The organism is Agromyces allii (assembly GCF_009749385.1).
In the GTDB taxonomy this organism is placed as follows: domain Bacteria; phylum Actinomycetota; class Actinomycetes; order Actinomycetales; family Microbacteriaceae; genus Agromyces; species Agromyces allii.
This window is the reverse complement of sequence record NZ_WBIN01000010.1, coordinates 55,451-170,561: the sequence shown is the minus strand read 5'-3', so window position 1 is coordinate 170,561 and position 115,111 is coordinate 55,451. Positions and strand designations below refer to the sequence as shown.

Here is a 115,111-nt window from a genome sequence, read left to right as displayed (position 1 = left end):
CCTCGCGATCGGCAGTGGTCGGCACCTTGCGGCTGAACGTCTTGGTGAGGAACGGCGCGTACCGCACCTTGAGCGTCAGGCGCATCACGGGTCGCCCCTCGGCGGCGACGTCGTCGAGCACCGCCTCGGCGAGCACGCGCAGCGCGGCCTCGACCTCGGCGGCCTCGACGAGATCATGCTGGTACGTGGTCTCCCTGCTGTGTCCGCGGGCGACCCGCTCGGAGTCGTCGACCACGCTGCCGCCCTCGCCGCGGCCGAGTTCGCGGTACCAGGCGCCCATCCGCGGACCGAACTCGGCGATCAGCGGCTCGAGCTCGGCAGCGGCCAGCTCGGCCACCGTCGCGATGCCGAGGGTGCCGAGCCGCTTCGAGACCTTCGATCCGACGCCCCACAGCTCGATCGTGGGCCGGTGGCCCATCACCTCGAGCCAGTTCTCGGCGGTGAGGCGGAACACCCCCTGCGGCTTGCCGAACCCGGTCGCGATCTTCGCGCGCACGAGCGTGTCGCCGATGCCCACGCTGCAGTGCAGCCGCGTGCGATCGAGCACGGCGCGCTGCATCGCTCTCGCAGACGCCTCGGGGTCGTCGACATCGACGCCCACGAACGCCTCGTCCCATCCGAGCACCTGCACGGTCGCGCCCGGCTGCGCGCGCAACGTCGACATGACGGCGACGGATGCCTCGGTGTAGGCGTCGTGGTCGACCGGGAGGATCACCGCGTCGGGTGCCTTGCGCGCGGCGATACGCAGCGGCATCCCGGAACCGACGCCGAACGCGCGGGCCTCGTACGACGCCGTCGACACGACCGCGCGTTCCGTCGGGTCGCCGCGACCGCCGACGATGACCGGGAGTCCCTCGAGTTCGGGGCGCCGCAGCACCTCGACCGCAGCGATGAACTGGTCGAGGTCGACGTGCAGCACCCAGGAGGCCACGGGACCAGTCTGGCGCGCTGCGGCTCGGACGCGCCGGTTCAGCCGAGAACGGCGTCGACGAGCTGCGCGGCCGTCTCGGGTTCGGCCGGTTCGCCGGCCAGCGCGAGGAGCACGATCGCGCCGACGAGCGCCCGGCTGAACGGCTGCGTCGGTCGCGTCGGCGAGAACTGCCCGACGTCCACTGCGGACTCGAGGCGGGCGTTCAGCAGGTGGTTGATGCCGAGCGCCTCGCCGAGGCGTTCGCCGATGCTCGGCCGGTCGATGGCCGCCGCGACGAGGGAGCGCACGAGAGAGGCCCCGCCGCCGTCGAGGAAGTTCAGGATGCCGCCGATCCAGACCGTGAGGTCGGCACGCAGGTCGCCCGTGTCGGGCGGCGACATGTACTCGCGGAGCAGCAGGCCCTCGACCATGCAGTCGGCGACGACCGCGCTCTTGGAGGGCCACCAGCGGTAGATGGTCTGCTTGCCGACGTGCGCCTCGGCAGCGATGCCCTCCATGGTGAGCTGGTCGTAGCCGCGAGTCTCGAACAGGCGGGCGGTGGCCTCGAGAATGGCGACCCGCGCGGCTTCGCTGCGGACCGGACCACGTCGATGCTCGGACACCTGCACATGGTACTCACAGAAAGACGAGACGGTCCGTCTCGTATGATGTCGAGGTCGATCGTGCCGGCGATCGCGATGAGAGGACACGACGTGGCTGAGCTGTTGTACCGACTGGGCAAGTTCTCGGCGAGGCGGGCCTGGGTCGTCATCGGCGCCTGGCTCGTGGTGCTCGCCATCGCCGTCGGTGGGTTCCTCATCGGCTTCAAGGGCCTCGCGACGAGCTTCGACGTGCCCGGCACCGCTTCGGGCGACGTGATCGCCGAACTCGAGCAGGAGCTGGCCGAGTTCAGCGGGGCATCCGGAACCGTCGTTTTCACGACCGACGACGGCTCGGCGCTCACGGCCGACCAGCAGGCGCAGATCAGCGCGCTCGTCGCCGACCAGAACGACCTGATCGACGTCGCCGACGTCATCGACCCGTTCGAAGCGCAGCAGCAGCTCGAAGACCAGCAGCAGCAGCTCGCCGACGGACAGGCGAAGATCGACGACGCGACCGCCCAGCTCGATGCGGGCCAGCAGCAGCTCGACGCGGGCACGGCGCAGGCGGAGGCCGGCCAGGCCCAGCTCGACGCCGCGCAGGCGCAGCTCGACGCCGGGCGCCAGCAGGCCGAGGCCGCCGGCGCCCCGACCGACGAGCTCGACGCGCAGCAGGCGCAGCTCGACGCCCAGCAGGCCCAGCTCGACGCCGGCACGGCGCAGCTCGCAGACCAGCAGCAGCAGCTCGACGACGGGCGCACCGAGCTCGAGACGCAGGCCGAACAGCTCGAGCTCGGCACCGAGCTCGCCGGCTACGCCGACGGCATCCGCCTCGTCTCCGAAGACGGCTCGACCGCCCTCGTGAGCGTGTCATTCACCGAGCCGCGCCTCGACCTCTCGGAGGAGTCGAAGCAGTCGGTGATCGACCACTTCGAGTCCGAGCCCATCGAGGGCGTCTCGGTCTCGTTCTCGACCGACATCTCGCAGGGCATCCCCGAGATCTTCGGCGTCGGCGAGGCGATCGGCCTCATCATCGCCGCCATCGTGCTGCTCGTGATGCTCGGTTCGGTCATCGCCGCATCGCTGCCGCTCGTCACCGCGATCTTCGGCGTCGCCGTCGGCATCCTCGGATCGCTCGCCTTCTCGGGCGTCGTCGACATGGCCTCGGTCACGCCGATGCTCGCCGTCATGCTGGGCCTCGCGGTCGGCATCGACTACTCGCTCTTCGTCGTGAACCGGCACCGCAAGCAGCTCCTCCAGGGCGCCGAGGTCGTCGAGTCGATCGGGCTCGCGAACGGCACCTCGGGCAACGCGGTCGTCTTCGCCGGCACCACGGTGATCGTGGCCCTGCTCGCCCTGAACATCACGGGCGTGCCGTTCCTCGGGCTCATGGGCACGGTCGGCGCGGTCGCCGTGTTCGTCGCCGTGATCATCTCGACGACCCTCACCCCCGCCCTGCTCGGGCTGCTCGGCATGCGGATCCTCCGCCGGAAGGTGCGCGCCCACCTGGGCGAGGGCAACCGGCACGAGCCACCCGTCGTGAAGCCCATGTCGACGCTGCGTGCCGTGCTGACCGGCCTCGTCGCGATCGTCGCGCTGCTCGTCGTCGCGATCCCCGCCCTCTCGATGCGCGTCGGCCTGCCCGACGGCTCGACCGAACCGCACGACTCGTCCTCCTACGAGGCGTTCACAGTCGCCGAGCAGCAGTTCGGCGCCGGTGCGAACAGCCCGCTGCTCGTCACGGCGCAGCTGCCAGAGGGCACGACCGACGACGAGGTGCTCGCGCTGCAGGTCGACGTGGCCTCGACGCTCGCCGCACAGGACAGCGTGGTCGCCGTCGCGCCCATCGCGGTCTCCGACGACAACACCCTCGCGGCGTTCCAGGTGGTGCCGGCCGAGGGCCCCAGCGCCGAGTCGACCGAGCAGCTCGTGCGGGACCTGCGCGATCTGCCGCCCGTGAACGGCGACATCCCGCTCGGCGTCGCAGGCCAGACCGCGATCAACATCGACATCTCCGAGGGGCTGTCCGACGTGCTGCCGCTCTACCTCACGGTGGTCGTCGGGCTCTCGCTCCTCATCATGATCCTGGTGTTCCGCTCGCTGCTCGTGCCGCTCATCGCCACCGGCGGGTTCATCCTGTCGCTGTTCGCGACGTACGGCGCGATCGTCGCGGTGTTCCAGTGGGGCTGGTTCGCCGACCCGCTCGGCATCAGCACGGGCCCGATCCTGAGCTTCCTGCCGGTGATCCTCGTCGGCATCCTGTTCGGGCTCGCGATGGACTACCAGCTGTTCCTCGCGACCGGCATGCGCGAGGCGTACGTGCACGGGTCGTCGGCCAAGCTCGCGGTGGCGCAGGGCTTCCGCGCCGGCCGCTCGGTCGTGACGGCCGCGGCGCTCATCATGGTCTCGGTCTTCGGCGGGTTCGTGTTCTCGGACTCGACCATGATCCGCTCGGTCGGCTTCGGCCTCGCCTTCGGCGTGCTCGTCGACGCGTTCGTCGTGCGCATGCTCCTCATGCCCGCGATCATGCACCTGCTCGGCCGCTCGGCCTGGTGGATCCCGAAGTGGCTCGACCGCATCATGCCCGACGTCGACGTCGAGGGGGCCGCGCTCGAGCGTCGCCACCACCTCGTCACGGTCGAGGACGGGGCGGATGCCGCGGGCGAGCCCGCTGCAGAAGCGGAACCGGCTCTCGACCAGGCGTGAGCCGGGCCCTAGGCTCGCCCCATGCGGAGCCCGGCGGCCTATGTGCGTGGAGTGCGTCACCCTGAGGCGTTCCACGGCGACGGGGTGACGAAGGGCTACTTCGAGGGCTGGTACAACAAGGTGGTCACGGCCGACCGCGCACAGCGGTGGGCCGTGATCCCCGGGGTGTTCCGGGGCATCGGCGCCGATTCGACGACCGGGGCGAGCACCGACGAGGCGTTCGTGCAGGTGCTCGACGGACTCACCGGGCGCAGTTGGTACCACCGGTTCGAGGTCGGCGAGTTCGCGGCATCCGACCGGGAGTTCGACGTGCGCGTCGGACCGAACCGCTTCTCGCCCAGCGGCATGACCCTCGACCTGCCGCAGCTGCGCGGCGAGATCGCCTACGCCACCCCGCTCGAGCCGTGGCCGGTCACCGCGCGCGAGCCCGGCATCATGGGCTGGTACGGCCTCGTGCCCGCCATGGAGTGCTTCCACGGCATCGTCTCGTTCGGGCACGGCCTCGCCGGCGAGATCGAGATCGAGGGCCGGCCCGCGAGCTTCGACGGCGGCCGCGGCTACCTCGAGAAGGACTGGGGCAAGGCGTTCCCGGCCGGGTACGTGTGGATGGCCAGCAACCACCTCGACACCGAGATCGGCGACGGAACGGATGCCTCGCTCATCGCCTCGATCGCGATCATCCCGTGGCTCGGGCGGGCGTTCCGCGGCTCGATCGTGGGGCTGCGCCACAGCGGCCGCCTCCACCGGTGGACCACGTACAACCGCTCGAAGGAGACGCGCCTCTCGATCGACGACACCCACGTGCGCTGGAGCGTCACCGGGCCGGACGGCGTGCTCGAGCTCGACGCCGAGCGCGTGCGCGGCGGACTGCTGCACGCGCCGCTCCGCACGGCGATGCACCAGCGGGTCGAAGAGACGCTCGACGCGAGCATCGCGTTCCGCCACCTCGACCACGACGGGCGGGTGCTGCTCGCCGGCACCGCGGCGTGCGCGGGGCTCGAGGTGTTCGGCGACACCGAGCGGCTGCTCGCGCTGTAGCCGCCGATACATCCGCTCGCCCTCGGATCAGGAAAACGAACGCGAGTCAGGCCGATTCGGCGCGCAACATCCTGAGCAGCGCGTGTTCGCCTGAAGCGCGGATGTCGCGGCATCCACTCGCCCTCACCAGCGGTTGCGCACGTCCTCGGCCCAGCCGACCAGCCCGTCGACCTCGAGCCGCTCGCCGTCGACCTCGACCCAGCCCGACCAGGAGCCGAAGCACTGGTGCCCGTGCGAGCCGAAGACGACGAGCTCGGTCGCGCTCACGCGATCCCAGAACGGTTCGAATCGCAGGTCGGCCGTCGCGCCGTGGACGCGCCACGGCGCGAGCCAGTCGGCCTCGTCGTAGACCCAGTCGAGCTCCTCGCCGATCTTGTGCAGGCGCCCGTCGACGACGACGGCGTTCTCGGTCGAACCGGTGTCGTCGGTCCACTTGGCGCCGAGCTGCAGCCCGACCGTGCGGCCGTCGACCGTGCCGGAGCCGGCGCCCCAGTTCCAGACCATGCGGTACGGCCAGCGCCCGCGGCCGTGGTCGAGCACGGCCCAGCTCTCGCCGGCCACGACCTCGGTGCGCTCGACCCCGGCCGCTGAGTCGACCTCGACCCAGCCGGTCGCCGGGCGCGCGACATCCTTCACGGTGTACTGGAAGCGCGTGCTCGACCAGGGCACGACCACGCCGAGGGCCTCGTGCCCCGCCGGTCGCTCGGCGAACACCTCGAACCGCACGCCCTCGGCGCCCGAGACCGTCGCCCTGAGCAGCGTGCCGTCGACGCCGTCGCGCTGCGCGTCGGCGATGTCGATCGCGAGCCCGCGGGCGCGGGCCGCCGCCGGGCCGTCGCCGAGCGACGCGGGCAGGGTCGCCCCGCGACCGAACGGCGCGATCGCGGTGCGGTCGATCACCCGCCCATCGCGACGGTCGTACACGAGCACGGCGTGCACCGCCGCGTAGTCGATCGACGAGACGGTGACGGCGAGCACGTGCGTCGGCGTCATCACGCCCCAGTACTCCCAGCGCTTGTTGCGGCCCCACACCCGGCGTCCGTCGATGCCCGAGGTGTCGTGCAGCGGGGTGCGGGTCCAGCCGACGGCCGCGGGGTCGAGGCGCCCATCGGGACCGCACAGGGCGACCGTCGAGGTGAGCTCGCGCTCGGCGACGAAGCGGCCGGCGCGGACGCCGACGGTCGGGGCGGCGGCGGGGTCGTCGGGGCGGCTCATGGGTCCTCGTTCTCGGGCGCGTTTCAACGGTGAAATCCGCGCCACGGTACCACCGACCGAGCCGCCCAGGGCGCACCCTGCCGCCTCACAGGCGACAGGACTAGGCTGAAATGTGACTTCCGGCGAAAACCCCGTCGTGGCCGAGGCTCCTGAAGAGCCCGCCGCGATCAGCTTCGCCGACCTCGGACTCGACGGCGCCGTACTCAAGGCCCTCTCCGACGTCGGCTATGAAACTCCCTCGGCCATCCAGGCCGCTACCATTCCGACCCTCCTCGCAGGGCGCGACGTCGTGGGCCTGGCCCAGACCGGCACCGGCAAGACGGCCGCCTTCGCGCTGCCGATCCTCGCCCGACTCGACGAGTCCCAGAAGACCCCGCAGGCGCTCGTGCTCGCTCCGACGCGCGAGCTCGCCCTGCAGGTCTGCGAGGCGTTCGAGAAGTACGCGTCGCGCATGCGCGGCGTGCACATCCTGCCCGTCTACGGCGGACAGGGCTACGGCGTGCAGCTCTCGGCCCTGCGCCGCGGCGTGCACATCGTCGTCGGCACGCCCGGTCGCATCATGGACCACCTCGACAAGGGCACGCTCGACCTCTCGGAGCTCAAGTACCTCGTGCTCGACGAGGCCGACGAGATGCTCAAGATGGGCTTCGCCGAAGACGTCGAGACGATCCTCGCCGACACCCCCGACGACAAGCAGGTCGCCCTGTTCTCGGCGACCATGCCGTCGGCCATCCGGCGCATCTCGAAGCAGTACCTGAACAACCCCGAAGAGATCACGGTCAAGACCAAGACCACGACCTCCTCGACCATCACGCAGCGCTACCTCGTCGTCGCGCACCAGCAGAAGATCGACGCCCTCACGCGCATCCTCGAGGTCGAGAACTTCGAGGGCATGATCATCTTCGTACGCACCAAGAGCGTCACCGAAGAACTCGCCGAGAAGCTCCGCGCACGCGGGTACTCCGCCGCGGCCATCAACGGCGACATCGCCCAGGCCCAGCGCGAGCGCACCGTCAACCAGCTGAAGTCGGGCAAGCTCGACATCCTCGTGGCGACGGATGTCGCGGCTCGCGGCCTCGACGTCGAGCGCATCTCGCACGTGGTCAACTACGACATCCCGACCGACACCGAGTCGTACGTGCACCGCATCGGCCGCACCGGCCGCGCCGGCCGCACCGGCGACGCGATCAGCTTCGCGACCCCCCGCGAGCGCCGTCTCATTTCGGCGATCGAGAAGGCCACCCGCCAGGAGCTCACGCAGATGCAGCTCCCGAGCGTCGAAGACGTCAACGTCACGCGCCTCTCGCGCTTCGACGACCGCATCACCGCGGCGCTCGAGCAGTCCGAGCGCATCGAGGGCTTCCGCGACATCATCGGCCACTACATGAAGCACCACGACGTGCCCGAGGTCGACGTGGCCGCGGCGCTCGCCGTGGTCGCGCAGGGCGAGTCCCCGCTGCTGCTCGAGCCCGAGCCCGTGCGCCCCGCGCGCGAGTGGAAGGAGCGCGACGACCGCGGCAGCCGCGATCGCGACGACCGTGGCGGGCGCGATGGCGGCTCGCGCGGCGGACGCTACGACGACGACCGCGGCGGCGACCGTCGCTCGCGCGGCGGCCCCCAGCTCGCGACCTACCGCATCGCCGTCGGGCGACGCCACAAGGTCGAGCCGCGCCAGATCGTCGGCGCGCTCGCCAACGAGGGCGGCCTGCGCCGCGAAGACTTCGGTGCGATCCAGATCCGCCCCGACTTCTCGCTCGTCGAGCTGCCGGCCGACCTGCCCCGCGAGACGCTCGAGCGCCTCGACGGCACGCGCATCAGCGGACGCCTCATCGAACTGCGCCCCGACCGCGGCGCCCCTCAGCGTCGTGACGGCGGACGCGACGGCGGCCCGCGCCGCTCGTACGGCGACCGCGACGACCGGCCTCGCCGCTCGTTCGACCGCGACGACAAGCCGCGCCGTTCGTACGACGACAAGCCGGCCCGCTCCTACGACGACAAGCCCGCGCGCTCGAACGACGACGCCCCGGCCGGCGACGACGGCGCCTCCCGCAAGCCGCGCCACAAGGGCACGCGCGACGAGTAGTCGCCCGTGCGGCTGATCCTCGCCGCGACCGCTGCGGTCGTGCTGCTCGCGGGCCTCGCCCTGCAGTTGCTCGACCGCACGGTCGCGATCGACCTCGCCGGGAGCGCGCTCTACGCGTGCCTCGTCGGGCTCCTCGTCGCGATCGCGTGGCCGCGCCTGCCCGGCTGGGCCATCGCCTCGGCCGGCTTCGGCATCTCGGCCGCGGTCGAGCTGCTGCAGCTCACCGGCATCCCGTCGCGCCTCGTCGACGTCGTGCCGCCCCTGCGGCTCGTGTTCGGCAGCTCGTTCGACCCGCTCGACCTCGTCGGGTATGCGCTCGGCGCCCTGCTGCTGCTCGCGCTCGTGCCCCTCGCGCGTGCCGCCGCAGTGCGGGGCGGAGCTTCAGCGCGGGCGAACGGGCGGGCCACCACGAGGGCCACCGATCCTCGGGCAGCACGCGACGACGGCTGACGCGGCATCCGGAGCCCGCGAGGTTTCGACTCGGTCACACTCCGCCTTCATGTCTCGTTCAGATTGGCGTGGTCGGCTAGGTTGAGCGCGACGCCCGACGTCGTGCGTCACAGCCGATCGATGGGACTCCCCGTGAACACCCGGATCGCCGAATACCCTCGGCCGCTCCATTTCCTGCTGCACATCAGCGACACGCACCTGCTCGCCGGCGGCGGCAGCCTCTACGATCGCGTGGCCAGCGAGCAGCACCTGCGCACGCTCTTCGACGAGTTCGAGGCCTCGGGCGGGCGCCCCGAGGCGATCGTCTTCACGGGCGACCTGGCCGACAAGGGCGAGCCCGACGCGTACGACCGCATCCGCCGGATCGTCGACCCCGTGGCCGAGCGCCTCGGGTCGCAGGTGATCTGGGTCATGGGCAACCACGACGACCGGGCGGCCTTCCGCAAGGGCCTGCTCGACGACGAGGTCGGCGGATACCGGTCGGTCGACCGCGTCGACGACGTCAACGGCCTGCGGGTCATCACGCTCGACTCGACCGTGCCCGGGCACCACCACGGCGAGGTCTCGGCCGACCAGCTCGACTGGCTCGCCGAGGAGCTCTCGATCCCGGCGCCGCACGGCACGATCCTCGCCATGCACCACCCGCCCGTGCCGAGCGTGCTCGACCTCGCGGTGTCGGTCGAGCTGCGCGAGCAGTCCGGTCTCGCCGAGGTCGTCGAGGGCAGCGACATCCGCTCGATCATCGCCGGGCACCTGCACTACTCGTCGACGGCGATGTTCGCGGGCGTGCCCGTGTCGGTCGCGTCGGCCAGCTGCTACACGCAAGACCTCAACGTGCCCGTCGGCGGCACCCGCGGCCGCGACGGCGCGCGCGCCTTCAACCTCATTCACGTGTACCCGTCGACCGTGCTGCACTCGGTCGTGCCGCTGGGCGCGACGCCCGCCCTCGACTGGATCGACGCCGCCGAGAGCGCCCGCCGACTCGCGGCCGACGGCATCTCGATCGCGGATGTCGCGGCGCCACCGGTGCCGAAGGACCCGCCGTTCACCATGCCGATCCCGGTGCTCTCCCGCTGACCCCTGCCGCTTAGGTCCCGCGGTTCGCCGCGCGCCCGTTCATCGGCGCAACTCCGGATGTCGACGCGGACGCGCCGTCACCCGGCGCGGATCCGCGGCGTGCCGGAGCCGGCATCCGGAGTTCCGCAGGTGCGGCGCGGCGCGGAGCGCCGCACACGGGCGCGGGCGTGCGGGCGCCTCAGGCGGTGAGGTCGGGCACCGAGGGCGCGGCGGGCGGCGAGCCGGCCGGCGTCGAGGCCGAGAGCAGTGGCGCGCCAGAGGCATCCGTCGCCTTCTCCCATGGGGCGGGGAACGGGAAGTAGTGCTCGAGGAACTCGGTGACCGCCGCAGTGCGCTCCTCGACCGAGATCTCGGGCTTGCTGCCGTCGTTGAGGCAGAACATGTCCTGGTCGCGGCGCTTCAGCAGCCGGCGCATCGCAGGCAGGGCGCGCTTCAGCGTGGTCTCGATGTACTTCACGCGCGCGTCGGTCTGCACGACCGCGCGCCCGGTGAGCAGCGCGTAGTAGTGGTAGAGCGAGTTCGTGACCGAGATGTCGGTCGCCGAGCGGAAGCGGCTCGCGGCCGTGCGTCGGAACTCCTCGGGGAACGCGGCCTCGAGGTCGGCCATGCCCGACTTGCGCAGGGGCGCCGCGCAGTGCTCGAGGTGGCGCGTCGTGACCTTGCCGAAGCGGTCGCGCAGCAGGGCGCGGTTGACGCGTGCGGCGTTCTCGAAGCCCGAGCGGCCGGGGTGGGTGTCGCCGAGTCCGATGCGGGTCGCCGCCTCGACGAACTTCGTGATGCCGCCGGGCGAGAAGAACAGGTCGGGTGAGACCGGGCGCCCGAAGAACATGTCGTCGTTCGAGTAGAGGAAGTGCTCGGCGAGGCCCTCGATGTTGTGCAGCTGGCTCTCGACGGCGTGCGAGTTGTGCGTGGGCAGCACCGAGGTGTCGGCGAACATCTCCTCGCTGCGCACGATGGTGACCTTCGGATGCCGCGCCAGCCACTCGGGCGCCGGCGAATCGGTCGCGATGAAGATGCGCCTGATCCACGGGGCGAACAGGTGCACCGACCGCAGGGCGTACTTGAGTTCGTCGATCTGCCGGTAGCGGGCCTCGGAGTCGTCGCCGTCGCCGACGACGTAGCTGGCCATGCGCTTCGCGCGCTCGCGCACGAACTCGTCGCTCGAGCCGTCGACCCACGAGAAGACGAGGTCGATGTCGAAGTCGACGTCGCTCGCGAGCGGCGTGAACATGTGCTCGAGCGTGGGCCAGTCGCGGCCGTGCAGGTGCACGACGTCGTCGATCGCCTCGGAGCGGGGGAGCGTGCGGCGCATGAGCGCGTTCTCGTGCGGCGCCTCGATGGTGTCGTCGCCGAACCGCCAGAACTCCAGCTGCACGCCGGTCTCGGCACCGTAGCGCAGACGGCCGACCGGCTCGACGCGGGGGCGGTGGATGCGCACGACCGACGCCTTGCGGTGGCCCGACAGCCGCCCGTCGGCGAGCAGCACCGGGTAGGCGCCGCCGTTGCGGGCCGGCTCGACGGTCTCGGCGTAGAACGGTTCGGTCGCGAACGCCTCGGCGAGGGCGCGCGTCACGGCCTTGCGGTCGGCGCGGTCGACGGCGATCACCAGGCGCTCGTCGTTGCCGCGCACGAGCAGGAAGCCGATGCCGGCCTCGTCGAGGGCGGCTCCGAGCGCGCACAGGTCCTCGATCATCGACTCGCGCGGGGTGAGGTGTCCGTTGCGCAGTGCGTACTGCCCCTTGCGCATGACGATGTCGTCGCGGTCGAAGCGAGGGTCGCGCGGCGGCGAGGTCACGAGCACGAGCTCTGCGGCATCCGAGATGCGCAGGGGCGGCTGGCTCGAGGGATCGGTGCGCGCGAAGGAGGCGGCGCGATCGGCGAGGCGGTCATGGCCGCGATCGCGGTTGCGCTCGTCGTCGCTCCCGCGCTTGCGGTCGGACTGGGGTTCGAGGTCGTTCGTCGTCACGTAGCTGGACTCCTGAATGTCTGGGAGCCGCACGAAGCTCATCGGAACCTCGATTCTACGGCCGCCGCCTGAACGACCGATATCGTCACGTGCATTGCGCCGGATGACGCGGCCGAACGCACGCGAACGCCGCGAAACGGCCTCGAAACGCCCTGAAACGCCCGAGCGTGACGGTCGGTGACGTCATCGGACACCGCGTGTCCACCGCGATTGCGGGCGGGCCGACCGCCTTCGTACCTTCGTGCTCACCCCGGGGACACCGCCCGGCCGACACGCGAAGGAGGCACCGATGAGCGACACGATCGTGCGGTTCATCGCCGCGGACGACCCGCTGGCCAGACCGCTGCTCGATGACCTCGAGCGCGAATACGACGCACGCTACGGCGACCTCTTCGGTGAGGTCGCGAGCGTGGAGATCAACCGCTACCCGGTGCAGGAGTTCGCACTGCCGTCCGGTGCCTTCCTCGTGCTCGTCGAGTTCGTCGACGGCGTCGAGACGCCGATCGCCGGCGGCGCGTTCCGCCGCTACGACGAGCGCACGGCCGAGCTCAAGCGCATCTGGACCCGCGCCGACCGTCGCGGCCAGGGCCTCGCCGGCCGGGTCGTCGCCGCCCTCGAGGCCGAGGCGCGTCGACTGGGCTACACCGACATCTACCTGACCACCGGCCCGCGTCAGCCCGAGGCCGTCTCGCTCTACCTGCGCGAGGGGTACGAGCCGCAGTTCGACACGACGCTGCCGCCGGCCGAGGTCGGCATCCACGGGTTCCGCAAGCACGTCGGCGGGGTTCCGGTCGACACCGGCTCGGTCCCCGCGAGCGCGGCAGCAAGCACGCACGCAACCACCCCCGCCGCGGCATCCGTCGCCCGTGAAGGAGCCCTCGCATGAGCGCGACATCCGCCCAGCTCAAGCAGCAGAACGCGACCAGCCCGGGCACGACCGGCCCCGGCGCGACCGGCCCCGACCGCTACCGCGGCGAGATCGAGCACGGCCTGAAGGTCGTGCCGGTCAAGCACTGGGGCCGTTGGGTGCTCTCGGCAGTCGTCGCATTCGTCATCCTCCAGTTCCTGTGGTCGCTCGCGAGCAACGAGAAGTGGCAGTGGGACGTCTTCGCCGAGTACTTCTTCGCCCCCTCGGTGCTGAACTCGCTCGTGCTCACGCTGCAGCTCACCGTCATCTCGGGCGTCATCGGCTTCGCGCTCGGCGCCGTGCTCGCGGTGTTCCGCCTGTCGAAGTCGCCGCTGCTGAACGCCGCAGCGTGGTGGTACATCTGGTTCTTCCGGTCGGTGCCGCTCGTCGTGCAGATCCTCGTCTGGTACAACCTCGGCTACCTGTATCCGACGCTCGGGCTCGGCACCCCGTTCACGACGGACTTCTGGCTCGCCGAGTTCCCGACCACGACCCTGATCAGCGCGTTCGCTGCCGCGACCATCGGACTCTCGCTGCACCAGGCGGCGTACTCGGCCGAGATCATCCGCGCCGGCATCCTGTCGGTCGACCAGGGTCAGGTCGAGGCCGCCGCCTCGCTCGGCCTGCCGCGTCGCATCCGCTTCTTCCGCATCACGCTGCCGCAGGCGGCCCGGGCGATCGTGCCGAACGCGTTCAACGAGATCATCGGACTCGTGAAGGGCACCTCGGTGGTCTTCATCGTCGCGCTGCCCGAGCTCTTCTACACGGTGCAGGTCATCTACAACCGCAACCAGCGGGTCATCCCGCTGCTGCTCGTGGCCGTCGTCTGGTACGCGATCATCACGACCGTGCTCTCGGTCGCGCAGTACTACGTCGAGCGCCGATACGCCCGAGGCGCGGTGCGCGAATTGCCGCCGACGCCCATCCAGCGCGCACGCCAGTGGGTCTCCGAGCAGTGGTCGCGCCTCGGCGACAACCCGAGCCAGGGCGGTGGGGCGGATGCCGCGGCGCACGCCACGACTCCAAGCACGCCGGCCGGGGCGGGCGACCGAGCCCCCGGCGAGGGCGAGCCCGCGCACGAACGCGCAACGTCGGCCGCGCCGGGCGTGACCGTGGCCAAACGTGCCGCCGCGGCATCCGTCGCCGATGCAGCCGGAGCCTGTGACGCGGCCGACGCCGCCGGCCCGACCGCCGCACTGACCACGACCGCCCAGCGCCGCAACGGAGGCACCCGATGAGCCAGACCGCCCTCGCCCCGTCGTTCGACGGCAACATCCCCATTGCCCCTCGCCCGACGGCGACTGTCGGCCGCGTCGAGATCAGCGACGTCACGAAGTCGTACGGCACGAACACCGTGCTGCGCGACGTGTCGCTGACCATCGCGCCCGGCGAGGTCGTTGCGCTCATCGGCCCCTCGGGATCGGGCAAGTCGACGCTGCTGCGAACGATCAATCACCTCGAGACCGTCGACCGCGGATCGATCACGCTCGACGGCCAGTACATCGGCTACGAGGAGCGTGGCGGCAAGCTGCACGAGCTGCGCGAGGCCGAGATCCTGCGGCGGCGCACCCAGTTCGGGCTCGTGTTCCAGAACTTCAACCTGTTCCCGCACCTCACCGCGATCGAGAACGTCGTCGAGGCGCCGGTCGCCCTCAAGCGGCTCACGAAGCCCGAGGCCCGCGAGCTCGCCAAGGCGCTGCTCGCACGGGTCGGCCTCGCCGACAAGGTCGACCACTACCCGCGCCAGCTCTCGGGCGGGCAGCAGCAGCGCGTCGCGATCGCACGCGCCCTCGCGCTCTCGCCGAAGGTGCTGCTCTTCGACGAACCGACCAGCGCGCTCGACCCCGAACTCGTCGGCGAGGTGCTCGACGTGATCCGCGGACTCGCGCGCGACGGCACCACGCTCATCGTGGTCACGCACGAGATCGGGTTCGCCAGGGAGGTCGCCGACCGCGTCGTCTTCCTCGACGGCGGCGAGATCGTCGAGCAGGGCACGCCCATTCAAGTGCTGCGCTCGCCGAAGCAGCAGCGCACCAGGGACTTCCTTGCGAAGGTGCTCTAGCACCGGGCACCGAGTCCGACCTCGCGTCGGGCACGCATCGCGAGCAAGACAAGCCCCGGTGCGGCATGGCAGTGCCGCACCGGGCGATCCGAGAAACCGTCCGGCCATCGGAACAGTTCGACACTAGGAGCATCCATCATGGCGATCAACAAGAAGCAGGCGGGGGTGATCGTCGCGGGCGTCGCGGCGGTGGCCCTCATCGGCGGCGGCATCACGTGGGCCGTCCTGGCCGGCGCCAACAACTCGGCCGAGGCGGCCGACGGCGGCAGCAAGACCACCGAGGAGCAGGTCGAGGCCTCGACGCAGTTCGACCTCACGTCGCAGAACGCGGCCGACCGCCCGAGCATCGAGCCGGTCGAGGCGGCCGTCGCAGCGCTCAAGGAGAGCGGCTTCGAGCCCATCGAGGCCGGCAAGCTCACCGTCGCGATCTCGCCGTTCGCGGCCCCGCTCGGCGTGCTCGCGTCCGACGACGACACCACCATCATCGGCAGCGAGGCGGACTTCGGCGCGCTCATCGCCGACGGCCTCGACCTCGAGTACAACCCGGTCGCCGTGAACTGGGCCGACTGGCCCCTCGGCATCCAGTCGGGCAAGTACGACCTCATCGCGTCGAACGTGACCGTGACCGAAGAGCGCAAGGAGCTCTACGACTTCGCGAGCTACCGTCAGGACCTGCTCGGCTTCTACGTGAAGGCCGACAACGAGATCGACTCGATCTCCGAGGCCGCCGACATCTCCGGCCTGTCGATCGTCGTCGGCTCGGGCACCAACCAGGAGAAGATCCTGCTCGCCTGGAACGAGGAGCTCGAGGCCGACGGCGAAGAGCCCGCAGAACTCGTCTACTACGACGACCAGGCCGCGGCGACCCTCGCGCTCACCTCCGGACGTGTCGACGCGACCTTCGGCCCGAACGCCACCTCCGCCTACCAGGCGGCCACGACCGGTGAGACGAAGCTCGTCGGCACCATCAACGGCGGATGGCCCGAGACCGCGCCGATCGCCGCAGGCACCGCCAAGGGCAACGGCCTCATCGAGCCCGTGCAGCTCGTGCTCCAGTCGATCATCGACGACGGCACCTACGCCGAGGTGCTCGACCGTTGGGCGCTGACCAGCGAGTCGGTCGATGCCTCCGAGATCAACCCTCCCGGGTTGCCGAAGTCCGAGTGAGGCAGAAGCTCGGATGACGGCGGATGCCGCGCAGCGGGTGGCTGCGCGGCATCCGGTTTCTCCGGGCCGGTGCACTTCTGTCGGGCTCCTGAACCAGTGCTCGTGACGGAGAGGTGGAGCCGATGAACTCCTTCGATCGGTTCATGCTCGTGCTCGGCTCGTGCGGATACGGCGCCCTCTTCATGGTGCCGGCCGTCGGGCTCGTGCTGCACAGCGAGGCGCTCGACGCTGCTCCGGGCGACATCGAGCCGGCGCCGGCGTCGGGGACTCGCGGATCACGCGCCTGCCAGGACACCTCAGGGCGCTGCGATGCCGGATGTCACCGGCTGAACGATCGTCGCGTCACCCGGGCGTTCGCCCGCATCACCGCCGGCCTCGAGCCCGGCTGAACCACCTGTACCGACCCCATCGCGGTGTACCCAAGCGGCCCAAGGGAGCGGACTCATATCCCGCTATTCGCAGGTTCAAATCCTGCCATCGCGTCGAAGTCCTTTGCTGAGCACGAGAGTGCTCCCGGCTCAGACGGCGCCGATCCGGTGACCCTTCGATTTTCAGTGAGCCATGGCCGGTTTCGCTCAATTCTTGTGGTGACAATACCCCTATGATCAGGGATGCTTCGAAATGGTCTCTTGGTTCGGGCCGGCTTCACGGTCAGCGACGCCGCTCGATTCTCCAAATCGATCGCCGCCGCGATTGAAAGCACGTTTCCCGACCCCGCTCGATCACCCAGTGAGTACTGAGGCCGGGTCGGTGGCGCGTCGAGGGGCAGTACCATGCGCTCTGAGGATGTGCCCGATTTCCGATTTCCGATCGGTCGCGATGGCGCGGCGTGGCAGCCGCAAACCCCCAAGACGGCCTCCGCTAGCCCGGATTGGGCGTCTGCGGGTGCCCCAGAGGATATGACGTGCCTAGGCCATCTTCTTGTTTGCGTAGTCCGCAAGCGTGCGGGCGCGCGCCTCGATGAAGGTGTGGAAGTCGTCATCGAACAGCGAGTGCGGACATAGAGCGGCTTCCAGGATGGCGTCCACCGATCCGACATCCATCTTCTTCTTGTAAACACTCGGCGCCACGCCACCGAGCCGCTTGTTGTCCTGCGCTGAGATGATCGCGAAGTTCGCCAAACTGTTGATATCCGAGGTAGAAATCCCCTTCTTCTTGAGGAAGCTACGGGGCATGAGGTGATGGAATTCTTCGCGGTTATACGCCTGTAGGACCGGCCCAAGATCGACGCCCGCCCCAGATACGAACGACTTCGGATCTTTGTTTGCGAGCAGAAGGATAAGTGTCTTGGTGTGCACCGTGCCGATGGTGAACGACTGATCCGCAAAGTACTCCGCGTCGGTGGACGCGGCGATCTTGTCCAAAGCCGAGGCGCCGTTCTTGCGAAGCGAGATCATCTCGTCGATGTCGCGCTTCAGATTTCGGAGCACGCCCGCGCTGAACCGACGCGAGAAGCATGCCTTCCAGAACCAGCGCTCCAGAGACTCCCGCTGAGCGGTCGACACATCTACGCCCTTGGAGCCGGGAGTAGCGAAGAAGACGGCTAGGGGGACGAGTAGGGCCGAGTACGGGAGGTTGATCAGACGGTGGACGCGGAGATTCTTGCGGAGAAAATCGATCGCTCCCTTGACGCCGTTCTCGATCTCATCGAATCTGGCTCGAACGTCCGCGCCCTTGAGGCCCATGAGAGCGGCCGGCGAGGCGTCCTCCGCGACAACTGCTGCGCAACAGCGGAGGATCAGGTTTGTGTCTTGAGAGATGTCTCCAAACCCGTGGGGCGCAACGTCTTCCGCAAGGCCGCGAATGCGCTCCTGTAAGTCGAAGTCCTCGCTCCAGGTCCAGGCCGACAGCAACTGAAACGTATCCAGTTCAACGCCGAGTCTGTTGACTCGTTCAAAGACGATGGCGACTCGGGCACGATCCTCTGTTGCGACCTCCTGGGTAGGAATGGTCGCCTCTTTGAATACGGACTGCACCTTGTCGATTAGTTCCGCACGGTCTGCCGGAAGGTCCGCTGTGGCCTTTCGGTAGGCGGTTACGTCGAAGAAAGTCCCAATCGGGAAGTGACGCGCAAGGTCGATATCCTCGCTCGAAGGGCAGATGAACTGGCTTTCCTGTAGGTCCGCCTCGGCCGACATATCAAAGTAGATGCCGGTCCAGGGGGCATCCTCTACAGCCGTCAGCTCGGTTTGAAAGACACCAAAGATCGATGTAAGCCGCTGCTGCCCATCGAGCACGTAGTCGATCGGGTAATCCGGTTCAACCTCCGGCAGTTGGAACGGCCCGAGTTGGCGCTCGTGCACCAGCTTTTCCTTGGTCCGCCAAAGGATAAGGGCGCCGAATGGGTAACCCTTGTAGATCGAGTCCATCAGATACGCAACGCGCTCGGCGTCCCACACGAACCCGCGCTGGAACGCAGGAATTCGGATGGTACCGCTCTGCACGTTCTCAAGGATCTTTCTGATGGTCAGTGCCATATTCTCCCCAGTCGACGTGCTGACGCTACCCGGCGTTGCCGTGTGGCACTCTGCGGCGCGCTGACGGCCAGCGCTCATCCTCAGTTTTGGTGAGTCGGCGAGCCCCGTACTTGCCTCCTATCTCGAAAGCTCGGCGCGCGTTCGCTGAGACAGCGCTTCCGCACTAGCGCGTGCATCCCGTCATCGGCGCAAGCCTTCGTCCCGTTTCGAGTTCGCGGAGCCACGGCTGAAGTTGGTCTCGTAAATGGCGTGCATGCTGGGACGGAGATTCTTCTCGCTGGCGTGGAGTCCCTGCACGGATTTGCGTACAGCCGCAGCAGCTCGTGCGAGCCCATGATCGGCGGATCCCGGTCCATCGCAGCGACCTAGTCGGCGCGGGAGCGATCGGACTCGAGTACCGGCGCGCGTCGGCCCCGGAACCCGGTACAGGATCACTCCACCACGGGGAGTGACTATTCGTGCGATTGGTCGCGTTCGTGCTTGCTGGACATCATGCTGCCGTGCATTCTCGGTTGCGGAAGGGTGAGCCCGGGGCGCGTCTCTACGCTTGCCGTGGGGCCCTGCGATAGCCTGCGCTCACCTCAATCGTCTATGTCCAAAGGAGTCGCGATGAGCACTTCAATGTCATTGTTCACGTTGCTCGCCGTCGATGGCGCACGCCCGGATCCTGATCCGCGCCCTCGGCCCGAGCCTTCGACGCTGACTGCGACTATTGAGACGTCAGACCATGGGTTTGGGTACGCTGCGGCGATCATTCCTGGCGTGGCATGCTGATGCCGATCGGGTCTACCGGCCCGTCGTTGTTCTCCGAGTTGGCTCGCCCCTCCCCGGTTGATGTTGGGACGCGCGGCACCGCAACGATCACCGAGTCAATCGAGACTTCCGATTCTGACGAGACTGTCGCCCCTCTTGTATTGACGCTGCGTTGACGCCGTCGGGTAGAGAGGCACCAATCATTGTGGGGCACCGAGAGGATCCGCATGTTGCAGTTGTTGTAGATGCGCTCGCGGGGCGGGGGCAGGATGCCTTGGTGCTCGATCTTGACCTGATCATTGATAATGGCGGCGCTTCGGGACTTTCAATTGACGACAGCGGCTGCTCCGTGAAGTTGGACGGAGAGTGGATAGACCTCGGCCGGCGCCGTCAGGGCTGGCTGCGTAGGTTCCACCGTGCAGAGTGGGGACTCGGGGTTGAAACTGGCTCGGTGAAGGCGCTGGAACTGGGCACGTGGTACTCGGCGTACTCATCGTTGATCGATGCCGCCAATGCTGGGTGGGTCACAAAACCCCAGGCTCTAAGGCGCGCTGAATCGAAGGTCTCACAATGGCAGTCAGCGAGGTCGCTTGGTGTGCCGTATCCGCGAACGGTGGTGACTACAAGCCGGGACGCCGTCACGGCTACCTTCACCGATGAGATTGTGGTCAAACCTCTAGGCACAGGCCAATTCATCTCTGAAGGAGAAGTCCGAACGGTGTTCGTAGAGCCAATGATGCCAGACGATGCTCGCTTGCAGGCTCTGAGTTCAGCGCCCTTCATGATTCAGGAACGTCTGCACGCGTCGCAACATCTTCGCGTCGTAACGGTTGGGAATCGCCTCTGGGCGGCCGCTCTAGATGTGCAGGTGGGCGCACCGGCCGATTGGCGACAGTGCTCGGCCAATCACTCCGGCTTTCAAGAACTCGAAGAAGTGCCACAGCTCGTTAGAGACAGGGCATTGCTGGTCGCACAGGATCTCGAGTTGGGATACTCAAGCCAAGATTGGATACGGACTGAAGCGGGCGAATCGATCCTTGTCGATGTGAATCCAGGCGGGCAGTGGCTCTTTCTGCCGAGAAAGATCGGCATCGCAGTCGCCGACGCAATCGCAGACCTACTTCTGGAGCGTCCATGAGCTTGGCTGAACTCCGTGACGAAGCTCGGATGCTGGGGACAACCATCGCGGGTCTTTTCTTCGGCAGAACGGTGTGGCTGCCGAAAGCCGCGCCTCCTAGCACGGAGTGGATTGACGGGGCGCATAGGCGGAATATCAGCGCATTTCGTGACGTTTATAGTGAGCGTCTGAAGTCCGAAACAGTAGGTGTCGAGGCTGTGCGTCGACGCGCGGAATTCGCCCTTACTGCGGTGATAGCAGCGGCAGGACTCAGCGCAGGCGCCTTCGAGCGGCTCTGGATAGTCGTGCCCACCAATTCCTGGCCGCTCATTATTTGGCTGGTTGGAATTCTCGAGCTTGCCCTCTCCGTACTTGTTTTCGGTGGCGTGGCGGTATCGAAGAAGGTACTTGGCGTCGTCGACGTGCAGTCATTCGCTCACCTCAAGAACCCACAGCGCGAGGAGCTGCGTCAGTATGCTTGGGCGGTTCACGTGACCTCAAGAACGCGCCGCGCTATGGTCACCGTGTTCCGTGATGGGTTCTTGATCGCGTTGTTGGGATTGACGATGCTCGCTGTAGCCCACGCCATTTCCTGGGCTCTCCCCGTCGACGCAACAACAACACCCGCACCACTAGTCGTAGTAGTCAGCCCGAGCCCCTCACCGGCGCCGTAGTGAGACTCAAGTGTCAGAGCACTGCTTGACACACAACGGCCGAGGTGCTCCTGGCGTCCCCGTACTTGGTGTTCGGCTGTTGCTTCAGGTGTCGTGGCCGAGAAGTTCGTCGATCTGCGAGTTCGCTCGCCACTTCGTTCACCGGGAAACGGTGATTCATGATCTTGCCAAGAGCATGTACTGAGGCCGACGTGCAGCCGTGCCAGTCGTGGCGACTTTCGCTCTACCTTGCGAGTGCAACTGCTCATTGTCGGGGGCGGGTACTAGAAATGAGTTGGGTAAACGCTGGATGCCAACTGGGAGTCAAATGAGCTATCGCAACAAGACGTACGTCGCCTTTGCGAGCGAGAACATCCACCTCTATCGGATGATGGAAGCTTGGCGCGACAACGACAAGATCGACTTCGATTTCTATGACGCGCACAACCTGTTTATCTCGCGAGACACAAGCAAGCCAGAGACGATCAAGGACAACCTCCGGCAGCGAATGAAGAATGCGAAGCAGGTCGTGCTCATTGGCACCCCCGAGGCGAAGGCGAAGGGGGCTGACGGAGACTCGTTCCTGGCGCACGAGATCAAGGTCTTGATGGAGTTCAATCTCCCCGTCGTGGTGGCCAATCACGACAGCGACCGAACCGTCGACACGCGTTTCATTCCTAGTCCGCTCTTGACCGCGGACTACTACACGATGTCGGTTTCATTTCAGCCTGCCATCATCATGTACGCACTTGACAACTACGCCACGAGCTTTGCGTCAAGTTCGAATAAGGGGCCGTACCACTACAAGCCTGAAGTCTACGAGCGGCTTGGGATCTGACGACAGCTGTGAACCACCTAAAGCGATGGCGCTTTTGGCGCCGATTTTTCGTTAGCTTGTTCGCCGCGCTCGGCGTGTTTTCAGCGGTCGCCGGACTGGTATCGCTGTTCGTCGGGACCCTGGAAGCGGAGCAGGCGTGGGTCGTGTGGCCATGTCTGATCATCGCGATCGGGTTTGGGCTGTGGAGGGCCTGGCCGCGGCCAGTCGAGGCGGCGTTCAGCGCGCCGAATACGACGATCAAAGTCGTTCGAGGTGACCTTTTTGAGCAGGACACCCATCTTGTTGTCGGGACCTGCGACACATTCGATATGCGTTCCCCGCAGATATCGCCAAGAAGCGTGCAAGGAATTTACCTTTCACGGAAGTGGCGCGGTGACGCAGATGGACTTGACGCAGCGATCGACGTTCACCTCGCCAAGCTGGTGTCAATCGGTACCGTGGCAAAGACTGGGAGAACTGCGCGTTTCGAGCTCGGTACTGTTGTCCCTCTCGAGTCTCACGGAACGCGTGATTTCTTCGTCGCGTACACGTCTATGGACGTTCACAACAAGGCCCACGGAACTGCGGATGGTCTCTGGCTCAGCCTGGGAAATCTGTGGGCGTCGGTTCGCCGCCACAGCAACGGTGAGGCGCTCTCAATTCCCGTGCTCGGCGGTGGTCAGTCCGGGCTCTCCCCGGTGCTACCCGCCGAAGACGCCATCCGCTTCATCGCCCTGTCATACATCATCGCTGCCCGGCAAAGCCCTGTATGCCATGAATTGCGGATTGTTGCGCTTCCCGAACTGTACGACCGGCTAAACCACTTGGAACTTCAGGCCTTCCTGTCGGGATTGGCGCGCGCATGAGCGACGGGATCGCGATGCCCGAGGCCGACCGCTGTGCCTTCTGTGACTACCTTTCAGGCGCTCGACCCTATGTCTTCGTCGATCGGAATTCCGTCGTCGCGGTCGCCGTCACACTGGAGCAGCGAGGCCGTGCACATCTGCTCGTCCTGCCGGTCGGGCATTTCGCAACCCTAATGGACATTCCGAACGGGGTTACGGGTCCATTGATGCGGGCGCTGCGGGGCGCGGCCATAGCGATTGCCAGCGCAGAGAAACCCGAAGGGATCGCGGTGTGGCAGAACAATGGGCTCGCCGCGGCGCAGCAGATACCACACCTGCATTTTCATGTGGCCGGCACTCTTCCTGGTGGTGGGACTGACTTCGGGCCCGTCCCAGAGATCTCACTTGATCAGGCGCGCGAGATCGCGCAGCGTCTCGCGCCCTTCTTGGATCTGACTGCCTCGGAGGGCACTGCCCAGTCCTAATGCGAGCGAAGACCATGCTTTGTTGGGGCGTAGCCGGGCCGAAAGGACGGGCTGGTGCATCCGGTGCTCCAATTCGCCCAGCGTCGCAGTTGGTCTGGAGAAAATCGACGACTCGGCCATCTGATCGCTACCACAGGCTCATCCTGCAGCTGACGGCGGCATCACCTGCACGGCCGCGACTGGGCGGCAGCAGGCCGCGCTCGCGCGCCTTCGTGATCTAGCCTTGAGCGGTGGAGAGGGCCACGCCGTTGATCTCCGCCATCGTCGCGCTCAGGGTTTCTGTCGCCGGGTGAGCTGGCCGTGCTGCAGGGCGACCAACTCGTGGAAGTCGGGCGTCTTATTCGGCTCACCGAGGGGATTGAGTAGGTCGCGCCAGCTGATTCTGCAGCCTGAGGGCAGCACGATCTTGTCGCCCATGATCGTCGCAGTTCACTTCATCGCGAGGAGGCGCTGGTTGATCGCGGCCTCGATGCGAGCGGTCGGCAGGTCGCGGAGGAGCTGGCTCGTGATCGCGTCACCCGGGCGCCAGGGGAGATAGATCACGCCAGTGATGCGTATCTCTTCGGGCACGGCGAACATCTGGCGCAGCAGGCGGATCATCACGCGGATGTGCGTGGCCGTGTGTTCCTCTGCCAGACTCTGCGCGAGGAGGCGACCATGGGCCTGCTGGAGAACGAAGTTCCGCCTGCGTCGTGGACGATGTCCAGGCGGTCGATGCTGCGGAGATCCGCTGATCTGGCTGCCATCGTGGCGGCCGGCACGGCGCTGGCGGGATGCACCGCCGAAGACGTGGGGGCTTCGAGCCCCACCGGGAGCGCCGGCCCGACGGTCGCCTCGTCGCCCAGCGCGTCCGACGCCCTCTTCGCCGAGCTCGACGCCAAGATCCAGTCGTTGATGGAGGAGTACGCGGTGCCCGGCGTCGCGGTGGCGGTGCTGCACGACGGGAACGAGCACGTGCGCGGCTTCGGGATCACCAGCGTCGACGCTCCGGTGCCGGTGGACGAGCGCTCGTTGTTCCGCATCGGATCGACGACCAAGACGTTCACCGGCACCGCGATGATGCGCCTGGTCGATGCGGGCAAGGTGGACCTCGACCAGACCGTGCGCTCCTATGTGCCGGAGTTCACCGTCGCCGACGAGGACGTGGCGGCCAACGTGACCGTGCGGCACCTGCTGAACCACACCGCCGGCTGGTTCGGTGACGACCTGGAGGACTTCGGGCGGGGCGACGATGCGATCGAGCGCTACGTGGCGAGCATGGCGGGCCTGCCCCAGCTGACACCGCTCGGGTCCACGTTCTTCTACAACAACGCCGCCGTCGTGCTCGCGGGCCGCGTGGTGGAGAAGGTGCACGGAACGACCTTCGAGCAGGCCATGCAGGAGCTCGTGCTCGATCCGCTGGGCCTCGACCAGACCCGGTTCTTCACCGACGACCTCGTCGGACACACCTTCACCGGCGCCCACAACGTGGTCGATGGCAAGGCGGTGCTGGATCCGTCCTTCTGGTACGTCCCGAGGTCGCTCAACCCGACCGGCGCCCTCATCTCGAGCGCTCGCGATCAACTGCACTACCTGCGCTTCCACCTGGGCGACGGCACCGGACTCGACGGCCGTCGCATCCTCAGTCCTGCGTCGCTCGAGGCGATGCACTCGAATCCGGGCCCGGGCGGAACGATCTTCATCGAGATCGACGGGTACGCAGTCAGCCTCCGGCTGCGACCGACCGCCGAAGGGGTCGACGTCGTGCAGCACGGCGGCGATTGGCCCGGACAGCACAGCGGGTTCCTCTTCGTTCCCGAACGGGACTTCGGCATCGCCATGCTCACGAACTCCGAGGATGGCCCGAAGCTCCTGAGCAGCTTCTTCCAGGACGACTGGGCGTTGTCGCGGTTCGCCGGCGTGCACAACCTGCCGGCCGATCCCCGAACCAGCACCGCTGTGCAGCTGGCCCCCTACGAAGGTCGGTACGACCTCGCCGAGATCGGACCCGACGGCACCACGGCGAGGGTGACGCTCGAGTTCGCCGGTGAGAACGGTCGGCTGCGCATCCGCCCACTGAATCCGGATGGCACGGTGTCCGACGCAGCGCCGCCCGAGTACGTGGACTTCTACGGCGACGACCACGTGGTCGGCGCGAGCCCGCTCTCGCCCCGCTCCGACTTCGTGCGAGGCCCGAGCGGGGAGGTCGCCTGGTACCGCACGAGCGGCCGTCTGCTCCCCAAGGTCGGGTAGCTCAGGCGAAGCGCGCGAGGCGGAACGGCTCGGGGGAGGGGCGGCCCTCGGCGAGGTCGGCGAGCACGCGGCCGATCGCGGGGGTGAACTTGAAGCCGTGGCCGGAGAAGCCGGCGGCCACGACGAGGGGGCCGACGGCGTCGAGCACGAAGACCGAGTCGGGGCTCGTCGTGTAGGTGCAGCTGATGGCGCGGGCGGCGTCGGCATCGGCTCCGGGGATCCACTCGCGCACGTAGCGGCGCAGTGCCTCGAACTGCACGGGCTCGGCCGTGAAGTCGCGGTGGTCGGGGTCGACGACGGGTCCGGTGCCGTGCCAGCCGGCCTTGACGCCCTCGCCGGGCGTGAGCATGCCGTAGACGCCCGAGTACCACCACTCGTCGCCGGGGCCGGGGCGGTGGTTGAAGCCGGGCCATTCGAACGAGGTATCGATCGCGGCGAAGTGTCCGGGCTGCTCCTGGGTGACGACGAGCTCGGGCAGCGGCAGCAGGCCGCCGACGAGCTTCGAGGTCCAGGCGCCGGCGGCGACAATCACACGGCGCGCGGTGAGGGCGGTGCCGTCGCCATCGTCGAGCGTCACCTCGACGAGGTCGTCGTCGAGCACGCGGATGCCGCGTACGGGCGCCTCGTGGCGCACCTCGGCGCCTCGGGCGGCGGCCGCCTGCTGCAGGGCGTCCACCGAAGCGTCGGCGTTGAGGCGCCCGGCCGTCGGCGTGTGCAGCACGCGGGTCTCGAAGCGCAGGCCGGGCCAGCGTGCACCGGCCTCCGACGCGGGCAGGAACTCGCTCGGGATACCGACGGCGCCGAGCGCCTCGTGCACGGCGTCGAGGTCGGGGTGGTCGCCGTGGTTCACGATGCCGACCTGGGCGAGCAGGCTCGCGCCGGTCTCCGCCTCGAGCTCGCGCCACTGCCGGCCGGCTTCGACGAGCAGGGCGACGTGCGCGGCATCCGCATAGGAGACGTTGAAGTTGCGGCTGGCACCGTGCGAGGCGCCGTTGGCGTGCCCGGCGGCGAAGCGCTCGAGCAGCAGCACGTCGCGCCCGCGCGAGGCGAGCTGCCAGGCGGCGGCCGAGCCCATGGCGCCGCCGCCGACGATGATGACGTCGTGATCGGTCATGCGGCGATGCTCCGCGTCGCGCGGGGCACGTCGATCGTGAAGGCGAGCAGCAGGAACCGCCGGTCGCCGTCGACGATCTCGCGCTCGCGGTCGTGCAGGCGGTCGAAGCCGAGCTTCGCGTAGAGGCGGTGGGCGCCGGTCATCTGCGGTCCGCTGTTCATGACGACGCGGTCGAGGCCGCGCAGGCGGGCGAGCTCGATGGCGAGGCGCGTGAGCTCTTCGCCGACGCCGCGTCCGCGGGCGGGCGGGTCGACGGCGAGCAGGCGGAAGTCGAGCTCGCCCGGCTGGGCCAGCGGCGAGATCGTGCTGCCGCGTCGGGGCGTCGCGACGCTGCCGAGGAGCTCGCCGGTGGTCGCGTCCGCAGCTACCCAGACCTGGTGCTCGACGGCGCGGGGCGCGACGTCGGCGATCGAGGCGCGGTACTCGTCGGAGAGCTCGTACGCGTACTCGTACGCCCGCACCGAGAGCGCCGCGACGGCGTCGATCTCGTCGTCGCGCACGAGTCTGACGACCAGGTCTTCGCGGTCACGCAGCGGCAGGCGGTAGTCGATGTGGTCGATCCGGTCTTCGGATGCCGCGGCATCCGTCGTCGGCACAGGCGCGGCCGACGTGAACCGCTCGTAGCCGAGTCGTTCGTAAAGTCGCTGCGAGGTGTGGTTCAGGGTGCCGGTGTCGAGGACGACGGCGGGCGAGCCCCAGGTGAGCGCCTCCTCCTGCGCGGCGAGGGCGAGCGCCTCGCCGAGGCCGCGTCCGCGCGCCTCGGGGGCGACGGCCAGCAGGCGCAGCTCCGCCTCGTCGCCGACGGCGAGCCGGGACTGCGGGGAGGCTGCGCGCACCACGCTGACGGTTCCGAGGAGGCGGCTGCCCGCGGCATCCGCTCGCTCGGATTCGCTTTCGGAAGCCGTCTCGACGGCGACGAGCACCGCGCCGTCGGCGGCGCGTTCGGCGACCGCGTTCACGAGCGCGCGCCGCTCGGCCGAGACGGGCAGGTGCCCGTACGGTCCGGCCGCGAAGGCGCGGTCGGTCAGCGCGGCGACGGCCGGGTACTCCTCGGGTCGCGCGGCGCGGATCGTGAACGCGGTCGCCCCGGCCATCAGGCGGCCACCGGCTCGCGAACGGTGCGGGACGCCTCGACGGCCGCCGCGGCATCCGCCTCGGAACCGCCGGCGAAGGCCGGGCGCGCCTCGTACGGGTCGCCCTCGCCCCACAGCGTCGTCGGCAGCTCGCGCCGCAGCACCGGGAACACCTCTGACGCGAGGCGGTCGAGCTGCTCGTGCTGCTGCTCGACGGGCAGCGTCGTGGGCAGGCTCACCGACTGCAGGTCGTGGCCGAGGCTCTCGTGGAACCGGCCGATCTTGTCGATGACCTGCTGCGGGCTGCCGACGAGGGCCGGGCCCTCGGCGATCGCGTGATCGATGTCGCGGAAGGGGGTGTTGTTGCCCGGAACGTTGGTGGCTGCCACCAAAGCATCGTAGACGGGGCCGTAGAGCTCCTTGGCCTGCTGGGTCGTATCGGCGATGAAGAGCGAGCCCGATCCGGCGCCCACGTAGGCGAAGCGCGGGTCGTGCCCGTGCCTCGCGTACTCGTCGCGGTAGTGCCGCACGAGCACCGCGTAGTTCTGGAGCGGCTGGATCGCGTTCGCGCTGAACAGCGGGTCGCCCCACTTGGCCGCGAGGGCCGCGCTCGCCAGGGTCGTGGCCGACCCGTGCCAGACGCGCGGGGCGCCGGCGAACGGGCGGGGGAGCGTCGTCGTCGCGTGCTGGTCTCTCGTGTAGGCGGTTGCCTGCCAGTCGACGTCGGTCTCGCGCCAGAGGCGACGCAGCAGCGCGTACTTGTCGGCGAGGAGCTCCCACTGGTCGTCGATCTCGAGCCCGAACAGCGGGAACTGGGCGACCTCGTTGCCCTTGCCGATCGTGATCTCGAGGCGGCCGCGCGAGAGCTGGTCGATCGTCGCGTAGTCCTCGGCGACGCGCACCGGGTCGAGCACCGAGAGCACCGTGACGCCCGAGTGCAGGCGGATGCGCGAGGTCGTCGCGGCGATCGCACCGAGCAGCACCGTCGGCGACGACGACAGGAAGTGCCCCGCGTGACGCTCGCCGACCGAGAACGCGTCGAACCCGAGGCGCTCGGCACGGCGCGCGGACTCGACGGTCTGGTCGAGGCGCTCGGCCGCGCTCACGAGACGCCCGGTGACCGGGTTCTCGACGTGGGGAACGATGTCGAGCAGCTGGAACCGCATGGGTCAGGCCTCCGTGCTCGTGGCCTCGACCCGCGCGAGCGGGGTCTTCTCGCCGGCCTCGATGCCGACGGGCAGCTGGTTGCCGGCGGGCGGCAGCGGGCACGTCGCGTAGTCGGTGTAGGCGCACGGCAGGTTCACGGCGCGGTTGAAGTCGACGACCACGGTGCCGTCTTCGGCGGGCGCGTCGATCGCGAGGCTGCGGTTGGCGGCGTACGTGGTGAGTCCGCTCGTGGCATCGGTGAACAGCACGAAGAGGCTGCCCGGCGCGTGGCCGTTGAACGCGATGAGGCGGAACGTCTCGCCGCGCAGCACGAACTCGACCTCGCCCGGCGCCTCGTAGACGTGCTGCAGTCCTTCGACCGCGGCGTCGACCGTGACCTCGCGCGGCTCGTCGAACGGAACGAAACGGCCCAGTGCGAGCCAGCGCGGGTTCGGCAGGTACGTGGGCGTGCCCGAGTAGGCCGCCAGGAACGGGAACGCCGGGTCGCGCGGACGCACGATGTCGTTGCCGCCTCGGCGCGCGAGCTCGATGGCGAGGTCTCCCGAGCGGAGCGTGACGCCCCCGCGCTCGGGGATCGGACCGAACTCGTGGCGACCCTCGAGCGCGACGCCGTCGAGCTCGAGCACCTCGCCATCGGCGAGTTCGACGACGGGGCCGGCGTCGCTCGTCGACCACAGGCCGGGCGTGCCGGCGAGGCGCTGCGGCTCGGCGCCGAGCCAGTGCAGACCGGTCACGGCGAGGAAGCCGTGGCCGCTCGCGCGGGACGCCTCGTGGCCGCGGTGCCACTCCTCCCACTCGCGGGCGAAGGCGGCGCGGTCGAGGGGTGCGGCGGGTGCTGCGGGCGCGTCGACGGATGTCGCGGCGGCGGTGTTCGTGGAGGTCAGCGTGTCGGTCATGTGGAGATGCTAGGCAGGTCGCAAGGGGGTTTCGGAGGTCGTGACGGCAGGTTTCGGGCGGTCGTCACGGGGCGTAACCGGGCGGGCCCCAGACCTCAGGCGACGCGCACGGCCGAGCGGTCGAACGCCGAGATCGCGACCGCCGCGGCCGAGAGTGCGGCGAACACGCCCGCCGCCGTCGCGAACCCGGCCGTCGGGGTGGCGCCCGCGAGGAAGAGGCCGATGCCGACCGCGAGGCACACGGCTCCGGCGAGGCGTTGGGCGAGGGCGAGCACGCCGGCTCCGACGCCGGCAGCCTCGGCAGGGGCGTGCTCGAGCGTGAGCGTCTGGTTCGAGGGGATCGTGAGTCCGGAGAGCACGCCGTGCACCGTTCCGACGCCCACGAGCGCGATGAGCACGAGCACTTCCTGGCCGGTCGCCACGAGCGCGGCCTCGACGGCGACCGCGACGGCACCGGCCGCGAGCACGAACGTGATGCCGCGGCGACCGAACCGTGTCGCCACACGCCAGGACTGCATGCTGCCGACGGCCATGCCGAGCGCGCGCGGCGCGAGCAGGAGCGCGGCGGCGAGCGCCGACATCCCGAGCCCGTCGATGAGGTAGAGCGTGGTGACCATGCCGAGCCCGATGCCGGCGCCGAAGATGAGGGTGGCGACGCCGGTGCCGAGCATGAAGCCGCGCGAGCGCATGAGCGCGGGGTCGAGCACGGGCGATCCGCCTCGGCGGGCGACGCGGCGCTCCCATCCGGTGAACGAGAGTCCCGCCAGTCCGGCGACGATGAGCCACAACGGACCGCCCGGCACCCCGGCGGTGACCGGCAGCATCAGCGCGAGGATCGCCGCCATGAGCAGCGAGAGCCCGATGACGTCGAGACCGCCGGCGCGGCGGCGGAGCTCCTCGGGCGTCCGGGGCGTCGACGGCAGCACCGCGAGTCCGACGACGAACAGCGCGAGCGCGACGGGCACCGAGAGCAGCACCACGAACCGCCAGCCGAGGCCGGGGCTCGCGGCGGCGAGGATCCAGCCGGCGACGGGCGGGGAGATGAGCCCCGCGACCGACGCCGAGACCGTGTAGGCGCCGAGCGCCTTGGCGCGCGCCGGACCGGTGAACAGGTCCTGGAAGTAGCCGAGCACCTGCGGATTCACCAGCCCGGCGCCGAGGCCCTGCACGAGCCGCGCGACGATCGCGACGTTCGCGTCGGCCGCGCTCGCGGCGAACAGCCCGCCGAGCGCGAACAGCAGCAGACCCACGAGGTACGGCGCCCGCCGGCCGAACACGTCGCCGAGGCGTCCGGCGGGCAGCAGGGCCGCCCCGAACGCGAGCGAGTACCCCGCGACGAGCCACTGCACCTGCGCGGCGTCGGCGCCGAGGTCGTCGCGCAGCCCCGGCACGGCGAACGCGAACGCCGACTGGTCGATGATCGTCACGAACCCCGTCGAGACGCCGAGCGCGAGCACGCGCCCCGAGGTGCGATCCCGTGGGGTCGCGGATGTCGCGGGCCTCACGCGAACGTGCGCTCGACGTCGACCGGTCCGCCCGCCGCCGCGAAGTCGTCGCGCACGGCGGCCAGCAGGTCGGCGTCGAGCAGGGCATCGGCGACGGTCGCCGCGAGGCCGTACGCGGCATCCGTCACCGACTCGATCGACGTGGGGGAGCCCGCGTACTCGGCGAACTCGCGCGTGTGCAGGGCGATCTCGGGCGGCGCGATCGCGATGACCGGATGGATGCCGGGCACGCGCTGGCTGATGTTGCCGAAGTCGGTCGATGCGGCCTGCGCGCCCGGCGCGTCGGCGGCGCGCAGCACGCGGCGGCCGCGCTCGGCCTGCGCGAGCGCCCAGCGCTCGGCGAGCGGGCCGTTGTGGCGGATCGGGAGGCTGAACGGTTGCGGATCCCACGTGACCTCGACGCCCGTGCCGGTCGCGAGCGCGATGCCGTTGGCGATGTCGTCGACGCGCGCCGAGAGCTCCCGCAGGGTCGAGATCTCGTGCGAGCGCACGTAGTACTCGAGCTCGGCGCGCTCGGGCACCACGTTGGGGCGTGCGCCGCCGTCGACGAAGACGCCGTGGATGCGGTCGCCCGGCGGCAGGTGCTGCCGCAGCAGGCCGACCGCCTGGTAGTTGAGGGCCGCCGCGTCGAGCGCGTTGCGACCCTGGAAGGGCGCGGCCGCGGCATGCGCGGCGACCCCGTGGTACACGATGCGCACGATGCGTCGGCCGATGAAGACGGGGTCGGCGAGGTCGGCGCCGAACGGGTGCGCCATGACCGCGATGTCGACGTCGTCGAACGCGCCGGCACGGGCGAGCAGCTCCTTGCCGTTGCCGCCCTCCTCGGCGGGCGTGCCGATGAGGAGCACGCGGCCGGGCACGCTCGCGGGGTTCTGGCGCCTCGCCTCGGCGAGGGCGAGGAAGGCGCCGACGGATGCCGCGGCGATGAGGTTGTGGCCGCAGGCGTGGCCGACCCCGGGCAGGGCGTCGTACTCGGCGAGGAGCGCGATGGTGGGGCCGGACGCGTCGGACGCGTCGGGGGCGCCGGACGCGGCGGGTGCCGCGGGCAGCTCGGCGACGAACGCGGTCGGCAGGCCGTAGACGTCGAGCTCCGAACGGAGGCCGCGGGCCTCGAGCGTCTCGACGATGGCTGCCGCGCTCTTCACCTCGGCGAACCCGGGCTCGGCGAGCGCGAACAGGTGCGCCGACAGGCCGCCGAGGGCGGACGCCAGGTCGTCGACGGCCGCGGCGAGGGCGGCGCGCAGCTCGGGCGGTGCGCCGACGTGCGGCGACGAGATGGGCGGAGCCGCGCCCGCGAGGCGTTCGGCCTCGCGGGCGACGGCGTCCAGGTGCAGGGTGCTCGGCGTCGTGGGCCGGGCACCGATCCGCAGGCCGTGCGTGGCGGACGTCACGCCCCGACCGCGGCGACTGCGAGCTCGGGGCGGTCGCCCGCGGCATCCGCTCGCTCGTCGCTTTCAACGGCGTCGACGTCGGCGTCGGCGTCGGCTGCGTCGACGGATGTCGCGGCCGCCGACGACTCGACGCCCCACGCCTCGGCGAGTAGGCGGTACGACGCAACGCGCGCCTCGTGGTCGTGCGTGATCGTCGTCACGAGCAGCTCGTCGGCGCCCGTGGCGCGCTGCAGCGTCTCGAGCTGCGCGACGACGCTCGCGGCCGAGCCGACGAAGCGGGTGTCGAGGCGGTCCTGCACGGCGTCGAGCTCGATGCTCGACAGCTCGGCGTCGGGGGTCGCGTTCTCGGGGCGCGGGTAGGGCACGGCGCCCTGGCCCTCGCGGATCGAGAGCACCCACTCCGCGTAGCCGCGAGCGAGGCGCTGCGCCTCGGCATCCGTCTCGGCCACGACCACGTCGACCGACACGATCGTGTGCGGAGCGGCGAGCTCGGGCGAGGGGACGAAGTGCGCCCGGTACTCGGCGACGGCCGCGAGCACGCCGCTCGGGGCGACGTGGTAGTTCGCGCCGAAGCGCAGGCCGAGGCGTCCGGCGAGGCGCGCGCTCTCGCCCGCGCTCGATCCGTGCACCCAGAGCTCGACGGGGGTGCCCGTCGCCGGCTGCGCCTGCACGGTCACGCCGTCTGGGCGGCTGTCGTCGGCGTAGCGCACGGGCCCGGCGAAGAAGGCGCGCAGGGCGTCGACGTCGTCGGAGAAACGGTCGGCGTCGCCCACCGTGCGCCCGAGGAGCCGAGCCTGCAGCGCGAACCGCGCCCGGTCGAACGTGAACGGCCGCTGCGGCGGGATCACGAGTCCGTCGATCACCTCGTTGGGTGCGGGCGGAGCGGGCTCGGCGGGAGCCTCGGCTGCGACCGGCACCGCGGGCAGCGGCGGGGCCGCGGGCACGGCATCGGGCTGCCCCGGTGCGCCGTCGGTGCTCGGCGCGTGCGCCTTGGCGGGGGGAAGCCCGCTGCGGCCGAGGCCCAGGTCGACGCGGTCGGGCCAGAGCGCCGCGACCGTGCCGAACGCCTCGGCGACCTGGATCGGCTCGTAGTTGCCGAGGATCGTCGCCGCGGTGCCAACGCGGATGCGCTCGGTCGACGCGGCGAGGATGCCGAGGAACGTGTGCGGCGCGGCACCCGCGACGCCCGGGTTGAGGTGGTGCTCGGCGAGCCAGTAGCGCGCGTAGCCCGCGGACTCCGCCCGACGGGCGAGGTCGATCGAGCGGTGCAGCGCCTCGCCGGCGTTCGAGCCCTCGGCGATCGGCACGAGGTCGAGCACGGCGAGGGGGACGCGGCGAGCCGGGGTGGCGCTGGCGGCGGCGGTGGTCTCGAGACGCTGCGCTCCTCGACCGGCGTCACGCTGCTCAGCCGACACGACGCACCTCCTCTTCCGCGTCGCGCACGGCCGCCACGCGGGCGCCGGGCTCGGGCAGCTCGAGGTTCTGCCGCAGCGTCGCGCCGGGCTCGTACTCGGTGCGGTAGACGCCGCGGTCCTGCAGCTCGGGCACGACGCGGTCGACGAACTCGTCGAGGCCGTGCGGCGAGGTCGTGCCGACGACGACGAACCCGTCCGTCGCGCGCTCCTGCACGTAGCGGTCGAGCTCGGAGGCGATGTGCGACGGCGTGCCGATGAACGACTGGCGCCCGGCGACCTTGATCACGAGCTCGCGGATCGAGAGCCCTTCGGCCTCGGACTGCGCGCGCCACGTCTGCGCGATCTGCACCGCGTTCGGGAAGCGGGGCGCCCAGCCCTTCGTGATCGTGCCCGAGACCGTGTCGGCCGGGCCCTCGCCCGGGTCGAACGCGGGCAGCGGGCCGTCGGCGTCGTACGACGTGAGGTCGGTGCCCCAGAGCTGCTCGAGCACCGTGATCGCGTTGCGCGGCGTCACCTGGGCGAGCGAGATCTCGCGGGCGACCTCTTCGGCCTCGGCCTGCGTGTCGCCGATCGCGAACGTGACGGCCGGCAGGATCTTCAGCGAGTCCTCGGTGCGGCCCCAGCCGGCGAGGCGGCCCTTGACGTCGGAGTAGAACGCGCGCGCCTCGTCGAAGGCGCTGTGCCGGGAGAAGATCACCTCGGCGTGCTCGGACGCGAAGTCGCGGCCGTCGGCCGAGTCGCCGGCCTGCACGATCACGGGGTACCGCTGCGGGCTCGCGGGCGTCGCGAAGCGGCCGCGCACGTCGAACTGCGCGCCGCGGTGCGCGAACGCCCCTGCATCGGCCGCGTCTTCGGCGAGGAACTGCCCGGTGGCGCGGTCGGCGACGATCGCGTCGGCGGTCCAGCTGTCCCAGAGTTCCTTCGCCAGGCTCACGAACTCGTTGGCGCGGTGGTAGCGGTCGCCGTGGTCGAGGAACCCGCCGCGGCGGAAGTTCGCCCCGTGGAAGGCGTCGGAGCTCGTCACCACGTTCCAGCCCGCGCGGCCGCCCGAGAGGTGATCGAGCGTCGAGAGCTGCCGGGCGAGCTCGTAGGGCTCGTTGAACGTGGAGTTCAGCGTGCCGACGAGTCCGATGTGCTCGGTGACCGCGGCCAGCGCGGTGAGCACGGCGAGCGTGTTCGGGCGGCCCACGACGTCGAGCTCGTGCAGCTGCCCCTTGTGCTCGCGCAGGCGCAGGCCCTCGGCGAGGAACACGTAGTCGAAGCGGCCGCGTTCGGCGGTACGGCCGAAGTGCTCGAACGCCGAGAAGTCGATCTGGCTGCGGTGCAGCGGGTCGGCCCAGAGCGTCGTGTTGTTCACGCCCGGGAAGTGGGCGGCCAGGTGCACCTGGCGCTTGGCATCGGCCATCAGGCGGCCTCCCCGTTCTGTCGTGCGGCCGACGTGCGGGCCGCGGTGTATCGGTTCTCGGGCAGTTCGAAGCCGAGCCGTTCGCGCAGGGTCGTGCCCGCGGCATCCGATCGTCCGAGTGCGGGCAGCACCCAGTCGGCCAGCTGTTCGAGGTCGCGCGGCAGGCGGGCGGGGCGGATGCGCACGCCGTCGTAGCCGAGCGCGGTCCAGGCGTCGATGCGCTCGAGCAGCTGCTCGGGCGTTCCGGCGAAGATCAGGGCGTCGGATGTCAGGGGCGAGCCGTTCTGCTCGTCGAGCCGTTCGAGCGCGGCACGTGCGGCGGCCGGCGTCGACTCGAGCACGACGATCACGTCGGCGAGCACCGAGAGCGGACGACCGGTGCGGCCCGTGCGGGCCTCGGCGTCGCGGACCTCGCCGAGGATCGACACCGACTGCGCGTCGTCGAGCGGCGTGATGAACACGAGGTCGGCGCTCGTCGCGGCGAGCTCGTAGGGGATCGTCTGGTGCCCGAGCACGGCGACGAGGGGCTGCCCCTGCGGCGAGCGCGGCACGATCGACGCGCCCGTGACCGAGAAGTGCTCGCCCTCGTACTCGGCGCCGTGGATGCGGTCGCGGTCGATGAAGCGGCCGGTCGAGGCGTCGCGGATGATCGCGTCGGCCTCCCAGCTGTCCCAGAGGCGGCGCACGACCTCGACGACCTCGCGGGCCTCGTCGAAGCCCGGGCGGATCTGCTCGGAGTCGCCCCGGTGCAGCGCCTCGAGGTCGATCGTCGGAACCGTGCGACGCCCGAAGTGCGCGGCCTCGAGCGGCGAGCCGGAGATCTGCGCGCGCCAGCCGGCGCGGCCGCGGCTCGCGACGTCGAGGGTCTGCACGCCGGTCGCGACGTGGAAGGGCTCGGTATGCGTCGTCGTCACGGTCGGCACGAGGCCGATGCGCTCGGTCACGGGGGCGACGAACGAGGCGATGAGCAGCGCGTCGAGGCGGCCGCGCACCTGGTCGGTGCGCTCGTCGGTCGACCACAGCGTCGAGGACTGGAGGCCGAGCGCGTCTTCGAAGGTGACGAGGTCGACGTCGGCGCGCTCGGCGAACTGCGTGAGGTCGCGCCAGTACCGGGCGGTGAAGAGTTCGGCCGGTCGGGCCGACGGGTCGCGCCAGGCGGCGGGGTGCCAGCCGGCCCCGTCGAGGGCGACGGCGATGGTGGGTCGTCGAGTCATGCGATTCACCTTCCGCGCGACCCGGCATGGCCCGCAAGGCGGCCCGTCACGAGGTGAAGTCGAGCGTCATACGGCTTCATCGGATGCCGCGGGGCGAGGTCATACGCGGTCACACCCCTCGGCCGCCGACCGTCACGATCCGTCGCGCGGCGACACCCGACGCCACCTTCGGTCACGGTTCGCGACACGGCTTGGCGGAGCCCGGCGAGCAGGCGACAGTGGCGGCATGACCACCCTTTCGACCATCGCGTTCCTGACCCCCGGCAACTACGACGACGCCCGCCCCGAGCAGGGCCTCGAGGACACCCTCGCCCTGTTCGAGCACGGCGAGCGCCTGGGCTACGACGGAGCATGGGTGCGTCAGCGGCACCTCGAGCACGGGGTGTCGTCGGCGCCCGTGTTCCTCGCCGCGGCCTCGCAGCGCACGAGTCGCATCCGGCTCGGCATCGGCGTGATCCCGATCGGCTTCGAGAGCCCGTTCCGCCTCGCCGAAGACCTCTCGACGGCCGACGTGCTCTCGGGCGGACGCCTCGAGGTCGGCGTGAGCGCGGGCCGCCCGCCGCACGTCGAGCTCATCGGCGAGCGCGTGTTCGACGGCGACTGGAGCGGGCAGGACTTCTCGCACGCCAGGGTCGACCGGCTGCTCGAGAACCTCTCGGGCGAGTTCATCGGCGACGCCGACACGGTCATCCACTCGCCGGGCAACGTGCAGCGGCCGCGACTGCAGCCGCACGCGGCTGGCCTGCGCGACCGCGTCTGGATCGGCGCGGGTTCGGCGCGGTCGGCCGAATGGGCCGCCGAGCGCGGGCTGGGCCTGCTGACCGGCAACATCGTCTCTGGCGGCCCGGTCGTCGAGGGCGGCCCGTCCGCGTTCGCCGCGACGCAGGCCGACGTGCTCGCCCGCTACCGCGACGCGTACCGGGGCGCGGGCTCGCCGCGGGTCGCCCTCGGCCGGGTCATCGTGCCGACCGACGGCGCCGACCGGGCCACCCGCGCGAAGTACGCCGAGTACCGCGCGAGCCGCGAGGAGCGCACGCGCATCGCCCACGGCGAGCGCCTCACCCAGTTCGCACCCGACCTCATCGGCACGGCCGAGGAGATCCTCGAGCAGCTCGCCGCCGATCCCGTGGTCTCCGCCGCGACCGACCTGCGGCTCGAGCTGCCCTACGAGTTCTCGGTCGAGGACTACCGCCAGATCCTCGACGACGTCGCCTCGCTCATCGCGCCCGAGCTCGGCTGGGCGGGCGGCGGTTCGCGCGCAGGTTCGGCGACGGATGCCGCAGCGCGTGCCGCGGCATCCGGAACCGGTGCTGTCGGCACCGCATCGGCCACGGAGGCCGCCTGATGGTCAGGTACGTGCTGCTGCGGCTGCTGCAGGCCGTCGGCGTGCTCTGGGCCGCGTACACGGTGTCGTTCCTGGTGCTCTACGCGCTGCCCGGCGACCCCGTGACCCTGCTGGCCGGCGCGGATGCGACCGACATCACGCCCGCGCAGCTCGACGCCCTGCGCGCGGAGCTCGGCCTCGACCGCCCGCTCATCGTGCAGTACCTCGACCAGCTCGCCGCCGTGCTTCGCGGCGACCTCGGCACCTCGATCGTCACTGGCCGGCCGGTGACCGAGATCATCGGCGAGGCGCTGCCGCCGACCATCGCGATCGCGGCGTTCGCGCTCGTGATCGCCGTCGTCGCAGGGGCCGGCATCGCGATCGCCGCGAACTACACACGGCACCGCTGGCTGGCCGACGTGCTGCTCGGCCTGCCGCCGCTCGGCGTCGCCGTGCCCGCGTTCTGGTTCGGGCTCATGCTCATCCAGTGGTTCTCGTTCACGGTGCCGATCTTCCCGGCCGTGGGCGACCGCGGCTTCATCTCGCTCGTGCTGCCGGCGATCACGCTCGCCCTGCCGACGGGCGCGACGATCGCGCAGCTGCTCTCGAAGAGCCTCTCGAACACGCTCCGCGAGCCGTACGTCGACACCGCCTGGGCGAAGGGCGCCAGCCGCGCCCGCGTGCACCTCGGCCACGCGCTGAAGAACGCGGCGCTGCCCGCCCTCACCGTCACGGGCCTCATCGTCGGACAGCTGCTCTCGGGCACGGTCGTGACCGAGACCGTGTTCTCCCGACCCGGCATCGGACGCGTCACCGCGGGCGCCGTGCAGCAGCAGGACGTGCCGGTCGTGCAGGGCGTCGTGCTCGTCGCCGCGATCGCGTTCGTGCTCGCCAACCTCGCCGTCGACCTCGTGGCTCCGCTGCTCGATCCGCGCATCGTGACGACGGGCGCGCGATCTCCGCGCCGCGGTGCCGCGGCCGCCGCAGCCCGCCCGGCGGCCCGACCCGCCTCGGCCCGGCCCGCCGCCTCGGCGTCCGGCGCACGGCCCGCGCCCGTGGCATCCGCCACCGCCGTCTCGGCCGCCGCAACGACCCAGGGGGAGCCCGCATGAGCGACACGACCGCCCTCGTGCCCGAACGGCACGAGCAGTCGCAGGACGTCTTCGCGGCGACCGCCGACGCGCGCTTCGCCGACGCGGTGCGCAGCCGCTCGGCCGATGCTGCCCTCCGGGCCGGCCGCGGCATCGGACGCGTGCTGGCCCGGCCCACGCTGCTCATCGCGATCGTGTGGCTCGCGCTCGTCGTGATCGCCGCGATCGCGCCGAACCTGCTCGCGCCCGGCGACCCGCTCGACGGCGTGCCCGCCGACCGTCTGCAGGGCCCGTCCGCCGCGCACTGGTTCGGCACCGACCAGCTCGGCCGCGACCTCTACACGCGCGTCGTGCACGGCACGGCCCTCACGCTCTCGGCCGCGGGCATCGCGGTCGCCGTCGGCCTCGTCGTGGGCACGCTGCTCGGCCTCCTCGCGGGCTTCGTCGGCCGGTTCGTCGACGAGGCCGTCATGCGCCTGGCCGACGTGCTGCTCGCGATCCCCGCGCTGCTGCTCTCGCTCGCGATCATCACCGCACTCGGCTTCGGCACGATCAACGTGGCCGTCGCGGTCGGCTTCGCGAGCATCGCGACCGTCTCGCGCATCTCGCGCTCCGAGGTGCTGCGCGTGCGCAGCTCGGTCTACATCGACGCGGCCAGGGCTTCGGGCGACCGCTGGGGTCGCGTGCTGTTCCGTCACGTGCTGCCGAACTCGGCGGGCCCGGTGCTCGTGCTCGCCGTGCTCGAGTTCGCCGGGGCGATCCTCGCCGTCTCCGCACTGAGCTTCCTCGGCTACGGCGCCCCGCCGCCCGCGCCCGAGTGGGGATCGCTCGTCTCGGGCGGCCGCGACTTCCTGCGGAACGCCTGGTGGCTCACGACGTTCCCGGGTCTCGTGATCGCGGCCACCGTGCTCGCCGCCAACCGGCTCTCGCGAGCCCTCGACACCGAAGGGAGGCGCACGCGATGAGCGCCGAGAACGACCGGACGCCCGACGACCGCACGCCCCTCCTCGAGATCACGAACCTCGCGGTCAGCTACCGCACGGCCGGCGGCACGATCGCCGCGGTCCGCGACGCGAGCCTCACGGTGCACGCCGGCGAGACCGTCGCGATCGTGGGCGAGTCGGGGTCGGGCAAGTCCACGACCGCGCACGCGGTCGTGCAACTGCTGCCGTCGACCGCGTCGATCGCGGGCGGCACCGTGCGGTTCGAAGGGCGCGACGTCACGAAGATCTCGCGCGTCGAGCTCCGCGGCCTTCGCGGGCGCGCCATCGGCTTCGTACCGCAGGACCCCACCGTGAGCCTCAATCCCGTGCAGCGCATCGGGCGTCAGGTCGCCGAGGTGCTCGAAATCCACGGGCTCGCCGACCGGCGCACCGCCGCGGCCCGGGCGATCGACGCGCTCGCCGAGGCCGGCCTGCCCGACCCCGCGCGGCAGGCGCAGCAGTACCCGCACGAGCTCTCGGGCGGCATGCGCCAGCGCGTGCTCATCGCGATCGCGCTCATCGCGCGGCCGGCGCTCGTGATCGCCGACGAGCCCACGAGCGCCCTCGACGTCACCGTGCAGCGCCAGATCCTCGACCGCATCGACCAGCTCAAGCAGGAGCTCGGCACGGCCGTGCTGCTCATCACGCACGATCTGGGCGTCGCGGCCGATCGCGCCGACCGCATCGTCGTCATGTCGCAGGGCGAGGTCGTCGAGCAGGGCACGCCCGCCGAGGTGCTCGGCTCGCCCTCGCACCCCTACACGCGGGCACTCATCGCGGCGGCGCCGAGCCTCGACCTCGACGCCCCGTTCGCCGAGCCGGTTCGGGTGACGGATGCCACGGGGTCGGCGGATGCCTCGGGCGAGACGGATGCCGCAGGGCAGGCGCTCGCCGCGGCATTCGGCCCGCTCGTGGTCGCCCACGACCTCGTGAAGGAGTTCCCGGTGCCGAGAGCGGCGGGCGGCGGCGTGCACCGCGCCGTCGACGGCGTGAGCTTCGCGATCCCGCGCGGACGCACGCTCGCCCTCGTCGGCGAGTCGGGGTCGGGCAAGTCGACGACCGCCCGCCTCGTGCTGCGGCTCGCCGAGCCGACGTCGGGCAGCGTCGAGTTCGACGGCGTCGACCTCACGTCGCTCGGCTCGGGCGCGGTGCGGCGGTTCCGCCGCCGTGCGCAGCTCGTGCACCAGAACCCGTACGCGTCGCTCAACCCGCGGCTGCCGATCGGCCGCATCGTCTCCGACCCGCTCGAGGCGTTCGGCGTCGGCACGCGGGCCGAACGGCGGCGCCGCGTCGAGGAACTGCTCGACGTCGTCGCACTGCCCGCCGGCACGATCGACCGCAAGCCGGCCGAGCTCTCTGGCGGGCAGCGCCAGCGCGTCGCGATCGCGAGGGCCCTCGCCCTCGCGCCCGACCTCGTCGTGCTCGACGAGCCCGTCTCGGCGCTCGACGTGTCGATCCAGGACCAGATCCTGACGCTCCTCACCGAGATCCAGGGCGAGTTCGGGGTGAGCTACCTGTTCATCTCGCACGACCTCGCCGTGGTGCGCCGCATCGCGCACGACGTGATCGTGCTGCGCGACGGCCACGTCGTCGAGGCGGGGGAGACCTCGCGGCTCTTCCGCGATCCACGCGAGGCGTACACGCAGGAGCTCCTCGACGCGATCCCGGGGCGCGCCGCCCGCGCCTGACGGCCGCCCGCGGCATCCGGAACCCGAACCACGAACCCGGCGCCGCGGCATCCGGAACCCGCACGACCGGGACCACAGACCACCCGAACCACACGACCAGCACACCGAACACACCAGGAGAAGCACATGCGCACCACCACACGCTTCGCCGTCGCGGCCATCGCGACGACGACCGTCTTCGCCCTCGCGGGCTGCGCCGACGCCCAGTCGGCCGGCTCGGGCGAATCCACCGCGACCGTCGTCGACGGCGGACAGCTCGCCTTCGCGATCGCGAACGACCCCATCTCGCTGAACCCCTCGGGCACGGGCTCGGGCAACGACACCCTCTACGTGACGCGCCAGCTCGTCGACTCGCTGCTGTACCAGAACCCCGAGAGCGGCCGCCTCGAGCCGTGGCTCGCGAGCGACTGGTCGTCGAACGACGACGCGACCGTCTTCACGTTCACGCTGCGCGACGACGTGACCTTCTCCGACGGCACGCCGCTGACCGCGGCCGACGTCAAGGGCACCTTCGACGACATCATCGCGGCCGGCGCCGCGAGCCAGGCCTCCGCGCTGCTCATCGGCTACGACGAGACCGTCGCCGTCGACGACCACACGGTCGAGGTGCACTTCAGCGTCCCGAACGCCGCGTTCCCGAACTCCACCGCGACCGTCGCCCTCGGCATCGTCGGCGCCGCGACGCTGGAGACCCCCTACGACCAGCGCGCAGACGGCAAGGCCGTCGTCGGCACCGGCGCCTTCACGCTCGGCGAGTACACCAAGGACGTCGAGACCGTGCTCGAGGCCCGCGACGACTACGCCTGGGCCCCCGAGGCCCTCGGCAACGACGGCGCCGCGCACCTCGACGAGGTCGTGTTCCAGGTCGTGCCCGAGGCGAGCGTGCGCACCGGCAGCCTGACCTCCGAGCAGGTCGACGTCATCGGCGGCGTGCAGCCGAACGACGTGCAGACCATCGACGACGCCGGCTTCCCGCTCGTGTACCGCGGCAACCCCGGCGCGACCTTCGGTATCTACTTCAACGAGTCGCGCCCGGCCGTCTCCGACCTCGCCGTGCGCCAGGCCATCGCCGCCGCCATCGACCCCGAGGTCGTGCGCGACACCGCCCTGAACGACCTCTTCGCCGTTGCCACGAGTTCGCTCGCGAAGACCACCCCGGGCTTCGCCGACGAGGGCGACGCGTTCGAGTACGACCCCGAGGCTGCAGCCGACCTGCTCGACGAGGCCGGCTGGACCGAGGGCGCCGACGGCACCCGCTCGAAGGACGGCCAGCCGCTCAGCCTGAAGCTCGCGTGGATCACGAACTTCGGCCCGAACCAGACCTCGCTCGAACTCATCCAGCAGCAGCTGAAGGAGGTCGGCATCACGGTCGAGCTCGTCGGCGGCAGCGTGCCCGAGTTCCTGAAGATCCAGGAGACCGGCGACTTCGACCTGTCGTGGCAGAACCTCTCCCGCGCCGACGGCGACGTGCTGCGCACCACCTACTCGACGGCGGCGAGCAACCGCCTGCACCTCGACGACCCCGAGCTCGAGGCGCTGCTCCAGGAGCAGGCCACCCTCGCCGACGTCGACGCCCGCGACGAGGTGCTCGCCGAGGCCCAGGCGCGCATCGCCGAGCAGGTGCACCAGGTTCCCGTGCACGAGCTCACCTCGATCCTCGGCACGCTGCCGACCGTTCACGGCGTGAGCCTCGGCGCGGACTCGCGCCTCGACTCGCTCGTCGGCGCATGGGAAGAAGCCGAGTGAGCGGCTACTACGAGCCCACGGACCGCAGCTACACCAAGGTCTACAAGGAGCACACGCCCGACATCCTCAAGGCGTTCGCCGACTTCGACGCGACGGTGTTCGCCGCCGAGGGGCGCGAGATCCCGCTGAAGTTCCGCGAGCTCATCGCGCTCGCGGTGTCGATCACCACGCAGTGCTCCTATTGCATCGACGCGCACTCGAAGAACGCGGTCAAGGCCGGCGCCACCGAGGCCGAGCTCGCCGAGTCGGCGTGGGTTGCGACCGCGATCCGCGCGGGCGGCGGGTACGCGCACGGGCGACTCGCGTTCAAGCTCTCCGGATTGCACGAGCACTGATGGGCGAGACGCTGTTGACTGAGACGGTGAGCGAGACTTCCAGCGACGGCAGCGAGGCGGGCGAGACGCTGCTCGAGCGCGAGGCGTTGCACAACATCCGCGAGCTGATCCGCATCGACAGCGTCAACACGGGCGACCTGCGCACCATCGGCGACGGTGAGGCGCGGGCCGCCCGGCTCGTGCAGGCGGCGCTCGCCGAGGTCGGCCTCGAGAGCGAGTTCATCGAGTCCACGCCGGGCCGCGGCAACGTCGTGGCCCGGCTGCGGGGCGCGGGCCCCGACGGCGGCGCGCCAGAGCGGGGTGCACTCGTCGTGCACGCCCACCTCGACGTGGTACCCGTCGACGGGCAGGACTGGCGGCACCCGCCGTTCGGCGCCGAGATCCACGACGGCCTGCTCTACGGGCGCGGCGCGGTCGACATGAAGAACTTCGCGGGCGTGCTCGTCGCGGTCGCACGTTCCTTCGCGCGCGAGGGCTTCGTGCCGCCGCGCGACCTCGTCTTCGCGTTCTTCGCCGACGAGGAGGCGGGCGGCGTCTGGGGAGCCAAGTGGCTTGTCGAGCACCGGCCCGACCTCTTCGAGGGGGCCACCGAGGCGCTCAGCGAGGTCGGCGGGTTCTCGGTGCCGATCCCTGCTGCGGCTGCGGCTTCAGAGCGTTCGGAGGCTCCGGATGCCGGGGCCGCGACAGTTCGGCACCGTCGCGCGTACCTCGTGGCCACCGCCGAGAAGGGCGTCGCCTGGGCGCGGGTCACGGCACGCGGCCGCCCCGGGCACGGCTCGCGTCCGACGACGGACAATCCCGTGGTGCGCATCGGACGCGCGGTCGCCGCGATCGGCGACCACAGGTTCCCGTTCACGCGCACGCCGGCGCTCGAGACGTTCCTCGAACGCTTCGGCGAGGCGCGCGGTCTCGCGTTCCCGGATGCCGCGGCCGACGTCGAGGCCGAGCTCGCCGAGCTCGGCTTCACGGGGTCGCTCCTCGGGGCCGGCGCGCGCGACACGGCGTCGCCGACCGTGCTCGACGCCGGATCCAAGACCAACGTGATCCCGGGCGTCGCCACAGCGAGCCTCGACCTGCGCGTGCTGCCCGGCCACGAGGAGACCTTCGTCGACGAACTGCGCGCCGTCATCGGCCCCGACGTCGAGCTCGAGGTGAGCACGTGGATCGCCCCGATCGCGTCGCCCGTCGACGCACCCATCGTCTCGGCCATGCAGCAGGCGATCGAGGCCGACGACCCCGAAGGGCTCGTCGTGCCGTACCTGCTGCCCGCGAGCACCGACAACAAGCACCTGTCGCGGCTCGGCATCGCCGGCTACGGCTTCGTGCCCCTGCGCGTGCCCGACGGCTTCGACGTGTTCGGCCAGTTCCACACGGCCGACGAGCACATCCCGGTCGACGCGCTCGCATTCTCGGCCCGCGTCACGGAGCGGCTGCTGCGGCTCGCCTGAGCCGCCCGCGCCGAGGCGCGTGCGCCCGCCCGCGCGCCGACGTGCGCGCGGGGTCGGGACCCGGAGGTCAGGCCTCGAGGTCGGCCGTCAGGAACTCGGCGAGGCGGCGCCGCAGCCGGGCGCCGATGTCGATGCCGGTCGGGTCGATGAGCCACTGGATCTGGAGCCCGTCGATGAGGGCGATGAGGTCTCGTGCGACCCCGTCGAGGTCGCGGCCCGGCCGCAGCAGTCCGCGGGAGGCCGCTTCACCCAGGGCGTGGTCGATGTCGGCCTCGAGCCAGCGGTACCGGTCGACGAAGTAGCCGTGGGCCGGATGCCCGGGGTCGGCCGCCTCGGTGGAGAGCGTGGCGAACAGCTGGACGAGCTCGCGTTGCCCGGCGTTCGCGTCGACGAGACGGAGGAGATGCCGGAAGTAGTCGATCCCGTCGCGCTGCGGGTCCGCTCCCTCGAAGTACCGCACGCCGTTGACCCGGTCGCGTTCCTCGAGCACCGCGGCGAGGAGCGACTCCTTGGTGGGGAAGTGGTGGAGGAGGCCGGCTCGCGAGATGCCGACGGCCGCGGCGATCTGCACCATGCTTGCGCCTCGGTAGGAGTCGGAGGCGAACACCGAGAACGCCGTCTCGATGATCTCGGCGCGACGCCGCTCGCCCTTCGGGTACGAGTTCGCGACGCGTTCGGCGGCGGTCGGATCTGCGCGGGCGTCGTTCATGGTCGGTTCGAATGTAGCGGGGCGGGGGCGAGCCTGCGAGACGCATGGAAGATCGCCCAGGCGGCGGCCGCGGCGAGCACCTCGCCGACGGGGAGTGCGACCCAGACAGCCTGCGGCCAGAGCAGACCGAACGTCAGCACCAGCGGGATCTTCAGGCCGATCAGGGTTCCGACCGAGATCGCGTACGACGGCGCCGGTCGACCGAGCGCCTGGAAGTAGGCCGAGAGCAGGGGTGCGACGCCCGTGAAGACGAAGCCGATCGAGATGACGCGGAGCGCGGTCGTGGCCGTCGAGACGGCGGCCGGATCGGTCAGGAACGCTGAGACGAGCGGTTCGGCGCCGGTCATCACGACGAGGGTGGCGATCGCGCCCGCGGCGAGGGTCGCGCGCGTCGCGAGCGTGCGCGTGCGCTCGACGCGCTCCTCGAGGCCTCGGCCGGCGTTGAAGCCGACGATCGGCTGCATGCCCTGGGTGATGCCCGTCTGCGGCATCGAGACGAAGGTCTGCACCCTGGCGCAGACCGCGTACGCGGCCAGCGCCGCAACGCCCACCGTCGCCAGCGTCGCGTTGACGAGGATCGCGAGGACCGTCGCGCCGAGTCCGAGCAGGAACGACGGCGCGCCGATCGAGGCGAGCGCGCCGATCGTGGCCGGGTTCGGACGCAGGTGCCGCAGTCGGATCCGGTAGGGCCGACGCCGCTGGAGGAAGAAGAACCAGATCGCCATCGCGGCCGACACCGCCTGCCCTCCGACGGTTCCCACTGCGGCCCCGATCACGCCGAGGTGGAACCCGAAGATGAGGATCGGGTCGAGGACGATCTGCACGAGCACCGGCACGGCCCACAGCAGCGTGGAGAACAGCATCCGGCCCTCGGCGCGCACGATCGCCGAGAAGCCGGTCGCGACGATCGCGCCGCCGATGAGCACGGCGCCGTAGGTGCGGGCGTCGGGCAGCGTCTCGGCGGTCGCGCCCAGCATCCGCAGGATCGGGTCGAGGAAGAGGAGCCCGAACACGGAGACGACGACGGCGGTCGCCCAGTAGACGACGAACGCGTTGCCGGCCGCGCGGGCCGCGCCATCGGGGTCGCGAGCGCCGAGGCGTCGCGACACGAGGGATGCGCCGCCGACGCCGACCGTGGTCGCGACCGCGCCGAACAGCAGCAGCACCGGGGCGACGAGGTTGACGGCGGCCAGCGCGGTCTCGCCGACCCCGCGCGCGACGAACCAGGCGTTGGTCAGCGCGTAGACCCCGTAGACCCCCACCGACAGGGTCGTCTGCGAGCACGCCCACCACAGCAACCGCCCGAGGGGCCTCGTGGCGAGGTCCTCGGCACGGTCGCGTGTGGCGGCGTCCGTCACGGAGCGACCCTGGCCCGACCGAGTGCGGCCATCACGGTGTCGAGCGACCTGCGGCCGAAGTCGTAGTCTCCGGCGTCGGTGTGGCCGCGGTACTTCGTCTCGACGACCATGATGACCGCGAGGTAGAGCGAGTAGAGGCGGCGACGCACGCGTTCGGTCTCGGTCAGCGCCGCGATGCCGAATCCGGCCATGAAGTCGGTCGGGTCGTCGAACTCGGGCAGGTCCAGTCCGGTCAGGCCCGCCTCCATGAGCGGGTCGCCGAAGACCGCGCGCTCGTGGTCGAGGATCGCGACGATGCGTCCGTCGCGGATCATCGAGTTCTTCGTCCAGAGATCCAGCTCGACCAGCCGGGGCTCGGTCACCTCGTCGAGCGACGCCGCGTGCTCCGCGAGGACGGCTCGGATCTCGTCCGGTTCCCAGCCGAGGTCGATGCCGACACGCTCGCCGTCGGCGAGCGTGTCCTCGATCATGGTCGTGAACGCCGCCCGCCAGGTCGTCTCGCCGCCGCCCAGCAGCGGGCCGAACCACGGCCCGACGATCGAGTTGATCTCGCGATTGAGGGCGCCGAGCTCGCGGTTGCCGGCGGCGACGACCTCGGGCGAGAACCGTCCGGCCGCCGTCGCGAATCCGAAGTTCTCGGCATCCACGTACTCCATGAAGAACAGGTCGGCGTCGACGACCTCGTGCGTGAGGTCCACGTGGTCGACCCGCGGCACGGGCACCGAGGTGTGCGTCGCGACGAGGCGGAGCGCCTCGAGCTCGGCGCGCATCATGTCCTGCTCGCGGGTGAGCACCGCGATGTCGGCGGGCGGCGCGATCTTCAGCACGACCTGTCGACCGTCGCGGAGCCGGATGCGGTAGGCGACGTTGAACCAGCCCTCCGTCATCTCGTGCGCGAACCCGGCACCCTGCGGCACCTGGTCGGAGCCGTACGCGCGTTCGATCAGCCGCCGCAGGACGTCGGGTGTCTGCCGGTTCTTCGTGATGCTCTCCATCGAGTCCTCTCGGGTGTCGGCGCCGCCTGCGGCGCAGCGATGAGAGCGAGGATAGCAAGAAACCAACAGGTATGTCTGTTTTCTCGTCCCGCCCGGGAGCATGCTGCCGGACACGACCGCCCGAGCCCGATGAGACCTCTCATGACGCCCGACATGTCGCCGTGCGGCGGAATGAGACGGCCTGTTGCGCCCCCTTACCGAGCGCGTCGGGCGACGCTCGCGACATCCGCCCCCTCCACCTAGCGTCGAGCCATGCCGAACACGACACCGCCACGAGGGGGACGACGATGACCAGACTCATCATCGGCGCGATGGTGCGCGCGATCGGCGCCTACCCGTCGGGCTGGCGCTACCCGGGTGCGCACCGCGACCCGCGCCACGACGCCGGCGTGCTGCGCCTGACCGCGCGCCTGGCCGAGGAGGCCCGGCTCGACTACCTGTTCTTCGGCGACTGGCTCGCGACGGGTCACGACCTCGAGCACCGCGACCCGTACCTCGTCGCGCGCATCGACCCGCTGTCGACGATCTCGCACCTCGCCGCCGTGACCGACCGCATCGGCCTCATCGCGACGGTCGACTCGACCTACGCAGACCCGTACACGGTCGCGCGGGCGACCGCCTCGATCGACCTGCTCTCGGGCGGGCGCGCGGGCCTCAACCTCGTCACCTCGGCCGATCCGCGCGCCGCGCTGAACCACGGCGTCGACTTCGAGCGGGTGAACTCCACCCGGTACGAGCGGGCCGTCGAGTTCGAGGCCGTGCTGCGCCGGCTGTGGGACTCCTTCGACGACGACGCGATCGTGGCGGATGCCGCGACGGGCCGCTTCCTCGCCCCCGGCAGCCTGCACGAGACCGGGTTCCGCGGCGAGCACGTGCGTTCCGCGGGGCCGCTGAACGTGCTGCGCCCCGTGCAGGGGCACCTGCCGATCGTGCGCTCGGGCGGATCGCCGCGTTCGCAGCTCATCGCGGCGCAGAGCGCCGACCTCGCCCTCGTCGCGGCGAACGACCTCGCGCACGCGGTGTCGGTGCGCGAGGAGCTGCGCGCCCTCGCGTTCGAGTCCGGACGCGACGACCGCACGCTCAAGGTCATCGCCCCCGTGCTGCCGATCGTGGGCGAGACGCGCGCCGACGCCCAGCAGCTCGCCGACGAGCTCTCGGAGCTCATGCAGCTCGTCGAGGACTGGCCCGACGGGCCGCCGCCCGGGTTCCCCGTGTCGCGCTCGCTCGCGAGCCTGTCGCCGCTCGTCGGCGTCGACCTCACGGGCCGTTCGCCCGACCTCGCGGTGACCCCGGCGATCGCGGAGCAGTTCGGCGGGGCCGGACAGCAGCTCGTCGAGATCGTCGCCGAGCGCACCGGGCGCACGCCGGGCGGCACCCGCCCGCCGACGCTGCGGCACCTCGTCGTCGCCGCGGCCGTGAACGCCCCGATCATCGTGGGCACGGCCGCCGACATCGCCGGCGAGTTCGAGACCTGGGGCGAGGCGGGCGCGGTCGACGGCTTCAACGTGCTCTCGGCGGTGCAGCCCTCGCAGTTCGAGGCCTTCACCACGCTCGTGGCGCCCGAGCTCGTTCGCCGCGGGGTGCTGCCCCCGGCGTACGAGGGCGAGACGCTGCGCGAGCACCTCGGGCTCGAGCGGCCCGAGAGCAGCTTCGCGCGTCCGAGCTACGCGGGCGCCTTCATCTGAGGCGGTGGCGTCCGGCGGTGGCGCTCGTCTCGAGACCCACCCGACGGAGGGGTTCGTGACCGAATGTTGCACCTCGTGACCACGTGCGACGCCGGCCGGTTGTCGCCCTCGCCACCCCGGTCGTAGGTTCGACGCCAGACCGGCAATTGGAGCATCCGTGATCGACACCGCAACCCGCACCGACGTGCGCGACTCGGTGCGCTCGGATGCCGCGGGCGGCCCGCTCGACGCGACATCGCCGCTCGCCCCGCTCACAGACGCCGGCCTCGAGGTGCCCGTGCTCGGCGGCGCGACGGTGCGGCACGTGAACCTCGACGTCGCGGCATCCGCCCCGGCGCTGCAGGCCGTCGCGGCGCACGTCGCGCGCGTGCTGCCCTACTACTCGAGCGTGCACCGCGGCAGCGGCTACCCGTCGCAGGCCGCGACGGCGCTCGTCGAAGACGCCCGCGTGAGCGTCGCCCGCCACGTCGGCGCGCGCGACGGCGACGTCGTGGTCTTCACCCGCAACACGACCGAGGCCCTGAACCTGCTCGCCACCGCGGTGCCCGGCGACGTCGTGGTGCTCGACATCGAGCACCACGCGAACCTGCTGCCGTGGCGCGATCGGCGCGTGGTCGTCGCGCGCCGGAGCATCGCCGAGACGCTCGTCGCGCTCGAGGCCGAGCTCGCCTCGCGCCCCGCCGCGCTGCTATCGGTGACCGGCGCATCCAACGTCACGGGCGAGGTGCTCCCGCTCGCCGAGCTCGCGCGCGTCGCACACGCCCACGGCGCCCGCATCGCCGTCGACGCCGCGCAGCTGCTGCCGCACCGACGCGTCGACCTCGCGGCATCCGACCTCGACTACCTCGCGTTCTCGGGGCACAAGGCCTATGCGCCGTTCGGCGCGGGTGCGCTCATCGGCCGGACCGACTGGCTCGACGCGGCACCGGCGTTCCTGGCCGGCGGCGGCGCGGTCGAGAACGTCGCCATCGAGCAGGTCGAGTGGAAGACCGGCCCCGACCGCCACGAGGCGGGCACCCCGAACGTCGTCGGCATCGCGGCCCTCGCCCGCGCGCTCATGGAGCTCGAACGCCTCGGCGACGCCGAGCGCGAGGCGCATGAGGCCGGGCTCACGGCCCGCCTGCACGACGGACTCGCGTCGCTGCCGGGCGTGCGCGTCATCCGCGGATTCGACGACGCGACCGATCGCCTCGCCATCGCCACCGTCGAGCTCGACCACGGTTCGGTCGGCCTCGTCGCCGCGGCGCTCGGCGCCGAGCACGGCATCTCGGTGCGCGCCGGGCGTTTCTGCGCTCACCCCTTCTTCGACCGCGTCTCGAGCCGATCGAACGGGCTCCGCGCGAGCCTCGGCGCCGGCTCGACGACCGACGACGTCGACCGCTTCGTCGCCGCGCTCGGGCAGCTCGTGGCCGAGGGACCCGCATTCGAGTACTCGCGGTCGCCCGAGGGCTGGTGCCCCGTGGTCGACGACCGCCCGCGCGTCTCGTTCGACTGAGGCCCGGGCGCCCCGCCTTTGCCGGCGCCCGTCGTAAGCCTGCGGCGGGCGCGCCCGGTGCGTGAGCCTGCGGCGCGCGCCCGCGACTTCCCAGCCGCGCGTCAATACGATGACGGTATGCGTGCGGCGAGGATCACCGGGGGGCTGGGTGCGCTCGTCGCCCTGGTCCTGTTGAGCGGCTGCGCCGTGAACGAGCGAGACCAGCAGGCGAGCGCCCTCTCCGGCACGATCGACGGCGCGGGCTCCTCGGCGCAGGCCTCGGCGCAGGAGGTCTGGATCGCGGGCTTCCAGACCGCGAACGGCAGCGCGACCGTCAACTACGACCCCGCCGGATCTGGCGCCGGACGCGACCAGTTCCTCATCGGCGCCGTCGCGTTCGCGGGCAGCGATGCGGCGCTCGATCCCGACCAGACCGCCGGCGACGTCGGTCGCTGCACGGCCGGCGCGGGCGCGGTCGACCTGCCGCTCTACGTGTCGCCCATCGCGCTCGCGTTCAACATCGCCGGCGTCGACGAACTGCGCCTCGACGCGGCATCCGTCGCCCGGATCTTCAGCGGCGACATCGACCGCTGGAACGATCCCGCGCTCGTCGCCCTGAACCCCGACGCGGCCCTGCCCGGCGCGCGCATCACGGCCGTGCACCGCTCCGACGACTCGGGCACGACCGAGAACTTCACCGACTTCCTGCACGAGGCCGCGCCCGCCGACTGGCCGGACGAGCCGTCGGGCACGTTCCCGTACGAGGGCGAGGCCGCGCAGGGCAGTTCGGGCGTCGCCTCGGTGATCCGCGACGGCGTCGACGTCATCGGCTACCTCGACGCCTCGCGCGCGACCGACATGGGCGTCGCGCAGCTCGCGGTCGGCGATGACTTCGTCAAGCCGACGCCCGAGGCCGCCGCCGCCATCCTCGACGTCTCGCCCATGCAGTCCGGCCGCGCCGACGACGACCTCGTGATCGACATCGACCGGGCGACGGATGCCGCGGGCGCCTACCCGCTCGTGCTCGTGAGCTACGTGATCACGTGCCGCAGCTACACCGATGCGGGCACGGGCGAGCTCGTCGGCGCCTACCTCGACTGGGTCGCGAGCGAAGCGGGTCAGGACGCCGCGGCGCAGGATGCCGGTTCCTCGCCGATCTCGGCGGCGCTCCGTGAACGCGTGCAGGCGGTCGTCGACACGATCGGCTGACGGACGGACGGGCTGCCCGAGCGCCGCCCGCCTTCGTAGACTGGACGGGTTCGACGAATCACGGGGGACCCATGCAGGCGCTGACCGAGGCCGAGGTGCGCGACGCGTTGCGCAACGCCTCGGAGGCCGAGCTCGCGCAACTCTCGCTGCCGGTGTCGTTCTTCGTGACCGAGTGGGCGCACCTCGACGCGTTCGCCTGGCGCGACCCGCGCATCCCGGGCCGCGGCTACCTCGTGACCGAGCTCGACGGTGCGCCGGTCGGCATCGTGCTCCGTGCACCCTCGTCGAGCGGATCGCACCACCGCGCCGCGATCTGCAACCTGTGCCACACCCAGCAGCCCGCCGACCAGGTCGCGATGGTCTCGGCCCGTCGCGCCGGCCCGGCCGGCGAGCGCGGCGACAGCGTCGGCATCTACATGTGCAGCGACCTCGCCTGCCAGGACACCGTGCGCCTCGGCCGTCCCGCGGCGCCCTCCGAGGTCATGCCGAGCCTGCGCGAGCTCGAGAGCATCGACGGCCTCGCCCGCCGCACAAGGGCGTTCGTCGCGAACGTGGTCGAGACCGGCTGACGGGGCCGAAGGGAGCAGGTCGACGATGACGTCCTCCGATCGTTCCGAGCTCGAGGCCCGCGTGGCGGCGCTTCGACGCATCGTCTACGGCACGCCCGACGGGCACCTGGGCGCGGCTGCGGCGGAGCTCGAGTCGGCGGAGGCGGAACTCGCGCGTTCGGCCTCGGCCGGTGGAGCGCAGCAGTCGCCGGCGATGCCGGAACGCGGCGCGCTCACGGTGCTCGACCGGGTGCAGCGGACGGACGTCGTCGACGTGGTCGACGTGGTCGACGTGGTCGACGCCGACGACGCGGCGGGCGACGCGTCGGAGACGGGCGAGGCCGCGCGGACCGGTGTTCCGACCGGCAGGCGCCGCCGGGCGCTGATCGTGGTCGCCGTGGCCGCCGCCCTCGGCGTGGTCGCGCTGCTCGGTCCGCTTCGCGAGCTCGCGGAACCTCCGAGGGGTCTGGAGATCTTCGATCGGGCACCGGATCCGTCGCAGGCGCTCCTGCCGGGAATCGACGACATCCTGACGCCCGAGTCGCTCGCGTCGGTGCGGTACATCGGCGCCGGGGTGGGGTACGACGCGTGGGTGTTCCGCGATCGGGGCGACGTGTGCATGACGCTGCAGCGTCAGAACTGGAGCGGATCGGGCACGACGTGCATCGCGGAGTCCGACTTCGCCAGGACCGGCATCCGGCAGCTCGTGCGGTACGAGCAGCTGCGCGATGTGCTGCGGCCCGTGGGGGTCGGGCCGGGCGACGGCGTGGAGTTCGCGTGGACCGCCGACTCGACCGAGCTCGAGTGGTCGATGCGGCGATAGTGCAGGGTCCCCGCTCAGCGCGGCTGTGTACACTCGGCGCTTGTGAGTCAGACCGTTCCGTTCTCGATGCCCCTGGGGCGTCTGGAGGTCGTCGGCGTTCTCGAAGCCGGCAGGAGAGGGCCGTCGCGCCCGTGAACTCCCGCGCCTCGGCGCGATCGACTGCCTGAGCCGCGCTCGCCGCTCAGGCTCTCCACTCGGAACCGAACCCAACACGTCGGGTCGCACAAACGACCCGGCACCACGAAGGACTCATCATCATGCTGCCCATCGACGGCGCGCGCATCCGCGCCTCATTCATCAACGCCTCCCAGCGCGAACGCGCTGCGGCGACCCTGCCCGCCGACTTCGCGACCCTCCAGTGGGATGCGTTCGACTTCCTCGGATGGCGCGACCCCAAGCTGCCGAAGGTCGGCTACGTCGTGACCGAGACCGTCGACGGCCTCGTCGGCATCATGCTGCGCCAGGCCGAGGGCCGCATCCGCACGCGCCCGCAGTGCTCGTGGTGCGAAGACGTGACCCTGCCGAACGACGTGGTGTTCTACACGGCCAAGCGCTCGGGCGCGGCCGGCCGCAACGGCGACACCGTCGGCACGCTCGCGTGCGCGGGCTTCGAGTGCTCGCGCAACGTGCGACGCCTGCCGCCCGTGGCGTACATCGGGTTCGACGTCGAGGCCGCGCGGCGCCAGCGCATCGAGGCGCTGCGCGAGCATGTGTCGGGCTTCGTGCAGGCTGTGCGCGACGGCTCCTGACGCGTCAGTGCGCGGAGTCCGGCGTGAGCGGTTCGAGCGTGGCGCGCTTGGCCGTGCGGCCGTCGCCAGAGGAGCGGCCGGTGAGGCGGCGGCCGATCCACGGCAGCACGAACTCTCGGTAGTAGGCGGCGGTGTTGCGGCTGCGCGGCCCCGCGGGGGCGGCGGCGACCTCGGCCACGCCCCACTCGTCGGGCACCGGCACGCCGATCGCGGTGAGCACGTTGCTCGCGACGCGTGCGTGACCGAGCGAGTTCAGGTGCAGCTTGTCGGCCGACCAGTAGCGGATGTCGCGCAGGCCCCGGTCGTTGAAGTTGTCGACGAACGTGACGCCGTCGAGCTCGGCGAGGTCGGAGAGCGCCTCGGTCAGGCGCACGCCGCGCGTGTCGAACACCTTGCCGAGCGGGAGGTGTTCGGTGGGGTTCGCGCCGCTCAGCATGAGCACGTGGATGCCCTCCTCGCGGATGCGGTGCACGGCCTGGCGGAACCGGCCGGCCACGCGCTCCTCGGGCATGCGGGGCCGCAGCATGTCGTTGCCGCCGCCGTTGAAGCTGATGACCTCGGGCTTCAGGGCGATTGCGACCTCGAGCTGCTCGTCGACGATGGGGCCGAGCTTGCGGCCGCGGATCGCGAGGTTCGCGTAGCCGATGGGTTCGCGCGCCGCGATGGCGAGGCCCATGGCGACGAAGTCGGCCCAGCCGCGCACGCTGCCGTCGGGCAGTTCGTCGCCGACGCCCTCGGTGAAGCTGTCGCCGATCGCCGCATAGGAGTGGAACATGCGCTCAACGCTACCTTTCCATGGCGCAGCGGCGGGCGCACCGCTAGGGTGTCCGAAGTGGGTCAGCTGACCCACTTCGGATCTTCGATGGCGAGGTACCAGTGGTCGACGAACGCATGCCCCGATTCCCGCAGGGCTTCCGGTGGGGCGCGGCCACGGCCGCGTTCCAGATCGAGGGCGCCACGACGGCCGACGGGCGCGGGCCGAGCATCTGGGACACGTTCACCGCCGAGCCCGGCCGGGTGATCGACGGCTCGAACGCCGAGACGGCGGCCGACAGCTATCGCCGCTGGCGCGACGACATCGCCCTGCTCGGCGAGCTCGGGGCGACCGACTACCGGTTCTCGATCTCGTGGCCGCGCGTGCAGCCCGGCGGCTCGGGGGCGGCCAACGCCGCGGGGCTCGACCACTACGAGCGATTCGTCGACGCGCTCGCCGAGGCCGGCATCGCGCCCCTCGCGACGCTCTACCACTGGGACCTTCCGCAGCCGCTCGAAGACGCCGGCGGGTGGCTCGTGCGCGATACCGCGGAGCGCTACGCCGAGTCCGTCGGGCTCGTGCTCGACCGCCTCGGCGACCGCGTCGGACGCTGGGTCACGCTCAACGAGCCCGCCATGACGACGCTCGAGGGGTACGCGCTCGGCACCCAGGCGCCGGGCCGCACGCTCATGCTCGGCGCCCTGCCGACCGTGCACCACCAGCTGCTCGGGCACGGGCTCGCCGTCGCCGCGATCCGCGCCGCGTCGGGCACCGCGGAGGTCGGCATCACGAACAACCACACGCTCGTCGTGCCCGCCTCCGATGAGCCGGCCGACCTGGTCGCCGCCGTCGCCTTCGACCTCGTCTACAACCGCATCTTCATCGACCCCGTGCTCACCGGGGCGTACCCCGACCTGTCGGCGTTCGGGCTCGATGCGTTCCCGGGTCTCGAGCCCGGCGACCTCGACACGATCGCGGCCCCGCTCGACTTCTACGGCGTCAACTCGTACAACCCCACGTACGTGGCCGCGCCGGCCGAGGGGTCGGAGTTCGCGCTCGCCGGACTCCCGTTCGAGCCGGTCGGGCCGCCGGCGGGCACGCCGGTCACGGGCTTCGACTGGCCGGTCGTGCCCGAGGCGTTCACCGAGCTGCTCGTGAGTCTCCGCCGCGACTACGGCGATGCGCTGCCGCCCGTCGTCATCACCGAGAACGGCGCCTCGTACGTCGACGAGGTCGTTCCGGGCCCCGACGGCGAGCCGGCCGTGCACGACGTCGAGCGCATCGACTACCTCGACGGGCACCTGCGCGCGGTCGCTGCGGCGATCGACCGCGGCGTCGACGTGCGCGGGTACTTCCTCTGGTCGCTCATCGACAACTTCGAGTGGGCGCAGGGGTACACGCAGCGGTTCGGGCTCGTGCACGTCGACTTCGAGACCGGGGAACGCACCCGCAAGGACGCGTTCGCCTGGTACCGAGGGGTCGTCGCCGACCAGCGCGGCTGAGTCCCGTCGTGGGCGCGAGTTCAGGCGAACGCGCGCTGCTCAGGACGATCTGCCGAGTTCCGTCCTGAGCAGCGGCCGTTCGACTGAGCCGGGTGCGTTCGCCTGAGCCAGACGGGCGCCTGAGCAGAGCGGGCGGATGCCGCGGGCCGGCGCTCGGCGGTATACGGCCCGCCGCGGCATCCGCCCGTCGTGGTCGGCTACTGCACGGCGAGCAGCGCCGCCCAGAGGTCGGCGCGCGCGTGGAAACCCGAGAGGTCGCGCTCGAGCAGGCGCTCGGCGAGTGCGATGCGACTGCGAACGGTGTGCCGGTGCACGCCGAGCTGCTGCGCGGTCGCGTCGAACTGGCCGCCGTTCTCGAGCCAGGTGCGCACGGTGTCGACGAGGGTGGTTCCGGATGCCGCGTCGTGCTGCACGAGCGGTGCGAGCGTCGCGACCGCGACCGCCCGCGCGTCCGTTCGGGCGAGGAACGCGAGCACGCCCTGCCGACTGATCTCGTCGAACGCGACGACGCGGGCCGCCGATCCGGACTCGCGGGCCCGCTCGAGCGCGCGCAGCGCCTGCTCGTGCGCGACCTGGAGCTGTTCGAGCTCGACCGCGTCGGAGATGCCGACGGGCAGGTCGAACTCGGTCGCGAGCTCCTCGGCGATGGCCGAGTCGGCGACCTCGAGGACGAGCACGACGCGGTGCGCGTCACGGGCGAAGAACAGGCGGCCGTCGCGCTCGTCGACGCGGAGCTCGAGCAGCTCCGACAGGCGGTCGAGCGCGTGGCCGGGGTCGTCGGTCACGGCCACCCGCACCTGGCCCTCGGGCAGCGGGCCCCACATCTCGGTGGCCACGCCGCGCGCGAGCGCGAGGTCGCCGGCCAGCAGGCTCCGCAGGAGTCCCGAACGCAGGTGGCCGCGTGCACGGTCGAGGTTGCGGTTCTGCTCGAGCGCGAGCCCGGCGAGCGCGATGACCGAGTTCACGACCTCGCGGCCGGCCTGATCGAGCTCGGGGGAGTCGCCGATCGCGAGCACGCCGCGCAGGGCGCCGCCCGATCCGAGGGTCTGCAGGGTCACCCGCTGCGGCTCGCCGACCGATTCGCCGGCGAGCAGGCTGCGGCCCGCGCGCTGTCCGCGGCGCAGCATCGATCTGGCCTCGCCGACGACCTCGCCGAGGGCGGGCTGGGGGAGACCGCCGGCGGGCGACTCGCGGTCGAGGTTGCCGGTCGCGTCGATGAGGCCGACCCAGGTCCCGAGCCGTTGCGAGAGCTCGGCGAGCGTGGCCGAGAGGCCGTCGGGGCGCAGCGCGGCGCGCGAGATCGCGCGCTGGGCCTGCAGCGCCCACGCCTCGCGCGCGTACGCGTCTTCGGCGAGGAGGTCGGCCACGAGTCGCGCGATCGCGATGAACGGCACCCGGAACGGCACCTCGAAGAGCGGGAGTCCGAGCTCGGTGCACGCGTCGACGAGCGTCGCGGGCGTGCCGTCGCGGATCACCTCGGTGCCGAACCCGAGTGCGGCGACGCCGCGATCGCGCAGGCGCTGCACGTACGCGCGTGCGAAGCCCGCGGCATCCGCCCGCGCTTCGTCGAGGTCGAACTGCGTGCCCGTGGTGAGCAGCACCTGGCCCTCGTCGAGGAACTGCGCGGGGTCGGCGAGATCGGAGCTGTGCACCCACATCACGGGCGAGGCGAGCGCATCTGCGGGCAGGGCGGTCGCCGGGGTGAGCAGCCCGAGCGCGAGCTCCGGGCGATCGAGCAGGGTCTGCACCGTCGGTTGCACCCTGGCCACCCTTCACTCGGGCATGTACGCGGTGTCGAACATGCAGGCTTGAGTGTACAGGCGGGCGTCGGATGTCGCGCTGGGCGTCGGGGGTCGCGCAGAGGCGGTCGGCTGTCGGATCGGGTGGTCGGCACGATGCCGACCGGCGGGTCGGTCGATGGGCCGACCGGCCCGCCGGGCTTCTCAGGTCACGGCGCCGCGGCGTGCGTACCGCGGCTCGCGCCAGACCTCGGTCGAGAGGATGTCCTCGAGTACGGCGACGGCATCCCACACGTCGGCGTGCGAGACGTAGAGCGGCGTGAAGCCGAAGCGCATCAGGTCGGGCGCTCGGAAGTCGCCGATGACCCCGCGCTCGATGAGCGCCTGCATGACCGCGTAGCCGTCGGCGACGCCGGCGCGCAGCGCGACCTGGCTGCCGCGCCTGGCCGACTGCCGCGGCGTGACGACCTCGACGCCCCACGGGGCGAGCCGCGAGTCGACGAGCGAGATGAACAGCTCGGTGAGTCGGAGGCTCTTCTCCCGCAGGAGGTCCATGTCAACATCGCGCCAGATGTCGAGGCTCGCCTCGAGGGCGGCGACGGAGAGCAGCTGCGGCGTGCCGACGCGGAACCGGGTCACGCCCGGCGCCGGCGCGTACTCGACGTCGAAGTCGAACGGCTTCGCGTGCCCGTGCCAGCCGGTGATCGCCGGCCGCGCCGCCGCCTGGTGCCGCTCGGCGACCCAGACGAACGACGGCGAGCCCGGGCCGCCGTTGAGGTACTTGTACGTGCATCCGATCGCGAAGTCCGCCCCGGCGCCGTTGAGGTCGACGGGCACGGCGCCGACGCTGTGGCAGAGATCCCACACCATGATCGCGCCGGCCGCGTGCACCTGACGCGTCACCTCCGCCATGTCGTACATGCGTCCGGTGCGGTAGTTCACATGAGTTAGCACGACGACCGTGACGTCCTCGCCGAGCACGTCGGCGAGGGTCGGGCCCTCGTCGTCGACGAGTCGGCGCTCGAGCGGTCGGGCCGGCTCGCCGAGCAGTTCCTGCACCGATTCGAGCACGTAGAGGTCGGTCGGGAAGTTGCCCCGCTCCGAGACGATCACCCGGCGCTCGGGGCGTAGACGCGCCGCCGCGACCGCGACCTGGAACAGGCTCGCCGACGTCGAGTCGCCGAGCACCACCTCGCCCGCCGACGCGCCGATGAGCGGGGCGATGCGGTCGCCGAGGTCGACCGGCTTGGTGAACCAGCCGGCGTCGTTCCAGCTGCGGATGAGCCCGGTGCCCCACTCCTCGGCGATCACGCGCTGCACGTGCGCGGCCGTCGCACGGGGGAGCGCGCCGAGCGAGTTGCCGTCGAGGTAGACCACGCCCTCGGGCAGGTCGAACAGGTCGCGGTGCCCGGCGAGCGGGTCGGCGGCGTCGAGGGCCGTGCAGGTCGCGCGGTCGATCACGTGGGGGACGGAGGGGGCGATGCTCATGGTCGGGTCGGTCCTTCGCGGCTCGGGGAGTGGGTCAGAGCGCCAGGAAGCGCCGGGCGTTGCCGTGGCGGATGGCCGCCTTCTGCTCGTCGGTGAGGAAGTCGGCGCGCTCGATGACGGCGCCGACCGGTCGTTCGCCGAGCGGGTACGGGTAGTCGCTGCCGAGCATCACCTGCTCGGCACCGAGGGTGTCGACGAGCAGCCGCAGCGCGGTGGGGTCGAACACCACCGAGTCGACGCTGAAGCGGTCGAGGTAGTGCGTGGGCGGGTGCTCGCTGACGCCGACCAGATCGGGCCGACGGTGCCAGGCGTTCTCGAGGCGGCCGAGCCAGAACGCGAACGAGCCGCCGCCGTGGGCGAAGCCGATGCGGAGGGTCGGCGGCACCCGGTCGAACACGCCGCCGAGGATCATCGCGATGATCGAGAGGTGCGTCTCGGCGGGCATGCCCGTGAGCCAGCGCGCCATCCAGCGATCCAGGCGCGGCGAGTCGGGCATGTCCCACGGGTGCACGAGCACGGGCACGCCGCGATCCGCGCAGTGCTGCAGGAATGTGACGATGCCCTCGTTGTCGAGGTCGCGGTCGCCGACGTGGTTGCCGATCTCGACCCCCACGTGCCCGGCGTCGATCGCACGATCCAGCTCTGCGCACGCGGCATCCGTGTCCTGCAGGGGCACCTGCGCGAACGGGAGGAGCCGATCGGGTGCCGGGGAGCAGATCTCGAGCGTGAGGTCGTTGAAGATGCGCGCGACCTTCGCGGCCTGATCGCCGGGCTTCTCGTACGAGAAGAACACGGGCGTCGGCGAGACGACCTGGATGTCGACGTCGTCGGCGTCCATGTCGGCGAGCCTCGCCGCGGCGTCCCAGCAGGTCTCGTCGATGCGACGGAACTCGGTGGAGCCGACCATGATCATCGCCTCGCGCTCGGAGTCCACGCGGAGCGAGGGCCAGGGGCCCGGCCCGACCTGCGTCGACAGGTCGGGCCAGCCCTTGGGCACCGCATGCGTGTGGATGTCGATCGTGCCCACCCGGTTCAGCCCTTGCCGGGGTGGACTTCGCCGCAGTTCGGGCAGGTGCGCCCGGTCTCGCTCTCGTAGAACTCGCGGAACACGGGCGGGAGGTCCTCGACGATGTCGCGGACCTGCAGCTCGACCTCGTGCACCTTCGTGTTGCAGTTCGGGCAGAACCACGCGAACTTCTCGAGCGTGCCCTCCTCGCGGATGCGCTCGATCACGATGCCGATCGAGCCGGCCTCCGGGCGCTGCGGGGAGTGGAAGACGTTGCCGGGCAGCAGCCACATCTCGCCCTCGCGGATGTCTATGCGCTGCGGGCCGTTCTCGGTCTGGATGTTCACGTGCATGTTGCCGCGGTACTGGTAGAACCACTCCTCGTACGGGTCGAAGTGGAAGTCGGTGCGCTGGTTGGGGCCGCCGACGACCTGCACGATGAAGTCGCCCATGGGCGTCCACGCGGCCTTGTTGTTCACCGGCGGCTTCAGCAGGTGCTCGTGCTCCTCGATCCACTTCGGGAAATCGATCACGGGTGGGATGGTGGTCATGGTTCCTCCTCGATGGTGGTGCTGATGATGGCGTTCGGGTCTCGTCGGGCGACGGCCTGGATCTCGATGAGCAGCAGCGGGTGCGGCAGCTGGTGCACGGCGACGGTCGTGCGTGCGGGGCCCGTCTCGTCGAAGTACTCGGCCCAGACTGCGTTGTAGCCGGCGAAGTCGTTCATGCTCACGAGGTACGTGGTCGCCTGCACGAGGTCGTCGAGGCTCGCGCCGGCCGCGGCGAGCACGGCCCTGATGTTCTCGAGCACCGCGCGGGTCTGCACCGCGATGTCGAGGGTCGTGACGCCGAACTCGTCGACCTCGGCGCCCTCGAACGTGTTGTCGGGGCGTCGGCTGCTGGTGCCCGAGACGTACACGAGGTCGCCCGCGATCTTCACGTGCGGGAACCGGCCGCGGGGCGTCGCCTTGCCCTCGACCGTGATGGCGCGGCTGGCGGCCGCGTTCGCGCCGGTGATGGCGGTTGCATTCGCGTCAGTCATGCCCGTCACCGTCATTCCCGCCACCGCCGAATCGCATCGACACGCTGCCGAGCCCGGTGACGGATGCCTCGACGTGGGCGCCCTGCGGCAGCGGCACGGCGGCGGTCGCGGCCCCGGCGAGCAGCACCATGCCGGCGCGGAGCTCGAAGCCGTGGGCGCGCGACATCCGCAGCGCCGTGGCGAGGGCCCGATCGGGGTGCCCGAGGATCGCCGCGGTCGACCCGGTCGCGCGCAGGCGACCGTCGACCTCGAGGCGGACACCGCGGTTGCCGAGGTCGCCGGCCGCGGCCGCATCCGTCCATGGGCCGATCACGTAGGCGGCGGCCGAGGTGTTGTCGGCGACGACGTCCTCGAGGTCGAACCGGAAGTCGAGGTACCGGGAATCGATGATCTCGAGCGCGGGGGCGATCGCGACGACGGCCCGGCGGAGCTCGGCGTCGTCGGCGTCGGCCGGCACGTCGGCGCCGATGAGGTAGGCCAGCTCGGGCTCGATGCGCGGATGGATGAGCCCGGCGGCGTCGAGCACGCCGCCGTCGTCGACGCGCATGCCCTCGGTCACCGAGCCGATGATGACGTCGTCGACGCCCATCTGGATCGCCTTCGCCCGGCTCGTGAAGCCCAGCTTCACCCCGGAGATCCGGTCGCCGCGGGCGACGCGGCGGGCGACGAGCAGGTGCTGCACCTCGTATGCCTCGGCCAGGGTCATCGCTGTGCCGGTTCCGGTGCCCGTGCCCGTGCCCGTGCCCGACTGCGCGACGGGCGAGCCGTGCTGCTGGGCCAGGTCGAGCGTCTGCGCCACGGCGGCGAGGTCGTCGCGGAGCGCGGTGCCGCTCATCGCGCGGGCTCCAGTTCGGCGTCGCGCTCCGCGTCGCGCGCGGCGACGAGGTCGAGCGCGACGTCGACGATCATGTCCTCCTGGCCGCCGACCATGCGGCGGCGCCCGAGCTCGATCAGGATCGCCCTGGCGTCGAGCCCGTGGCGTTCGGCGGCACGCTCGGCATGCAGCAGGAAGCTCGAGTAGACGCCGGCGTAGCCGAGCGTGAGGGTCTCGCGGTCCACGCGCACCGGGCGCCGCTGCAGCGGGCGGATGAGCTCCTCGGCGGCGTCCTGCAGGGCGAACAGGTCGCAGCCGTGCTCCCAGCCGAGCAGGTTCGCGACGGCGATGAAGGCCTCGATCGGGGTGTTGCCTGCCCCGGCGCCCTGACCGGCGAGCGAGGCGTCGACGCGGAAGGCGCCGTGCTCGACGGCCGTGATGCTGTTCGCGACGCTGAGCGAGAGGTTCTCGTGCGCGTGGATGCCGATCTGGGTGCCGGGGTCGAGCACGTCGCGGTACGCGTCGATGCGGTCGGCGACGTCCTGCATGGTGAGGCGCCCGCCCGAGTCGGTCACGTACACGCACTGCGCGCCGGAGGACTCCATGAGCTTCGCCTGCTCGGCCAGCCCGCGCGGGTCGTTGAGGTGGCTCATCATGAGGAACCCCGAGACATCCATGCCGTGGTCGCGGGCCCACCCGATGTGCTGGGCGGCCACGTCGGCCTCGGTGCAGTGGGTCGCGACGCGCACGCTCTGCACGCCGAGGTCGCGGGCACGGGCGAGGTGGTCGATCGTGCCGATGCCCGGGAGGATCAGCGTGGTGAGCTTCGCGCGGTCGAGCACCGACGCGGCGGCCTCGATCCAGCGCTCGTCGGTGCTCGCGCCGTGGCCGTAGGCGACGCTCGAGCCGCCGAGCCCGTCGCCGTGGGCGACCTCGATCGCGTCGACGCCGGCGGCCTCGAGGGCGGCGGCGATGTCGCGGACCTCCTCGACCGAGTAGCGGTGGGCGACGGCGTGCATGCCGTCGCGCAGGGTGACGTCCTGCACGTACACGCGAGGGGCGGCGGATGTCGCTGCGGCGGTCATGCGGTGGCTCCCGTCTGGGCTGGTGCCGGTGCTGCTTCTGCGGCGGCTCCGGTTGCGGCGGCTTCGGACCCCGCGAGCAGTCGCGCGGCGACGAGGCGCTCGGCCGTGCGCAGCGCCGCGCTCGTCATGATGTCGAGGTTGCCCGCGTACTCGGGAAGGTAGTGCCCGGCGCCCGCGACCTCGAGGAGGACCGTGACCTTCGTGCCGCGGAACGCTCGGCCGAGCGCCGGCACGAACGGCTCGTCGACCGCGTCGAACTGCACCTGCTGCTTGAGGCGGTAGCCGCCGACGTAGCCCTGCACCTCGGCGACCATGGCGTCGACCGACGCGCGCACGGCGTCGCGGTCGAGGTCGGCGGCCCCGCGCTCGACGAGGCAGAAGACGGTGTCGCGCATGATGAGCGGCGGGTCGGCGGGGTTCAGCACGATGATCGCCTTGCCGTGGTCGGCGCCGCCGATGCGCTCGATCGCGCGCGAGGTCGTCTCGGTGAACTCGTCGATGTTCGCGCGGGTGCCCGGCCCTGCCGACTTCGAGGCGATCGAGGCGACGATCTCGGCGTAGGCGACGGGCGCGACGCGCGAGACGGCGGCGACCATCGGCACGGTGGCCTGGCCGCCGCACGTGACCATGTTCACGTTCGACGAGTCGAGGTGCTCCTCGAGGTTCACGACGGGCACGACATAGGGGCCGATCGCGGCGGGCGTGAGGTCGACCATGATGCGGCCGCGGTCGCGCACGAGTGCGTCGTTGCGGGCATGGGCCCCGGCCGAGGTCGCGTCGAAGACGAGCGCGACGTCGGCGAACTCGGGCATGCGCAGCAGTCCGTCGACGCCCTCGTGGGTCGTCGCGACGCCCAGTCGTCGCGCGCGGGCGAGCCCGTCGGAGTGCTCGTCGATGCCGACCATCGCGACGACGCGGAGCGTGCTCGAGAGCCGCTTGACCTTGATCAGCAGGTCGGTGCCGATGTTGCCGGATCCGATGATGGCGACGCCCGTGCTCATGCGGCGGCTCCTTCCGAGAGAGCGGCGGGAGCGCCGGTGAAGTCCGCGTGCACGTCGCCGAGTCCGTCGAGGCGAGCGCGGTACACGCCGGCGCTCGCGGCGACCATGGGCCCGAGGGCGCCAGAGAGGATGATCTCGCCCGCACGGAGCGGGCGTCCGTGCCCGGCGACCGCCCGCGCGAGCCACGCCACCGCGATGACCGGGCTGCCGAGGCAGGCCGCGCCCGACCCGGTCGAGACCGGCTCGCCGTCGCGGTCGAGGCTCATGCCGACCGACGTGAGGTCGAGTCCGTCGAGCGACCGAGGGGTGGTGCCCAGCACGACGGCCCCGCTCGACGCGTTGTCGGCGATGGTGTCGGCGATGCGGATGTCCCAGCCGGCGATGCGCGAGTCGACGACCTCGATCGCGGGCAGCACGAACTCGGTCGCGCGGATCACGTCGGCGACGTGCGTCGTGGGGGAGTCGAGGTCGCGGCCGAGCACGAAGGCGACCTCGGCCTCGACGCGCGGCTGCAGGAATCGGGAGAGGTCGAGCGGCTCGCGGTCGCCGAGGATCATGTCGTCGAGCAGCACCCCGTAGTCGGGCGAGAAGACGCCGAACTGCGCCTGCACGGCGGGGGAGGTGAGGCCGATCTTGCGGCCGACGATGCGCCGCCCGTCGGCGAGGCGCCGCTCGATGCCGAGCGACTGCACGGCGTACGCCGCGTCCTGGTCGGTGTCGCCGATGAGGTCGCGCACCGGGGCGCACGCGGTTCCGGATGCCGCGGCGAGCCGGAGCCGCTCGTCGGCCGCCCGCACGGCGGGCGACGTGGTCGGGGAGGCGGCGGCCGCGGCATCCGCCTCGGGCCACTCGCCGGGCCAGGCCGGCGTGGTCTGGCCGCTCACAGCTGCACGCACACGTTCGTCGGCTCGGTGTAGAACCCGAGCGAGTGGAGGCCGCCCTCGCGGCCGATGCCCGAGAGGCCGACACCGCCGAACGGGCTGCGGAGGTCGCGCAGGTACCAGGTGTTGACCCACGACATGCCGACGCGCATGCGCTGGGCGACGCGGTGCCCGCGGGTCAGGTCGCGCGTCCACGTCACCGCGGCGAGGCCGTATTCGGTGTCGTTCGCGAGCGCGATCGCCTCCTCCTCGGTGTCGAACGGGATGAGGGTGGCCACGGGGCCGAAGATCTCCTCGCGCACGGTGCGGTGCGAGTTGTCGAGCCCCGTGAGCAGGGTCGGCTCGATCCAGAATCCGGTGTCGAGCCCGTCGCCGAGGTTCGGGATGCCGCCGCCGGCGAGCACGGTCGCGCCCTCCTGCCGGGCGAGCTCGAAGTACGAGAGCACCTTCTCGCGGTGCTGCCGCGAGATGAGCGGACCGGTCGTCGTGGCCGGGTTCTCGGGCCGGCCGAGGCGGAGCCGGGCGGCCTGCTCGGCGAGTCCGGCGGCCACGTCGGCGAAGACGGACCGCTCGACGTAGATGCGCTCGGTGCAGAGGCAGACCTGCCCGGTGTTCAGGTAGGTCGAGCGGGCGAGGCCGGCGATCGCCGCGTCGAGGTCGGCGTCGGCGAACACGACGGCGGCGTTCTTGCCGCCGAGCTCGAACGACACGGGGCGCACGCGGGGCGCGACGGCCCGCATGATCGCGGATCCGGTCGAGGACTCGCCCGTGAACGTGACGCCGTCGATGCCCGGATGCGTCGTGAGGAACTCACCGGCCGAATCGGCGCCGAACCCGTGCACGACGTTGACGACGCCAGCGGGCAGGCCCGCCTCGACGAGGATCTCGGCGAGCAGGGTCGCCGAGGACGGCGTCTCCTCCGAGGGCTTGACGACGACGGCGTTGCCCGAGGCGAGCGCGGGTGCGAGCTTCCAGGTGAGGAGCAGCAGGGGGAGGTTCCACGGCACGATCACGGCGACCACGCCGAGCGGCTTGCGCACCGCGTAGTTCAGGGCCCGGCGTCCGTCGGGGAACTCGGTCAGGTAGGAGTCGAGGCCGGCCGCCGACACGACGTCGGCGAACGCGCGGAAGTTCGCGGCAGCCCGTGCGACGTCGAGGTCGCGGGCGAGGGCCTCCGGCTTGCCGGTGTCGCCCACCTCCGCCTCGACGAGGTCGTCGAACCGGCGCTCGATCGCGTCGGCGATGCGTCGCAGGATCGTCGCACGCTCGCCGACCGTCATCCGCCCCCACGGGCCCTCGAGTGCCGCGCGGGCCGAGGCGACCGCGCGGTCGACCTCGTGCCGCCCGGCTTCGTGCACCTCGGCGGCGAGCGTGCCGTCGATCGGGTTCAGCTTGGCGAACGTGCGCACACCGTCGACGGGCTCGCCGCCGATGAAGTTGCGCAGCTGGCGAGTCGCCTGGCCGCTCGTCTGGGTGGCTTGGGCCGTCTCAGGCAGCGACGTCGTCGTCCGGGTGGTCATGCGATCAGGCTAGGAACTCGCGTCGATGCCGACAAATGCCCCTTTGTGGCAGTGCCATGCCCGCACGGCTATAGTTCCGGATCGTGAGCACTGATCGCATCCTCGACGGACGACTGAAGATCCGGCACCTCGTGCTCGTCACGGCCATCGCCGACGAGGGCACGCTCGTGCGCGCCGCCGAATCGCTGCACATCACGCAGCCCGTCGTGACGCGCGGGTTGCGCGAGGTCGAGGACCTGCTCGGCGTTCCGCTCTTCGAACGGCTGCCGCGCGGCGTCGTGCCGACGCAGTACGGCCGGCCGTTCATCGAGCGCGCCCGGTCGGTGCTCGCCGAGCTCCGCATCGCGGGCGAGGAGGTGCGGCTGCTGCAGTCGGGCCAGCTCGGCACGGTCACCGTCGGCACGCACCTCGCGGGCTCGAACCTGCTGCTGCCCCGGGCCATCGCGGGCCTCAAGGCCGAGCATCCGCGGCTCACCGTGGTCGTGCGCGAGGGCACCCCCGACACGCTCCAGCAACTGCTGCTCGCGGGCGACCTCGACCTCACCGTCGGGCGACTCTCGCCGACCGTGCCGGTGCGCCTCGAGCAGGAGCGCCTGCACCAGGAGCCGATCCGGCTCGTCGCCCGCGCCGGGCACCCCGTGCACACGGGGTCGCGCACGTCGCTCGCCGACCTCATCGCCTACCCGTGGATCTTCCCCGTCGCGCAGACCGCGCTCCGCGCCGAGCTCGAGGCGGTCTTCTTCCACGAGGGCCTTCCGCTGCCGGCCGACCGCGTCGAGTGCACGTCGATGCTGACGCTGCGCAACCTCCTCGTGTCGACCGACGTCATCGCGGCCCTGCCGATGTTCATCGCGGTCGACGACGGCGAGCTCCGCATCCTGCCGACCCCGTTGAGCTCGATCCGCCGGTCGGTCGGGGTCACGATGCCGAAGGACCGGGCGCCCTCGGCGGCCGCCGCGGCCCTGCTCGTGCACCTCCGCGAAGAGGGAGCGCTGCTCGCCGCGCTCGAGCGCGAGTACGCGCAGACGGAGTTCCGCCCGCTGGGCTGATGCCTGCGGGCTGATATGCCCGAACGGTCATAGCTCCGAGCCGGATAGTCATTGGACAGCATCGGTCGCGCTGGCGACGCTGGGATGAACGACGCCCCCTGCGTCGACACATCCGATCACCTGCCCAACCTGGAGGCGACATGGCCGGCTCTCCGTACGTACCCGACGCCAAGAAGTACAACCCCGACGACTTCGTGCGCGTCGAAGGCGAGCCGGTCGACCCCGATCCTGCCAGCTGGGGCATGCAGCCCGACGGCACCTTCCTGCCGCCCGCGCTCACGCCGTCGGTGCCGCGCGACGTGTTCGTCGACTGGCCCGGGCAGCTCGACTACCGCGACCCCCAGACCTACGCGCTGAACGCGAATGCCGAGGCGTTCTACCCGATCGTCGTGAACACGAGCCACTCGTGGCAGTGCATCTACGACTGGGACGGCACCCGGTACATGCTGCACTACGGCGGCGGCAACCACTGGAAGCTCTACGACATCACCGACCCGCGCGACCTGAAGATCGTCGACGAGGAGCAGTGGGGCTGGGGCGACCCCCGCCCCCAGTTCGGTGCCACCACCGTGCAGTGGAACGAGAAGCTCGGCAAGCACTTCGCGATCCAGGCGAGCGAGACGCCCCGCTACTTCCTCAAGGGCCGTGTGGCCAACAAGTGGATCGACGACACCGTCGAGGGCCAGCTCAAGGAATGGGAGGGCCTCCGCGGCTTCCGCACGTTCGAGATGCACGGCCCGAGCCCGCGCGACTGGACCATCGTCAACGAGACCTCGACCGACCCGAACCACGGTCCCGACGAGATCCAGGAGGGCAACGGCGTCCTCGACCTGCCCGTCTACTACGGCGACAAGTACCTGTTCGTCGCGACCGCGCCCGACAACACCTTCACCAACCAGCCCTACAAGACGACGCTCTGGGCCGCCGGTCACGCCGCCTACGACGTCTCCGACCCGTCGAAGCCCGAGCTGCTCTCGACCTGGTGGGTCCCGGGCACCCGCGAGGGCGAGGAGGCCGACTCCGAGTACCTCGCGGGCAACGACCGCTGGAACAACAAGACCTCGTGGTTCGGCTCGCGCATGGGCGTGTTCCTGCCCCGCTCGGTCGAATCCGGTGCGAAGTACGCCTACGCGGCCCAGGGCGGCCAGGGCTTCTTCGTGCTCGACGTCTCCGACCCCTCGAACATCCACCACGTCGGATGGTGCGAGCTGCCGTCGAGCGTCGCCGGGACCGAGGGCGACAACGTCGACACCACCCAGGTCGAGGAGACCGGGTACGTCTACGTCTCGGGCTACCCGATGAACACCGACTGCTACGAGCCGGCCAAGGAGATCTACCAGATCGACGTGAGCGACCCCACGCAGCCGAAGCTCGTGCGCACGCTGCCCCGCCCCCTGCCCCCGGCAGAGGCGAAGTTCACCGACTGGGCGCAGCGCCGCGGGTCGTTCGGGCCGAAGCGCTCGGGCTACTTCACGAACACCGGCACGCCGCACGGCGGCGTCATCCCGTACGCGTTCTACGCGGCCGGCGTGCAGATCTTCGACGTGCGCGACCCCGAGGACCCGAAGGTCGGCGCGTACTTCGTGCCGCCCATGGGGCTGAAGGACGACGACGACCTGGCGGCACCCGTGCACGGCGTCTTCGTCGAGTGGGACCGCAACCTCATCTGGGTGTTCGCGAACCACGGCATCTACGCCGTCTCGACGCCGCTGCTCGGCGAGCCCGTCGTGGGGCTGCCGGCCGCAGTGCCGCCGCCCGCGGCATCCGTCGCCGACTGACCCGGCCGAGACCCCCTGCGAAAGCCGACCATGCATCAGACCGCGAACAACCCCACCGCCAGTCGGGCCACCCGGCCGTGGCCCGCCCTCTGGGCGCTCGTCATCGGGTTCTTCATGATCCTCGTCGACACGACGATCGTGTCGATCGCGAACCCGGCGATCCTCGCCGACCTGAACACCGACCTGACCGCGGTGATCTGGGTGACGAGCGCCTACCTGCTCGCCTACGCGGTGCCGCTGCTCATCACCGGGCGGCTCGGCGACCGGTTCGGCCCGAAGCGGGTCTACCTGGTCGGGCTCGTGGTGTTCACGCTCGCGTCGCTCTGGTGCGGGCTGTCGGGCGACATCGAGACGCTCATCGCCGCGCGGGCGGTGCAGGGCCTCGGCGCCGCGCTCATGACCCCGCAGACGATGGCGGTCATCGCCCGCATCTTCCCGCCGAACCAGCGGGGCGCGGCGATGGGCCTGTGGGGCTCGGTCGCGGGCGTCGCGACGCTCGTCGGCCCGATCCTCGGCGGCGTGCTCGTCGACACGCTGGGCTGGGAGTGGGTCTTCTTCGTCAACGTGCCCGTCGGCATCGTCGCGTTCGTCGCAGCCTGGCGCCTCGTGCCGAACCTCGAGACGCACGCGCACCGGTTCGACTGGCTCGGCGTGCTGCTGAGCGCGGTCGGCATGTTCCTCGTCGTGTTCGGCATCCAGGAGGGGGCGACCTACGACTGGGGCACCATCGTCGGGCCGATCACCGTGTGGGGGCTCATCATCTCGGGCGTCGTCGTGCTCGCGGGCTTCGTCGTGTGGCAGGCGTTCAACCGCGCCGAGCCGCTGCTGCCGCTCGGCCTCTTCCGCGACCGAAACTTCGCCCTGTCGAACGTCGCGATCTCGCTCGTCGGCCTCGCGATGACGGCCATGCCGCTGCCGCTCGCGTACTACTTCCAGGTGGCGCGCGGGCTGACCCCGTCGCAGGCCGCGCTCATGTTCGTGCCCATGGCCGTGGTCTCGGGCGTGCTCTCTCCGCTCGTCGGGCGGTTCAGCGACCGCGTCGACCCGAAGTGGGTCGCGCTCGCGGGACTGTCGCTCTCGGCGCTCGCGCTCGGCTCGTACAGCGCCCTCCTCGGTCCGGATGTCCCGTACTGGGCGCTGCTGCTGCCGTCGGCGCTGCTCGGGCTCGGCATCTCGGGCGTGTTCGCCCCGCTCGCGTCGACCGCGACGCGCAATCTGCCGCCGGCCCGCGCCGGTGCCGGGTCGGGCGTCTACACGATGACCCGTCAGGTCGGGTCGGTGCTCGGCTCTGCGGCCGTCGCGGCACTCATGAGCTACAGCCTCGCCGCGCACCTGCCCGGTGCGTCCGGCGAGCAGGTGCGGCCGGGCGAGGGCGGGGCGCTGCCGCCCGAGCTCGTGCCCGGGTTCTCGGCCGCCATGGCGCAGTCGCTGTGGCTCGCGGTCGCCGGGTTCGCGCTCTGCGCCGTCGTGGTGACGTTCTTCGCGAAGCCGAAGGTCACCGTCGGATGGGGCGAGCCGCGCGCCACCCCCGCCACCGCAGTCCCGTCGACGCCGGGTGCCGAGCGCTGATGGTCGTCGAAGCGCCCGCCCGCGGCATCCGCACCCACCCGCTGGATCCAAAATACAGAAACCGCCACCCGAAAGTTGAGCACCGAATGACGCACGAAAGCGGAGGCGGTCGGCTCGTCGTCGACGGCCTCGAGAAGCACTACGAGCTCGACGGCGCCGAGGTTCCGGTCGTCAAGGGCGTCACGTTCACCATCGAGCCCGGCACGTTCACGTCGCTGCTCGGCCCGTCGGGCTGCGGCAAGACGACGACGCTGCGGTGCGTCGCCGGCCTCGAGAACAGCAACGGCGGCGAGATCTCGCTCGACGGCAACGTGCTCTCGACCGGCACGAGGCATATCTCGCCCGACAAGCGCGACATCGGCATGGTGTTCCAGAACTACGCGATCTGGCCGCACATGACCGTGTTCGCGAACGCGGTGTTCCCGCTCCAGGTCGCCGCGGGCAAGCTGCCCAAGAAGGAGGCCAGGAAGCGGGCCATGGAGGCGCTCGAGCTCGTGCAGCTCGACAGCTACGCCCACCGCCCCGCCACCGCGCTCTCGGGCGGGCAGCAGCAGCGCCTCGCCCTCGCCCGAGCCCTCGCGCACCGCCCGAAGCTGCTGCTGCTCGACGAGCCGCTCTCGAACCTCGATGCGAAGCTCCGCGACACCATGCGCAACGAGCTGCGCTCGCTGCAGCAGCGCCTCGGCATCACCGCGCTCTACGTCACGCACGACCAGTCCGAGGCGCTGTCGATGTCGGACCGGGTCGCCGTGATGAACCAGGGCCGCATCGTGCAGGAGGCCGCACCGCGCGACCTCTACTACCAGCCGGCCGACCGCTTCGTCGCGGACTTCGTCGGCCGCGTGAACATGATCCCCGCGGTCGTGCGCGGTCGCGACGGCGACGGCGACGCGCTCGTCGAGGCCTTCGGCGCCCGACTGGTCACCCCGTGCCCGGACACGTTCGGAACCGGCGCCGACGTGACCGTCACCTTCCGCCCCGAGAGCGTGCGCTGGCACGAGGTCGCTCCCGATCGGCCGAACCTGCTCCCGGCCCGCGTCGTGCGCGTCGAGTTCCTCGGCGAGATCGTCGAGTACGAGGCCGAGATCCTCAGCGGACAGACCGCGGTCGGCACCATCGTCGGCCGCGGAGCCCCGCTGAACTCGCCGTCGCTCGGCGACCCGATCTTCATCGAACTGACCCCGCAGGCGTGCCGCGTGCTCGCGGCCTAGACGCACCACCCGCAACATCACCACCCGCAACATCACCACCCGCAACATCACCACCCGCAACATCACCACCCGCCACACCGGCATCACCGGCAACACCCCCATGGAAGTGCGCCACCGAGAAAGGAAACCCGGATCATGACATCACCCACAGCACGGAACGGAATGGTGGCCCTCGCGGCCGCGGGCATGCTGCTGCTCAGCTCCTGCAGTTCGACGGGATCAGCGGCCTCCGGCGCGATCGAGCCGACCGGCGGCCCGGTCGAGCTCGCCGCCTGCGACGCCGTGGAGGTCGGCGCGGTTACCCGCTGCGAGAACTTCTACGAGGACTACTGGCCCGAGATCTCGAAGCAGATGGACGCCCTCTACGAGACGGCGAAGGCGACCGACGGCGGTCGGCTGGTCATCTGGGACTGGTACGAGCTCTCGCCCGACGTCATCGCCGAGTTCAACACGGTCTACCCCGACCTGAAGATCGAGACGCGCGGCCTGACCTACAACCTGTCGTCGGCGATCATCTCGGCCAAGGCCACCGGGTCGCGCAACACCGACGTCATCTCGGGCTCGCTCGTGTCGGCCGCGACGATGACCGACGAGGGCTACTGGGCGGATGTCGACTGGACCGAGTTCGGCGTGCCGAAGGAGTTCTTCACGATCGGCGCCCCCGAGATGCTGCCCGACAGCGTCAACGGCTCGCTCATGCAGGTCAACACCGACAAGGCGGAGGCGCCCGACACGCTCGACGGACTGCTCGACCCGCAGTACGAGGGCAAGGTCTCGGTCGCGAGCTACAACGCCAACGTGTTCGCCGGCTACGGCATGGACAAGGGCGAGGACGCCATGACCGGGCTGATCGGCGACCTCAAGTCGTCGGGCAACCTCCAGGTGCTCGAGGACCAGGACTCGCCGCTCTCGAGCGGCGACGTGCCGATCGCCCTCGGCCAGACCCTGTTCAACCCGAACCCGAGCCTGTCGGTCTCGCCCTACGAGGACGCCGGCGTCTTCGCCCAGTTCTCGGGCGTCAACGTCGACGCGAAGAACCCGGCCGGCGGCATGCTCTGGTCGCTCTGGAACGCCTACAACCCCGACTGGCTCGAGCTGCGCATGACCGACGAGCGCTTCTCGACGACGCAGGTGCCCTACCCGGGCCTGCCGACCTCGCTGTTCGACTCGGCCACCGGGCTCATGCAGACCAACTCCACCGCGCTGCTCGAAGGCCTCGAGGGCGGCGCCATCACCGAGACGGTCGACACCCGCGATGACTGGATCGCCATGATCAACGCCGCCGACGCGGCACTGAACGGATAACACGTGTCTCAGGCAGGACGGACCACGAAGGTCGAGCGCACTCGGCCGACCTCGATGAAGATCGCGACGATCATCGCCGGAGCGGTGATCTTCCTCCTCCTCGCGATCCCCTTGGCCGTACAGGTGATCACGGCCTTCCGTGGTCCGTTCCTGCCCTTCGGCGTCTCGACCGCGAAGTGGTCGGTCGAGAACTTCGTCACCCTGTGGAGCCTCCGCGACGACTTCTGGGCCGTGCTCGGCTCGACCGCCGCGTTCGTGGGCGGCTCCACGGTGCTCTCGCTGCTCATGGCGTTCGGGCTCGCGTGGGTCACGGTGCGCACCGACGCCCCGCTCCGCCGGGTGATCTCGGTGCTCGTCGTGGTGCCGTTCATCATTCCGCCGATCGTCAAGGCGCAGGCGTACCTGCTCATGCTCTCGCCCGAGTCGGGCGTGCTGAACCAGCTGCTGCGCCTGCTGCCGGGCGACCTCGTGATCGACCCGTACTCGTTCGTCACGATGACGGTGATCCAGGCGCTCACGAACGTGACGTTCCCGTACCTGATGATCGTGCCGATCCTCACGAGCATGGACGGCTCGCTCGAGGAGTCCGCGCGGGTCTCGGGCGCCTCGTGGGCCAAGACGCTCCGCCGCGTCACGCTGCCGATGCTCTGGCCCGGCCTGCTCGGCGTCGCCGTGCTCACGTTCATCCTCGGCCTCGGCAGCCTCGAGGTGCCGCTCCTGTTCGGCCAGGAGTCCGGCAAGTCGATCTTCGCCCTCAAGCTCTGGAACCTCATCAGCGCGGGTGCGGGGGAGCTGCCGCAGTACGGCCTCGCCGCAGCGTGGGGGTGCGTGTTCCTCGTGATCACGACGATCGCGTTCGTGATCTACCTCCGGGCGACGCGCAACGCCGAGCGGCGCGCCTCGATCTCCGGCAAGGGGTTCCGGCCGACGGTCATGAAGCTCGGCGCGTGGAAGATCCCGGTCATGCTCGCGATCCTCGTCTTCGTGATGCTCACCGCGGTCCTTCCGCTCTTCGCCCTGTTCTGGTCGGCGATCACGCCGTACCCGATCGCGTTCTCGTTCGAGGCGCTGGTCACGCAGACGCAGTTCGGCTCGTTCGGCGCCGTGCTCGCCGACCCGGAGTTCTGGGCCTCGCTGGGCCGCACGCTGGTCATCGCGGGCGGCAGCGCGACCATCGCGTGCGTCGCGGCGACGGTGCTCGCCTACGGCATCGCGCGGGCCAGGCGCACCGGGTGGACCAAGGCCGTCGACCTGTTCGCCTCGTCGTCGGTCGCGATCCCGGCGGTCATCGCGGGCTTCGCGATGTTCCTCACCTTCATGGTCATCAACCCGGTGATCCCGCTGGCGGGCACCATCGTGGCGCTGATCATCGCGTACTCGTACCGGGTGTCGATCGCCTACCGCGCAGGATACAGCGCGACGCTGCAGATCCGCATGGAGCTCGAGGAGGCCGCGCTCGTGAGCGGCGCGAGCCCGTTCGAGGGATTCCGCCGCATCGTCGCCCCGCTGCTCATGCCGACCGTCTTCGCCGTGTGGATCCAGATGTTCGTGCTCGGCACGAACGAGTTCACCCTCCCGGCGTTCCTCGCGACGCCCGAGTCCCGTCCGCTCTCGGTCTACATGTACGCGATGATCAGCCCGCGCTCGGCGCAGCTCTACCAGCCCGACCAGGGTGCTGCGATGGCGCTGATCTTCACGCTGCTCGTCTTCGCGATCGGGTACGGCCTGCAGTGGGTCGTCTCGCTCTTCGCGATCGGCCGCGCGAAGCGGCGCAACCCGATCCCCGGCGTCGGAACGGCCGACGTGGTGCCCCCGGCCGACCCGGTCGCCCCCGACACCCGCGCGGTCGCCGCGCAGGACCTCGAGGAGCGCAGGCAGCTGGCCAGGCGCTGACGGAACCGTTGCTCGACGCGGTTGTACGCGGCGTCGAGTGAACGGGCTCCAAGTGTACGACGGGGCGGTGCGACATCCGGATGCCGCGACCTAGCATTGGGCGCACCGCCACCGTCGTCACCTGAAGAGGAGCCCGTCATGACCATCGTCGACACCACGGCCACCGTCACCGGAGGACCGACGCTCCCGCAGGAGCGCCGCCTCGTCACCGCCATCCCGGGCCCGCGCTCGCAGGAGCTCATGGCGCGCAAGGCCGCAGCCGTCGCCTCGGGCGTCGGCACCACCATCCCGATCGCCGTCGTCGCCGGCGGCGGCGGAGTGCTCGTCGACGCCGACGGCAACTCCATCATCGACCTGGGCTCGGGCATCGCCGTCACGGGCGTCGGCAACGCGAACCCGCGGGTCGTCGCGGCCGTCACCGAGCAGCTCAACGCGTTCACGCACACGTGCTTCACGGTCGCCCCGTACGACTCCTACGTCGACGTCGCCGAGAAGCTCAACGAGCTCACCCCCGGCGACCACGCCAAGCGCTCCGCACTGTTCAACTCCGGCGCCGAAGCCGTCGAGAACGCCGTGAAGATCGCCCGCGCGTACACGAAGAAGCAGGCCGTCGTCGCGTTCGACCACGCCTACCACGGCCGTACGAACCTCACCATGGGCCTCACGGCCAAGAACATCCCGTACAAGAACGGCTTCGGCCCGTTCGCGCCCGAGGTGTACCGCGTGCCGCTCAGCTACCCCTTCCGCGACGGCGGCCTCTCGGGCGCGGATGCCGCGGCCAAGGCCATCTCGCAGATCGAGAAGCAGATCGGCGCCGAGAACCTCGCCGCCATGATCATCGAGCCCATCCAGGGCGAGGGCGGCTTCATCGTGCCCGCCGCCGGGTACCTCCCGGCGCTCGTCGAGTGGTGCCGCGCGAACGACGTCGTCTTCATCGCCGACGAGGTGCAGACCGGCTTCGGCCGCACCGGCGCCTGGTTCGCCAGCGACCACGAGGGCATCGTGCCCGACCTGATCACCACGGCCAAGGGCATCGCGGGCGGCCTGCCGCTCTCCGCGGTCACCGGCCGCGCCGAGATCATGGACGCCGCGGGCCCCGGCGGCCTCGGCGGCACCTACACCGGCAACCCGATGGCCTGCGTCGCCGCGCTCGCCTCGATCGAGGCCTACGAAGAGGACGGCCTCATCGAGCGCGCCAAGGAGATCGGCACCGTGCTCATCGGCCGCCTGAACGCCCTGCGCACCACTGACGCGCGCATCGGCGACGTCCGCGGCCGCGGCGCGATGGTCGCGATCGAACTCGTCGACCCCTCGACCGGCGCACCCGACGCCGCGCTCACGAGCAAGGTCGCCGCGTACGCCCACTCGCAGGGCGTGCTCGTGCTCACCTGCGGAACCTACGGCAACGTGATCCGCTTCCTCCCCCCGCTCACCATCTCGGACGACCTCCTCATCGAGGGCCTGCAGGTCGTCGCAGAAGGGCTCAAGAACGCATGACCGACCTGCTCGCGGCGACGACGACGTCGACCGCACGCATTGCGGATGCACCGGCATCCGTCGACCACATCGCCACCCCGCTCACGGATGCCCGTGCGCAGCTCTCGGAGGCCGTCGCCCTGCTCGGCTACCCCGAGGGGCTGCACCGCATGCTCGCGACCCCGCGTCGTGAACTGACGGTCGCCGTGCCGCTGCGCATGGACTCCGGCGAGAGCCGCCTGTACGTGGGCCACCGCGTGCAGCACAACTTCTCGCGCGGCCCCGCGAAGGGCGGCCTGCGCTACGCGCCCAACGTCAACATCGACGAGGTGCGGGCGCTGGCCATGTGGATGACCTGGAAGTGCGCCCTGCTCGACGTGCCGTACGGCGGCGCGAAGGGCGGCATCGCGATCGACCCCCGCGAGCACTCCAAGGCCGAGCTCGAGCGCGTGACCCGCCGCTACACGAGCGAGATCCTGCCGATCATCGGCCCGGAGCGCGACATCCCCGCGCCCGACATCGGCACCGACGAGCAGACGATGGCCTGGATGATGGACACCTACTCCGTCGCCAGCGGCTACACGGTGCCCGGCATCGTGACCGGCAAGCCCATCGCGCTCGGCGGATCGCTGGGTCGCGCCTCGGCGACGAGCCGGGGCGTGACCCACATCGCGCTCGCCGCACTCCGCCACGCCGGCATCGAGCCCTCGCGCTCGACCGCCGCCGTGCAGGGCTTCGGCAAGGTCGGTGCGGATGCCGCGCGGTTCCTGTCCGAAGCGGGCGTGCGCGTCGCGGGCGTCAGCGACCAGTACGGCGCGGTCTACAACGCCGCCGGACTCGACATCGAGGCGCTCTCCGACCACGTGCGCGCCAGCGGCTCGGTCGTCGGCTTCGCGGGCTCCGAGCCCATCGACGGCGCCCAGCTGCTCACGCTCGACGTCGACCTGCTCGTGCCCGCCGCCGTCGAGGGCGTGCTGCACGAGTCCAACGCCGGCGACGTGCGTGCCCGGGTCATCGTCGAGGGCGCGAACGGACCGACGACCCCCGCGGCCGACGCCATCCTGCGCGAGCGCGGCATCCTCGTGGTGCCCGACATCCTCGCGAACGCGGGCGGTGTCATCGTCTCCTACTTCGAATGGGTCCAGGCGAATCAGGCCTATTGGTGGCGCGCCGACGAGGTGGAGTCCAGACTGGAGGAGCGGATGCTCAACGCGTGGCAGCACGTGCTGGGATACGCCGAGACCAGGGGGCTCTCGCTTCGCACCGCCGCGACGGCGCTCGCCGTCGAGCGCGTCGCCGACGCGCACCGCCTCCGCGGCCTGTACCCCTGATCCACCGGACGAACTCCTCGAGCCGCCCGGATGGCACCGCATCCGGGCGGCTCGAGGCCCCCCATCAGCCGAACCAGCACGAACCGCAGCTCCGCCGGCACGAACCGATCACCCCGCACGAGACCTCGAACGGAAGTCACACGCTTATGACGAACGCAACGCTCGAATCGACCGTCCTCGACGCCGTCGAGACCCGCCTCTTCATCGGCGGCGACTGGGTCGACGCCGAGGGCGGCAAGACCCTCGCCGTGCACGACCCCGCGACGGGCGCCGTGATCAAGGAGATCGCCGACGCCTCGCCCGCCGACGGCATCCGTGCGCTCGATGCCGCCGTGGCCGTGCAGGAGTCGTGGGCGAAGACCGCCCCCCGCGTTCGCGGCGAGCTGCTGCGCAAGGCCTTCGACCTGCTCCAGGAGCGCAAGGAGGAGTTCGCGCTCCTCATGACGCTCGAGATGGGCAAGCCGCTCGCCGAAGCGCGCGGCGAGGTCGTGTACGGCGGCGAGTTCCTGCGCTGGTTCAGCGAGGAGGCCGTGCGCATCTCGGGCCGTTACGGCCTGAACCCCGAGGGCACCGGCCGCATGATCGTCTCGCAGCGCCCCGTCGGCCCCTCGTTCTTCATCACCCCGTGGAACTTCCCCCTCGCGATGGCGACGCGCAAGATCGCGCCCGCGCTCGCCGCCGGCTGCACCGTGGTCATCAAGCCGCCGGCACTCACGCCGCTCACGACCATCGCGTTCGTGCAGCTGCTCGAGGAGGCCGGCCTGCCCAAGGGCGTCGTCAATGTCATCCCGACCTCGACCTCGTCGGCGGTCTCGGGCCCGATCATCGAGGACCCGCGCCTGCGCAAGCTGAGCTTCACCGGCTCGACCGGCGTCGGCCGCGCCCTGATGAAGCAGGCCGCGACCGGCATCCTCCGCACGAGCATGGAGCTCGGCGGCAACGCCCCCTTCGTCGTCTTCGGCGACGCCGACCTCGACAAGGCCGTCGAAGGCGCCCTCGTCGCGAAGTTCCGCAACATCGGCCAGGCCTGCACCGCGGCGAACCGCTTCATCGTGCACGAGTCGGTCGCCGACGAGTTCGCGGCCCGCATCGCCGAGCGCGTCAAGGCCATGAAGGTCGGCCGCGGCACCGAGGACGGCGTCAACATCGGCCCCCTCATCGACGACAAGGCCGTCGACTCGACCGACGCGCTCGTGCAGGACGCCGTCTCGCGCGGCGCCAGCGTGCTCACGGGCGGCACCCGCATCATCGACGGCGACGGCACGTTCTACGCGCCGACCGTGCTCGCGGGCGTCGCGGCCGGCAGCCGCCTGCTCGCCGAGGAGATCTTCGGCCCGGTGCTCGGCATCACCACGTTCTCCGACGAGGACGAAGCGGTGCGCCTCGCCAACGACACCGAGTACGGACTCATCTCGTACGTCTTCACGCAGGACCTGGCGCGCGGCCACCGCATGATCGAGCGCCTCGCCACCGGCATGATGGGGCTCAACACGGGCCTCGTCTCGAACGCCGCCGCACCGTTCGGCGGCGTGAAGCAGTCGGGCATCGGCCGTGAGGGCGGGCTCGAGGGCATCCACGAATACCTCGACACGAAGTACACGCTCGTCCCGGTGGACTGAGCGAGTCGAGCGGATGTCCCGGCGTCGCGCCGCGGCATCCGCCCGCCCCCTTCTCTCGACTCGACCGAGTCACCTGAATCCCGCGCATCACGCGCGATCACGCGAACCGAAAGCGGAGAAACACCATGGAACGCATCGACTGCGACGTCGTCATCGTCGGAGCGGGGGCCTCGGGCCTCACCGCCGCGAACAAGCTGAAGGACGCCGGCAAGTCCGTCGTCGTGCTCGAGGCGCGCGACCGCATCGGCGGCCGCCTCTGGACCGACGACATCGACGGCGCCATGCTCGAGATCGGCGGCCAGTGGGTCTCGCCCGACCAGGACGCCCTGATCGAGACGATCGCCGACCTCGGCCTCGAGACCTACTCGCGCTACCGCGAGGGCGAGAACGTCTACATCGGCGAGACCGGCGAACGCCGCCTCTTCGAGGGCGACATCTTCCCGGTGCCCGCGAAGACCGAGGGCGAGATCGTCGGCCTCATCGAGAAGCTCGACGCGCTCGTCGCCGAGATCGACCCCGACGCGCCGTGGGCCCACCCGCGCGCGAAGGAGCTCGACGAGGTCAGCTTCGCGGAGTGGCTCGGCACGCAGACCGACGACGAAGAGGCCAAGCTCAACATCGGCATGTTCATCGCCGGTGCGATGCTCACCAAGCCCGCGCACGCGTTCTCGGCGCTGCAGGCACTGCTCATGGCCGCCTCGGCGGGTTCGTTCTCGAACCTCGTCGACGCCGACTTCATCCTCGACAAGCGCGTCGTCGGCGGCCTGCAGCAGGTGCCGCTCGGCCTCGCGGCCAAGCTCGGCGGCGCCGTGCGCCTCGGCCAGCCCGTGCGCACCATCCGCTGGAACCCCGACAACCTCGCCGAGGGCGTCGTCGCCGTCACCGAGTCGCTCGAGGTGCACGCCCAGCGCGTGATCGTCGCCGTGCCGCCCGTGCTCATCAGCCGCATCTCGTACGAGCCGCCGCTGCCGCGCCGCCAGCACCAGCTGCACCAGCACCTCTCGATGGGCTTCGTCATCAAGGTGCACGCCGTCTACGAGACGCCGTTCTGGCGCGAAGACGGCCTGAGCGGCACGGCGTTCAGCCCCTACGAGCTCGTGCACGAGGCCTACGACAACTCCAACCACGACGACCCGCGCGGCACGCTCGTCGGCTTCGTCTCCGACGAGGAGGCCGACGGCGTCTTCACGCTCTCGGCCGAGGAGCGCAAGGAGCGCATCCTCGAGTCGATGTCGCACTACTACGGCGAGCAGACGAAGAACCCGGTCGTCTACTACGAGTCCGACTGGGGCTCCGAGGAGTGGACCCGCGGCGCGTACGCGGCGAGCTTCGACATGGGCGGACTGGCTCGATACGGCTCCGATCTCCGCGCGCCCGTCGGTCCGATCCACTTCTCGTGCAGCGACATGGCGGGCAAGGGCTACCAGCACGTCGACGGCGCGATCCGGGTGGGCCGCGAGGTCGCCGCAGAGATCCTGGCCGGCTGATGAACGCGGGGGCGCCGGGCGCGTCGGCGGCATCGGCGGCATCGGGGGCATCCGGGGCGGATGCCGCGCTGCCGCGCATCGTGGTCGGCTACACGGCCAACGAGAGCGGCGCCGACGCGCTGGCCCTCGCGACCCGTCTCGCGACCGCGAGCGAGGCGCAGCTCGACGTCGTCATGGTGCTCCCGAGCGAGGCCCGCTCGAGCACGGTGCCCTCCGACGTCGGCTACGAGCGCCACCTCAAGGCACGCTCGCGCGAGTGGCTGACCGAGGCGTCGTCCAAGCTCGACGCCGAGGTCGCGCAGTCGCTGCACGTGCGCTACGCCGAGTCCTTCGCCGAGGGACTCATCGCGGCCGCGCACGAGTTCGGGGCGTCGCTCATCGTCGTGGGCGCCGCTCGCGGCGGCATCCTCGGGCGTTCGCGCATCGGGTCGGTCGCCAACGAGCTGCTGCACTCGTCGGATGTGCCCGTGGCGCTCGCGCCCTCCGGATCACGCGAGCTCGCGGCATCCGTCGGCGTCTCCCGCATCACCGCGGCGCTCGGCACGCGACCCGGCGCAGGCGTGCTGCTCGACGCCGCCGTGCGCCTCACGAAGGCCATGCGCGCTCCGCTCCGCCTGCTCTCGCTCGTGCCGATCGACCTGCCCGCCGGCATGGACGAGGGCCTCGCGGAGCTCACGAGCGAGGCGCACGCCGACGAGGTTCTCGTGGCCGCCAAGCGCGCGCTGCCCGCCGGCGTCGAGACCACGGCCGAGGTCGCCACGGGCGACACGATCGAGGCCGCCGTCCGCAGCCTCGACTGGCACGAGGGCGAGATCGTGCTCGTCGCCTCGAGCCGCCTGGCGACCCCGAGCCACCTCTTCCTCGGTTCGACGGCGTCGAAGATGCTGCGCGAACTGCCGGTGCCGATGATCGTCGTGCCGCGCTCCAACGGACCCCGTGCCAACGGGTCGCGCACGACCGGAAAGGCCGCATCATGACGAACCAACCCGATCCCGCGTCGAGCGCACCGCTCACCTCCGCGAGCGCCGCCGTCGACGCCTCCGAGCAGGGCGGTCTCTCGAAGAAGGGCCTCTCGGCCGGATCGGTCGGCCTGATCGGCGCGATCGTCATCGGCATCAGCTGCATCGCCCCGGCCTACACGCTGACGGCGGCCCTCGGCCCGACCGTGTCGGAAGTGGGCGTGCAGGTTCCGGCCATCATCCTCGTCGGGTTCATCCCGATGCTGCTGGTGGCGCTCGGCTACCGCGAGCTCAACAAGCGCATGCCCGACTCGGGCACGTCCTTCACCTGGGCGACGCGCGCGTTCGGCCCTTGGGTGGGCTGGATGGCCGGGTGGGGGCTCGTGGCCGCCACCATCCTCGTGCTCTCGAACCTCGCCGGCATCGCCGTCGACTTCCTGTTCCTGCTCATCGCGCAGGTCTCGGGCAACCCCGGCATCGCCGACCTGGCCCTGAACCCGTTCATCAACATCGCGGTGTGCCTGCTCTTCATGCTCGGCGCGACCTGGGTGTCGTACCGCGACATGCAGACCACACAGAAGCTGCAGTACTGGCTCGTCGGGTTCCAGATCCTCGTGCTCGTGACCTTCTCGGTCGCAGCGCTCATCGAGACGGCCAACGGCAACGCGTTCGACGCGACGCCCATCGAGCTGTCGTGGTTCAACCCGTTCGCGGTCGAGTCGTTCTCCGCGTTCGCCGCCGGGCTGTCGCTTTCGATCTTCATCTTCTGGGGCTGGGACGTGACCCTGACGATGAACGAGGAGACGCGGGGCTCCGACAAGACCCCCGGCCGCGCGGCGACCATCACCGTCGTCACGATCGTGGTGCTCTACCTGCTCATCTCGGTCTCGCTGATCGCCTTCGCCGGCGTCGGCACCGGCGAGTACGGACTCGGCAACCCCGACATCCAGGACAACGTGTTCTTCCACCTCGCCGGTCCGATCCTCGGCCCGCTCGCGGTGCTCGTCTCGCTCGCGGTGCTCACCAGCTCGGCGTCGAGCCTGCAGTCGACCTTCGTGTCGCCCGCGCGCACCCTCCTCGCCATGGGCCACTACGGCGCGATGCCCGAGAAGTTCGCGAGCGTCAGCCCGCGCTTCTTCACGCCCGGGTACGCGACCATCGTCTCGGCGATCGTCGCATCGGTCTTCTACACCGTCATGCGCCTGCTCAGCGAGAACGTGCTCTGGGACACCATCACGGCGCTCGGCATGATGATCTGCTTCTACTACGGCATCACGGCGTTCGCCTGCGTCTGGTTCTTCCGCAAGGTTTGGTTCAGGTCGGTGCGCAACGTCGTCTACACCCTGCTCGCGCCGCTCATCGGCGGCGTGATCCTCGGCGTGCTGTTCTTCACCACGCTCATCGACTCGATGGACCCCGACTACGGTTCCGGCTCCTCGGTCGGCGGGGTCGGGCTCGTGTTCGTGCTCGGCATGGTCGTGCTGCTCGGCGGCGTCGTCGTGATGCTGTGGCAGTGGCGCAAGCGCCCGGCGTTCTTCCGCGGCGAGACGCTGTCGCGGGCGGTCGCGAGCGAGTAGCCCCGCTCCCGCCGCGCCGCCGGTTCGCCGGTCGCCGGTCGAGTCGGCGCACCAGCGCCGTATCGAGACCAGCGCCGCTCGGCGCCCACAGACAGATGAGGCCGCCTCCCGCGACACCGGGGGGCGGCCTCATCCTTTCCTTCTTCGTGCGCCTTCGCGCGTTCGCGCGGCGACCCGGTCAGTCCGCCAGCGCATCCCAGCGCTTGAGGAGGGTCGCGAGGGCCTCGCGCGTCACGGTGCTCGTCGGACCGAAGGTTCCCTTGACGGTCGTGATGCGCTCGGCGGCGAGCCACTCGATCGACGTGAAGTACGTCGAGCCCTTCGGCACGTCGCTGAACGTCGCCTTCGCGGGTGCCGCGAAGGCCGGCTCGGCGGCTCGGTACAGGAACGCGGCGGCCTCCTGTCGCTTGAGGGCGGCCGACGGGCTGAACGACCCGGTCGACGAGGTGATGCCCTCGCGCTTCATCCACTCGATCGCGGCGTAGGCCTCGTGGCTCGCGGGCACGTCGCGGAACGTCGGCTTCGCGGGGAGCGCGAACTCGGGCGATCCGGCCAGACGGTAGAGCGCGACCGCGATGGTCGACCGGGTCGCGGCGCGGGTCGAGTCGAAGCGCACGACGCCGTCGGCGCCGCGGACGCCGTCGATGACGCCCTCGGCCCCCGCCCAGCGCACATTCGCCGTGTGACCGCCCGTCCCGGTGACGTCCGCGAAGCGCGGCAGCAGCGCGGCGGTCGGCGCAGAGGTCGCGACGAGCGCGGGCTCGCCGGGGCGGATGCCGGTGACCTCGACGGTGATCGCGCTGCCCGCCTCGGCATCGGCGGGCGTGAACTCGGCCGCGGTGGCGCCGTCGACGGGGTCGCCGCCGGCGAGCCACCGGTAGGCGAGTTCGGCGCCGGGCCCCCAGTCGCCGGCCGCGGCCGTGAGCGCCTGGCCGACCTGGGCGGTGCCCGTCACGGTCGGCGTGGGAGCGGGCTCGGGCTCGGGTGCGGTGCGCGTCATGACCGCGGAGACGCCCTCGAACGCGCCGCCGTTCGGCGCCTCGAGCACGGTCGCCTCGGCCTGCGTCGCCGCGTTCTGCCAGAACTGGGTGGCGTAGGGCTCCGCGGATGCGCCGCGGTCCTCGAACTTCGCGATGTAGTTTCCGGGGGGCATGCCGCCGGCCATGTACGAGATGTCGTCTCCGGCGCCGCCGTGCGCGGGCGGCTCGACCCAGTTGCCGGGGGTGCGCTCGTACAGGAGCACGAGTCGGGCATCGGGAGCGGCCCCGCCGTGCTCGTCGGTGATGCGGCCGCTGATCGAGACGCCGGGGCGGGTCTCGACGTTGACGTCGGCGGTCTCGGCCGACGCGGCGACCGTGACGGCCGCGGCATCCTCGGGGTAGTAGCCCCCGCCGTGGTAGGTGGCGGCCCAGCGGGCGCTCGACGAGCCGTAGGTCAGCACCGTGTACTCGCCGGGAGCGAGGCCCGACACGCGGTACCCGCCGTCGGCGGTCGACTGGGCCGAGGTGACCCGTTCCCAGGCGCCGGCGGGGTTCTCGCGCAGCACGTCGAAGTACGCGCCGGCCGAGGGGGCGCCCTCGCCTGCGGCGTTCTCGGTGAGGGTGCCCGAGATCGAGCCGCCCGCGGTCAGCTCCGCGTCGATGCCGTCGATCACGTCGCCCGGCGCGACGGTGAGCGTCGTCGCCGAGGCGCGGTCGGCGACGCCCTGCCAGTACTGCTGGCCGAGATCGCCGTCGTGGTCCGAGAAGCCGACCACGTAGTCGGCCTGCTCGAGTCCGGCGAGCCGGTACGTTCCGTCGGCGGCCGTGGTGGCGGTGACCGTGTCGACCCATCGATCGGGCGAGCCCGCGTACGTCGCGGAGACCGCGACGCCCTCGACGGGTGCTCCGCCGGTCGTGACGGTGCCCTCGATGGCCGCGCCCGCGTTCAGGGCGAAGTCGGCGGTGAAGGCGGCGCCGGCGGTCAGGTCGACGCGGGTCGCGGCATCGGCCGTGTAGACGTCCTGCCAGTACTCGTCGACGAGCTCGGTCGTGCTGCCCCATCCGGGCCCGGACTTCAGCACGTACTCGCCGGCGGGCAGGCCCGTGATGGCATAGCTGCCGTCGGCGGCGACCGAGGCGCCGCCGCGGGTGCTGTTCAGGTCGCCCGAGAGGTAGGCGTAGACGTAGGCGCCCGACACGGGTGCACCGTCGCCGTCGACCACGGTGCCCGAGACGGTGGCCCCGACCTCGAGCGTCGGCGCGATCGTCGCGGCGGCACCGGCCGGCACCTCGATGTCGGTCGCGGCCTCGAGCGTCTGCGCGCCGTCCCAGTACTCGCGCACGTACTGCGCGGTCGCGGCCTGCGGCCCGAGTGCGGCCCGATAGGTGCCCGGCTCGAGGCCCTCGATCGCGAACGTGCCGTCCGCAGCGGTCTTGGCGCTCTGCCCGTTCGCCCACAGGAGGGTCCAGCAGTCGGCCTGCTGCGTCGGATCGAAGTCGGGGTCGCAGTGGAAGAGCTGCACGAGCACGCCCTCCAACGGCGCGCCGGCTTCGCCCGTGACGACGCCCGTGATCGAGCCCGCGGCGGGCTCGGCGGCGTTCGCGGCGGGGGCGCCGACGGCCACGAGGCCGAGGGCCATCGCGATGGCCGCGATCCCTCCGAGGAGTCTGCGACCGCCCGGCCGCGAGGGTCGTGCGAGGTCTGGGGAGTTCATGGGTGCCCTTCCGTCGTCGTCTGCCTGCGTGTTCACGCTAGGCAGCCCTCGATGTCGCGGCCATGGGCAGCACTCCCCGTGCTGCTGGGGCGCAGATGGGTGCGGCGGGAGGAGATCACGCAGGGAGGAGGAGGATTTCCGCGATCGGATCCTCCCGAGCGAGCGATCTCCTCCCGCCGGCGTGCACCAGGGGAGCGGATGCCGCGGACGGCCCGTCTACGCGGCGACGCCGTCTGCGTCTGCGTCTGCCTCGGCGACCGCGAACACCGTCGCGCCCGCGACGACCGTGCGGATCACGCGCGCCGTGAGCAGCGACGCCTCGCCCTCGGCGAACGGGTCGACGTCGAGCACGGCGAAGTCGGCGGCGAGCCCGGCGGCCAGGCGTCCGCGCGTGTCGCCGTCGCCGCACGAGGCGGCTGCGTCGCGGGTCGCGTGCCCGATCGCCTCGGCGAGGGGCAGCGCGAACCCGGGCAGCGAGGGCTCGAACGACGGGTCGAGCGCCGAACGCCGGGTGGCGGCCACGTACATGTTGTGCAGGGCCTCGTGCGGCGCGGTCGGGGCGTCGGTCGAGAACGCGAGCAGCGCGCCGGCATCGACGAACTCGGGCCAGGCGAATGCCCGGTCGACGCGCTCGTCGCCGAGCATCGCGACCCAGTTGTCGAAGATCGCGGGGTCGGCGTGCACGGGCTGCATCGATGCAGTGACGCCGAGGCGCGACATCCGCTCGGCCGTACCGGGGGCCGCGTACTCGAGGTGCTCGATGCGGTGGCGGCGGGGCAGGTCGCCGTTCACCTCGACGGCGTGCTCGATCGCGTCGAGGGCGATGTCGCTCGCGTAGTCGCCGATCGCGTGCTGCGCGACCTGCAGGCCCGCGGCGTCGGCGGCGGCGACCACGGGCTTCAACGCGTCGAGCGGCCAGATCGGCTCGGCGTTCGATCCGTCGGCGTACGGATGCCGCATGGCGGCCGTGCACGCGTCGATCACGCCGTCGAGCACGAGCTTGATGCCCACGATGCGCAGCCACGGCGCGGTCGGCGCGGCGGCCGTCTCGGCGGCGAGGCGAGCGGCGTGCTCGACCTGCGCGAGGTTCGCGTCCGCGTCGCCCGTGTTGGCGACGAACCAGTGCGCGGCGACACGGATCGGCAGCGAGCCGTCCCTGCGGTCGATCGCGCGCTGGAACGCGGCGAGTCCGAGCTCGTCGAAGGCCATGTCGACGACGCCCGTGACGCCCGTGGCGAGGTAGGCGTCGATCGTGCGCTCGACGGCCGCGTCGCGATCGGCGTCGGTCGTGAGGTTCGCGAGGTGCTCCCACACGAACTGCTGCGCGGCGGTCTCGTAGAGCATGCCGTCGGGCTCGCCGTCGGCGTCGCGCCCGATGCGCCCGCCGATGGGGTCGGGCGTCTCGCGCGTGATGCCGAGGTCGGCGAGCGCGGCGGAGTTGACCCAGCACGAGTGGTAGTCGTTCGCGTCGAGGAACACCGGCACGTCGGCGACCGCGGCGTCGATCATGGCCGCGGTCGGCGCGCCGGGCACCGAGTCGAACAGCCAGCCCCGGCCGAGCACGCGAGGTGCGGTCGGGTCGGCGGCGCGTGCGGAGCGCAGTCGTGCCTGGATCTCGTCGAGCGTGCGGGCGTCGGTGAGCGGGACCCGGCCGAGCGCGTCGCCCATCATGACGAGGTGCGTGTGCGCGTCGGTGAAGCCGGGCAGCACGAGCCGGCCGTCGAGGTCGACGACGTCGGCCCCGTCACCGGCCGCCGCGACGGCGCCCTCGAGCTCGCCGACGTACGCGAGCACGTCGCCGTCGACGACGAACGCCTCGGCCCAGGGGCCGGAACCCGACCCGGCGGGCTCGGCCGTGAAGACGCGGGCGTTGCGGTAGATCGTGCGGCTCATGCGAGCACCTCGTCGGCGTCGGTCGCGGCGGCCGTCGCGGTCGAGGCGGCGAGGGCGGCACCCGCCCGCTCGGCCTTCTCGTGCAGCGTCGACACGTGCGCGGCGAACGCGGCGGGCACGGCGAGCACGAAGCTCGCGATGCCGAGCACGACCGTGAAGCCCTGGAATCCGAAGACCTCGACGAGCGCGGCGCCGATGACCGGCGTGAGCGCCGAGCCCACGAGGTAGACGGCGAGCAGCGGGCCCGACCAGCGGCCCTCGACGTCGAGCGCGGCCGAGGTCGAGACGAAGTACATGAAGGCGATGGCGTAGATGGTGTTCCACGCGATGAAGACGACGATGAACATGGTCGGGTCGGCGACGAAGCCCTCGACGATCTTCAGCACGCCGCCGAGCACGAGCAGCACGACGAGCGGCACGGCGCGGCCGAGGCGGTTGCCGATGATCATGAGCAGGATCGAGCCGACCAGGCCGCCGGCGGTCGCACCGCTGAGCGCGAGGCCGAGGCCCTCGGGGGTGAGTGCGGCCTGCTCGGCGCCCATGACGCCGGCCATGGCCCAGAGCGAGTCCTCGCTCACGGCCCAGAGCGCGAAGGTCGCGAGCAGCACGAAGCCGGCGATGGTCGCGAGGCGGGTCGGACGGGCGGATGCCGCGGCGCGGGCCTTGATCGCCGGAATGGCCGAGGTCTCGGGCACCTCGACGGGCATGGCCTCGGCGACGGCCGCTCCGGCCTGCGGCGCGAGCACGGGAGCGGCCGGGAGCCAGCCGCTCACGAGGAGCGAGACCGCGGAGAAGAGGGCGAGCGCGCCGAACACGTCGATCGGGGCGAGGCCGATCAGCGGGATGACGGCGAGGATCACGGTGACGATCGCGCGGTTCGCGAGGCCGTTGAAGCCCGCGACGCGGTCGGGGTTCGTGAACGCGGCGATCGCGGCGCCCGAGGCGGCCACGGCGCCACCGGCGCCGACCCCGCCGAGCAGCAGGCCGGCGACCACCACGCCCGGAACGGCGATGAGGGCGGCCGCGCCGAAGCCGAGGATCGCGAGCACGAGGCCGACGCGGGCCACGAGCAGGCGGCGGGGCCCGGCGCAGAGCGGGGCGATCGCGAGGCCCGTGATCGCGGTGGCGAGCAGGGCGCCCGTCACGATCCAGCTGGCCGTGAGCACATCGGTGCCGAGGGCGCTCTGGAGGGCCGTGATCATGTACGGCGACAGGTTGACGCCGAGGTAGCCGGCGATGCCGATGGTGAAGGTCGCGGTCGCGGTGGGCAGGCGCAGGGGCACTCGCGCGCCCTGGTCGATGCCGTGGTCGAGGTCGGTCATGTGCATTCTCCGTGGGGGTGGGCACTCCGTCGTGCCGGATGGGGGAGGCGTCGGCAGGGGTGTCGCGACGCCATAAGCGAATGGTGTTCGTTTATTATGCATATCGAGGTCGCATCCGGGAAGAGGGTTACCCTGATCCGGGACATTCGGCACCGGCATGCCGTGACCCGGGCCGTCGAGCCCGCGACATCCGACAGGCCGCGACATCCGACACCCACGACATCCGATGGAGGAGGCGTACATGGCCAGGCCCAAGGTGCCCCTGCTCTCGGTCGATCGCATCGCGGATGCCGCACTCGAACTCGTCGACTCGGGCCAGCCGTTCGGGGTCAACGCCCTCGCCCGCCGCCTCGGCGTCACGCCCTCGTCGCTCTACAACCACGTCGACGGGCGCGACGGCATCATCGAGCTCATGCGCGGGCGATTCTCGCGCGAGGCGAACGCCGGAGCGCAGGCCGCGGAGGGCGAATGGCACGAGGTCGTCGCCGAGACCCTGCGGGCGCAGCGCCGCATGTACGCGGCCCACCCGAACCTCGTTCCCCTCATCGTGGGCAAGACCATCACCGACCCGTACGTCATCGGCAGCTACGACCGGCTGGCGACGACCCTGCTCGCCGCCGGCTTCCCCGACGACGAGGTGCTCGGCGTCATCGCGATCCTCGACGCCTACGCGATCGGCATGGGCCTCGACCTCGCCTCGCCCCACGACGTCTGGCAGCCCGAGGGCGAGACCGAGAACCTCGGCCGCCTGCTCGACGACGCGCCGCACGGCGAGGAACGCTCCGACCGGGCGTTCGAGCTCGGCCTCGAGTTCCTCATCGACTCGCTGCGCGGGCGCCTCGCCCGCCTCCTCGCCTGACCGGCACACGAACGGCCGCCCGAGGCATCCGCCCGCCCATGCGCTCCTGCGCGGACGCAGATGGTCGCCTCGACGGCCGAATGACGACCGTTCGCGTCCGCGGCGCGTCCGCGGCGCGTCCGCGGCGCACCCCCGGCGCACCCTCACCCGGCCGCGCCGCCACGGTGTACCGTCGGCACAGGAGACGGCGATCGGGGGAGCCATGTCGACCACGCGACCGACGGCTGCACCATCGTCGGGGCAGCCGCCCACCGTGCACCTCGGCACCGGAAGCCTCACCGCGGTCGTGGTCGGCTCGATGGTCGGCGCGGGCGTGTTCTCGCTGCCGGGCCAGTTCGCCGCGAACACGGGCGTCGTCGGCGCCCTCATCGCATGGACGATCGCCGGCGCCGGCATGCTCATGCTCGCCTTCACGTTCCAGGCGCTCGCGAACCGCAAGCCGCACCTCGACGCGGGCGTCTACTCTTATGCGAAGACGGGCTTCGGCGACCTGCTCGGCTTCTTCTCGGCGTTCGGCTACTGGGCGAGCGCGTGCGTCGGCAACGTGACGTACTGGGTGCTCATCATGTCGACGCTCGGGGCGTGGATCCCCGCGCTCGGCGACGGCGACACCGTCATCGCGATGCTCGGCGCGACCGCCGGGCTCTGGGTGACGTTCCTGCTCGTGCGCCGCGGGGTGCGCGAGGCGGCGGCCGTGAACCGCATCGTGACGGTCGCGAAGCTCGTGCCGATCGTCGTGTTCATCGTCATCTCGCTGACCGTGCTCGACCCAGAGGTGTTCGCCGCGAACCTGCTCGGCGGCGTCGATGCGGGCCCGCTCTTCGACCAGGTGCGCGGCACCATGCTCGTCACGGTCTTCGCGTTCCTCGGCGTCGAGGGCGCGAGCGTCTACTCGCGGCATGCACGACGGCGGGCGGATGTCGGCAGGGCCACCGTGCTCGGCTTCCTCTCGGTGCTCGCGGTCTTCGCGTCGGTCACGATCGTGTCGTACGGCGTGCTGCCGGCCGACGAGATCGCGGCGCTGCACGAACCCTCGATGGCGGGCGTGCTCGAGGCCGCCGTCGGCGAGTGGGGCGCCGTGCTCGTGAGCATCGCGCTCATCGTCGCCGTGCTGGGCGCCTACCTCGCGTGGACCCTCATGGCCGCCGAGGTCGTCTTCACCGCCGCTCGCGACGGCGACTTCCCGCGCGTCTTCGCGACCATGAGCCCGCGCGACGTGCCCACCGTCGCCCTGCTCGGCTCGACGATCTTCGCCCAGCTCGTGCTCGTCGTCGCCTACTTCTCCGAGGACGTGTTCGGCTTCGCCCTCGACCTCACCAGCGCGCTCGCCCTCGTGCCGCTCCTGTTCGCGGCCGGCTACCTCCTGAAGATCGCGATCCGCCGCGACGGCTACGGGCCGGATGCCGCGGCGCGCCGCTCGCGCACCCGCGAGCTCGTGATCGGGGCGGTCGCCACCGGCTACGTGATCTTCCTCCTGCTCGGTGCCGGGCTCGAGCTGCTGCTCATCTCCCTTATCGTGCAGGCGCCCGCGACCCTGCTCTACTTCCTGGCCCGCCGCGAGAACGGGCGCCCGCTCATCGCCTCGCGCTGGGACGTCCTCGTGCTGGCCGTCGCCTTCATGGGCGCCGTCGTCGCCGTCGTCGGCCTCTCGGCGGGCTGGCTCGCCATCTGACGCGGGCGCCGCCTCTCTGCTCCGCACCCGATCCAGATGACGGAACCTGCCGCCTCGGGTGGGTCCGATACGACAGGTTGTGGCAGCTCGGCGGCCCCTTGCAACGCGAAGCAGGCGCAGGGACGCCCGGCCGCGGCATCCGCTCGCCGAATAGACTGTGCGGGTGCCAGTGAACCCCGAGCTGCAGGGGCGGGTCTTCCCGCCGGCCGAGCCGTACCTCGTCGGTCGCGAGAAGGTGCGCGAGTTCGCGCGCGCCGTGTTCGCGACGCATCCGATCAACCTCGACCCCGCTGCGGCCCAGGCCGCGGGCTACGCCGACGTCGTCGCGCCGCCCACCTTCGCGGTCGTCGTGCAGGAGCACACGCTCGCGCAGCTGCTCTCCGAGCCCGACGCCGGCATCGACTTCAGCCGCGTCGTGCACGGCGACCAGCGCTTCACGTCGACCCGTCCGATCGTCGCGGGCGACCTGCTCACCGCGACGCTCACGGTGTCGAGCGTCAAGACGCTCGGCCCGCACTCGATGGTGACGGCCGAGACGAACGTGACCGATGCCGCGGGCGAGCACGTCGTGACCGCGATCTCGACCCTCGTGGTCCGAGGTGAGGAGTGATGGCCGCCGTGCAGCAGACCCCCGTGTTCGAGGAGCTCGCCGTGGGCGACGTCGTGGCCGAACAGGAGTTCGCGCTGACCCGCGACTCGCTCGTGCGCTACGCCGGCGCCTCCGGCGACTTCAACCCGATTCACTACCGCGACGACGTCGCCGCCACCGTCGGCCTGCCCGGCGTGCTCGCGCACGGCATGCTCACCATGGGCTTCGCGGTGCAGCCCGTCGTCGGCTGGGCGGGCGACCCCGGCCGGGTGCTCGACTACCAGGTGCGCTTCACGCGGCCCGTGGTCGTCGACCCGTCGTTCGGCGCGACCGTGACCGTGACCGCCAAGGTCGGCCAGCTCGACGCGGAGGCGCGTGCCGCCCGCATCGACCTCACGGTGTCGTTCGACGGCGCGACCGTGCTCGGCAAGGCGCAGGTCCGCGTCGTCCTCGGCTGACGTGGCATCCGACGACGTGGCATCCACCAACCCGGCACCCACCGGACCGACCGAACCGACGTTCGCCGAGCTCACCACGCTGCGCGTCGGCGGGCCGATCCGCCGTCTCGTGACGGTGACGACGCAGCGCGACCTCGTCGACGCCGCCGACGCCGCATGGAGCGACGGCGAGCCCTGGATCGCCCTCGGCGGCGGCTCGAATCTCCTCGTCGGCGACGAGGGCTTCGACGGCACGGTCATCCGCATCGCGACGAAGGGCATCGAGGTGCTTCCGGATGCCGCGGGCAGCGCTCGGGCCGATGACGAGTCCGTTCCGGCGACCGTCCGCATCCGCGTGCAGGCCGGCGAGGTCTGGGACGACCTCGTCGCATGGACCGTCGCGCGCGGCTACTCGGGCATCGAGGCGCTCTCGGGCATCCCCGGATGCGTCGGCGCCGCCCCCGTGCAGAACATCGGCGCCTACGGTCAGGAGCTCGAGTCGACGCTCGTCGCGATCGAGTTCCTCGACGAAGGGGCTTCGACCCCGCGCCGCATGACGGCCGACGAGCTCGACCTCGGCTACCGCACGTCCGTGCTGAAGCAGGGGCTCGCGGGCATCGTCGTGTCGGTCGAGCTCGCGCTGCACGACACGGCCGTCGAGCTCGCCGTGCTCGGCGAGGCGCTCGGCCAGCCCATCGCCTATGCGCAGCTGGCCGGCGCCCTGCACGTCGATCTCGGCGACCGGGTTCCGATCGCCCGCGTGCGCGAGAGCGTGCTCGCCCTGCGCGCCTCGAAGGGCATGGTGCTCGACCCCGACGACCAGGACTCGGTCAGCGCGGGGTCGTTCTTCACGAACCCGATCGTCGGCGAGCACGTCGCGCGGGCGCTGCCGGGCGATGCGCCGCGCTGGTACGTCGAACCCGAGCCGGCCGACGAGGTCGTGCCGCTCGACAACCCGCTCGAGGAGTCGCCGCTCGACCAGTTCCTCGCGCATCAGGCCTCGCTCGAGGCATCCGATCAGGCGACGGATGCCGCGGCCGCCGAACCGGCCGTGAAGCTGTCGGCCGCGTGGCTGATCGAGCGCTCCGGCATCGGTCGCGGATTCGCCCTGCCCGGGTCGCGGGCTGCGATCTCGTCGAAGCACACGCTTGCGCTCACGAATCGCGGGGGAGCGTCGGCCGAGGAGGTCGCGCAGCTCGCGCGCTTCGTGCAGAGCCGCGTGCAGGCCGAGTTCGGCATCCTGCTGCACCCCGAGCCCGTGGTGGTCGGGCTCTCGCTCTGACTGTTCGCCGGTCGAGTAGGCGCGCAGCGTCGTATCGAGACCAGCGGCCGATCGTGCGGCGTCACTGGTCTCGATACGCTCCTTCGTCGCTACTCGACCGGCGGAGTCTTCGACCGGCGGGTGCTACCGAGCCGACGCGGGGGTGCGGCGGGCGCGCTCGCCGCGGCGGATGAGGCCGACGATGCCGAACATCGCCACGACCACGCCGACGGCGATGAGGGCGTAGAGCGAGGCGGCGAGCGGGTTCAGGCCCGTGATCCACGCGTCGGCGGCAAGGCGCCGTGCCGGGTCCACGAGGATCCACAGCGTCAGCGCGGCCGAGCCGCCGAAGATCAGCGCCCACACGAGCGCGCCCCAGCGCACGGTCGGCTTCGGCGCGGGCTCGTTCGCTGCGGTGACGGATGCCGCGGCGTACACGGAGTCGACCTCGTCGCCGGATGCCGCGGGGTCGGCCGGCGGCAGGAACAGCGCGGGCTCGACGGCGGGCGACGCGGGCGCGGCGGGCGACACGGGCGCGGCGGTCGGGGAGGGCACCGGCGTCGTGGCGAAGGCCTCGGTCGCGGCATCCGTGTCGATGACGTCGGTGGCGTCGTCCAGGTGTTCGGCGCCGGGGCGTGAGGTGTTCTCGGTCATGTTCTCGCTCATTCCCAGATCTGGATGTGGACGTCGCCGTTGTACTGCGAGAGCTCGAGTCGCGCATCGACGTGTTCGCCAGGGAGGTATTCCCTGGCGGCCGCGCCGTCGCCGAGCAGGAGCGCGCCGCGGTCGAGGCCGCTGAGCTGGCGGGTGCCCGAGGCGCTCCCGCCGTCGCCGTCGAAGGCCACGATGTCGATGCGTCCGGCGTCGCTCGCGTCGAGCAGCAGGATGGCGTCCGGATCGATCGTGATCCAGGTGCTTCCGTAGGTCTGGGCGAGTTCGACGCGCGGCGTCGGGCCGCTGATCGGGAAGACCGTGACATACGCATCGCCGACCGGCTGCACGAGCCGTTGCGAATCGACGGTGAGATAGATGCTCGCGTTCGGACCGATGAGCGTTCCCTGGGCTCCCAACGTCGCCCCGCCGAGCCCGACGAGCATCGCCAGCAGGGCCGTGATCGTGAGGAACGCGAGTGCCCCGCTGCGGCGCCTGCGGAGGGCCGCGATGATCATGCCGAGTGCGAGCACGAGGGTTCCGGCCGCGAGGGCGACGGGCACCGCGTAGGCGGCGACGTCGGCGTCGCCGAGGGCCCAGAGGGCGACGATCGCTCCGCCGATGAGGCTCACGCCCAGCAGGGTGAACACGAACGCGGCACTCGCACGGGGTCGGCTCGCGCGTCTGGCGGCGCGGGCCGCGTCGGCCTGGCCGGCCAGCGCCCTGGCCTTCTCGCGGTTCTCGGCGGCGGCCTGCGCCTTCGCGGCGCGCGCCGCCTGCTCCTGGCCGGTCTTCCACTCGGTGTGCGCGACGCGCCAGGCCTCGTGCTGCCGGCGCCATTCGGCGATCGCGTCCGCGTCGGCGCCCATCGCGGGCACGGGCGGTTCGGTCGTCGAGACTGCGGCCGCGTCGGTGGTCGGGTCGACGGCGGGGTCGGGCGAAGTCGCGGACGCGGCATCCGTCACCTGAGCGGATGCCGCATCCGCACCCGTCGAACGGGTGTCGCCGCTCGTCGGGGGAACCGGGGCCGTGTGCGTCGCGGCGGCCGCGCTCGCAGCACCTGCGCTCGCAGCCGCCCCGGACGTGGACCCCGACCAGGCTGCGTCGGCTGCGGAAGCCGTTCGCGCACCGGCGCCGCCGGTCGGGGGGTTCTGGGAGTTCTGGGAGGATCGGCGAGCGAGCCAGATGACGAGGGCGACGACGCCGCCCACGAGGAGCAGGGTCCAGATGATGCGCAACGGCACCATGAGGTTGAAGCCGAAGATCGGGTCGGCGAGGTACGGCCAGTCCGTCCACCACTGCCACCCGAGCCAGCCGCCCTGCACCAGGGGGATGAACCCGAGCACGCCCATGACGGCGATGCCGACGATCGCGGGGTCGACGACGCCGCGCGTGAGGCGCTCGAGGTGGATGCGCCCGTCGGTGTCGGGCAGCAGCAGCCAGGCGATCGCGTAGAGCAGCACGAGCGGGGCGCCGAGCACCGCGACCACGACGACGATGCCGCGCACGACGATCGGGTCGATGCCGAGGCGCGCGCCGATGCCGGCGCACACGCCGCCGAGCCATCCGGCTCGGCGCGGCAGCCCGAGTCGTCGCAGCCAGGCGTAGAAGCCGGGGCCGGTGGCGTCCGCGGCATCCGGGCCGAGCGGCCCGCCCGGGGCATCCGTTCGGCCGTCGGTGCCCTGCGAACGAGAGCCCTGCGCGCCGGCACCTGATGAAGCCGAACCGACCGCCTCGTCGACCGACGGTCCGACCTGCGCGGAGTCCCCCTGCACGCCTTCCGGCACTGGGTCGGTCGGCGGGGCGGTCTGGTTCGTCTCCATGTCTCGATGCTGGCAGCGGCGCCGGATGACCCGCTATGGGGTGAGTCCCTGATTCGACCCTGAGGGTGCCCGCCCCGGCTGCAGTCGCTGCGCCGAGGTCTGCTTGGATGGCAGACATGGAGCCCCGGATGTCGCGCCCGCGCGCCTGCGTCGCCACGGGCGTCGCGGCGGGGCTGGCCGCGCACCTCGGCTGGCCGGTGTTCGTCGTGCGCGCCGCGTTCGTGGTGACGAGCCTCGCGGCGGGGGCCGGCCTGCTGCTCTACCTCTGGCTCTGGGCGCTGACGCCCTGGGAGCCGGGCGAGGCGCGTCCGAGCCGGCGCGCTCCGGTGGCGTGGCTGCTCGTGTCGGCCTCGGCCCTCGTGCTGGCCGCCGCGTGGCTGGGCGGCGGCGGCCTGGCGGTCGGCGTCGACGACGGCTCGGCGCTGCGGTGGTGGCTGGGCGCGGTCTTCGCGGGCATCGGGCTCGCCGTGGCATCCGGAGCCTGGGCGACCTTCATCGACCGGCCCGAGCCCGAGCGTGGGCCGAGGCACGAGCTCACGATCCGGCTCGTCGCGACCGTGCTGCTGGTGATCACGGCGCTCGCCCTCGTGTTCGGCGAGAGCGCGCACTGGCACCCCGTGCCGACGTTCGCGGCTGCGCTCGCCGCGGTGCTCGGCATCGGCCTCGTCTACGCGCCGACGCTCGTGACCGCGTGGCGCGAGCTCACCGACGAGCGCACGAAGCGCATCCGCGAGGAGCAGCGCAGCGAGATCGCCGCCCACCTGCACGACTCGGTGCTGCAGACGCTCGCGCTCATCCAGAACCGGGCCGGCGCGTCGAGCGAGGTCGCGCGCATCGCCCGCGCCCAGGAGCGTGAGCTGCGCGACTGGCTCTTCGACGGCGAGGCGCCGGCCGACAGCGACCTCGGAACCGACCTGCGCGACTTCGCCGCCGCCCTCGAGATCGACTACCCCGTGACGATCGACGTGGTCGCGGTCGGCTCGTCGAGCGAGCGCGCGAGCGGCGAGGTGGCCGCGGCGGCCCGCGAGGCCATGCTGAACGCCGCACGGCACGCGGGCGGCGAGGTCTCGGTCTACGTCGAGGCGTCGCCCGAGGCGGTCGAGGTGTTCGTGCGCGACCGCGGCGCCGGGTTCGACCTCTCCGAGGTGCCGAGCGACCGGCTCGGCGTACGGCAGTCGATCATCGGGCGGATGCGCCGGGCCGGGGGCTCGGGCGAGGTTCGCGTCGGCGCGGGCGGCGGCACCGAGGTGCGGCTGCGGTTCCCCGCAGAGCGCGCAGGACTGGAGAACACGCGTGGCTGAGACATCCGTTCGGGTCGTGATCGTCGACGACCACTCGATCTTCCGCTCGGGGCTGAAGGCCGACCTCGACGCCTCGATCGAGGTCGTGGGCGAGGCGCACGACGTGGAGTCCGCCGTGCTCGCGGTGACGGATGCCGCGCCCGACGTCGTGCTCCTCGACGTGCACCTGCCCGGGGTCGGCGTGGCGGCGGGAACGAGCGGCGGGGCCGAGGTCATGCGCCGCGCCGCGGCATCCGTGCCCGGAACGAGGTTCCTGGCGCTCAGTGTCTCGGACAAGGCCGAAGACGTCGTCGGGGTGATCCGTGCCGGCGCGCGCGGATACATCACGAAGGGCTCGTCGGGGGCCGACGTGAGCCGCGCGGTGCACGCCGTCGCGAGCGGTGACGCCGTCTTCTCGCCGAAGCTCGCCGGGTTCGTGCTCGACGCCTTCGGGGCCGCCGTCGGCGAGACCGCCGCCGCGAGCGACGAGCTCGACCGCCTCTCGGCGCGCGAGCAGGAGGTCATGCGGCTCATCGCCCGCGGCTACGCCTACAAGGAGGTCGCGGCCGAGCTCTTCATCTCGACGAAGACCGTCGAGTCGCACGTCTCGGCCGTGCTGCGCAAGCTGCAGCTCTCGAGCCGCCACGAGCTCACGGCCTGGGCGAACGCGCGGCGGCTGCTCTAGCCGCCCGGGCCGCCCGCGACATCCGCTCGCCCTCGTCCCAGCGCGGCCGCCAACGTGACGGGAGGAGTTCGGCCCGAGCGGAGGACGCAGTCCGCGGCATGCTCCTCCCAACGCGCCGAACTCCTCCCGTCGAAGTGTTGCGTCACGCCGTGGCGGTGCGGGAGCCGGTGCGGGTGAGCGCTACTGCTCGAGCAGCACGTCGCGCACCTCGCGGCGCAGCACCTTGCCGATGAGCGAGCGGGGCAGCTCGTCGAACTCGTCGATGCGCTTGGGAACCTTGTACGGCGTGAGGCTCCCGCGGCAGAAGTCGCGGAGCGCGCTCTCGTCGAACACGGCGCCTTCGCGGAGCTCCACGCCCGCGGCGACCGACTCGCCGCCCGAGGGGCTGGGCAGGCCGACCACGGCCGCGCCGCGCACGTCGGGGTGCGCGAGCAGCGCCGCCTCGACCTCCGACGGCGAGACGTTGAAGCCGCCCGTGATGATGAGCTCCTTGATCCGGTCGACGATGGTGACGAAGCCGTCGTCGGAGACGCGCACGATGTCGCCCGTGCGCAGCCAACCGCCGGGGCGCAGCGTCTCGGCGGTCTCGACGGGTCGGCGCCAGTAGCCCTGGAACACCTGGGGTCCGCGCACGAGCAGTTCACCGGGCTCGCCCGCCGCGACGTCGACGTCGGGATCCTCGGGGTCGACGACGCGGATCTCGGTGCTCGGGAACGGCACGCCGACCGTGCCCGGGCGCCGGGTGGGGCCCATCGGGTTGCCGAGCGTGATAGGCGCCGACTCGGTCATGCCGTAGCCCTCGACGAGCACGCCGCCGGTCGCGCTCTCCCAGCGGTCGACGGTCGCGATCGGCAGGCTCATGGCGCCGGAGATGGCGAACCGGATGCTGCGGAGCGCACGCGGCTGCGACGCGGCATCCCGGACCAGCCGGTCGTAGATCGGCGGCACCGCGGGCAGGAAGGTCGGCGGGGACGTGCGTGCGGCGTCGAGCACGAGCTTCGAGTCGAACGTCGGGAACAGCACGAGCTTCGCGCCGATGCTCATCGCGGTCGTGAGGCAGAGCGTCATGCCGTAGGCGTGGAAGAGCGGCAGCACGCCGTAGAAGACCTCGTCGCCCTCGGCGAGCCCCGGCACCCAGGCGCGCCCCTGCATGGCGTTGGCGCGCAGGTTTCGGTGGCTGAGCACGGCCCCCTTGGGCGAGCCGGTCGTGCCGCTCGTGTACTGCAGCACGGCGGTGTCGTCGAGGCTCGGCCGCGGGTGGCGCTTCGAGAGCGCTCGGCGCGAGGTCAGGCGCTCCCACTCGACGAGGCCCCGGGTCTTCGGCGTCGTCGTGAGTGCGGCGCGCGACCGGCGTGCCTTCGGGATCGGCAGGCGCAGCGCCAGACGCTTCGCGAACGGGAACGCCCGCGTGAGGTCGATCGCGACGATGTGGTCGGGCCGGATGTCGCGGGGGAAGTCCGCGACCGTGTCGGCGACCTTGTTCCACACGATGGCGACGCGCGCGCCGTGGTCCTCGAACTGGTGCCGCAGCTCGGGCGGCGTGTAGAGCGGGTTGTGCTCGACGACGATGGCGCCGAGCCGCAGGGCCGCGTAGAACGCGACGACGTGCTGCGGGCAGTTCGGGAGCACGATCGCGACGCGGTCGCCCGCCTTCACGCCGAGGCGGCGCAGTCCCTCGGCCGCCGAGGCGATCTGCTCGCCGAGCTCGTGGTAGCTCGTCTCGGCGCCGAAGAACTCCAGGGCGGGGCGGCGTCGGAACCTGCCGACGACGTCGTCGATCATGTCGACGAGGGTCTGGCTCGGCTCCTCGATCTCAGGCGGCACGCCCTCGGCGTAGTGGGCGAGCCAGGGCTTGTGCTCGAAGGGGTTCATGCGCGCCTCTCACGGTCATCCGGCGCACGTCGTGCGGGCGATGCCCGCGGGATTCCAGCGTGAGCGGATGCCGCATCCAGCGTAGGGCGCAACCGCTGAGTCCGCGCTGGTGACCGGGTGAGACCGGGAAGGACCGGGGGCGCACCCGTGTCGGAGTGCACCCCCGGAGTCGTGGCCGGTGACGGACGGTCGGAGCCGTACCCGTCGGCCGGCAGCCGTCAGCGCTGCGCGGGCGTGGACCCCGTCGCCGTCGACACGGGGTCGCCGTCGTCGGCCGGGCCCGTCACGACGGTTCCGCCGTCGCGCATGGCCTGCTCGGCGGCATCCGCCTCGGCGCCGGTGATCGCCTCGCCGCGCGCGACCATGCCGGCCTCGTCGGAGAGCGGGATCTGCTTGAGGAAGAGCGCGAGCACGAACGCCGCGAGGATGAACGGGATCAGGTACCAGAACACGGGCGCGAGCGAGTCGGCGTAGGCCGTCACGATGGCGTCGCGCACGGGGCCGGGCAGCTCCGAGAGGCGCTGCGGGTCGAGCGTCGACATGGCGTCTCCCGCCTGCGAGGCGCTCGCACCGGCATCCGTGAAGATCTTCGTGAGGTTCTCCGACAGGCGCGTCGTGAACAGCGCGCCGAAGATCGCCACGCCGAGCGAGGCGCCGACCTCGCGGAAGTAGTTGTTCGTGCTGGTGGCGGTGCCCACCTGGGTGGCCGGCACGGCGTTCTGCACCACGAGCACGACGACCTGCATGATGAGGCCGAGGCCCGCGCCGAACACGAACAGGTACACGCAGATGAGCCAGATCGGCGTCTCGGCCGAGAGCGAGGTCATGGCGAGCATGGCCAGCGCGGTCACGAGCGTTCCGGCGATCGGGTAGGCGCGGTAGCGGCCCGACTTCGAGATCGCGATGCCCGACCAGATCGAGGTGCCCATCATGCCCGCCATCATCGGGAGCATGAGCAGGCCGGAGGCCGTCGCCGAGGCGCCCGACGACATCTGCAGGAACGTCGGCACGAACGCGATGGCCGAGAACATGCCGATGCCGAGCGTGAAGCCGATCGCGGTGGCGTTGATGAAGACCGGGTTCTTGAACAGCGACAGCGGGATGATCGGGTCTTCGGCGCGAGCCTCGACCACGACGAACGCGGTCGCCGCGGCGAGCAGCCCGAGGCCCCACGCCCACGTCTCGATGGCGTCCCAGCCGTGCGAGGCGTTGCCGCCGAAGTCGGTGAAGAAGATGAGGCAGACGGTCGCGGCCGAGAGCAGCATGACGCCCAGCACGTCGACCTTCTTCTCGGCCTTCTTGCTCGGCAGGGTGAGCGTGAACCAGGCGATCGCGAACGCCGCGATGCCGATCGGGATGTTGATGTAGAACGCCCACTGCCACGTCAGGTGGTCGACGAAGTAGCCGCCGAGCAGCGGGCCGGCCACGGCCGAGAGCCCGAAGATCGCGCCGAGCGGGCCCATGTACTTGCCGCGCTCGGAGGCGGGCACGATGTCGGCGATGATCGCCTGCGACAGGATCATGAGCCCGCCGCCGCCGAGGCCCTGCATCGCACGGAACGCGACGAACGCCCAGAACGTCGGGGCGAAGGCCGCTCCGACCGAGGCCACGGTGAACAGCGCGATCGCGATGAGGAACAGGTTGCGTCGACCGAGCACGTCGCCGAACTTGCCGTAGATCGGCATGACGATGGTGGTCGCGAGCAGGTAGGCCGTGGTGATCCAGGCCTGGTGCTCGACGCCGCCGAGCTCGCCGACGATGGTCGGCATCGCGGTCGAGACGATGGTCTGGTCGAGGCTCGAGAGCAGCATGCCGGCGATGAGCGCCGAGAAGATGATCCAGATGCGTCGCTGGGTGAGCACGAGCGGCGCGCTCGTGAGGGAGGGTCGTGCAGAGGTCATTCGGGTGCTTTCGGTGGTTCGGGTGGGGGAGATCAGGGTGCGGATGTCGGTGTGCTGATCGCGCGCGTGGCGGCGACCGAGGCGCGGAGCATCGTTGCGAAGTCGTGCGGCTCGCTGTCGGCATCGGCGAAGTACTGGTGGCCGACTCGGCCGACGAGCGCGCCGATCACGGAGGCCGCGGTGCGGGCGAGCGGGTCGCCGGGCTCGAGGTGCTCGCGCTGCTCGATCGCGGCGATGATGCGCTGCTCGAGCAGCTGCCCGGCGCCGATCATGTGGGGGAGCAGGTGGGGTTCTCGCTCGACCAGGGCGTGCGGGTCGATCGGGTCGTGCTCGTCGTCCCAGGCGGCGACCGTCGCGATGGCGAGCTCGGCGAGGGCGTCGAGCAAGGTCGGCGCGCCGTCGTCACCGCGGGCGAAGGCCGCGAGCGCGGTTTCGTCGACGCTGTCGGCGTCGTGCCCGACGACGGCGTCCTCCTTGCCGGGGAAGTAGTTGAAGAAGGTGCGTCGGGAGACGCCGACGTCGGCGCAGAGCTCCTCGACCGTGAAGCCCGAGAGTCCGCGTTCGATCGTGAGCTGGCGCGCGCGACGGCAGAGGTCGCGGCGCGTGCGGCTCATGCGCTGCTCGCGAAGCCCCGGCTTCGACTTTGCACTCTCATTCATAGAGTGCAATTCTGCACTTTTCTATCTGTAGTGCAAATCCGAGCGGCGTTCGGTCGATCAGGCGCTAGGCGTCACGCGCCAGGGCGCTAGGCGTCGCGCCGGATCCACCGGAAGGTCAGGCGGCTGAGCACGAGTCCCACGACGAGCCAGACGAGCAGCGCGATGGCGATGCCCGGCAGGTTCCACGACTCGTTCTGCTCGAGCGCCTCCCACCCCTCCGGCAGGAACACCGAGCGCATGCCCTGGGCGATCCACTTCAGCGGGAAGACGCTGGCGATGTTCTGCAGCCAATCGGGCAGCATGCTCCACTGCAGGTAGACGCCCGAGATGAACTGCAGGATCAGGGCGATGGGGATCACGACCGCCGCGGCGCTCTTGCCCGATCGGGGCAGCGCCGACAGCGCGATGCCGATCAGCGCGCACGTCGTGAGGCCGAGCACGAACACCCAGACGAACGTGAACCACTTCTCTGGCTCGGTCGGCAGGTCGATGCCGAGCACGAGCCATCCGGCGAGGATCAGCAGCAGGGCCTGCAGGGTTCCGGTGACGAAGACCTGGCCGATCTTGCCGACGAAGTAGGCGACCGGCGAGAGCGGCGTGCCGCCGAGGCGCTTCAGCGTGCCGTTCGACTTCTCGAGGGCGATGTCGATCGAGAGGTTCTGCACGCCGGAGAGGAAGATGCCCGACGCGATCATCGCGGGCAGGTACATGGCGCCCATCGAGATCTCGGCCCCTGGCGGGCCGACCTCCCCGGCAGCGCTGAACGCCGCCGTGAAGATCGCGAGCATGACGAACGGGAACAGGAACGTGAAGAAGAGCGTGTCGGGTGCGCGGAAGTACATGCGCGTCTCGACGCCGATGCGCGAGGTGCCCTGGGTTGCGACGTTGGTGCTCATGCGACGGCCTCCTGCGAGCCGACCGCGCCGGCGATGTCGTCGGCCCCGACGGTCGTGCCGTCGATCGCGGTGACCGAGCGCACGAGGTCGAGGTAGACGTCCTCGAGGGTCGGCCTGACGATCTCGAGGCCGTCGGGTTCTCGTCCGAGTTCGGCGACGACGGATGCCACGAGCAGGCCGGGTTCGTCGGTGCGCTCCTCGTGCGGCTCGCCCGCGGCATCCGTCCAGCGCACGAGCGGCACGCGGGCGGCTTCCCCGCCGATCTCGTCGATGCCGCCGACGTCGAGCAGGCGACCGGCGGCGATGACGCCCGCCCGGTCGGCGAGCTGTGCGGCCTCGTCGAGGTAGTGCGTGGTCAGCAGGATCGTGGTGCCCTCGGCCTTCAGCGACCGGATGAGCTCCCAGAACTGCTGGCGCGCCTCGGGGTCGAAGCCCGTGGTGGGCTCGTCGAGGAAGAGCAGCTCGGGGCGCCCGACGATGCCGAGCGCGACGTCGACCCGGCGCTGCTGCCCGCCCGAGAGCTTGGCGACCCGGGTGTTCGCCTTGGCCTCGAGCCCGACGGCGGCGATGACCTCGTCGACCGGGCGCGGGTTCGGGTAGAGCCCGGCGAAGTGCCGCAGCACCTCGCGCACGGTGAGCAGGCCCGTCTCGCCGCCGCTCTGCAGCACGATGCCGAGCCGGGACTTCCAGTCGCGCCCGCCGTGCGCGGGGTCGACGCCGAGCACGTCGACCTCGCCGGCCGTGCGAGATCGGTAGCCCTCGAGGATCTCGACGGTCGTGGACTTGCCGGCGCCGTTCGGGCCGAGCAGGGCGAACGTCTCCCCGTGGTGGATGTCGAGGTCGATGCCGTCGACCGCCGCGAACCCGCCGTAGACCTTGCGCAGCCCGCGGATCCGCACGGCGACGTCGGTTGGTGTTGAGCGCATGCTTCGAGCCTGCCGTGCCCGGCCCGCGAGCAACACCCCTTGCACTGGTCGAAACGGACATCCGTCGGCGGAGCGGATGCCGGTGGCCGACGCCGTGTGAACAACGCGTCACAGGATTTCGACCTCGCGGAGTCCGGCAGTAACTTCGAGGAATGCCCAGCACCACGGAATCCGCCCACGACCGCGACCGCGAACTCGTCGTCAGCGACATCGACGCGAGGTTCCGCGCCGATGTGAGTCTGCTCGGCGGCCTCCTCGGCACGATCCTCGTCGAGGCCGGAGGGCAGGAGCTGTTCGACGACGTCGAGCGCCTGCGTCACGCGACGATCCACGCGCACGAGACGCGCGACGATGCCGCGCTCGCCGAGGCCGAGGCCATCGCGGCGTCCTTCGACCCCGCCCGTGCCGAGCAGGTCGCGCGGGCATTCACCGTGTACTTCCACCTCGTGAACCTCGCCGAGGAGCACCAGCGCGTGCGCATCCTCCGTACCCGTGCCGAGTCGCGCGAGCGCATCTCGTTGTCGGGCGACGCGGCCGATGCGGGAGCGCCGTCGATCGAGAGCGTCGACGGGTCGCTGTCGGCGACCATCCGGCTCCTCGTCGACGAGGTCGGCGTCGACGAGGCGCGGGCCCGCGTCGAGAAGCTGCGGTTCCACCCGGTGCTCACGGCGCACCCGACCGAGGCCCGCCGTCGCGCGATCGCCTCGGCGATCCGCCGCATCGGAGCGCTCATCGACGAGCGCGACGACCTCGAGCGCGGCGACCGCACGATCGCCGAGATCGACCGCCGACTCCTCGAGGAGATCGACATCCTCTGGCGCACCGCGCCGCTGCGCACGACCCGTCCGACGCCGCTCGACGAGGTGCGCAGCGCCATGGGCGTGTTCGACCAGACCCTCTTCGAGATCGTTCCGCAGGCGTACCGCAGCATCGACGATCGACTGCAGCCCGATGTCGCGGGGCGGGCCGAGCCCGTCGCCCCGGCGTTCCTCCGGCTCGGCAGCTGGATCGGCGGCGACCGCGACGGCAACCCGTTCGTGACCGCCGAGACCACGCGCGAGGCCGCCCACATCGCCGCGGAGCACGTGCTGTTCGGCCTCGAGCGCGCCGCGAAGCGCATCGGCCGCACGCTCACGCTCGATGCGAAGGAGACCCCCGCCTCCGCCGAGCTCACGTCGCTCCTCGCCGCCCAGCAGGAGCTCGCCCCCGAGGTGACTGCGACCATCGGCACCCGTGCGCCGCACGAGCCGCACCGCCGGGTGCTGCTCGTCGTCGCCGAGCGCATCGCGGCGACCCGCCGCGGCGATGCGGGCCTCGCGTACTCCGCGCCTGAGCAGCTCCTCGCCGACCTGCGCGTGCTCCAGGAGTCCCTGCGGGCGGGCGGCGCTCTCCGCAGCGCGAACGGCGAGCTCCAGCACCTCATCTGGCAGGCCGAGACGTTCGGGTTCCACCTCGCCGAGCTCGAGGTGCGCCAGCACTCGAAGGTGCACCGGCAGTCGCTCGCCGAGATCCGCGCAGGGGGTGAACGCGGCGAGACCACCGAGGAGGTGCTCTCGGTGTTCCGCGTCATCGCCGACCTCCAGCGCCGCTACGGCGTGCGCACGGTGCGCCGCTACATCGTGTCGTTCACCCAGAGCCCCGAAGACCTCGCGAACGTCTACGAGCTCGCAGCCGCGGCCCTCGGCGACGAGGCGGCGGATGTCGCGATCGACGTCGTCCCGCTGTTCGAGACCTTCGCCGACCTCGAGGCGAGCGTCGAGATCCTCGACGCCATGCTCGAGCTCCCGCAGGTGCAGGCCCGGCTCGCGGCCACCGGACGCAAGGTCGAGGTCATGCTCGGCTACTCCGACTCCTCGAAGGATGTGGGGCCCGTCTCGGCCACGCTCGCGCTGCACGGCGCGCAGGCGCGCATCGCGGCCTGGGCCGAGCGCAACGACATCGAGCTGACGCTCTTCCACGGGCGCGGCGGCGCGCTCGGGCGCGGCGGCGGCCCGGCGAACGAGGCCGTGCTCGCGCAGCCGGCCGGCTCGGTCGAGGGTCGGCTGAAGATCACCGAGCAGGGCGAGGTCATCTTCGCCCAGTACGGCGATCCGGCGATCGCCAAGCGCCACCTCGAGCAGATGGCCTCGGCCGCTCTGCTGGCCGGCAGCCCGTCGAACGAGGCGCGCAACCGGGCGGCCGACGAACGGTACGGCGACCTCGCCACGACGCTCGACGCGGCATCCCGAACCCGCTTCCACTCGCTCGTGAAGGCAGACGGCTTCGCGCCGTGGTTCGCCGACGTCACGCCCATGGAGGAGGTCGGGCATCTCGCGCTCGGCTCGCGCCCCGCGCGCCGCGGTCTCTCGGTGGAGTCGCTCGACGACCTGCGCGCCATCCCGTGGGTGTTCTCGTGGAGTCAGGCCCGCATCAACCTCGCCGCCTGGTTCGGCCTCGGCACCGCGCTCGAGGCCGTCGGCGACGAGGCGCTGCTCCGCGAGGCGTACGCCGAGTGGCCGCTGTTCACGGCCATGATCGACAACTTCTCGATGTCGCTCGCGAAGACCGACGAGCGCATTGCCGCCCGGTACCTCGCGCTCGGCGACCGGGACGACCTCGCCGAGCTCGTGCTCGACGAGATGCGGCTCACGAAGCAGTGGCTCGGCCGCGTCACGCAGAGCGACGAACTGCTCGTCGCGCGCCCCGTGCTCGCCAAGGCCGTGCGCCTGCGCAGCCCCTACGTCGACGCGCTCTCGCTGCTGCAGCTGCGCGCGCTCACGGCCGTGCGCGCGGGCGAGGCCGACGTGCCCGGCGACGACCACCACGCGTTGCTCCTGCTCACCGTCAACGGCGTCGCCGCTGGCGTGCAGAACACGGGCTGACCCGACCCCGAGCAACGGATGCCGCGTGCCGCTCGCCCGGCACGCGGCATCCGTCGTTCAGCTGCTGCTGCTCGAGTTCGACGAGCGATCCGGAAGGTAGGGCTCGATCGCGGCGGCGAGCTTGGCCGGCGTCATGGACTGCAGCCAGATGCGGCCGGGGCCGTGGATCTCGGCGAGGAAGAGCGAGTCGCCGAAGAACTTGTTCTTGATGCCCTTGACCGAGGTGAACTGCAGGTCCATTCCCGCCTCGAACAGTGCGAGGTGGCCGGGGTGGATGAGCAGCGACTGCCCCGCGGGCAGCTCGTACTCGGTGATCTCGCCGGCCAGCTGCACCCACGCGGTGCCGTCGCCCGAGAGCTTCTGGAAGACCACGCCCGCACCGCCGAAGATGCCGGCCCCGAGCTTCTTCTGCAGGCCGACCGAGACCTCGACGCCCGCGGTGCTCGCCGAATAGGCGCCCTGCTGCACCATGAACGAGTCCGCCGCGTCGATGTCGAGCTGGCGGATGGTGCCGGGCAGCTGCGCCGCGAAGGCGACCAGTCCGCCCTGCGCGGGCGCGGTGTACTCGGTCAGGAACAGCTGGGCCCCGCCGAGCACGCGCTTCAGGCCGCTCATGAAGCCGCCCTGACCGCCCGTGCCGTGCACGGTGGAGGTGTCGAGGGCGAACCCCGGCGACATCCACGCGACGTCACCGCCCTCGGCGACGATCTTCTCCCCGGCCTCGAGCGTGAGCTCGAGGATCGGCATGGTCGTACCCGCGATCGTCGACTTCATGCGTTTCACGATAGATGCCGCCCGTCCGCAGATCGAGTGCCACACGCTCGAGAAGTGCGGTGCCGAGGAGGTCGGCGCCGCGCTCGAGAGCGCGCAGATCACGTCCAGGCCGACCAGTACGTGATGAGGATCACGACCGACAGCTGCGCCCCGACCCCGGCGATCGCGAGCATGGCGATGAACACCACATCGACCACCAGGCGAGCGATTCGGCCGAACTGCAGCGAGCGACCTCGGAGTGCTTCGCCGCCTTGGGGAAAGGTGCCGACCGAGGCTCGGAGCAGCAACCCGGAGTAGAGGAACGGGATGGCCATGGCGAGCGCGAACGTTCCAAACCAGAGGTAGGCGAGGTCCCACCGACCCAGTGCGAGGAGCAGGAATCCGACCACGGGCAACCCTGCCGCGACGAACAGCTGTGCGTGTCCGGTCCACCAGACGCCGCGGAGGAACCGGTCGAGATCCGCTGGAGGTCGCCGCCTGAACCAGCGAACGTCCGCGGATCGATCGTTGTTCACCGTCGTGTCGACCATGGCGCCCTCCCGTGGGGTCGAGCATGACACGACGGAGTGCCTCACCGATGGCCCGCGACCGGGGGCCGCGACATGCAGTCCAGCGCCCGGGGTGGGTACGTGGGCACTGGTCCGTGGCGGGAGCTCACGGGCAGACGCGGACCGTGCGCCCTTCGAAGCTGACGAGGTCGCCGAGTTGCAGCTGCCGCCCGCGGCGGAGCTCGACCTCGCCGTTCACGATCACGTCGCCGTCGGCGATCGCCTCCTTGACGTTGCCACCGGTGTCGAGGAACCCCGCGAACTTCAGGAACTGCCCGAGGCGGATCATCTCGCCGCCGATCGGCACGTCTTCGATCGGAGCGGAGTTCGTCATCCTCGAAGGCTAGTCGACCCGATGCAGGCGGAGGCGGCGCGGGACCAGGCTTCCGGGCGGAGCCTGTTGCGTTGTTGCGCGCGTTCGCGGACGAGGCGTCCTCTACCGCGCGTCCGACGGGGCCGGCCCGGAGGACAGCTCGGCGAGTCGACGTTCGAGGAAACGGCGTTCGGGCTCGGTCGGCGCGAGGGCGATCGCCTGGCGCGTTCGGTCGGCCGCGGCATCCGTTCGCCCGAGCCGGCGCAGCAGGTCGGCCTGGGCTGCGGGCAGCAGGTGGTAGCGATCGAGGGCTCCGGATGCCGCGAGCCGGTCGAGTGCGTCGAGTCCCGCCTGCGGGTGGCCGGCCAGGCCCACCGCCACGGCGCGGTTGAGTTCGATGACGGGCGACGGCGTGAGCTCGAGCAGGGCGTCGTAGCGCCCCACGATCGCGGCCCAGTCGGTGTCGTCGGCGCGCGCGGCCCTGGCATGCTCGCGCTGGATCTCGGCCTGCAGGCGGTACGGGCCGGTCGCGGCGCCGGCCGCAGCATCCGCCATGCCGGCATCGCCGGTTACCCGTAACCGGTCGAGGTGGTCGAGCCGGTCGAGCACGGCGAGCCCCTCGGCGATCTCGGCCGCGTTCCAGGTCGTGCGGTCCTGTGCATCGAGCGGCACGAGGTCGCCGGCAGCATCGACGCGGGCCGCCGAGCGCGCGTGCTGCAGCAGGAGGAGCGCGAGCAGTCCGGCAGCCTCGGGCTCGTCGGGCATGAGCCCAGCGACGAGACGCGCGAGCCGGATGGCCTCCTCCTGGAGGTCGAGTCGCAGCAGTCTGTCGCCCGAACTCGCGAGGTAGCCCTCGTTGTGCACGAGCATCAGCACCGCGAGCACGCCCGAGAGCCGGCGCCGCAGCTCGTCGCCCTCGGGCACCCGGTAGGGGATGCCCGCGTTGCGGATCTTGCGCTTGGCCCGCACGAGGCGCTGCGCCATGGTCGCCTCTGGCACGAGGAACGCCCGCGCGATCTCGGGCGTCTCGAGCCCGCCGACGGCGCGGAGCGTCAGCGCGACCCGAGCCTCGATCGGCAGCGCCGGATGCGCGCAGGTGAAGATCAGCCGAAGCCGGTCGTCGATGTCGCTCGCGGCCGAGATCGACGCCGCGGCGAGGTCGGCCGGATCGGTCGGGGCGCCGGGCCCCCGCATCTCGTCCATCACCATCCACTCCTTGACCTTGTCGACCTCGACGCCGCGGCGCCGCAGCACGTCGAGCGCGCGGTTGCGGGCGACGGTCGTGAGCCAGGCACCCGGATTGTCGGGCACGCCCTCGACCGGCCAGCGCTCGGCCGCGCGCACGAACGCGTCGGCCGCGGCATCCTCGGCGAGGTCCCAGTCGCGCGTCGACCGGATCAGCGTCGCGACGATGCGCGTCCACTCCTCGCGGTAGATGCGGTCGACGGCGTCGCGGGCCGCGTCCCGGGCGGCAGCGGGCGCGTCACCGCGCGCGGCGGGTGCCGCGGGCGACGGGCGCCGGCCCCCGGCATCCGTCGACGACGATTCGGGCCGTGCCCGCGTCATCCGTCGCTCATTCGTCTTCCTCGCCGTTCCAGAACGGCCGCAGCTCGATGCGCCCGCCCCTGGCCATCGGATGCCGCGACGCGATCTCAATGGCCTCGTCGAGGTCGGGGCACTCCAGGATGTCGAACCCGGCGATCCACTCCTTGGACTCGGTGAACGGGCCGTCGGTGACGATCGTCTCGCCGTCGCGGACGCGCACGAGGGTGGCGTCGCGCACATGCTGCAGCCGCTGCCCCTCGATGCGCGTGCCGCGGGCGTCGTTCTCGTCGACCCACTGGTCGACGGGGATGCCCTCGTCGCCGGAGCGGTCGGGCTCGGTGTCGGTGGCGACGAACATGACGTAGCGCATCTGCTCTCCTCGGTTCGATGTTCACGGTATGCCCAGGCGACGAACGGCGACAGGATGAATCGACATGCGCTTCGACATCCGCAGATCCGATCGAACGGATGTCGCTGCCGATGTCGATCCGATCGGCCCCCGTTCGTCGCAAGGGCATGAGCAAGGACAACGAAGGAAGTGACGTGATGGAGATCATGATGTTCGTGGTCGCCGACCCCGCAGTGGATGTCGGGCCGGTCGACGAGGAGGCCGTGGCCGAGTGGGATCGGCTGAGGGCGGAGCAGGGGGTTCTGAAGCGGGCGATGCGGTTGCGGCCGGCCGACGAGGCGGTCACCGTGCGGGTTCGGGGCGGCGAGACGATCGTCACCGACGGCCCGTTCACCGAGTCGAAGGAGTGGATCGCGGGATACGACATCCTCGAGGTCGACGATCTCGACCACGCGATCGAGCTCGCGAAGGGCGACGAGCTCGCCCGGCACGGGGCGCTCGAGATCCGGCCGTTCTGGCCGCTGAACGGCGAGGAGTGAGACCGTGGAGTTCCTGATGCTCGTGCTGCACGACGATGACGCCGAGCCCTACGTCGCCGCCGAGGACAACATCGCCGAATGGGGCGCCGAGGTCGACGAACGCGGCGTCTGGGTCGCGGGGGACCGGTTGCGCCCGCCGGAGTTCGCGAAGACCGTGCGCTTCCGCGACGACCGGCCGTACGTGACCGACGGCCCGTTCACCGAGTCGAAGGAGTGGATCGCCGGCTTCGACGTGCTCGAGGTCCGCGACCTCGACGAGGCGATCGAGATCGCCGCGAAGCATCCGATGGCGCGGTTCGGCCGCATCGAGCTGCGCAAGGCATGGCCGCTCAGCGAGGGCTTCGAGCGGTAGCCGGCGACGCGCGACGGGAGGAGTTCGGCGCGAGCGGAGGACCCGCTCTGCGGGAACAACCTCCCGTCACGCCGAGCCCCTCCCGTCGAGTCGGCAGTCGGGCTGAGCCCGGCCGTGCCCAGTGCGGCCGGGCTCAGTGCTGCCGGGCTCAGTGCGGCAGCACGAGCATCACGCCGAGCCCGATCATGACGACCGCGATCACGCCGTCGAGCACGCGCCAGGCGCGAGGGCTCGCGAGCACCCCGCCGAGCAGCCTCGAGCCGTAGGCCAGCCCGAAGAACCAGACGATGCTCGCGAGGCCGGCGCCGGCGGCGAACGCCCAGCGTCCGTCGCCGTGCGTGTTCGCGATCGAGCCGAGCAGGAACACCGTGTCGAGGTACACGTGCGGGTTCAGCCAGGTGAGCGCGAGGCACGTGAGCACGGCGGCCGTGAGCGTCGTGCTCCCGGCACGCGCGGGGCTCGTCGTGCGGGTGCGTTCGATCGTGGGGGTGACGGATGCCGCGGCCGGGCCGGGAACGGAGGCCGAGGTGTCCCGACCCGAGCCGTCCGTACCCGGGCCGCCCGCGGCATCCGCCCCACTGCCCGTGCCCCCGCTGCTGCCGTCGCTTCCGTCGCCGCCCTCGCCCGCGACGAGTGCGTCGCCGCTCGGGCGGATCGCGCGCTTCGCCGCGAGCAGCCCGTAGACGATCAGGAACGCCGCCCCCGCCCAGCGCACGGCCTCGACGAGCCACGGCACCGCCTGCAGCACCGCGCCGACGCCCGAGACGCCGAGCAGGATGAGCGTGAGGTCGCTCAGCGCGCAGATCGCGGCGACGGCGAAGACGTGCTCGCGGCGGATGCCCTGGCGCAGCACGAAGAGGTTCTGCGCGCCGATGGCGACGATGAGCGAGAGGCCGAGGCCGAGGCCGGCGAGCAGGGCGGAGAAGGACACGCTTCGACGCTAGGCGGCAATCGAGCATCAATCCAGCTCAGGTTCCTTCAGAAGCATTAGCGTTGCTTCAGATGGAGATTCCGACCGACCTCGCCCGCACGCTCGCCGTCGTCATCGACGAGGGCACGTTCGACGCGGCCGCCCGCCGCCTGCGGCTCACCCCGTCGGCGGTGTCGCAGCGCATCAAGGCGCTCGAGCAGCAGCTCGGCCGCGTGCTCGTCGTGCGCAGCAAGCCCGCGCGGGCAACCGAGGCGGGCGCCGCCGTCGTGCGGTTGGCGCGCCAGCTCGCGCTGCTCGAGCACGACACGCTGGCCGCGTTCGGCCTCGACGGCGGCGGCGACGACCGCGACGGGGGCCCGGCCCGGCCCGTCACGCTGCCGCTCGCCGTGAACGCCGACTCGCTCGCCACGTGGTTCCTGCCGGCGCTCGCACGCGTGGCCAACCGTCATCCGGTCGTCTTCGACCTGCACCGCGACGACCAGGACTTC

Annotated in this window: 100 protein-coding genes and 1 tRNA gene (2 of these 101 cut by a window edge); 55 read left to right on the top strand and 46 right to left on the bottom strand. The window is 71.3% G+C overall.

What is annotated here, in order from left to right:
• Nucleotides 1-931: the 5' portion of a DNA polymerase IV gene (locus GQR16_RS13480; RefSeq protein ID WP_484456020.1), read on the bottom strand. 140 nt of this gene lie to the left of the window's left edge; the window shows 931 of its 1,071 coding nt (coding positions 1-931); it begins with the start codon at nt 929-931; the stop codon falls past the left edge of the window.
• A gap of 38 nt (nt 932-969) precedes the next feature.
• Complete coding sequence (locus GQR16_RS13475) at nt 970-1,533, bottom strand: TetR/AcrR family transcriptional regulator (RefSeq protein ID WP_246200829.1); 564 nt, start codon at nt 1,531-1,533, stop codon at nt 970-972.
• Nucleotides 1,534-1,623: 90 nt separating this feature from the next.
• Between GQR16_RS13475 and GQR16_RS13470 the strand changes: the two genes are divergently transcribed.
• Nucleotides 1,624-4,215, top strand: a complete 2,592-nt coding sequence (locus GQR16_RS13470; protein WP_157415663.1) for an MMPL family transporter — start codon at nt 1,624-1,626, stop codon at nt 4,213-4,215.
• A gap of 51 nt (nt 4,216-4,266) precedes the next feature.
• Entirely contained in the window at nt 4,267-5,253 is a 987-nt protein-coding gene (locus tag GQR16_RS13465) for a tocopherol cyclase family protein (RefSeq protein ID WP_246200827.1), read from the top strand.
• Nucleotides 5,254-5,376: 123 nt separating this feature from the next.
• On the opposite strand, the gene GQR16_RS13460 is transcribed toward GQR16_RS13465, so the two are convergent.
• Nucleotides 5,377-6,468, bottom strand: coding sequence for a DUF2804 domain-containing protein (locus GQR16_RS13460; RefSeq protein WP_157415661.1), 1,092 nt, complete (start codon nt 6,466-6,468; stop codon nt 5,377-5,379).
• A 112-nt stretch (nt 6,469-6,580) separates the two neighbouring features.
• Here GQR16_RS13460 and GQR16_RS13455 point away from each other — a divergent pair, with 112 nt between their 5' ends.
• From GQR16_RS13455 to GQR16_RS13445, 3 genes are all read left to right on the top strand, one after another.
• A complete protein-coding gene (locus tag GQR16_RS13455; RefSeq protein WP_211373516.1) occupies nt 6,581-8,551 on the top strand; it encodes a DEAD/DEAH box helicase in 1,971 nt (656 codons plus the stop codon).
• Between the two features lie 6 nt (nt 8,552-8,557).
• A complete protein-coding gene (locus GQR16_RS13450) occupies nt 8,558-9,001 on the top strand; it encodes a ribosomal maturation YjgA family protein (RefSeq protein ID WP_157415660.1) in 444 nt (147 codons plus the stop codon).
• 132 nt (nt 9,002-9,133) lie between these two features.
• Nucleotides 9,134-10,078 (top strand): phosphodiesterase, encoded by a 945-nt coding sequence (locus tag GQR16_RS13445; protein WP_246200826.1) that lies wholly within the window; start codon nt 9,134-9,136, stop codon nt 10,076-10,078.
• Between the two features lie 178 nt (nt 10,079-10,256).
• Here the strand turns inward: GQR16_RS13445 and GQR16_RS13440 are convergent, their stop codons facing one another.
• A complete protein-coding gene (locus GQR16_RS13440; protein ID WP_157415727.1) occupies nt 10,257-11,825 on the bottom strand; it encodes a stealth family protein in 1,569 nt (522 codons plus the stop codon).
• Between the two features lie 508 nt (nt 11,826-12,333).
• On the opposite strand from GQR16_RS13440, the gene GQR16_RS13435 reads away from it, so the two are divergent.
• From GQR16_RS13435 to GQR16_RS13410, 6 genes are all read left to right on the top strand, one after another.
• Nucleotides 12,334-12,930 (top strand): GNAT family N-acetyltransferase, encoded by a 597-nt coding sequence (locus GQR16_RS13435; RefSeq protein WP_157415658.1) that lies wholly within the window; start codon nt 12,334-12,336, stop codon nt 12,928-12,930.
• Nucleotides 12,927-14,189: an ABC transporter permease subunit gene (locus GQR16_RS13430; protein WP_157415657.1), complete on the top strand. Its 1,263-nt coding sequence runs from the start codon at nt 12,927-12,929 to the stop codon at nt 14,187-14,189. The genes GQR16_RS13435 and GQR16_RS13430 overlap by 4 nt, the downstream gene beginning before the upstream one ends.
• On the top strand, nt 14,186-15,013 hold the full coding sequence (locus GQR16_RS13425; protein WP_157415656.1) for an amino acid ABC transporter ATP-binding protein: 828 nt from the start codon (nt 14,186-14,188) through the stop codon (nt 15,011-15,013). The genes GQR16_RS13430 and GQR16_RS13425 overlap by 4 nt, the downstream gene beginning before the upstream one ends.
• A 138-nt stretch (nt 15,014-15,151) precedes the next feature.
• On the top strand, nt 15,152-16,180 hold the full coding sequence (locus GQR16_RS13420) for an ABC transporter substrate-binding protein (protein ID WP_157415655.1): 1,029 nt from the start codon (nt 15,152-15,154) through the stop codon (nt 16,178-16,180).
• A 122-nt stretch (nt 16,181-16,302) separates the two neighbouring features.
• A complete protein-coding gene (locus GQR16_RS13415; RefSeq protein ID WP_157415654.1) occupies nt 16,303-16,569 on the top strand; it encodes a hypothetical protein in 267 nt (88 codons plus the stop codon).
• Nucleotides 16,570-16,589: 20 nt separating this feature from the next.
• Nucleotides 16,590-16,663, top strand: a tRNA-Met gene (locus GQR16_RS13410).
• 425 nt (nt 16,664-17,088) lie between these two features.
• Here GQR16_RS13410 and GQR16_RS13405 read toward each other — a convergent pair.
• Entirely contained in the window at nt 17,089-18,657 is a 1,569-nt protein-coding gene (locus GQR16_RS13405) for a GmrSD restriction endonuclease domain-containing protein (RefSeq protein ID WP_157415653.1), read from the bottom strand.
• A 1,030-nt stretch (nt 18,658-19,687) separates the two neighbouring features.
• On the opposite strand from GQR16_RS13405, the gene GQR16_RS13400 reads away from it, so the two are divergent.
• The 5 genes from GQR16_RS13400 to GQR16_RS13380 all read left to right on the top strand — a co-directional run bounded on the left by GQR16_RS13400 (nt 19,688) and on the right by GQR16_RS13380 (nt 23,327).
• On the top strand, nt 19,688-20,548 hold the full coding sequence (locus tag GQR16_RS13400; protein WP_157415652.1) for an ATP-grasp domain-containing protein: 861 nt from the start codon (nt 19,688-19,690) through the stop codon (nt 20,546-20,548).
• Complete coding sequence (locus GQR16_RS13395) at nt 20,545-21,201, top strand: hypothetical protein (protein WP_157415651.1); 657 nt, start codon at nt 20,545-20,547, stop codon at nt 21,199-21,201. The genes GQR16_RS13400 and GQR16_RS13395 overlap by 4 nt, the downstream gene beginning before the upstream one ends.
• Nucleotides 21,202-21,508: 307 nt before the next feature.
• Nucleotides 21,509-22,018 (top strand): TIR domain-containing protein, encoded by a 510-nt coding sequence (locus GQR16_RS13390; protein ID WP_157415650.1) that lies wholly within the window; start codon nt 21,509-21,511, stop codon nt 22,016-22,018.
• 56 nt (nt 22,019-22,074) lie between these two features.
• Nucleotides 22,075-22,863 carry a macro domain-containing protein gene (locus GQR16_RS13385; protein ID WP_157415649.1) on the top strand — a complete coding sequence of 263 codons (789 nt, stop codon included), beginning with the start codon at nt 22,075-22,077 and terminating at the stop codon, nt 22,861-22,863.
• Nucleotides 22,860-23,327, top strand: coding sequence for an HIT domain-containing protein (locus tag GQR16_RS13380; protein WP_157415648.1), 468 nt, complete (start codon nt 22,860-22,862; stop codon nt 23,325-23,327). The genes GQR16_RS13385 and GQR16_RS13380 overlap by 4 nt, the downstream gene beginning before the upstream one ends.
• 270 nt (nt 23,328-23,597) lie before the next feature.
• Here GQR16_RS13380 and GQR16_RS13375 read toward each other — a convergent pair whose 3' ends face one another.
• Together GQR16_RS13375 and GQR16_RS13370 are read right to left on the bottom strand one after the other, a co-directional pair.
• Nucleotides 23,598-23,744, bottom strand: a complete 147-nt coding sequence (locus GQR16_RS13375) for a hypothetical protein (RefSeq protein WP_157415647.1) — start codon at nt 23,742-23,744, stop codon at nt 23,598-23,600.
• Between the two features lie 12 nt (nt 23,745-23,756).
• Nucleotides 23,757-23,927 carry a hypothetical protein gene (locus GQR16_RS13370; RefSeq protein ID WP_157415646.1) on the bottom strand — a complete coding sequence of 57 codons (171 nt, stop codon included), beginning with the start codon at nt 23,925-23,927 and terminating at the stop codon, nt 23,757-23,759.
• A gap of 147 nt (nt 23,928-24,074) precedes the next feature.
• On the opposite strand from GQR16_RS13370, the gene GQR16_RS13365 reads away from it, so the two are divergent.
• The gene (locus tag GQR16_RS13365) at nt 24,075-25,559 is read left to right on the top strand and encodes a serine hydrolase domain-containing protein (protein ID WP_211373515.1); all 1,485 of its coding nucleotides are present in this window, start codon (nt 24,075-24,077) and stop codon (nt 25,557-25,559) included.
• A gap of 1 nt (nt 25,560) precedes the next feature.
• On the opposite strand, the gene GQR16_RS13360 is transcribed toward GQR16_RS13365, so the two are convergent.
• From GQR16_RS13360 to GQR16_RS13320, 9 genes are all read right to left on the bottom strand, one after another.
• Entirely contained in the window at nt 25,561-26,673 is a 1,113-nt protein-coding gene (locus GQR16_RS13360; RefSeq protein ID WP_157415645.1) for an FAD-dependent oxidoreductase, read from the bottom strand.
• Nucleotides 26,670-27,767, bottom strand: a complete 1,098-nt coding sequence (locus tag GQR16_RS13355; RefSeq protein ID WP_157415644.1) for a GNAT family N-acetyltransferase — start codon at nt 27,765-27,767, stop codon at nt 26,670-26,672. The genes GQR16_RS13360 and GQR16_RS13355 overlap by 4 nt, the downstream gene beginning before the upstream one ends.
• A complete protein-coding gene (locus tag GQR16_RS13350) occupies nt 27,767-28,912 on the bottom strand; it encodes an LLM class flavin-dependent oxidoreductase (RefSeq protein ID WP_157415643.1) in 1,146 nt (381 codons plus the stop codon). The genes GQR16_RS13355 and GQR16_RS13350 overlap by 1 nt, the downstream gene beginning before the upstream one ends.
• A 3-nt stretch (nt 28,913-28,915) precedes the next feature.
• Nucleotides 28,916-29,809, bottom strand: a complete 894-nt coding sequence (locus GQR16_RS13345) for a DUF1684 domain-containing protein (RefSeq protein WP_157415642.1) — start codon at nt 29,807-29,809, stop codon at nt 28,916-28,918.
• 95 nt (nt 29,810-29,904) lie between these two features.
• A complete protein-coding gene (locus GQR16_RS13340; RefSeq protein WP_157415641.1) occupies nt 29,905-31,314 on the bottom strand; it encodes an MFS transporter in 1,410 nt (469 codons plus the stop codon).
• A complete protein-coding gene (locus tag GQR16_RS13335) occupies nt 31,311-32,705 on the bottom strand; it encodes a M20 family metallopeptidase (protein WP_246200823.1) in 1,395 nt (464 codons plus the stop codon). The genes GQR16_RS13340 and GQR16_RS13335 overlap by 4 nt, the downstream gene beginning before the upstream one ends.
• The gene (locus GQR16_RS20070; RefSeq protein WP_211373514.1) at nt 32,702-34,120 is read right to left on the bottom strand and encodes an LLM class flavin-dependent oxidoreductase; all 1,419 of its coding nucleotides are present in this window, start codon (nt 34,118-34,120) and stop codon (nt 32,702-32,704) included. The genes GQR16_RS13335 and GQR16_RS20070 overlap by 4 nt, the downstream gene beginning before the upstream one ends.
• Nucleotides 34,110-35,525 (bottom strand): NtaA/DmoA family FMN-dependent monooxygenase, encoded by a 1,416-nt coding sequence (locus GQR16_RS13325; protein WP_157415640.1) that lies wholly within the window; start codon nt 35,523-35,525, stop codon nt 34,110-34,112. The genes GQR16_RS20070 and GQR16_RS13325 overlap by 11 nt, the downstream gene beginning before the upstream one ends.
• The gene (locus GQR16_RS13320) at nt 35,525-36,739 is read right to left on the bottom strand and encodes an LLM class flavin-dependent oxidoreductase (RefSeq protein WP_157415639.1); all 1,215 of its coding nucleotides are present in this window, start codon (nt 36,737-36,739) and stop codon (nt 35,525-35,527) included. Before GQR16_RS13320 ends, GQR16_RS13325 begins: the two co-directional genes overlap by 1 nt.
• A 226-nt stretch (nt 36,740-36,965) precedes the next feature.
• Between GQR16_RS13320 and GQR16_RS13315 the strand changes: the two genes are divergently transcribed.
• The 7 genes from GQR16_RS13315 to GQR16_RS13285 all read left to right on the top strand — a co-directional run bounded on the left by GQR16_RS13315 (nt 36,966) and on the right by GQR16_RS13285 (nt 45,354).
• Nucleotides 36,966-38,084, top strand: a complete 1,119-nt coding sequence (locus tag GQR16_RS13315; protein ID WP_157415638.1) for an LLM class flavin-dependent oxidoreductase — start codon at nt 36,966-36,968, stop codon at nt 38,082-38,084.
• On the top strand, nt 38,084-39,175 hold the full coding sequence (locus tag GQR16_RS13310; RefSeq protein ID WP_157415637.1) for an ABC transporter permease: 1,092 nt from the start codon (nt 38,084-38,086) through the stop codon (nt 39,173-39,175). Before GQR16_RS13315 ends, GQR16_RS13310 begins: the two co-directional genes overlap by 1 nt.
• Nucleotides 39,172-40,119 (top strand): ABC transporter permease, encoded by a 948-nt coding sequence (locus tag GQR16_RS13305; protein WP_157415636.1) that lies wholly within the window; start codon nt 39,172-39,174, stop codon nt 40,117-40,119. The genes GQR16_RS13310 and GQR16_RS13305 overlap by 4 nt, the downstream gene beginning before the upstream one ends.
• Nucleotides 40,116-41,825 carry a dipeptide ABC transporter ATP-binding protein gene (locus GQR16_RS13300; protein WP_157415635.1) on the top strand — a complete coding sequence of 570 codons (1,710 nt, stop codon included), beginning with the start codon at nt 40,116-40,118 and terminating at the stop codon, nt 41,823-41,825. Before GQR16_RS13305 ends, GQR16_RS13300 begins: the two co-directional genes overlap by 4 nt.
• Nucleotides 41,826-41,951: 126 nt before the next feature.
• Nucleotides 41,952-43,571 carry an ABC transporter substrate-binding protein gene (locus GQR16_RS13295; protein WP_157415634.1) on the top strand — a complete coding sequence of 540 codons (1,620 nt, stop codon included), beginning with the start codon at nt 41,952-41,954 and terminating at the stop codon, nt 43,569-43,571.
• Nucleotides 43,568-43,906, top strand: coding sequence for a carboxymuconolactone decarboxylase family protein (locus GQR16_RS13290; protein WP_157415633.1), 339 nt, complete (start codon nt 43,568-43,570; stop codon nt 43,904-43,906). The genes GQR16_RS13295 and GQR16_RS13290 overlap by 4 nt, the downstream gene beginning before the upstream one ends.
• A gap of 26 nt (nt 43,907-43,932) precedes the next feature.
• Nucleotides 43,933-45,354, top strand: coding sequence for a M20/M25/M40 family metallo-hydrolase (locus GQR16_RS13285; protein WP_246200821.1), 1,422 nt, complete (start codon nt 43,933-43,935; stop codon nt 45,352-45,354).
• 67 nt (nt 45,355-45,421) lie between these two features.
• Here the strand turns inward: GQR16_RS13285 and GQR16_RS13280 are convergent, their stop codons facing one another.
• The 3 genes from GQR16_RS13280 to GQR16_RS13270 are packed head-to-tail and all read right to left on the bottom strand — an operon-like array spanning nt 45,422 to nt 48,416.
• The gene (locus GQR16_RS13280; RefSeq protein WP_157415631.1) at nt 45,422-46,063 is read right to left on the bottom strand and encodes a TetR/AcrR family transcriptional regulator; all 642 of its coding nucleotides are present in this window, start codon (nt 46,061-46,063) and stop codon (nt 45,422-45,424) included.
• Nucleotides 46,060-47,421: an MATE family efflux transporter gene (locus GQR16_RS13275; protein ID WP_157415630.1), complete on the bottom strand. Its 1,362-nt coding sequence runs from the start codon at nt 47,419-47,421 to the stop codon at nt 46,060-46,062. The genes GQR16_RS13280 and GQR16_RS13275 overlap by 4 nt, the downstream gene beginning before the upstream one ends.
• A complete protein-coding gene (locus GQR16_RS13270; RefSeq protein ID WP_157415629.1) occupies nt 47,418-48,416 on the bottom strand; it encodes a phosphotransferase family protein in 999 nt (332 codons plus the stop codon). Before GQR16_RS13270 ends, GQR16_RS13275 begins: the two co-directional genes overlap by 4 nt.
• 287 nt (nt 48,417-48,703) lie before the next feature.
• On the opposite strand from GQR16_RS13270, the gene GQR16_RS13265 reads away from it, so the two are divergent.
• From GQR16_RS13265 to GQR16_RS13240, 6 genes are all read left to right on the top strand, one after another.
• Nucleotides 48,704-50,101 carry an NtaA/DmoA family FMN-dependent monooxygenase gene (locus GQR16_RS13265; protein WP_157415628.1) on the top strand — a complete coding sequence of 466 codons (1,398 nt, stop codon included), beginning with the start codon at nt 48,704-48,706 and terminating at the stop codon, nt 50,099-50,101.
• A 157-nt stretch (nt 50,102-50,258) separates the two neighbouring features.
• Nucleotides 50,259-51,596 carry an aminotransferase class V-fold PLP-dependent enzyme gene (locus tag GQR16_RS13260; protein WP_211373513.1) on the top strand — a complete coding sequence of 446 codons (1,338 nt, stop codon included), beginning with the start codon at nt 50,259-50,261 and terminating at the stop codon, nt 51,594-51,596.
• Nucleotides 51,597-51,713: 117 nt separating this feature from the next.
• Complete coding sequence (locus GQR16_RS13255) at nt 51,714-52,784, top strand: phosphate ABC transporter substrate-binding protein PstS (RefSeq protein WP_157415627.1); 1,071 nt, start codon at nt 51,714-51,716, stop codon at nt 52,782-52,784.
• 71 nt (nt 52,785-52,855) lie between these two features.
• Nucleotides 52,856-53,353, top strand: coding sequence for an FBP domain-containing protein (locus tag GQR16_RS13250; RefSeq protein ID WP_157415626.1), 498 nt, complete (start codon nt 52,856-52,858; stop codon nt 53,351-53,353).
• A 25-nt stretch (nt 53,354-53,378) separates the two neighbouring features.
• Entirely contained in the window at nt 53,379-54,155 is a 777-nt protein-coding gene (locus tag GQR16_RS13245) for a hypothetical protein (protein ID WP_157415625.1), read from the top strand.
• 257 nt (nt 54,156-54,412) lie between these two features.
• Nucleotides 54,413-54,904: an FBP domain-containing protein gene (locus GQR16_RS13240; RefSeq protein ID WP_157415624.1), complete on the top strand. Its 492-nt coding sequence runs from the start codon at nt 54,413-54,415 to the stop codon at nt 54,902-54,904.
• A 4-nt stretch (nt 54,905-54,908) separates the two neighbouring features.
• Here the strand turns inward: GQR16_RS13240 and GQR16_RS13235 are convergent, their stop codons facing one another.
• Nucleotides 54,909-55,679, bottom strand: coding sequence for an SGNH/GDSL hydrolase family protein (locus GQR16_RS13235; protein ID WP_157415623.1), 771 nt, complete (start codon nt 55,677-55,679; stop codon nt 54,909-54,911).
• A 116-nt stretch (nt 55,680-55,795) separates the two neighbouring features.
• Between GQR16_RS13235 and GQR16_RS13230 the strand changes: the two genes are divergently transcribed.
• Nucleotides 55,796-57,160: a GH1 family beta-glucosidase gene (locus GQR16_RS13230; RefSeq protein WP_157415622.1), complete on the top strand. Its 1,365-nt coding sequence runs from the start codon at nt 55,796-55,798 to the stop codon at nt 57,158-57,160.
• Nucleotides 57,161-57,357: 197 nt separating this feature from the next.
• Here GQR16_RS13230 and GQR16_RS13225 read toward each other — a convergent pair whose 3' ends face one another.
• The 10 genes from GQR16_RS13225 to GQR16_RS13180 form a co-directional block, all read right to left on the bottom strand.
• Complete coding sequence (locus GQR16_RS13225; RefSeq protein ID WP_157415621.1) at nt 57,358-58,920, bottom strand: PucR family transcriptional regulator; 1,563 nt, start codon at nt 58,918-58,920, stop codon at nt 57,358-57,360.
• A gap of 183 nt (nt 58,921-59,103) precedes the next feature.
• On the bottom strand, nt 59,104-60,387 hold the full coding sequence (gene kynU, locus GQR16_RS13220; RefSeq protein ID WP_157415620.1) for a kynureninase: 1,284 nt from the start codon (nt 60,385-60,387) through the stop codon (nt 59,104-59,106).
• Between the two features lie 34 nt (nt 60,388-60,421).
• The gene (locus GQR16_RS13215) at nt 60,422-61,414 is read right to left on the bottom strand and encodes an amidohydrolase family protein (protein ID WP_157415619.1); all 993 of its coding nucleotides are present in this window, start codon (nt 61,412-61,414) and stop codon (nt 60,422-60,424) included.
• A gap of 5 nt (nt 61,415-61,419) precedes the next feature.
• Nucleotides 61,420-61,944 (bottom strand): 3-hydroxyanthranilate 3,4-dioxygenase, encoded by a 525-nt coding sequence (locus GQR16_RS13210; protein WP_157415618.1) that lies wholly within the window; start codon nt 61,942-61,944, stop codon nt 61,420-61,422.
• The gene (locus GQR16_RS13205) at nt 61,941-62,435 is read right to left on the bottom strand and encodes a RidA family protein (protein WP_157415617.1); all 495 of its coding nucleotides are present in this window, start codon (nt 62,433-62,435) and stop codon (nt 61,941-61,943) included. Before GQR16_RS13205 ends, GQR16_RS13210 begins: the two co-directional genes overlap by 4 nt.
• Entirely contained in the window at nt 62,428-63,270 is an 843-nt protein-coding gene (locus GQR16_RS13200) for a 2-keto-4-pentenoate hydratase (protein WP_157415616.1), read from the bottom strand. Before GQR16_RS13200 ends, GQR16_RS13205 begins: the two co-directional genes overlap by 8 nt.
• The gene (gene dmpG, locus GQR16_RS13195; RefSeq protein WP_157415615.1) at nt 63,267-64,334 is read right to left on the bottom strand and encodes a 4-hydroxy-2-oxovalerate aldolase; all 1,068 of its coding nucleotides are present in this window, start codon (nt 64,332-64,334) and stop codon (nt 63,267-63,269) included. The genes GQR16_RS13200 and dmpG overlap by 4 nt, the downstream gene beginning before the upstream one ends.
• Complete coding sequence (locus tag GQR16_RS13190) at nt 64,331-65,335, bottom strand: acetaldehyde dehydrogenase (acetylating) (RefSeq protein ID WP_157415614.1); 1,005 nt, start codon at nt 65,333-65,335, stop codon at nt 64,331-64,333. Before GQR16_RS13190 ends, dmpG begins: the two co-directional genes overlap by 4 nt.
• On the bottom strand, nt 65,332-66,219 hold the full coding sequence (locus tag GQR16_RS13185) for a 2-keto-4-pentenoate hydratase (protein WP_211373511.1): 888 nt from the start codon (nt 66,217-66,219) through the stop codon (nt 65,332-65,334). The genes GQR16_RS13190 and GQR16_RS13185 overlap by 4 nt, the downstream gene beginning before the upstream one ends.
• Nucleotides 66,216-67,736 (bottom strand): 2-hydroxymuconic semialdehyde dehydrogenase, encoded by a 1,521-nt coding sequence (locus GQR16_RS13180; RefSeq protein ID WP_157415613.1) that lies wholly within the window; start codon nt 67,734-67,736, stop codon nt 66,216-66,218. Before GQR16_RS13180 ends, GQR16_RS13185 begins: the two co-directional genes overlap by 4 nt.
• Before the next feature lie 83 nt (nt 67,737-67,819).
• On the opposite strand from GQR16_RS13180, the gene GQR16_RS13175 reads away from it, so the two are divergent.
• From GQR16_RS13175 to GQR16_RS13120, 12 genes are all read left to right on the top strand, one after another.
• Nucleotides 67,820-68,785 (top strand): LysR substrate-binding domain-containing protein, encoded by a 966-nt coding sequence (locus tag GQR16_RS13175; protein ID WP_157415612.1) that lies wholly within the window; start codon nt 67,820-67,822, stop codon nt 68,783-68,785.
• 140 nt (nt 68,786-68,925) lie between these two features.
• Nucleotides 68,926-70,563: an LVIVD repeat-containing protein gene (locus GQR16_RS13170; RefSeq protein WP_157415611.1), complete on the top strand. Its 1,638-nt coding sequence runs from the start codon at nt 68,926-68,928 to the stop codon at nt 70,561-70,563.
• A gap of 30 nt (nt 70,564-70,593) precedes the next feature.
• Nucleotides 70,594-72,132 carry a DHA2 family efflux MFS transporter permease subunit gene (locus tag GQR16_RS13165; RefSeq protein WP_157415610.1) on the top strand — a complete coding sequence of 513 codons (1,539 nt, stop codon included), beginning with the start codon at nt 70,594-70,596 and terminating at the stop codon, nt 72,130-72,132.
• An 86-nt stretch (nt 72,133-72,218) separates the two neighbouring features.
• On the top strand, nt 72,219-73,343 hold the full coding sequence (locus GQR16_RS13160; protein WP_157415609.1) for an ABC transporter ATP-binding protein: 1,125 nt from the start codon (nt 72,219-72,221) through the stop codon (nt 73,341-73,343).
• Nucleotides 73,344-73,478: 135 nt separating this feature from the next.
• Complete coding sequence (locus tag GQR16_RS13155; protein WP_157415608.1) at nt 73,479-74,648, top strand: type 2 periplasmic-binding domain-containing protein; 1,170 nt, start codon at nt 73,479-73,481, stop codon at nt 74,646-74,648.
• 3 nt (nt 74,649-74,651) lie between these two features.
• Entirely contained in the window at nt 74,652-76,541 is a 1,890-nt protein-coding gene (locus GQR16_RS13150; RefSeq protein WP_157415607.1) for an ABC transporter permease, read from the top strand.
• 138 nt (nt 76,542-76,679) lie between these two features.
• The gene (gene gabT / locus GQR16_RS13145; protein ID WP_157415606.1) at nt 76,680-78,038 is read left to right on the top strand and encodes a 4-aminobutyrate--2-oxoglutarate transaminase; all 1,359 of its coding nucleotides are present in this window, start codon (nt 76,680-76,682) and stop codon (nt 78,036-78,038) included.
• Nucleotides 78,035-79,348 (top strand): Glu/Leu/Phe/Val family dehydrogenase, encoded by a 1,314-nt coding sequence (locus GQR16_RS13140; protein ID WP_157415605.1) that lies wholly within the window; start codon nt 78,035-78,037, stop codon nt 79,346-79,348. The genes gabT and GQR16_RS13140 overlap by 4 nt, the downstream gene beginning before the upstream one ends.
• Before the next feature lie 146 nt (nt 79,349-79,494).
• Entirely contained in the window at nt 79,495-80,967 is a 1,473-nt protein-coding gene (locus GQR16_RS13135; RefSeq protein WP_157415604.1) for an NAD-dependent succinate-semialdehyde dehydrogenase, read from the top strand.
• Nucleotides 80,968-81,053: 86 nt separating this feature from the next.
• Nucleotides 81,054-82,454 (top strand): flavin monoamine oxidase family protein, encoded by a 1,401-nt coding sequence (locus tag GQR16_RS13130; RefSeq protein WP_281351388.1) that lies wholly within the window; start codon nt 81,054-81,056, stop codon nt 82,452-82,454.
• The gene (locus tag GQR16_RS13125; protein WP_157415602.1) at nt 82,454-83,431 is read left to right on the top strand and encodes a universal stress protein; all 978 of its coding nucleotides are present in this window, start codon (nt 82,454-82,456) and stop codon (nt 83,429-83,431) included. Before GQR16_RS13130 ends, GQR16_RS13125 begins: the two co-directional genes overlap by 1 nt.
• Entirely contained in the window at nt 83,428-84,990 is a 1,563-nt protein-coding gene (locus GQR16_RS13120) for an APC family permease (protein WP_157415601.1), read from the top strand. Before GQR16_RS13125 ends, GQR16_RS13120 begins: the two co-directional genes overlap by 4 nt.
• Nucleotides 84,991-85,168: 178 nt before the next feature.
• Here the strand turns inward: GQR16_RS13120 and GQR16_RS13115 are convergent, their stop codons facing one another.
• From GQR16_RS13115 to GQR16_RS13105, 3 genes are all read right to left on the bottom strand, one after another.
• Nucleotides 85,169-87,685, bottom strand: coding sequence for a carboxypeptidase regulatory-like domain-containing protein (locus GQR16_RS13115; RefSeq protein WP_157415600.1), 2,517 nt, complete (start codon nt 87,683-87,685; stop codon nt 85,169-85,171).
• A 216-nt stretch (nt 87,686-87,901) separates the two neighbouring features.
• The gene (locus GQR16_RS13110; protein ID WP_157415599.1) at nt 87,902-89,578 is read right to left on the bottom strand and encodes an amidohydrolase; all 1,677 of its coding nucleotides are present in this window, start codon (nt 89,576-89,578) and stop codon (nt 87,902-87,904) included.
• On the bottom strand, nt 89,575-90,900 hold the full coding sequence (locus GQR16_RS13105) for an MFS transporter (RefSeq protein ID WP_157415598.1): 1,326 nt from the start codon (nt 90,898-90,900) through the stop codon (nt 89,575-89,577). Before GQR16_RS13105 ends, GQR16_RS13110 begins: the two co-directional genes overlap by 4 nt.
• A gap of 241 nt (nt 90,901-91,141) precedes the next feature.
• On the opposite strand from GQR16_RS13105, the gene GQR16_RS13100 reads away from it, so the two are divergent.
• The 5 genes from GQR16_RS13100 (at nt 91,142) to GQR16_RS13080 (ending at nt 95,739) form a co-directional block, all read left to right on the top strand.
• The gene (locus GQR16_RS13100) at nt 91,142-91,759 is read left to right on the top strand and encodes a TetR/AcrR family transcriptional regulator (RefSeq protein ID WP_170298499.1); all 618 of its coding nucleotides are present in this window, start codon (nt 91,142-91,144) and stop codon (nt 91,757-91,759) included.
• Between the two features lie 202 nt (nt 91,760-91,961).
• The gene (locus tag GQR16_RS13095; RefSeq protein ID WP_157415596.1) at nt 91,962-93,431 is read left to right on the top strand and encodes a basic amino acid/polyamine antiporter; all 1,470 of its coding nucleotides are present in this window, start codon (nt 91,962-91,964) and stop codon (nt 93,429-93,431) included.
• 163 nt (nt 93,432-93,594) lie between these two features.
• A complete protein-coding gene (locus GQR16_RS13090) occupies nt 93,595-94,041 on the top strand; it encodes an FAS1-like dehydratase domain-containing protein (protein ID WP_157415595.1) in 447 nt (148 codons plus the stop codon).
• Nucleotides 94,041-94,478 (top strand): MaoC family dehydratase, encoded by a 438-nt coding sequence (locus GQR16_RS13085; protein WP_157415594.1) that lies wholly within the window; start codon nt 94,041-94,043, stop codon nt 94,476-94,478. Before GQR16_RS13090 ends, GQR16_RS13085 begins: the two co-directional genes overlap by 1 nt.
• 16 nt (nt 94,479-94,494) lie before the next feature.
• Nucleotides 94,495-95,739, top strand: a complete 1,245-nt coding sequence (locus GQR16_RS13080; protein WP_157415593.1) for a UDP-N-acetylmuramate dehydrogenase — start codon at nt 94,495-94,497, stop codon at nt 95,737-95,739.
• Nucleotides 95,740-95,862: 123 nt separating this feature from the next.
• On the opposite strand, the gene GQR16_RS13075 is transcribed toward GQR16_RS13080, so the two are convergent.
• A complete protein-coding gene (locus GQR16_RS13075) occupies nt 95,863-96,372 on the bottom strand; it encodes a hypothetical protein (protein ID WP_157415592.1) in 510 nt (169 codons plus the stop codon).
• An 8-nt stretch (nt 96,373-96,380) separates the two neighbouring features.
• Nucleotides 96,381-98,192 carry a PspC domain-containing protein gene (locus GQR16_RS13070; protein ID WP_157415591.1) on the bottom strand — a complete coding sequence of 604 codons (1,812 nt, stop codon included), beginning with the start codon at nt 98,190-98,192 and terminating at the stop codon, nt 96,381-96,383.
• Nucleotides 98,193-98,320: 128 nt separating this feature from the next.
• Between GQR16_RS13070 and GQR16_RS13065 the strand changes: the two genes are divergently transcribed.
• Together GQR16_RS13065 and GQR16_RS13060 are read left to right on the top strand one after the other, a co-directional pair.
• A complete protein-coding gene (locus GQR16_RS13065; RefSeq protein ID WP_246200819.1) occupies nt 98,321-99,493 on the top strand; it encodes a sensor histidine kinase in 1,173 nt (390 codons plus the stop codon).
• Nucleotides 99,486-100,157 carry a LuxR C-terminal-related transcriptional regulator gene (locus GQR16_RS13060; RefSeq protein WP_157415589.1) on the top strand — a complete coding sequence of 224 codons (672 nt, stop codon included), beginning with the start codon at nt 99,486-99,488 and terminating at the stop codon, nt 100,155-100,157. The genes GQR16_RS13065 and GQR16_RS13060 overlap by 8 nt, the downstream gene beginning before the upstream one ends.
• Nucleotides 100,158-100,337: 180 nt before the next feature.
• Here the strand turns inward: GQR16_RS13060 and GQR16_RS13055 are convergent, their stop codons facing one another.
• From GQR16_RS13055 to GQR16_RS13035, 5 genes are all read right to left on the bottom strand, one after another.
• Nucleotides 100,338-102,029, bottom strand: a complete 1,692-nt coding sequence (locus tag GQR16_RS13055; RefSeq protein ID WP_157415588.1) for a long-chain-fatty-acid--CoA ligase — start codon at nt 102,027-102,029, stop codon at nt 100,338-100,340.
• Nucleotides 102,030-102,247: 218 nt separating this feature from the next.
• Complete coding sequence (locus GQR16_RS13050) at nt 102,248-103,930, bottom strand: MDR family MFS transporter (protein ID WP_157415587.1); 1,683 nt, start codon at nt 103,928-103,930, stop codon at nt 102,248-102,250.
• A 32-nt stretch (nt 103,931-103,962) separates the two neighbouring features.
• Complete coding sequence (locus tag GQR16_RS13045; protein ID WP_157415586.1) at nt 103,963-104,589, bottom strand: TetR/AcrR family transcriptional regulator; 627 nt, start codon at nt 104,587-104,589, stop codon at nt 103,963-103,965.
• An 86-nt stretch (nt 104,590-104,675) separates the two neighbouring features.
• Complete coding sequence (locus GQR16_RS13040) at nt 104,676-105,485, bottom strand: ABC transporter permease (RefSeq protein ID WP_157415585.1); 810 nt, start codon at nt 105,483-105,485, stop codon at nt 104,676-104,678.
• Nucleotides 105,482-106,411: an ABC transporter ATP-binding protein gene (locus tag GQR16_RS13035; protein WP_157415584.1), complete on the bottom strand. Its 930-nt coding sequence runs from the start codon at nt 106,409-106,411 to the stop codon at nt 105,482-105,484. The genes GQR16_RS13040 and GQR16_RS13035 overlap by 4 nt, the downstream gene beginning before the upstream one ends.
• A 152-nt stretch (nt 106,412-106,563) precedes the next feature.
• Between GQR16_RS13035 and GQR16_RS13030 the strand changes: the two genes are divergently transcribed.
• Nucleotides 106,564-109,272: a phosphoenolpyruvate carboxylase gene (locus GQR16_RS13030; RefSeq protein WP_157415583.1), complete on the top strand. Its 2,709-nt coding sequence runs from the start codon at nt 106,564-106,566 to the stop codon at nt 109,270-109,272.
• A 57-nt stretch (nt 109,273-109,329) separates the two neighbouring features.
• Here GQR16_RS13030 and GQR16_RS13025 read toward each other — a convergent pair whose 3' ends face one another.
• Nucleotides 109,330-110,046: a TIGR00266 family protein gene (locus tag GQR16_RS13025; RefSeq protein ID WP_157415582.1), complete on the bottom strand. Its 717-nt coding sequence runs from the start codon at nt 110,044-110,046 to the stop codon at nt 109,330-109,332.
• Between GQR16_RS13025 and GQR16_RS20065 the strand changes: the two genes are divergently transcribed.
• Nucleotides 110,045-110,170 carry a hypothetical protein gene (locus tag GQR16_RS20065; protein WP_281351386.1) on the top strand — a complete coding sequence of 42 codons (126 nt, stop codon included), beginning with the start codon at nt 110,045-110,047 and terminating at the stop codon, nt 110,168-110,170. The two genes, GQR16_RS13025 and GQR16_RS20065, sit on opposite strands and share 2 nt — an antisense overlap.
• Here the strand turns inward: GQR16_RS20065 and GQR16_RS13020 are convergent.
• From GQR16_RS13020 to GQR16_RS13005, 4 genes are all read right to left on the bottom strand, one after another.
• On the bottom strand, nt 110,145-110,576 hold the full coding sequence (locus GQR16_RS13020) for a hypothetical protein (protein ID WP_157415581.1): 432 nt from the start codon (nt 110,574-110,576) through the stop codon (nt 110,145-110,147). The genes GQR16_RS20065 and GQR16_RS13020 overlap by 26 nt on opposite strands.
• 124 nt (nt 110,577-110,700) lie before the next feature.
• Nucleotides 110,701-110,928, bottom strand: a complete 228-nt coding sequence (locus GQR16_RS13015; RefSeq protein WP_157415580.1) for an RNA-binding S4 domain-containing protein — start codon at nt 110,926-110,928, stop codon at nt 110,701-110,703.
• Nucleotides 110,929-111,030: 102 nt separating this feature from the next.
• Complete coding sequence (locus GQR16_RS13010) at nt 111,031-112,473, bottom strand: RNA polymerase sigma factor (RefSeq protein ID WP_157415579.1); 1,443 nt, start codon at nt 112,471-112,473, stop codon at nt 111,031-111,033.
• Nucleotides 112,474-112,480: 7 nt separating this feature from the next.
• On the bottom strand, nt 112,481-112,822 hold the full coding sequence (locus tag GQR16_RS13005) for a YciI family protein (RefSeq protein ID WP_157415578.1): 342 nt from the start codon (nt 112,820-112,822) through the stop codon (nt 112,481-112,483).
• A gap of 176 nt (nt 112,823-112,998) precedes the next feature.
• Here GQR16_RS13005 and GQR16_RS13000 point away from each other — a divergent pair, with 176 nt between their 5' ends.
• Nucleotides 112,999-113,340, top strand: a complete 342-nt coding sequence (locus tag GQR16_RS13000) for a YciI family protein (protein ID WP_157415721.1) — start codon at nt 112,999-113,001, stop codon at nt 113,338-113,340.
• A gap of 4 nt (nt 113,341-113,344) precedes the next feature.
• The gene (locus tag GQR16_RS12995) at nt 113,345-113,692 is read left to right on the top strand and encodes a YciI family protein (RefSeq protein ID WP_157415577.1); all 348 of its coding nucleotides are present in this window, start codon (nt 113,345-113,347) and stop codon (nt 113,690-113,692) included.
• A gap of 148 nt (nt 113,693-113,840) precedes the next feature.
• Here the strand turns inward: GQR16_RS12995 and GQR16_RS12990 are convergent, their stop codons facing one another.
• Nucleotides 113,841-114,623, bottom strand: a complete 783-nt coding sequence (locus GQR16_RS12990; RefSeq protein WP_157415576.1) for a LysE/ArgO family amino acid transporter — start codon at nt 114,621-114,623, stop codon at nt 113,841-113,843.
• Nucleotides 114,624-114,694: 71 nt separating this feature from the next.
• Between GQR16_RS12990 and GQR16_RS12985 the strand changes: the two genes are divergently transcribed.
• Nucleotides 114,695-115,111: the 5' end (the start) of a LysR family transcriptional regulator ArgP gene (locus tag GQR16_RS12985; protein ID WP_157415575.1), read on the top strand. It continues 489 nt past the right edge of the window; only the first 417 of its 906 coding nucleotides appear in the window; it begins with the start codon at nt 114,695-114,697; its stop codon lies off the right edge, out of view.

Bases quoted from the DNA above. Each gene is read 5' to 3' on its own strand.
- GQR16_RS13115 (WP_157415600.1), bottom strand. From the start codon at position 87,685: ATGAACTCCCCAGACCTCGCACGACCCTCGCGGCCGGGCGGTCGCAGA.
- GQR16_RS13200 (WP_157415616.1), bottom strand. From the start codon at position 63,270: ATGAGCGGCACCGCGCTCCGCGACGACCTCGCCGCCGTGGCGCAGACG.
- GQR16_RS13075 (WP_157415592.1), bottom strand. From the start codon at position 96,372: ATGACCGAGAACACCTCACGCCCCGGCGCCGAACACCTGGACGACGCC.
- GQR16_RS13345 (WP_157415642.1), bottom strand. From the start codon at position 29,809: ATGACCGACACGCTGACCTCCACGAACACCGCCGCCGCGACATCCGTC.
- GQR16_RS13170 (WP_157415611.1), top strand. From the start codon at position 68,926: ATGGCCGGCTCTCCGTACGTACCCGACGCCAAGAAGTACAACCCCGAC.
- GQR16_RS13370 (WP_157415646.1), bottom strand. From the start codon at position 23,927: ATGATCCGCCTGCTGCGCCAGATGTTCGCCGTGCCCGAAGAGATACGC.
- kynU (WP_157415620.1), bottom strand. From the start codon at position 60,387: ATGAGCATCGCCCCCTCCGTCCCCCACGTGATCGACCGCGCGACCTGC.
- GQR16_RS13005 (WP_157415578.1), bottom strand. From the start codon at position 112,822: ATGCGCTACGTCATGTTCGTCGCCACCGACACCGAGCCCGACCGCTCC.
- GQR16_RS13095 (WP_157415596.1), top strand. From the start codon at position 91,962: ATGTCGACCACGCGACCGACGGCTGCACCATCGTCGGGGCAGCCGCCC.
- GQR16_RS13255 (WP_157415627.1), top strand. From the start codon at position 51,714: ATGCGTGCGGCGAGGATCACCGGGGGGCTGGGTGCGCTCGTCGCCCTG.
- GQR16_RS13015 (WP_157415580.1), bottom strand. From the start codon at position 110,928: ATGACGAACTCCGCTCCGATCGAAGACGTGCCGATCGGCGGCGAGATG.
- GQR16_RS13035 (WP_157415584.1), bottom strand. From the start codon at position 106,411: ATGCGCTCAACACCAACCGACGTCGCCGTGCGGATCCGCGGGCTGCGC.
- GQR16_RS13320 (WP_157415639.1), bottom strand. From the start codon at position 36,739: ATGACTCGACGACCCACCATCGCCGTCGCCCTCGACGGGGCCGGCTGG.
- GQR16_RS13040 (WP_157415585.1), bottom strand. From the start codon at position 105,485: ATGAGCACCAACGTCGCAACCCAGGGCACCTCGCGCATCGGCGTCGAG.
- GQR16_RS13100 (WP_170298499.1), top strand. From the start codon at position 91,142: ATGGCCAGGCCCAAGGTGCCCCTGCTCTCGGTCGATCGCATCGCGGAT.
- GQR16_RS13030 (WP_157415583.1), top strand. From the start codon at position 106,564: ATGCCCAGCACCACGGAATCCGCCCACGACCGCGACCGCGAACTCGTC.
- GQR16_RS13435 (WP_157415658.1), top strand. From the start codon at position 12,334: ATGAGCGACACGATCGTGCGGTTCATCGCCGCGGACGACCCGCTGGCC.
- GQR16_RS13085 (WP_157415594.1), top strand. From the start codon at position 94,041: ATGGCCGCCGTGCAGCAGACCCCCGTGTTCGAGGAGCTCGCCGTGGGC.
- GQR16_RS13425 (WP_157415656.1), top strand. From the start codon at position 14,186: ATGAGCCAGACCGCCCTCGCCCCGTCGTTCGACGGCAACATCCCCATT.
- GQR16_RS13180 (WP_157415613.1), bottom strand. From the start codon at position 67,736: ATGACCACCCGGACGACGACGTCGCTGCCTGAGACGGCCCAAGCCACC.
- gabT (WP_157415606.1), top strand. From the start codon at position 76,680: ATGACCATCGTCGACACCACGGCCACCGTCACCGGAGGACCGACGCTC.
- GQR16_RS13120 (WP_157415601.1), top strand. From the start codon at position 83,428: ATGACGAACCAACCCGATCCCGCGTCGAGCGCACCGCTCACCTCCGCG.
- GQR16_RS13315 (WP_157415638.1), top strand. From the start codon at position 36,966: ATGACCACCCTTTCGACCATCGCGTTCCTGACCCCCGGCAACTACGAC.
- GQR16_RS13265 (WP_157415628.1), top strand. From the start codon at position 48,704: ATGACCAGACTCATCATCGGCGCGATGGTGCGCGCGATCGGCGCCTAC.
- GQR16_RS13405 (WP_157415653.1), bottom strand. From the start codon at position 18,657: ATGGCACTGACCATCAGAAAGATCCTTGAGAACGTGCAGAGCGGTACC.
- GQR16_RS13325 (WP_157415640.1), bottom strand. From the start codon at position 35,525: ATGGCCGATGCCAAGCGCCAGGTGCACCTGGCCGCCCACTTCCCGGGC.
- dmpG (WP_157415615.1), bottom strand. From the start codon at position 64,334: ATGACCGCCGCAGCGACATCCGCCGCCCCTCGCGTGTACGTGCAGGAC.
- GQR16_RS13210 (WP_157415618.1), bottom strand. From the start codon at position 61,944: ATGACCACCATCCCACCCGTGATCGATTTCCCGAAGTGGATCGAGGAG.
- GQR16_RS13135 (WP_157415604.1), top strand. From the start codon at position 79,495: ATGACGAACGCAACGCTCGAATCGACCGTCCTCGACGCCGTCGAGACC.
- GQR16_RS13300 (WP_157415635.1), top strand. From the start codon at position 40,116: ATGAGCGCCGAGAACGACCGGACGCCCGACGACCGCACGCCCCTCCTC.
- GQR16_RS13395 (WP_157415651.1), top strand. From the start codon at position 20,545: ATGAGCTTGGCTGAACTCCGTGACGAAGCTCGGATGCTGGGGACAACC.
- GQR16_RS13070 (WP_157415591.1), bottom strand. From the start codon at position 98,192: ATGGAGACGAACCAGACCGCCCCGCCGACCGACCCAGTGCCGGAAGGC.
- GQR16_RS13140 (WP_157415605.1), top strand. From the start codon at position 78,035: ATGACCGACCTGCTCGCGGCGACGACGACGTCGACCGCACGCATTGCG.
- GQR16_RS13235 (WP_157415623.1), bottom strand. From the start codon at position 55,679: ATGTTCCACTCCTATGCGGCGATCGGCGACAGCTTCACCGAGGGCGTC.
- GQR16_RS13125 (WP_157415602.1), top strand. From the start codon at position 82,454: ATGAACGCGGGGGCGCCGGGCGCGTCGGCGGCATCGGCGGCATCGGGG.
- GQR16_RS13065 (WP_246200819.1), top strand. From the start codon at position 98,321: ATGTCGCGCCCGCGCGCCTGCGTCGCCACGGGCGTCGCGGCGGGGCTG.
- GQR16_RS13025 (WP_157415582.1), bottom strand. From the start codon at position 110,046: ATGAAGTCGACGATCGCGGGTACGACCATGCCGATCCTCGAGCTCACG.
- GQR16_RS13420 (WP_157415655.1), top strand. From the start codon at position 15,152: ATGGCGATCAACAAGAAGCAGGCGGGGGTGATCGTCGCGGGCGTCGCG.
- GQR16_RS13430 (WP_157415657.1), top strand. From the start codon at position 12,927: ATGAGCGCGACATCCGCCCAGCTCAAGCAGCAGAACGCGACCAGCCCG.
- GQR16_RS13010 (WP_157415579.1), bottom strand. From the start codon at position 112,473: ATGACGCGGGCACGGCCCGAATCGTCGTCGACGGATGCCGGGGGCCGG.
- GQR16_RS13360 (WP_157415645.1), bottom strand. From the start codon at position 26,673: ATGACCGATCACGACGTCATCATCGTCGGCGGCGGCGCCATGGGCTCG.
- GQR16_RS13310 (WP_157415637.1), top strand. From the start codon at position 38,084: ATGGTCAGGTACGTGCTGCTGCGGCTGCTGCAGGCCGTCGGCGTGCTC.
- GQR16_RS13110 (WP_157415599.1), bottom strand. From the start codon at position 89,578: ATGAGCCGCACGATCTACCGCAACGCCCGCGTCTTCACGGCCGAGCCC.
- GQR16_RS13355 (WP_157415644.1), bottom strand. From the start codon at position 27,767: ATGGCCGGGGCGACCGCGTTCACGATCCGCGCCGCGCGACCCGAGGAG.
- GQR16_RS13375 (WP_157415647.1), bottom strand. From the start codon at position 23,744: ATGGGCGACAAGATCGTGCTGCCCTCAGGCTGCAGAATCAGCTGGCGC.
- GQR16_RS13460 (WP_157415661.1), bottom strand. From the start codon at position 6,468: ATGAGCCGCCCCGACGACCCCGCCGCCGCCCCGACCGTCGGCGTCCGC.
- GQR16_RS13000 (WP_157415721.1), top strand. From the start codon at position 112,999: ATGGAGATCATGATGTTCGTGGTCGCCGACCCCGCAGTGGATGTCGGG.
- GQR16_RS13270 (WP_157415629.1), bottom strand. From the start codon at position 48,416: ATGGAGAGCATCACGAAGAACCGGCAGACACCCGACGTCCTGCGGCGG.
- GQR16_RS13250 (WP_157415626.1), top strand. From the start codon at position 52,856: ATGCAGGCGCTGACCGAGGCCGAGGTGCGCGACGCGTTGCGCAACGCC.
- GQR16_RS13390 (WP_157415650.1), top strand. From the start codon at position 21,509: ATGAGCTATCGCAACAAGACGTACGTCGCCTTTGCGAGCGAGAACATC.
- GQR16_RS13165 (WP_157415610.1), top strand. From the start codon at position 70,594: ATGCATCAGACCGCGAACAACCCCACCGCCAGTCGGGCCACCCGGCCG.
- GQR16_RS20065 (WP_281351386.1), top strand. From the start codon at position 110,045: ATGCGTTTCACGATAGATGCCGCCCGTCCGCAGATCGAGTGCCACACG.
- GQR16_RS13205 (WP_157415617.1), bottom strand. From the start codon at position 62,435: ATGACTGACGCGAATGCAACCGCCATCACCGGCGCGAACGCGGCCGCC.
- GQR16_RS13415 (WP_157415654.1), top strand. From the start codon at position 16,303: ATGAACTCCTTCGATCGGTTCATGCTCGTGCTCGGCTCGTGCGGATAC.
- GQR16_RS13295 (WP_157415634.1), top strand. From the start codon at position 41,952: ATGCGCACCACCACACGCTTCGCCGTCGCGGCCATCGCGACGACGACC.
- GQR16_RS13050 (WP_157415587.1), bottom strand. From the start codon at position 103,930: ATGACCTCTGCACGACCCTCCCTCACGAGCGCGCCGCTCGTGCTCACC.
- GQR16_RS13305 (WP_157415636.1), top strand. From the start codon at position 39,172: ATGAGCGACACGACCGCCCTCGTGCCCGAACGGCACGAGCAGTCGCAG.
- GQR16_RS13230 (WP_157415622.1), top strand. From the start codon at position 55,796: ATGCCCCGATTCCCGCAGGGCTTCCGGTGGGGCGCGGCCACGGCCGCG.
- GQR16_RS13440 (WP_157415727.1), bottom strand. From the start codon at position 11,825: ATGCGCAAGGGGCAGTACGCACTGCGCAACGGACACCTCACCCCGCGC.
- GQR16_RS13240 (WP_157415624.1), top strand. From the start codon at position 54,413: ATGCTGCCCATCGACGGCGCGCGCATCCGCGCCTCATTCATCAACGCC.
- GQR16_RS13350 (WP_157415643.1), bottom strand. From the start codon at position 28,912: ATGCGGTTCCAGCTGCTCGACATCGTTCCCCACGTCGAGAACCCGGTC.
- GQR16_RS13380 (WP_157415648.1), top strand. From the start codon at position 22,860: ATGAGCGACGGGATCGCGATGCCCGAGGCCGACCGCTGTGCCTTCTGT.
- GQR16_RS13160 (WP_157415609.1), top strand. From the start codon at position 72,219: ATGACGCACGAAAGCGGAGGCGGTCGGCTCGTCGTCGACGGCCTCGAG.
- GQR16_RS13245 (WP_157415625.1), top strand. From the start codon at position 53,379: ATGACGTCCTCCGATCGTTCCGAGCTCGAGGCCCGCGTGGCGGCGCTT.
- GQR16_RS13020 (WP_157415581.1), bottom strand. From the start codon at position 110,576: ATGGTCGACACGACGGTGAACAACGATCGATCCGCGGACGTTCGCTGG.
- GQR16_RS13155 (WP_157415608.1), top strand. From the start codon at position 73,479: ATGACATCACCCACAGCACGGAACGGAATGGTGGCCCTCGCGGCCGCG.
- GQR16_RS13280 (WP_157415631.1), bottom strand. From the start codon at position 46,063: ATGAACGACGCCCGCGCAGATCCGACCGCCGCCGAACGCGTCGCGAAC.
- GQR16_RS13055 (WP_157415588.1), bottom strand. From the start codon at position 102,029: ATGAACCCCTTCGAGCACAAGCCCTGGCTCGCCCACTACGCCGAGGGC.
- GQR16_RS13190 (WP_157415614.1), bottom strand. From the start codon at position 65,335: ATGAGCACGGGCGTCGCCATCATCGGATCCGGCAACATCGGCACCGAC.
- GQR16_RS13105 (WP_157415598.1), bottom strand. From the start codon at position 90,900: ATGACCGACCTCGACCACGGCATCGACCAGGGCGCGCGAGTGCCCCTG.
- GQR16_RS13045 (WP_157415586.1), bottom strand. From the start codon at position 104,589: ATGAATGAGAGTGCAAAGTCGAAGCCGGGGCTTCGCGAGCAGCGCATG.